Origin of the sequence: Aquiflexum lacus, from assembly GCF_015476655.1 — a bacterium.
In the GTDB taxonomy this organism is placed as follows: Bacteria; Bacteroidota; Bacteroidia; order Cytophagales; family Cyclobacteriaceae; genus Aquiflexum; species Aquiflexum lacus.
Map to the genome: position 1 here is coordinate 1 of NZ_JABFHF010000009.1, position 115343 is coordinate 115343.

The 115343-nt window shown below is 39.5% G+C and carries 88 protein-coding genes (1 of these 88 running past the window's edge); 43 read left to right on the forward strand and 45 right to left on the reverse strand.

All coding sequences use genetic code 11. The annotated features are described in order from the left end of the window. Positions 1 to 78: 78 nt before the first annotated feature. The 11 genes from HMJ38_RS09825 to HMJ38_RS09875 all read right to left on the reverse strand — a co-directional run bounded on the left by HMJ38_RS09825 (position 79) and on the right by HMJ38_RS09875 (position 12470). On the reverse strand, positions 79 to 1719 hold the full coding sequence (locus tag HMJ38_RS09825; protein WP_194974220.1) for a hypothetical protein: 1641 nt from the start codon (positions 1717 to 1719) through the stop codon (positions 79 to 81). 160 nt (positions 1720 to 1879) lie between these two features. Continuing rightward, entirely contained in the window at positions 1880 to 3082 is a 1203-nt protein-coding gene (locus tag HMJ38_RS09830) for a hypothetical protein (protein WP_194974221.1), read from the reverse strand. A 221-nt stretch (positions 3083 to 3303) separates the two neighbouring features. Next, complete coding sequence (locus tag HMJ38_RS09835; RefSeq protein WP_194974222.1) at positions 3304 to 3858, reverse strand: hypothetical protein; 555 nt, start codon at positions 3856 to 3858, stop codon at positions 3304 to 3306. Between the two features lie 104 nt (positions 3859 to 3962). Further along, the gene (locus HMJ38_RS09840) at positions 3963 to 4535 is read right to left on the reverse strand and encodes a hypothetical protein (RefSeq protein ID WP_194974223.1); all 573 of its coding nucleotides are present in this window, start codon (positions 4533 to 4535) and stop codon (positions 3963 to 3965) included. A 133-nt stretch (positions 4536 to 4668) separates the two neighbouring features. Beyond that, positions 4669 to 5256 (reverse strand): hypothetical protein, encoded by a 588-nt coding sequence (locus tag HMJ38_RS09845; RefSeq protein ID WP_194974224.1) that lies wholly within the window; start codon positions 5254 to 5256, stop codon positions 4669 to 4671. Beyond that, positions 5210 to 5518 carry a hypothetical protein gene (locus HMJ38_RS09850; RefSeq protein ID WP_194974225.1) on the reverse strand — a complete coding sequence of 103 codons (309 nt, stop codon included), beginning with the start codon at positions 5516 to 5518 and terminating at the stop codon, positions 5210 to 5212. The genes HMJ38_RS09845 and HMJ38_RS09850 overlap by 47 nt, the downstream gene beginning before the upstream one ends. A 304-nt stretch (positions 5519 to 5822) precedes the next feature. Continuing rightward, a complete protein-coding gene (locus tag HMJ38_RS09855) occupies positions 5823 to 6152 on the reverse strand; it encodes a hypothetical protein (protein WP_194974226.1) in 330 nt (109 codons plus the stop codon). A gap of 194 nt (positions 6153 to 6346) precedes the next feature. Continuing rightward, positions 6347 to 7765 (reverse strand): hypothetical protein, encoded by a 1419-nt coding sequence (locus HMJ38_RS09860; protein WP_194974227.1) that lies wholly within the window; start codon positions 7763 to 7765, stop codon positions 6347 to 6349. Positions 7766 to 7951: 186 nt separating this feature from the next. Next, positions 7952 to 8518, reverse strand: coding sequence for a hypothetical protein (locus HMJ38_RS09865; protein ID WP_194974228.1), 567 nt, complete (start codon positions 8516 to 8518; stop codon positions 7952 to 7954). Positions 8519 to 8521: 3 nt separating this feature from the next. After that, complete coding sequence (locus HMJ38_RS09870; RefSeq protein WP_194974229.1) at positions 8522 to 9949, reverse strand: hypothetical protein; 1428 nt, start codon at positions 9947 to 9949, stop codon at positions 8522 to 8524. Positions 9950 to 10295: 346 nt separating this feature from the next. Beyond that, positions 10296 to 12470, reverse strand: a complete 2175-nt coding sequence (locus HMJ38_RS09875; protein WP_194974230.1) for a penicillin acylase family protein — start codon at positions 12468 to 12470, stop codon at positions 10296 to 10298. A 298-nt stretch (positions 12471 to 12768) separates the two neighbouring features. Here HMJ38_RS09875 and HMJ38_RS09880 point away from each other — a divergent pair, with 298 nt between their 5' ends. The 3 genes from HMJ38_RS09880 (at position 12769) to HMJ38_RS09890 (ending at position 14951) form a co-directional block, all read left to right on the forward strand. Further along, the gene (locus HMJ38_RS09880; RefSeq protein ID WP_194974231.1) at positions 12769 to 13794 is read left to right on the forward strand and encodes a PAS domain-containing sensor histidine kinase; all 1026 of its coding nucleotides are present in this window, start codon (positions 12769 to 12771) and stop codon (positions 13792 to 13794) included. An 11-nt stretch (positions 13795 to 13805) separates the two neighbouring features. Continuing rightward, positions 13806 to 14429, forward strand: a complete 624-nt coding sequence (locus tag HMJ38_RS09885; RefSeq protein ID WP_194974232.1) for a response regulator — start codon at positions 13806 to 13808, stop codon at positions 14427 to 14429. A 93-nt stretch (positions 14430 to 14522) separates the two neighbouring features. Continuing rightward, positions 14523 to 14951 (forward strand): hypothetical protein, encoded by a 429-nt coding sequence (locus tag HMJ38_RS09890; RefSeq protein ID WP_194974233.1) that lies wholly within the window; start codon positions 14523 to 14525, stop codon positions 14949 to 14951. Between the two features lie 127 nt (positions 14952 to 15078). On the opposite strand, the gene HMJ38_RS09895 is transcribed toward HMJ38_RS09890, so the two are convergent. From HMJ38_RS09895 to HMJ38_RS09970, 16 genes are all read right to left on the reverse strand, one after another. Then, the gene (locus HMJ38_RS09895; protein WP_194974234.1) at positions 15079 to 16296 is read right to left on the reverse strand and encodes an ATP-grasp domain-containing protein; all 1218 of its coding nucleotides are present in this window, start codon (positions 16294 to 16296) and stop codon (positions 15079 to 15081) included. 3 nt (positions 16297 to 16299) lie between these two features. Beyond that, a complete protein-coding gene (locus tag HMJ38_RS09900; RefSeq protein WP_194974235.1) occupies positions 16300 to 17730 on the reverse strand; it encodes a leucyl aminopeptidase family protein in 1431 nt (476 codons plus the stop codon). 63 nt (positions 17731 to 17793) lie between these two features. Next, entirely contained in the window at positions 17794 to 18939 is a 1146-nt protein-coding gene (locus HMJ38_RS09905) for an alpha/beta hydrolase (protein ID WP_194974236.1), read from the reverse strand. 94 nt (positions 18940 to 19033) lie between these two features. Next, positions 19034 to 19525 (reverse strand): hypothetical protein, encoded by a 492-nt coding sequence (locus HMJ38_RS09910; RefSeq protein ID WP_194974237.1) that lies wholly within the window; start codon positions 19523 to 19525, stop codon positions 19034 to 19036. Then, positions 19522 to 20238: a 16S rRNA (uracil(1498)-N(3))-methyltransferase gene (locus tag HMJ38_RS09915; RefSeq protein ID WP_194974238.1), complete on the reverse strand. Its 717-nt coding sequence runs from the start codon at positions 20236 to 20238 to the stop codon at positions 19522 to 19524. The genes HMJ38_RS09910 and HMJ38_RS09915 overlap by 4 nt, the downstream gene beginning before the upstream one ends. A 139-nt stretch (positions 20239 to 20377) precedes the next feature. Beyond that, positions 20378 to 22183 carry a DEAD/DEAH box helicase gene (locus HMJ38_RS09920; protein WP_194974239.1) on the reverse strand — a complete coding sequence of 602 codons (1806 nt, stop codon included), beginning with the start codon at positions 22181 to 22183 and terminating at the stop codon, positions 20378 to 20380. 223 nt (positions 22184 to 22406) lie between these two features. After that, positions 22407 to 22667: an acyl-CoA-binding protein gene (locus tag HMJ38_RS09925; RefSeq protein ID WP_194974240.1), complete on the reverse strand. Its 261-nt coding sequence runs from the start codon at positions 22665 to 22667 to the stop codon at positions 22407 to 22409. A gap of 377 nt (positions 22668 to 23044) precedes the next feature. After that, the gene (locus HMJ38_RS09930; protein WP_194974241.1) at positions 23045 to 24331 is read right to left on the reverse strand and encodes a citrate synthase; all 1287 of its coding nucleotides are present in this window, start codon (positions 24329 to 24331) and stop codon (positions 23045 to 23047) included. 298 nt (positions 24332 to 24629) lie between these two features. Beyond that, positions 24630 to 25049, reverse strand: a complete 420-nt coding sequence (locus HMJ38_RS09935; protein ID WP_194974242.1) for a BrxA/BrxB family bacilliredoxin — start codon at positions 25047 to 25049, stop codon at positions 24630 to 24632. Between the two features lie 23 nt (positions 25050 to 25072). Next, positions 25073 to 25414 carry an iron-sulfur cluster assembly protein gene (locus HMJ38_RS09940; RefSeq protein ID WP_194974243.1) on the reverse strand — a complete coding sequence of 114 codons (342 nt, stop codon included), beginning with the start codon at positions 25412 to 25414 and terminating at the stop codon, positions 25073 to 25075. A gap of 4 nt (positions 25415 to 25418) precedes the next feature. Next, entirely contained in the window at positions 25419 to 25850 is a 432-nt protein-coding gene (locus HMJ38_RS09945; RefSeq protein WP_194974244.1) for a SufE family protein, read from the reverse strand. Next, positions 25847 to 27070, reverse strand: a complete 1224-nt coding sequence (locus tag HMJ38_RS09950; protein ID WP_228779987.1) for a cysteine desulfurase — start codon at positions 27068 to 27070, stop codon at positions 25847 to 25849. The genes HMJ38_RS09945 and HMJ38_RS09950 overlap by 4 nt, the downstream gene beginning before the upstream one ends. A 7-nt stretch (positions 27071 to 27077) precedes the next feature. Beyond that, complete coding sequence (sufD, locus tag HMJ38_RS09955) at positions 27078 to 28355, reverse strand: Fe-S cluster assembly protein SufD (protein WP_194974245.1); 1278 nt, start codon at positions 28353 to 28355, stop codon at positions 27078 to 27080. A gap of 34 nt (positions 28356 to 28389) precedes the next feature. Then, entirely contained in the window at positions 28390 to 29151 is a 762-nt protein-coding gene (sufC, locus tag HMJ38_RS09960; protein WP_194974246.1) for a Fe-S cluster assembly ATPase SufC, read from the reverse strand. A gap of 62 nt (positions 29152 to 29213) precedes the next feature. Continuing rightward, positions 29214 to 30659: a Fe-S cluster assembly protein SufB gene (gene sufB, locus HMJ38_RS09965; protein WP_194974247.1), complete on the reverse strand. Its 1446-nt coding sequence runs from the start codon at positions 30657 to 30659 to the stop codon at positions 29214 to 29216. A 278-nt stretch (positions 30660 to 30937) separates the two neighbouring features. After that, positions 30938 to 31414 carry an Lrp/AsnC ligand binding domain-containing protein gene (locus tag HMJ38_RS09970; protein ID WP_194974248.1) on the reverse strand — a complete coding sequence of 159 codons (477 nt, stop codon included), beginning with the start codon at positions 31412 to 31414 and terminating at the stop codon, positions 30938 to 30940. 377 nt (positions 31415 to 31791) lie between these two features. Here HMJ38_RS09970 and HMJ38_RS09975 point away from each other — a divergent pair, with 377 nt between their 5' ends. The 3 genes from HMJ38_RS09975 to HMJ38_RS09985 all read left to right on the forward strand — a co-directional run bounded on the left by HMJ38_RS09975 (position 31792) and on the right by HMJ38_RS09985 (position 37536). Next, positions 31792 to 32295, forward strand: coding sequence for a hypothetical protein (locus HMJ38_RS09975; protein WP_194974249.1), 504 nt, complete (start codon positions 31792 to 31794; stop codon positions 32293 to 32295). Positions 32296 to 32417: 122 nt separating this feature from the next. After that, positions 32418 to 34337 carry a M14 family metallopeptidase gene (locus HMJ38_RS09980; protein ID WP_194974250.1) on the forward strand — a complete coding sequence of 640 codons (1920 nt, stop codon included), beginning with the start codon at positions 32418 to 32420 and terminating at the stop codon, positions 34335 to 34337. 358 nt (positions 34338 to 34695) lie between these two features. Beyond that, positions 34696 to 37536, forward strand: a complete 2841-nt coding sequence (locus HMJ38_RS09985; protein ID WP_194974251.1) for an alpha/beta hydrolase family protein — start codon at positions 34696 to 34698, stop codon at positions 37534 to 37536. Positions 37537 to 37684: 148 nt separating this feature from the next. Here the strand turns inward: HMJ38_RS09985 and HMJ38_RS09990 are convergent, their stop codons facing one another. The 10 genes from HMJ38_RS09990 to HMJ38_RS10035 form a co-directional block, all read right to left on the reverse strand. Next, positions 37685 to 38392, reverse strand: a complete 708-nt coding sequence (locus HMJ38_RS09990) for a hypothetical protein (RefSeq protein ID WP_194974252.1) — start codon at positions 38390 to 38392, stop codon at positions 37685 to 37687. Positions 38393 to 38541: 149 nt separating this feature from the next. After that, positions 38542 to 39279, reverse strand: a complete 738-nt coding sequence (locus HMJ38_RS09995; protein WP_194974253.1) for a succinate dehydrogenase/fumarate reductase iron-sulfur subunit — start codon at positions 39277 to 39279, stop codon at positions 38542 to 38544. 5 nt (positions 39280 to 39284) lie between these two features. Next, the gene (locus HMJ38_RS10000; protein WP_194974254.1) at positions 39285 to 41189 is read right to left on the reverse strand and encodes a fumarate reductase/succinate dehydrogenase flavoprotein subunit; all 1905 of its coding nucleotides are present in this window, start codon (positions 41187 to 41189) and stop codon (positions 39285 to 39287) included. 106 nt (positions 41190 to 41295) lie between these two features. Continuing rightward, entirely contained in the window at positions 41296 to 42093 is a 798-nt protein-coding gene (locus tag HMJ38_RS10005) for a copper resistance protein NlpE N-terminal domain-containing protein (protein ID WP_194974255.1), read from the reverse strand. 74 nt (positions 42094 to 42167) lie between these two features. Then, positions 42168 to 43844: a formate--tetrahydrofolate ligase gene (locus HMJ38_RS10010; protein ID WP_317174515.1), complete on the reverse strand. Its 1677-nt coding sequence runs from the start codon at positions 43842 to 43844 to the stop codon at positions 42168 to 42170. A 228-nt stretch (positions 43845 to 44072) separates the two neighbouring features. After that, entirely contained in the window at positions 44073 to 47156 is a 3084-nt protein-coding gene (locus HMJ38_RS10015; RefSeq protein WP_194974256.1) for a WD40/YVTN/BNR-like repeat-containing protein, read from the reverse strand. Positions 47157 to 47183: 27 nt separating this feature from the next. Continuing rightward, the gene (locus tag HMJ38_RS10020; RefSeq protein ID WP_194974257.1) at positions 47184 to 47927 is read right to left on the reverse strand and encodes an outer membrane lipoprotein-sorting protein; all 744 of its coding nucleotides are present in this window, start codon (positions 47925 to 47927) and stop codon (positions 47184 to 47186) included. A gap of 218 nt (positions 47928 to 48145) precedes the next feature. Continuing rightward, complete coding sequence (locus HMJ38_RS10025; protein ID WP_194974258.1) at positions 48146 to 48856, reverse strand: hypothetical protein; 711 nt, start codon at positions 48854 to 48856, stop codon at positions 48146 to 48148. A 15-nt stretch (positions 48857 to 48871) separates the two neighbouring features. Continuing rightward, a complete protein-coding gene (locus HMJ38_RS10030; protein WP_194974259.1) occupies positions 48872 to 50431 on the reverse strand; it encodes a S1 family peptidase in 1560 nt (519 codons plus the stop codon). After that, positions 50428 to 51318, reverse strand: coding sequence for a hypothetical protein (locus HMJ38_RS10035; RefSeq protein WP_194974260.1), 891 nt, complete (start codon positions 51316 to 51318; stop codon positions 50428 to 50430). Before HMJ38_RS10035 ends, HMJ38_RS10030 begins: the two co-directional genes overlap by 4 nt. 286 nt (positions 51319 to 51604) lie before the next feature. On the opposite strand from HMJ38_RS10035, the gene HMJ38_RS10040 reads away from it, so the two are divergent. Beyond that, positions 51605 to 51976, forward strand: coding sequence for a BlaI/MecI/CopY family transcriptional regulator (locus HMJ38_RS10040; RefSeq protein WP_194974261.1), 372 nt, complete (start codon positions 51605 to 51607; stop codon positions 51974 to 51976). 532 nt (positions 51977 to 52508) lie between these two features. On the opposite strand, the gene HMJ38_RS10045 is transcribed toward HMJ38_RS10040, so the two are convergent. The 3 genes from HMJ38_RS10045 to HMJ38_RS10055 form a co-directional block, all read right to left on the reverse strand. After that, positions 52509 to 53642 carry an endo-1,4-beta-xylanase gene (locus HMJ38_RS10045; protein ID WP_194974262.1) on the reverse strand — a complete coding sequence of 378 codons (1134 nt, stop codon included), beginning with the start codon at positions 53640 to 53642 and terminating at the stop codon, positions 52509 to 52511. A 315-nt stretch (positions 53643 to 53957) separates the two neighbouring features. Beyond that, positions 53958 to 56099 (reverse strand): alpha-glucuronidase family glycosyl hydrolase, encoded by a 2142-nt coding sequence (locus HMJ38_RS10050; RefSeq protein ID WP_194974263.1) that lies wholly within the window; start codon positions 56097 to 56099, stop codon positions 53958 to 53960. Between the two features lie 10 nt (positions 56100 to 56109). Further along, entirely contained in the window at positions 56110 to 57144 is a 1035-nt protein-coding gene (locus HMJ38_RS10055; RefSeq protein WP_194974264.1) for a LacI family DNA-binding transcriptional regulator, read from the reverse strand. 710 nt (positions 57145 to 57854) lie between these two features. On the opposite strand from HMJ38_RS10055, the gene HMJ38_RS10060 reads away from it, so the two are divergent. The 4 genes from HMJ38_RS10060 (at position 57855) to HMJ38_RS10075 (ending at position 64382) form a co-directional block, all read left to right on the forward strand. After that, complete coding sequence (locus tag HMJ38_RS10060; protein ID WP_194974265.1) at positions 57855 to 59498, forward strand: sodium/sugar symporter; 1644 nt, start codon at positions 57855 to 57857, stop codon at positions 59496 to 59498. 14 nt (positions 59499 to 59512) lie between these two features. After that, the gene (locus tag HMJ38_RS10065; RefSeq protein ID WP_194974266.1) at positions 59513 to 61003 is read left to right on the forward strand and encodes a xylulokinase; all 1491 of its coding nucleotides are present in this window, start codon (positions 59513 to 59515) and stop codon (positions 61001 to 61003) included. 246 nt (positions 61004 to 61249) lie between these two features. Further along, entirely contained in the window at positions 61250 to 62563 is a 1314-nt protein-coding gene (gene xylA / locus HMJ38_RS10070) for a xylose isomerase (protein WP_194974267.1), read from the forward strand. A gap of 289 nt (positions 62564 to 62852) precedes the next feature. After that, entirely contained in the window at positions 62853 to 64382 is a 1530-nt protein-coding gene (locus HMJ38_RS10075) for a GH3 family domain-containing protein (protein ID WP_194974268.1), read from the forward strand. An 81-nt stretch (positions 64383 to 64463) separates the two neighbouring features. On the opposite strand, the gene HMJ38_RS10080 is transcribed toward HMJ38_RS10075, so the two are convergent. Both HMJ38_RS10080 and HMJ38_RS10085 read right to left on the reverse strand, forming a co-directional pair. Next, on the reverse strand, positions 64464 to 65060 hold the full coding sequence (locus HMJ38_RS10080; RefSeq protein ID WP_228779988.1) for a hypothetical protein: 597 nt from the start codon (positions 65058 to 65060) through the stop codon (positions 64464 to 64466). Between the two features lie 100 nt (positions 65061 to 65160). After that, the gene (locus HMJ38_RS10085; RefSeq protein WP_194974269.1) at positions 65161 to 66255 is read right to left on the reverse strand and encodes a glycoside hydrolase family 43 protein; all 1095 of its coding nucleotides are present in this window, start codon (positions 66253 to 66255) and stop codon (positions 65161 to 65163) included. A 251-nt stretch (positions 66256 to 66506) separates the two neighbouring features. On the opposite strand from HMJ38_RS10085, the gene HMJ38_RS10090 reads away from it, so the two are divergent. The 3 genes from HMJ38_RS10090 (at position 66507) to HMJ38_RS10100 (ending at position 72965) form a co-directional block, all read left to right on the forward strand. After that, positions 66507 to 68231, forward strand: coding sequence for an arylsulfatase (locus HMJ38_RS10090; protein WP_194974270.1), 1725 nt, complete (start codon positions 66507 to 66509; stop codon positions 68229 to 68231). A gap of 294 nt (positions 68232 to 68525) precedes the next feature. Next, complete coding sequence (locus tag HMJ38_RS10095) at positions 68526 to 71204, forward strand: M14 family metallopeptidase (protein ID WP_194974353.1); 2679 nt, start codon at positions 68526 to 68528, stop codon at positions 71202 to 71204. 141 nt (positions 71205 to 71345) lie between these two features. Then, positions 71346 to 72965, forward strand: a complete 1620-nt coding sequence (locus HMJ38_RS10100) for a sulfatase family protein (RefSeq protein ID WP_194974271.1) — start codon at positions 71346 to 71348, stop codon at positions 72963 to 72965. 115 nt (positions 72966 to 73080) lie between these two features. Here the strand turns inward: HMJ38_RS10100 and HMJ38_RS10105 are convergent, their stop codons facing one another. Continuing rightward, a complete protein-coding gene (locus HMJ38_RS10105; protein WP_194974272.1) occupies positions 73081 to 73323 on the reverse strand; it encodes a hypothetical protein in 243 nt (80 codons plus the stop codon). Positions 73324 to 73387: 64 nt separating this feature from the next. Between HMJ38_RS10105 and HMJ38_RS10110 the strand changes: the two genes are divergently transcribed. From HMJ38_RS10110 to HMJ38_RS10160, 11 genes are all read left to right on the forward strand, one after another. After that, entirely contained in the window at positions 73388 to 73681 is a 294-nt protein-coding gene (locus HMJ38_RS10110) for a hypothetical protein (protein WP_194974273.1), read from the forward strand. Positions 73682 to 74056: 375 nt separating this feature from the next. Continuing rightward, a complete protein-coding gene (locus HMJ38_RS10115) occupies positions 74057 to 74563 on the forward strand; it encodes a DUF502 domain-containing protein (protein ID WP_194974274.1) in 507 nt (168 codons plus the stop codon). Positions 74564 to 74710: 147 nt separating this feature from the next. Continuing rightward, positions 74711 to 76864, forward strand: coding sequence for a beta-N-acetylhexosaminidase family protein (locus HMJ38_RS10120; protein ID WP_194974275.1), 2154 nt, complete (start codon positions 74711 to 74713; stop codon positions 76862 to 76864). Between the two features lie 353 nt (positions 76865 to 77217). Further along, positions 77218 to 78732 (forward strand): sulfatase, encoded by a 1515-nt coding sequence (locus HMJ38_RS10125; RefSeq protein WP_194974276.1) that lies wholly within the window; start codon positions 77218 to 77220, stop codon positions 78730 to 78732. Positions 78733 to 78798: 66 nt separating this feature from the next. Next, positions 78799 to 80460 (forward strand): FAD-dependent oxidoreductase, encoded by a 1662-nt coding sequence (locus HMJ38_RS10130; RefSeq protein WP_194974277.1) that lies wholly within the window; start codon positions 78799 to 78801, stop codon positions 80458 to 80460. Between the two features lie 72 nt (positions 80461 to 80532). After that, a complete protein-coding gene (locus HMJ38_RS10135; RefSeq protein WP_194974278.1) occupies positions 80533 to 81987 on the forward strand; it encodes a sulfatase family protein in 1455 nt (484 codons plus the stop codon). A 9-nt stretch (positions 81988 to 81996) separates the two neighbouring features. Then, a complete protein-coding gene (locus HMJ38_RS10140) occupies positions 81997 to 83562 on the forward strand; it encodes a sulfatase family protein (protein WP_228779989.1) in 1566 nt (521 codons plus the stop codon). A gap of 79 nt (positions 83563 to 83641) precedes the next feature. Then, a complete protein-coding gene (locus HMJ38_RS10145) occupies positions 83642 to 83989 on the forward strand; it encodes a hypothetical protein (RefSeq protein ID WP_194974279.1) in 348 nt (115 codons plus the stop codon). 214 nt (positions 83990 to 84203) lie between these two features. Further along, complete coding sequence (locus tag HMJ38_RS10150; protein WP_194974280.1) at positions 84204 to 85094, forward strand: sugar phosphate isomerase/epimerase family protein; 891 nt, start codon at positions 84204 to 84206, stop codon at positions 85092 to 85094. A 147-nt stretch (positions 85095 to 85241) separates the two neighbouring features. Continuing rightward, the gene (locus HMJ38_RS10155; RefSeq protein WP_194974281.1) at positions 85242 to 86603 is read left to right on the forward strand and encodes a Gfo/Idh/MocA family protein; all 1362 of its coding nucleotides are present in this window, start codon (positions 85242 to 85244) and stop codon (positions 86601 to 86603) included. A gap of 7 nt (positions 86604 to 86610) precedes the next feature. Further along, positions 86611 to 87711 carry a DUF6807 domain-containing protein gene (locus HMJ38_RS10160; RefSeq protein ID WP_228779990.1) on the forward strand — a complete coding sequence of 367 codons (1101 nt, stop codon included), beginning with the start codon at positions 86611 to 86613 and terminating at the stop codon, positions 87709 to 87711. 190 nt (positions 87712 to 87901) lie between these two features. On the opposite strand, the gene HMJ38_RS10165 is transcribed toward HMJ38_RS10160, so the two are convergent. After that, the gene (locus HMJ38_RS10165) at positions 87902 to 88816 is read right to left on the reverse strand and encodes an endonuclease/exonuclease/phosphatase family protein (RefSeq protein WP_194974282.1); all 915 of its coding nucleotides are present in this window, start codon (positions 88814 to 88816) and stop codon (positions 87902 to 87904) included. Between the two features lie 199 nt (positions 88817 to 89015). On the opposite strand from HMJ38_RS10165, the gene HMJ38_RS10170 reads away from it, so the two are divergent. The 8 genes from HMJ38_RS10170 (at position 89016) to HMJ38_RS10205 (ending at position 98550) form a co-directional block, all read left to right on the forward strand. Beyond that, the gene (locus tag HMJ38_RS10170; RefSeq protein ID WP_194974283.1) at positions 89016 to 90377 is read left to right on the forward strand and encodes an enolase C-terminal domain-like protein; all 1362 of its coding nucleotides are present in this window, start codon (positions 89016 to 89018) and stop codon (positions 90375 to 90377) included. Between the two features lie 81 nt (positions 90378 to 90458). Continuing rightward, positions 90459 to 91637 (forward strand): PQQ-dependent sugar dehydrogenase, encoded by a 1179-nt coding sequence (locus tag HMJ38_RS10175; RefSeq protein ID WP_194974284.1) that lies wholly within the window; start codon positions 90459 to 90461, stop codon positions 91635 to 91637. A gap of 168 nt (positions 91638 to 91805) precedes the next feature. Beyond that, the gene (locus HMJ38_RS10180; RefSeq protein WP_194974285.1) at positions 91806 to 92006 is read left to right on the forward strand and encodes a dodecin family protein; all 201 of its coding nucleotides are present in this window, start codon (positions 91806 to 91808) and stop codon (positions 92004 to 92006) included. 229 nt (positions 92007 to 92235) lie between these two features. Further along, positions 92236 to 93897: a sulfatase family protein gene (locus HMJ38_RS10185; protein ID WP_194974286.1), complete on the forward strand. Its 1662-nt coding sequence runs from the start codon at positions 92236 to 92238 to the stop codon at positions 93895 to 93897. 81 nt (positions 93898 to 93978) lie between these two features. Continuing rightward, positions 93979 to 96408, forward strand: coding sequence for a TonB-dependent receptor plug domain-containing protein (locus HMJ38_RS10190; RefSeq protein ID WP_194974287.1), 2430 nt, complete (start codon positions 93979 to 93981; stop codon positions 96406 to 96408). Between the two features lie 62 nt (positions 96409 to 96470). Further along, positions 96471 to 97673 carry an alpha/beta hydrolase family protein gene (locus HMJ38_RS10195; protein WP_194974288.1) on the forward strand — a complete coding sequence of 401 codons (1203 nt, stop codon included), beginning with the start codon at positions 96471 to 96473 and terminating at the stop codon, positions 97671 to 97673. Positions 97674 to 97981: 308 nt separating this feature from the next. After that, positions 97982 to 98200, forward strand: coding sequence for a hypothetical protein (locus HMJ38_RS10200; protein ID WP_194974289.1), 219 nt, complete (start codon positions 97982 to 97984; stop codon positions 98198 to 98200). Continuing rightward, the gene (locus HMJ38_RS10205; protein ID WP_194974290.1) at positions 98191 to 98550 is read left to right on the forward strand and encodes a type II toxin-antitoxin system PemK/MazF family toxin; all 360 of its coding nucleotides are present in this window, start codon (positions 98191 to 98193) and stop codon (positions 98548 to 98550) included. Before HMJ38_RS10200 ends, HMJ38_RS10205 begins: the two co-directional genes overlap by 10 nt. Before the next feature lie 51 nt (positions 98551 to 98601). Here the strand turns inward: HMJ38_RS10205 and HMJ38_RS10210 are convergent, their stop codons facing one another. Next, positions 98602 to 102444, reverse strand: a complete 3843-nt coding sequence (locus tag HMJ38_RS10210; protein WP_194974291.1) for a PVC-type heme-binding CxxCH protein — start codon at positions 102442 to 102444, stop codon at positions 98602 to 98604. Positions 102445 to 102688: 244 nt separating this feature from the next. Here HMJ38_RS10210 and HMJ38_RS10215 point away from each other — a divergent pair, with 244 nt between their 5' ends. The 10 genes from HMJ38_RS10215 to HMJ38_RS10260 form a co-directional block, all read left to right on the forward strand. Continuing rightward, complete coding sequence (locus tag HMJ38_RS10215; RefSeq protein WP_228779991.1) at positions 102689 to 103843, forward strand: aminotransferase class V-fold PLP-dependent enzyme; 1155 nt, start codon at positions 102689 to 102691, stop codon at positions 103841 to 103843. 316 nt (positions 103844 to 104159) lie between these two features. Beyond that, positions 104160 to 104591, forward strand: a complete 432-nt coding sequence (locus HMJ38_RS10220; protein ID WP_228779992.1) for a rhodanese-like domain-containing protein — start codon at positions 104160 to 104162, stop codon at positions 104589 to 104591. A gap of 132 nt (positions 104592 to 104723) precedes the next feature. Continuing rightward, the gene (locus tag HMJ38_RS10225; RefSeq protein WP_194974292.1) at positions 104724 to 107480 is read left to right on the forward strand and encodes a M14 family zinc carboxypeptidase; all 2757 of its coding nucleotides are present in this window, start codon (positions 104724 to 104726) and stop codon (positions 107478 to 107480) included. A 928-nt stretch (positions 107481 to 108408) separates the two neighbouring features. Then, entirely contained in the window at positions 108409 to 108615 is a 207-nt protein-coding gene (locus HMJ38_RS10230) for a hypothetical protein (RefSeq protein WP_228779993.1), read from the forward strand. 247 nt (positions 108616 to 108862) lie between these two features. Further along, positions 108863 to 109507: a SatD family protein gene (locus HMJ38_RS10235; protein ID WP_194974293.1), complete on the forward strand. Its 645-nt coding sequence runs from the start codon at positions 108863 to 108865 to the stop codon at positions 109505 to 109507. Next, a complete protein-coding gene (locus HMJ38_RS10240; RefSeq protein WP_194974294.1) occupies positions 109504 to 110220 on the forward strand; it encodes a DUF3307 domain-containing protein in 717 nt (238 codons plus the stop codon). The genes HMJ38_RS10235 and HMJ38_RS10240 overlap by 4 nt, the downstream gene beginning before the upstream one ends. 25 nt (positions 110221 to 110245) lie before the next feature. Continuing rightward, positions 110246 to 111052, forward strand: coding sequence for a metallophosphoesterase family protein (locus HMJ38_RS10245; protein WP_194974295.1), 807 nt, complete (start codon positions 110246 to 110248; stop codon positions 111050 to 111052). Between the two features lie 117 nt (positions 111053 to 111169). Beyond that, positions 111170 to 113002, forward strand: coding sequence for a hypothetical protein (locus HMJ38_RS10250; protein WP_194974296.1), 1833 nt, complete (start codon positions 111170 to 111172; stop codon positions 113000 to 113002). Between the two features lie 82 nt (positions 113003 to 113084). Next, entirely contained in the window at positions 113085 to 113948 is an 864-nt protein-coding gene (locus HMJ38_RS10255) for an agmatine deiminase family protein (protein ID WP_194974297.1), read from the forward strand. Between the two features lie 141 nt (positions 113949 to 114089). Then, on the forward strand, positions 114090 to 115343 hold the start of the coding sequence (locus tag HMJ38_RS10260; RefSeq protein WP_194974298.1) for a PVC-type heme-binding CxxCH protein. The gene runs 1806 nt beyond the window's last position; the window shows 1254 of its 3060 coding nt (coding positions 1-1254); it begins with the start codon at positions 114090 to 114092; the stop codon falls past the right edge of the window.

The following is a 115343-nucleotide window of genomic DNA, read 5'->3' on the forward strand; positions in this document are numbered from 1 at the left end:
GAAAAAAGTGGTCAGCATCACCGGAACAGGTGGTCAAGATGGATCGGAATATACACTTGATTCTTGCCTCTCAGCATTTCACTCCACCTCCACATCAAACGCCCCATTCACAATCCTCCCATCAATCTTGACCTGTATCCAAATGCGGTACTGACCTTCCTCAGGAAATGCGTAAGGAAAAGATACCATGCTGTGCTCAGCATGTTCTTCATCGGTCCATTCCCAATGGGACATATCACCCATTAGCAGACTGTCTCTCTCAGCATCCGGAAGTTGATCCAAAAATTCAATGACCCTGTCAATGCTGTCCGGGAAACTCTGAACTGTGGGTAGGTTGGTAAATCCGATCTTGCCTGTTTCGAATCTTTCCAATAACATTTGTTGTGAACCCATGGAATAATTACCGGTAGGGTGGAGGTGGATATAGACCGAGCCATCGTGTTTGAGTACTACGGCATGTCCCATCATTCCCAAGTAAGGCTCCAATTTGGCAGGTTCGCCGGCTTGATCAAATAAAGCGAAATCAAGGTTATAAAATTTCCCTGCATCAAATTTCCCGGTCTCTGTTTCCCAGATGGCTGTATAGCCACCGGGCAGGTCGGTTTTGATTCCTGGCTTGCCACAGACCATGATATCCCCATCCAAAGTGCTGACTTTGTTGGTGACAGGGTTGGAAAAAGTATAGGTATCATCCCTTCCCAAAATCACATCCTGATTGGAAGCTAAACTGAAGTTTTTACCCTCAGGGATGGTCAGATCTGATACTATGGTTTCAGAAAAACCTGTATATCGGGTAATGTCCGCAAACACATGATAATCCCCACTAGGTAAGGGCGGAAGTTTGACTTTGTAATTTAGGGTGTCGATTCTTTGTGGATGCAGGTGGGCAAAAACATCCAAATCTCCTTTCCTGATCAAAAACAAGTGCATCAATTTGCCATGGTCAGGAACCATATAACTGAGTTTTCTGGTGATTCTCCCATAATTGAGTACTGTAGAATCTACTTTTAGTAACAAATAATCTCCGTCACTTTGCTGTTCGAAAAAGCTTTTGGCCTCAAATGGTTTGTATAAAGTTTGCTGATAATAAGAAGCCTCTGAATCCCACCATGATTTTCCGCCCCAGATCACCAAGACAACCACCATACTTCCGATCACAATGCCAATCTGTTTTTTCCTGTTGATTTTTGTACTTCTTTGTTCTCCCGGGTCACGGATACTGTCACCCATGGCTGAAGCTACAATGGTCACCATTAAAATCACCAAGAAAATGCCTAAGATGATCAGTGGAATACCAAGTTCCATGGGCATATTTTTTTGGGCGGTAGGCATGGCCATGATAGGGACAATGGTTTCAGATGTTTCTCCATTCTCAAGAAGAATGATCTGAACACTTGAAGTACCTCCTTCCATAAACCATAATTCTCCTTCATATTTCCCTTCTTCACCTACCACGGGCAGCATAGGGTCAGCGATTGGAGTTCCTTTGAGTCCTGCACTCCAATATACGGGCCGGACCTCCATATTGATACCTTGTGGATTTTCAGGAATAATCACTGTAACCAAGGCTATCCCTGGGATTACATCCGGGGGACTGACATTCGCCAAAATCCTGTAATTGCCCAACTTCCCTTCATAAATCACTCCCGGACTACCCACGTGACTTACCAAAGCCAAACTACAGATCAGCAAAACAAAACTCAATAGGATTTTTTTCATGGGTTATATTTTTTGGATACCCGCAATATGAAGGTTGGCGATAAAATAAATTTAAAATCTGGCAGTAAACTTAAAAAGGCGATTCTCAATCTTGTTTCTAAACTCTCGCCTCTCGTTTATAATAAATTAAAGTCTAAAGATAAGAAAGCCGATAACCATATCACCTTTTCACCTGCTTCATCCAATTTCCCCACGAAAGCCCCAATCTTGAAGTGAGGATTCCAATGCCTGCAGCAATCAAAAGCCCACTTATCAATGCCCAACCCGTATCTATAAACCTGGGATGAAAAGCAAAGCGATACTGAAATTCAGGTGGTGCTGAGTATGGCCAAGAAAACCTTCCAAAAAACCAGCCTCTTGCCGCTTCGGTATTGAGGAACTCCGCAAAGTACCATTGGGTAGGGACAAAAGTGGCTACAAAAGCAATGGATATCATGGTTGCAAACAGCCATTTATTGATATTCCTATACTTGGCCATGAGTACATCTAGGGCAATCGCAGGCACAATCAACAACATTGGGAAATGATAGGGCTGGAATCTGGTGATATAGTTATAAACCGGGCTTAATCTAGGTTCAGCGGGAAATAAAGGTAAAATCCAGACCATCACAGCCATGATAAAGGTGTAGGCCAATGCCATTTTTGTAGCTGCCCATTTATAGGGTGCTGCATAAGCCACTGAAACCATAAAAATCGGGAATATCAGTGCAGCTACTTGATAGGCCAAGGCTGAATGAAGTCTATTAACAAAGAAATATTCCGAAACCAGCACATAGACCATCGCCAATAAAAAACCTGAAGACAGGGCATACATCCATTCCAAGTGGGATTTGGTGCGCGCATCTGCCTTTCCTTCCAACTTGTTCTGAACGGAAATGACCGAAATCATCGCCCCAAACTGAATCATGATCATTCCCAATCCCAACAAGGCATGCGGCGGTGATAGTATTTTTACGTCCAAACCATAAGTACTATGCCACCAATCATCAAAAGGTGCTGAGGTCAGCATGGCAAATGCTCCCCAAACGCAGAACATGGCGCCAAGGGAACCATGAAAAATACCCCAGAATTTGATGTTTTGGGCCTTTTCTTCTTTCGAACCCCAAAAGCTTGTTTTCAATACTTTGACTCCTGAAAATACCCCGGCGATTACTGCACCTAGATATATGCCAATATGGGGCGGAGAAAACAGTCCATCCCTGCCCACACTCATATGCCAGGAAATATCCCAAAGTAATCCAACAGCAATGCAAAGGGATGCAAAAACAGAAGCATAGATATAGGTAGGGATTGATTTGACATTAGTTTCCGTTTGGGTGTAGGAAGTTTCTGTCAGCGTGGCTGTTGAAAAATTGTGGTTCATAGTGATTTGATTTTTAAGGCAATATAGCTATAAACTCAAAAGGGCGAAAGTTTTTTTGAGGAGAAATGAGTTAATAAAAAGAATTGTAGGTTGCTAAGTAGGGGATAATTGAAAGTCCAAATTTTAAATTAAGAAAGGGGCGGTTTCAAACTAAGGCCAAAGGCGGATAATTATTATAAGCTTTATTTTAAAGAGATTTTTTTTGATGAGATTCTAATTTTTTAAATGTATTCTCCGTTCAACAAAATTTGACCAATTTGGCACCATTTCGCATCCTTTTTTTTTAAAAGCAAAAGAAAATCAAAGGTAGAAGCAAAATGGGAACGTTGAAAAACAATTGCTTTATCTCCTTGAATAACTGGATTTGAAATTTCGATAATCGGTTCTTTAAACTCTTTAATTAATTTAATATTTTTATTCAATTTCTCCTTTGATATTTGATTTCCTTTGGAGACAATTGCGTTAGAGTTTTGTAAATCAAATCCTTTCATAAAATCTATGATATCAACTTTTTCTAAAGAATATACCATAGCATTTGATATGAAAAGTGGGTCTCCGATTTTATCGATCCAATAAGTATCTCTATTGAAATGATAATAAATTTTTACTTTATTCTTCCTTGATTCGTTTCCAAATAAATCATTGATTATTGTGTAAGATTCTGAGTTAACTTGTGCGGAAAATAAAGTGCTTGTAAAAAGGAATCCTAAAACTATCAATATCTTCATCTCAATCACATTTTTTACCTTTAGAGAGACTGTTACCATTCTGTTCATTTTCAATTATTTTAATTATATTATTTCTTTGGGTTAAATTGGGAATCAATTCTTTAAAACTATCAGTTAGGTAATTTTTAACTAGGCCTAAAGGATTTCGTTATTCAAAAACTATAATTTGGCAACTCTAAATATAAAATCATTTCACACATTTGTTTCCATTTCTCTTCTCCTTCCTCATAATAGAAAATCAAGATCATGTCTTCCAAAAGTTCATTCTTAACAAAATATTTCCTTCTAATAATACCCCAATCTTCTGCAAAGTATGGGACAGAAAACTGAAAATATGTCCCTCTTCGAGGTATTTTTTTGTTGAGCTTGATACCGGATAACTTTTGTTTATCCCATTCTTTAAAATCGTGATGAGACTTACTTTCTTCAATTATGAGATTAAAGTCAAATTTATTTAATACATTCTGAAGATCCTTTATTCTGCATTTACCCCTCAACCCATGTTCAATATTTATGCTATCGCTTAAATATACCAGCCAATTTTCATCTATAACAACCTCGCTGAAAACAGGTGTTTTCTCTTCTTTGTCATACAGATCCAAAAATTGATTATGGATTAGATCCTTTTCAGTTTGACCAAATGAACTAAAGAAAATAAAGATAAAAGAAAGTATTAATCCAGATAATTTACTTGCACTTTTTACCTTTAGCTGTAATTTCTCCATTTTGCTCTCTTTTAAGAATTTCTATTATTCCATTCCTTTCACTAAAACTTTGAACTTGTAACTTAAAACTATTAGTTGGGTGGGAATTACAAATATCAGATAAAGAAAGGCACAGTTAAATGCCTAGAGGGAGTTAAATGAAGACTTCAGAAATAACAATTATGCAAATTTCTTCCCAACTGTCATCAATTTTTTCAAAAATGAAAATATAATCACTCACTTCTAATTTATATTGAAATGATTTTATTCGAATGATTGCTGTATTATTTTGAACCAAAGGGATTGAATACTGGTGCGTAAGGTGTTTCTTAGTTGGTTCTTCATATACTTTGAAGGTTCTCCCTAATTTACTCTTATCCCATATAATTAGCTCATTTTTAATGGTTTGTTTTTTCAAAAAATCAAAATCAATTCTTTTTAAAGCTGAATTGAGCTTGAGAATATTGCACTTATACTTTAAGGAATTGCCAACAAAAACTGAGTCTTTTAAATGGTCTATCCAATCAAAATCTGATATGATTTTCTTCAAAATTCTTACTCTACTTTGTTCATTTGAATCAATCATTATTTCTTTTAATTCTAAATGATAATCTGGAAAAGGCTCTTGTGCACATATCCTTTCTGATATACCTAACAGAAAGAGCGGCAATAAAACAAATGAAGTTTTTAATATATTATTCACATTTTTTTCCCTTAGAAAGATTGTTACCATTCTGTTCATTTTCAATTATTTTAATTATATTATTTCTTTGGGTTAAATTGGGAATCAATTCTTTAAAACTATCAGTGGGGATACTTGTACCTGTTTTAAATAATCCACCAAAAGCCATTGCTTCATAATAGCTGTCTCCAAGTGATCCTTTTCCTTCCCCAAAAGAAGTATCCCACTTTTTTAATGAGAATGCCATCATATCAACATATGCCCCCATAAATTCATGGTGAGCCCTATTTATATCAGGGTTTTTTCTGTTTAAATATTTCACGTATTCCTGTTGAAAATTATTTTGAAAATCAAAATTACCCGAATTCAATTCATGTATAATATATCCATGGACCATTTCATGAATGATAGTTCTGGCAATTGATAATTTGGTAGCATTATTCAGGTAGTCATTGGATAGGGTGATCCAGATTTCCGGTTTCCTTGTTTCAGAATTGTATTTTGTTGTAGTTAAGCCGTTTTTTCCTGTTAGATTTCCGTTTTCAATTATTAAGTCAAATACCTGAGATTTTTCAAAATGGTCATAAACCACTTCCCCAAAGTTAATTTCTGCGAGCGTGAGGTATTTATGACATCCAAAGGTATTTGGTCAAAAATCGCCTCCAAATCCCCTCTTCGTCTCTTTCGTATACAAAAAAACCTCCACCCCCACAATCTACATGACAAACATCCTCCCAATAAACTAGGCAATAAACCCCATCTTCAGTAAAAGCCGGAGTAGAAATTTTGTAAAATTGGAAGTCAATTTGGTTTTTAAAATCATCGGGATTGACCAGATTGATTTTTTCTGAAAGAAATGATGATTCCATTTCAATCTGCCTGTTGTACTGATTTTTCAAATGATTAAATTCTTTTTCATTAAAAATTTCATTAAGATTTACTTTGTTTTTGTCCATATCTAACCAGTCTCCCTTCATGCTATCTTCCCAGTAATCAATCCATAAGATATCTGTCCGCTTTGATAATGATAATATTTCTAAATGAGGAGCCTTCTCATTAAAGGCAACATTTTCAATAACCTTATAAATTTTTGGAGTCTTATTCTCTCCTGTACAAGATATTACGCAAATTATTATAATGGTAAAAGTTCCTAATCGCATGCTTTCTTACCTTTTGGAGATAAATTAAATTCAGTGCTCATTGTATTTTCAACCCAATTCACTTCGATAATTCTGTTTTTTTCAACATCATTTTTTCCTTTTAAGAATACTTCTGTTCTAGTTAATCCTCCCCATGATAAATCATTATAGAATTGGTCGGTGAAAGAATAGCCTTTACTTTGTCCATAGTTTTTTAATTCTACAGATATATCATTCAAAAATTTTGTTTCTGTGAATAAAGCATGGTGTGTCATGTTATTATGGCTAGTACTATTGTAGCGAATTAAATAATTATTTAACAAGCATTGTAAATCACAATTTGAAGGATACAGGGCTTCAAAAAGAAAATAGGCATGTAAAGTTTCATGAAGAATCGTTCTTGCAAATGATAAATCACTTGAATTTTTTAGATTTGAGGAATTTATAGTTATTGTAGCCCAACCATTATCCAAATTAGGTGATGTACATGCATTGGCATTAGGATTGCCACAAACACCATATTGAAATTTCACATTATAATTTTTTGGAATAGGTTTATCTCCATAAAATAATCTAAATATTCTAAAGAATTCAAATTGAGTGCTCCCAATCAGGTCGTTGATGATATCTTGATGGCAATCAGAAAGTTCTTCCATATCGATTAGCTCAATTCTTATGGTAGGGGATGTAATTACAGGCGGTGTATAAGTCGTTCCCCCTACAGTCCCATAGCTTCCCGAACCACCGTACTCGTAAGTCCCAGTCCCACCTGAACCCCAAGAAGTTCCGCTGTCATTTCCATAACTGGAACCAGTAGAACCGCCACTGCTGCTTCCTCCTCCTCCTGAGGTGCAATGATAAGTCACAGTAAAAGAGACTGTGTTCACACCATCAACGTCAACATAATTCCTTGGAATGACCACTTCTCTGCATGGTTCGGTGGTCAATAGATTGGTGCCAGTTGGCTGATGAGAGTTTGGGTCTTTGTTCAAGGTCTGCAAACTGGAAGTAATTGTACCCTCTCTTATCGTAAAGCTTATGAAATGTCGCTCATCATAAGTCCAAATATCCACCATTCCTGACCAGTCCATATCTATCATTCCATAATAAATCTTCCCAAATTCCCTCAAGGACTCCTCGTTGTCGGGAAAGTATCGAACGATGAGAGGATCAAATCTTTGCGTTTGAGTGTTTTCGACAAACATAATATTCTGTATTACTGTCTTTTGGGGTATCATCCCAGGCAGACTATCCAACAGATAAACTGGAAAATACAGCTCCGCATTTGCCAGATTGATCTCATAAACCTCCCTTCCATCGGGAAACCGAAATATATGGAACTTGTCCCAATCGGGTTCTTTTTCAAAAAAAGGTAGGATCAATTCATGGGATTCGGTTCTGTAATTGTCTTTGGATTCGCCAATGTGCAAATCGTTCTTGTGTTTATCAAACCAGTTTTTAACTAGGGCAGATTTTGAATCCGCTATTGGATTTATAAACTCAAAATGTTGATTTTTATATCATTTACTTGAAAAACAACTGCCAATATCCGGTATTTAGAAAATTAGATTTACAGTTTATCAAAATAGGGAAATTTCCCAATTAAGTTTCAACTCCTATTTGGGTGGTAGAAAATATGAAATCCCATTTGTTCTGGTTGATTCTTTTATGTAAAATTCACAGAATGTATTCCACTGGCCATCTTCTGATTTCAAGAAAAAAATAATTTTTTCTTCCCAAAGTTTTTTATAAAGTATTACAGCTGTTCCCCTTTCAATAATGGGAGAAGACAAATAAAGAATGTTGTTTGAATTGTATTCACTAACAAGTTTGATGCTTGTTTTATTAATTTTTCCCTCTTCAATTCTATAAGGACCCTGTATATTATCTATTTTAATATTAATATTCTCTAAAGTTGTTTCATCCACAAATCTTGAAATTTCATTTTTTGAAACACCACTTTCCTCATATAAACAGAAACCGATATCATTTTTCAGCCAATTTAAGTTTAAATAATGCTGCCAATGATATGAAAAATTTGTCTTGTGATACAATAAAGTGTTTTCTTTTAAAAAGGAATTTAGAATATTATATTGTTCAATTGTTAGAGGAGGGATATTTGTTTGTCCAAATGCTCCTGTAAGCATAAATACCAATAATATATTAAGAATTATCTTTTTCATTTTCTAGCAAGGTTTACTTTTAGCATCAACACTATTTGTAGCTTCATTGATTATTATCTGCATGTATTTATCTAAATTATCTCCAGCTAAACTTTTAAAAGAGCTATTGGGCAATTTAGTTTTGTTATCAAGTAAACCAGCAAAAGACATTGCATAATAGTAATCAAAATCTAGATTTCCTTTGTTTGGTCCGAATTTCTTCTCCCATTGATACAATGAGACTGCCATTGACAAAACATATTGCCCCATAAGTTCATGGTGAGTATCAGCTAAATTCCCTAAATCATTATCATTTGCGAACTTATTTAGACCTAATGCAAAATCTAAATTTGTTTTTGTTTGATGGATGAAATAAGCGTGAATATTTTCATGAATAATTGTTCTCGCTATTGAGAGCTGGGAAGCCTTTTGCAAATAGCTTGAGTTAAGGGTGATTTCTATCCCACCACTTTTAAATTCAGTAATTGCATTAGATCCAGTAAGGTTTGATTGTTGAATCGTATATGGGATTTTTTTACAATCATTGAATAATTTAACTATAAGAGGGTTAATATTTAAACCAAAAAGTAAATCTAAAGATGGGGGATTATTTGGGGAACTTGAATCAATAAAAATTTTCCTTGCACATGGATCCGTCAGATTATTGTATACAATTAGATCTGGAGCAGAGATTATTGGTGGGACATAAGCTTCATTGACAGTTCCATTACTTCCCGAACCACCATATTCATAACCTCCCGAACCACCATATTCATAAGTTTCACTTCCACCTATTGGAATACCTGTACCTCCACTTCCTGTGCCAGGGGCAGCGCCTCCACCGCTTATTGTCCGACACTCAGTTACGACCTGAGTTTCGTAATGTTCTGTGGTTTGACCCCCAGCTGTAACTGTATAGGCAAGATAAGTAATAGCATAATCCTGACAATGTGTAGTCAAATAATTAATGCCTTGTGGATATGTTTTTCTGGCATTTTCATTTTGATCAAGATTTTTTCGATAGTTGCTTATTATTTGGCCTTCTTGAATTTTAAACCCTATGAAATGCCTTTCATCATAAGTCCAAATATCTACAGTTCCTGACCAACCAAGGTCTATCATGTTATAATATATTTCACCAAACTCTCTTATGGAGTTTTCATTGTTCGGATAGTAGCGGGCAATCACAGGATCAAATCTTCCGTTTTCCTTATTTTCCACAAACATAATATTTTGGATTACCGCCTTGTTCGGTTCTGTTCCAGGAATACTATCTGATAGATAGCTTGGAAAATACAACTCAGCATTTGCCAAATTGATCTCATATACCTCTCTTCCATCAGGAAACTGAAAGATATGGAATTTGTCCCAATCGGGTTCTTTTTCAAAAAAAGGAAGGATAAGTTCATGGGATTCGGTTCTGTAACTGTCCCTTGAATCACCGATTTTCAAATCCTTTTTGTGGGTATCAAACCAGTTTCGGACGATAGCAAGTTTTGAATTTTGTTCAGGTACTTCAAGTTTCTCTGTTGGTTCTTCTATGCATGAGGTCAATGCGATCAAAATAAACCCTAAAGAAAATAGGCAAACTCGTAATAAATTAAATGAAGAAGTTAGTTTGTAGAGGGGGGGTAAAATGATTTTTCATTACAAAATAATTAAGTACAAAATATGGTTTTAAAAGAGTTAACTAAAAGTAGCATTTACTTTTTTAAATCACAATATTTTAATTATTTAATTAGTCATAAATCAAAGGTGAAATTCTATTTCCTATATTCTTGTGTCTTAAGTCTTTTGCTTATTTATCCCCCGGCCTATAAACCCTCCTTGCATTCTCCAGCACATCTTCCCTATAATAACTGACATCCTTGAATATTCCCTTACTGTAGTTTTCTGCCTGATCTACAAAGTGGGGAGAAAAAGGGTTGCCGCTTTGCCCGCCCGCCAACAAAGATTTTGCCCTGACTTTCTCTCCAAATTCTACTGCAGCGACAAAGCTGTTCCCGACATTCCCGTACCATTTTTTGGTATTGGGATAGGCCCGACTGCCATAAGCGGCCAAGGAACCCCAAAGGGAGGAATTATAACCGACAGGCAAACTTGGCAACTCATCAAAGAACTTTCCCTGAATCTCATTGGTGACACGCTGAAAACGGTTGATTTCCCCCCAAGGGGTGTTCCAGGTTCCAAAATCTTCCACAAGTTTGTCGACTGCTTTTTCCAATGTCAAAATCTTTATTTCATCACTTGTATGATTTGCAAGAAAATCAAAAATGTAAGCGTCCCATGGCCTTTCCAATTCTCTTCCCACAGCCATTAATTGATTTCCCCAGAAAACAGCCAAGGAAGTACCCACTGAATTGACACCTGTTTTTAAATCCCAAGAAGAAAGCACAGCCATAGGTTCTTTCAACTTTGACTTCCTTGGGTCATTTTCCGAAAGGCTATTGTATGCTTTTTCCAATGCAGGAATCATAGGATCAAAGGCCATCAAAGTTGGTTCATAAGCTACTTCTGAGATCAGGGATTCCAGTGTAAGATCCTTTTTGTCAGTGAGAATTCTGACAGCATTCACTCCTCTTGCATTTTCCAGGTCCCAAGCGATATAGGGTGGATAATCCTCCTTTTTGGGGCTAAAAGGTCCCGCAGCAGTAAATGGGGTTGAATTGCAGTGCTGTATCCAACCATTTTCCGGATTTTCGATATAGATCATTTCCTCAATTTCATGTAAACCTTTCCAATCCGTATCAGGATTACTCCCATCCACCACATTCCTCCAATCAAATTGCGGATCACGCACCGGGATAAAATTCCCATGGTAGTACACAATATTGCCATCCCGATCGGCATAGACAGTACTGTTGGAAGAATTGGTTTTCAGTTCCATATTGGCTTTGAACTCCGCATGATTTTTTGTTTTAGTCCTATTATAGGACTGTGTCAGGGCTTTTTCCCGCTCCACCATCAGTGCGATGGCCACCCACTTTCCATTTTCCTCTCTAATGACAGGCCCATGATGGCTGTAGAAAGCAGTGAATTCCCTGCTTTGCATGTCATCCCCCTCTGTATAAGGGACTATGATTTTTTTCTCAATAAATAGTCGCCACTGTTTTCCGAATTTGTAATGGTATTTACCTTTTCTTTTTTCAACAGTCAGGGCAAAATGGTCGATGGCATCTGCCTTGGCAGAAGTATGCATCCAACCGTTGTATTCATTGAATCCTTGGTAAATAAAAAACTGTCCCCAGGTTACCGCTCCGTAAGCATTCAACCCTTCCTCACTTACCATATGCACCTCAGGCCGGAAATAAAACGAAGTATGCGGATTGATCATTAGGAGTGCGTTTCCTGATTTTGACAGTTTGGGTGCAATCGCAAAACCGTTTGAACCTCTTGGCTCTTCTTCCCAATCTCTTTCAGCATAAACAAGATCAGCTAAAAAATCCTTATCGTAAAATGCTTTCAATTGATTGACCGAGATCGTTTCTATATCTCCGCCAATACTGCCTTCACTGAATGTAAGCGCCATCCAAGGTTCAAATTTGTTTAGGAGTTTGGGTTTTACTTCAGGATGGGTGTATAAGTAATAATTGATGCCATCAGCCCAGGCATCCATCAGGTCTTTGAGCCATTGAGGGGAGTTTTGGTATTCGCTTTTGACAACCTCTTCGTCTATATAGAGTTTCATCCGGAGGTCTGCATATATTTCCTTTGCCCCTTCCACTTCTGCCTTTCTACCCATAGCGGTAATGTAATTCATTTCCACCCGGTTAAAATCATCCTCGCATTGAGCGTAGATCATTCCAAATACAGCATTTGCATCTGATGTACCATAGACGTGGGGAACTCCCCATTGGTCTCGGATGATCTCTGTGTTTTGTGCTCTTTTTTCCCATTTTTCATGATGTGCCTGAGAAAAAGAGGCTGTATAAAGAAATAAAAAGGCAAGGACTAATATTGATCTTCTGAGCATAATTTGGGTTTTAATATTTCAATCGCCTAAAAATAACAAAATGTCTAAAGAAGCAAGTGGATTATGGGTTTAATGGAAAATAAGAAAATTAAATCAGAAAGGTTTGAAGCATCGAGCCCGATTTTTTTTTGCTGCTTATTGGAATTTTTCTGCTTAAGTCTTTTATACTAATTTCATCTTCTTGAACAAAGATTAAAAATGTAAAATAGATCGTTAGTTTTACATGCTAAAAAGAGGGCTATCCAAAATCGGAACTAGGATCGATTTTTGTTTAAAAGAGAAGAAAATTGAGTAAAGTATGTTTGAAGAGAAGTATTTCAAAAATAATGAAAATGTACCACTGAAAATCCTGATGCTCTTGGATGGTATTTCAGATGGATTTTTTGTACTTGATCCTGATGATCACGTTGTTTTTATTAATGAAAAAGCTGCTGAGTTTTTAGTTTTGGACAAGCAAGAAATAATTGGTACCAACCTAAACGAGCAATCCATAAATCAAAACATAAAAAACTTTATCGCTAAGGCAAGGACCGGTTCGTTAAGAATTGTGGAAGAAATCGGGGAGGATTCTTTGAGTTCATGGCTTGAACTCGAAGCCATTTATTATGAGGGTTTACTAGGATTGGTAGTGAGGGACATCAGTGAAAGAAAAGAGGCACAGAACGAACAAAAAAATTCTTATGAATCGATCAGAAATTTGAATACCCACATGCAATTGGCCAGGGAAGATGAACGGGCAAGTCTCGCCAGGGAAATTCATGACCAATTGGGTCAGAGGCTTACAGGGTTCAAAATGGAGATTGATTATATTTTGAGAAAAAGCCAACCTCTTGAAAGCTTTGTTACTGAGAAACTCAGAAACGTAATCAAACAGATAGATCGGACAATAGGTACAGTGAGAAATATTTCCAGGAACCTCCGTCCGGGTATTTTGGATGATTTTGGTCTCTTGGCGGCATTGGAATGGCAAGCTGATGAATTTACAAAAACAAGCGGTATTCCGGTTTTTTTTCAGTACTTGGGTGAGGAAAGGAAAATGGACAATCAAAAAGTAACTGCGATCTTCAGGGTTTATCAGGAATCTTTGACCAATATTATGAGGCATGCCAAATGCACGCATGTGAATGTGATGGTTAGTTTTGGATCAAAAAGAATCGTTTTGGAAGTAGCAGACAATGGGCAGGGATTTGACCCTGAAATATTGAAGAACCAAAAATCTCTAGGTGTTTTTGGAATGAAGGAGCGGATAGAAAGTATTGGCGGGCGGTTTGAAATTGAAAGCGGTATAGGAAAAGGGACAAAGATTAAATTGGAAATGCCCTAAATAACAAAACCATGAAAGTACTCATAGCTGATGACCACCCCATCGTTCGTAAAGGTATCATTCAATTGATGGAGGATGCATATCCTGAAATGGAAGCTTCTGAGGTGACTTCGGGAAACGAAGCTCTCCAACGGATCAATGAGGAAAGTTGGGATTTGATTATTCTTGATATCTCCATGCCTGGTATCAGTGGAATTGAAGTGTTGAAGCAAGCCAGAAAAAACGGAGTCAAGGTACCCATCCTCATTTTAAGTATGCAAGCAGAAGAGCATTATGCCTTGAGAACACTTAAAGCAGGAGCTTCAGGATTTGTCAGTAAAGAAAGTGCGGGAGAGGAACTCGAAAAGGCCATTACCAAAATAATGAAAGGTAAAAAATATCTCAGTCCAAAGGTATACGAAATTATGGCTGAGAATATCGGAGAAGAACCGATTCTTTTTCATAATAAATTGTCAGATAGAGAAATGGAAGTGATGACCCATATCGCATCAGGAAAAACGGTGTCTGAAATAGCTGAACAACTTAGTCTTAGTGTGAATACCATAAGTACATATCGATTGAGAGTCTTGGAAAAGTTGAGGCTGCAAAACAATTCTGAAATCACCAGGTATGCATTTGAGTTTGGTCTGATTTGATTTGTAGTTCAAACCATGACAAGATAATCCGCTTTTAAACTACCTTTTTTTAAACCAGTCCGAGATAGATTTGTGTATTCAATTATCTCGCATATGACGACAACAACAAACCATTCGATTAAAGCTTTGTTTTTTGATTTTGCACCCAGCAATACTGTAAAAATCCAAGAAATGATTCAAGATTTGCCCTTTTTAGAGATTGATGGAAGCGTGTATTGTCTTGATAAATTGGAAGAAAGGATTTTGGAAAACAATGTTAATCTTGTAATTATCAATGTCTGCCTCAAGCTTGCTTCAGGTAAATTCTCCCCAGATCTTACAATTGAAAGGATAAAACTCATAAATCCCGATTGTAAAATAATGTTGTGCAAGTCGCATATCGGCCCTTTGCTCAGAAAGGTTTATTTACACCAAGGGTTTGATTGGGTAGTTGATAAATCAACTGAATTGAAAAAATTACCAAAGATTATGGAAGAAATTTCGAATGAAATGACTTTGGAAGAAATAATGATTGCTTGTTAAAATAGTAATTACTTTAAAAACAGTTTATAAGCCCTATAATAAAAAGAGTAAGTAGAATCGTCGCTAAAATCACCCAGATTTAGATCCGATAAATACCCTCACCGGAGAAGTAATTTCTCCGGTTTTTTTAATGGAATTTTTTGATTTTTTCCTGTTGCGCAACAGTTGAAAAATCTCTTGTTAGTCTTTCGGCATAATCATCCAACAATTCCCTTACCTTTCCATGATTGTCCGACCTTACAATCAAACCCGCATGATAATCTAAAGGTACCTTGAAAAACACTTCAGGGTCGTCAAATGATGAAAGATCAGGTTCCTTGAATTTCGAAAGTGTGAGTACTATCCCTGCATATCCTTTTTTGACTTTTGGAAGTTTATATGCTTTGCCTTTGGCAAGTGCATTTTCTATTTTGGCCCATTCTGTCCACAAATTGATGTCAGTAGCAGCTTCTACCATTTCTGCAAGATGCGCACCACCAACTCTTGAGGAAGTCTCCAAAAAGTAAATCTTTCCATCTTCTTTTCCTTTAATGAATTCAGTATGCGCAGCACTGCTTTTCATTCCAAAAGCTTTCATTACTTTTTGGTTAGCTTCTTTGATATCCTTATCATCATCAGAATCGTATGGCACATTTGCACTTCTGAATACCCCACCTCCCTGAGAAATTTCCATGGGTGTAGCCAGGTACCTAGATACGGTACAAAACAAAGTTTCTCCTTCTAAATTTAGACTATCGGCATGGTAAACATCTCCCGGCCTGAACTGCTCTACAAGGTATCTCACCCGATTATCACCAAGTTCGTGTATGTTTTGCCAAAGACTATCTTTATCAAATACTTTTATGATTCCATGTGCAGAAGCTTCAGATCGTGGTTTCAATACCCAAGGTGGAGGAACATTGTCTGCAAAATGATTGATTTCTTCATCATTCAAAATGGCAGAAAAGGCTGGCACTAAAACGCCCGCATCACGTGCCCTAATTCTCATGGCCAACTTATCCCTGAAGTATCTTCCGGTAGTTTGCCCCATTCCAGGAATTCTTAAATTTTCTCTCAAAAATGTAGCCTTTTCAACATCATAATCATCCAAAGCAACTAGGGCATCTATTTTTGTGGTTTTCATGATACCTGCCACTCCAAAAAGCAGTTTTTCCAAATCCCAGTCCAGATCCTGACCGGGCATATAAAACACCTCATCAATGTATTCAAAAGGCCATGGGCTTTCCCTGAGCTTTTCTGTTGTAATTAGAAAAACGGTATTGCCCGCTTTTTTCAATGAAATAAGAAAGGCGCTTCCTTTGAAATAATTGGAAATGCATAAAAAGGTTTTGTTGCTGTCCTTCATGGCTTATAAATTTTCCAACAATTTAATTAATAAATGCACACCAAAAGCAGTCGCATGTTTGGCTTTTGCAAATTCTGAATCGCCAAAAGCTGTCCCGGCAATATCAATGTGAGCCCAAGAGGGATGATTTTCAGTAAATGCCTCTAGGAATTTTGCAGCAGTGATGGCACCTGCAAAAGGTTTCCCATGAAAATTTTTGATATCTGCGATTTCACTGTCCATTTCAGATTTGTATGCATCCCAAATAGGAAGTGGCCAAACCTTCTCATTAATTGCCATACCACTTTCCTGTAGTTTCTGTGAAAGCGCAGTGTCATTGGAAAATAATGCAGCACATTCATAACCAAAGGTTCCCACGGCACTACCTGTTAAAGTAGCAAAATCAATGACTGTGTCCGGCTGATGGTTTTTTATGATATAAGATAGTCCATCGGCTAAGATCAACCTTCCTTCTGCATCCGTATCAATAATTTCAATTGTTTTCCCACTATAGCTCCCAATAATATCAGATGGTAAAAAGGACAGATTATCGACTGCGTTTTCTACACAAGGTACAACAGCTGTCACATTCACTGGCAATTGAAGGTCAGCGATCAGTTGCATGGCACCCAAAACGCAAGCTGCACCACCCATATCACATTTCATGTGGACCATCCCGGCAGTTTTTATATTGAGACCTCCGGTGTCAAATGTCACGCCTTTTCCAACTAGACCAATATGTTTGGATGCTTCCTTGTTGCGGTACTTCATGATGATGAACTGCGGCTCCCTTTGACTCCCCTGAGCAACCGCCAAAAATGCTTTCAAACCTTCCTTTTCACTCTTTTTCCGATCAAAGGATTTTACACTGATGCCAAACTGTTTACCGGTTTTTTTTGCCCAATTGGCTAAATATTCCGGAGTCACTTTATTGGGTGGTAGGTCTACCAACTTAAAAGTCTGTAGTTGGGCATTGGCAATTTTCAATCCCTTTTCCGCAATTTCTCTGGCATTAATTTGAGTGGAGAGGATTGACAAGGTGGTGATGTCCCAGTTTTTTGGTGCAGTACCCTGATTTTTGAAATGGCCCAATCTATAAGTGCCAAGCCAAAGACCGGATACAGCTGCTTCCAATAAATCGGCATCTATACCGTCAGAAAAAACCAATAGCATTTGTTCACTGAACAACGTTTCCTGCTTGGCTGTAAGCCTTCTGAATGCGGTTTTTACGGTATGGTATTCCGGGGTTTTTCCAAGACCTAATAATATATAAATCTTTTCCTCGGTTTTATCCTCAATGATAAACTGTGTATCTTTTTTGCCTGAAAAAATGTTTTGGGATACCTCGATTTTTGATAATCCTTTTGGAAAGTTTATTGTCCCTTCGACTTCAACGAAAGGGATAAGAACCAGTCCTTTGAATTTATTGGCAGTGTTTATAATATTTATTTTCATGTTTTTTTTAAATAAAAGGGAGAAAAGATAAAGACTTTGGGTTCAGTTTGGTTAAAGGATTTTTTAAATGTCCCCTTCTTTGTCGCTAAAAAATAACCATTCTATGGCTTTTGGAAATTCATCACTCCAGTAGGTTTCACTGTGCTTCCCTTCCATATTGATACTGAGTTTGACTTTCATCCTTTCCCGGATAGATTCTCTTTTTAATAGCCGCTTTTTGAATTTTTTGACATGCCGAATCATGGTTTCACTTTCATCTCCCCCAGCATATAAGTAAACTTTGGTATCCATTGGCTCAAAGAAATCAAGAAATGAAAACTTGATTTTTGGAATAACCCAAAGGGAAGGGGAGAAGATCATTAATTTGCCATAAACTTCAGGATAAATGAGTCCACTGAAAATACTGACAAGTCCACCCATGGAACTACCTCCGATGCCTGTAAATTCCCTTTCAGATTTGGTTCGGAAATTTTTGTCTACAAATGGCTTTAGAGTGTCGGCAATAAATCTGATGTATTTTTTTCCTTCGCCCTGACCTAGCAGGGTTTTACCGAAATTGTATTCTAAAACCCGTTCTTTTTCAGCATGTTCGATGGCAATAATGATGATTTGACCAATGCCGTAATCAGACATGACTGCAAGCTTTTTATCTATTTGCCAATTTCCAAATGGTGAACTTTCATTAAAGAGGTTTTGAGCGTCCTGAAGATAAAGGACAGGATAATGTTCCGTGGAGGTTTCGTAATCATGGGGCAAAAGTGCCCATACCTTTCGGGTTTTATTTAATTGGGGTATTTCAAATTCTTCTGAAATTAAGTGCACTTTGGGAAGTTGGCTTGGCCTGTAAGGGAGCCAATTTTTCCGCCATTTTGGAACATGTTCTTCTTGCGTCCCAAAAGTTTTTTTACTGACTCGATTGGGCGTTTTATTTCCGTACCTGTCAATTTCTACCTCCGACCAGTCACCCTTGGTGAATTTGTAGACAAGTTCGGATGGGAAAATAAAATCCTCAGGAAATCTGAAAGCATATTTCCCCGGGGCTACTTTTTGTAAAAGGAATCTACGGTCCTGTGTGGCCCAGTTGTTGAAATTCCCTGAGAGATATACCGGTCTGGCATCATCCTCATCGGTGGTAAGCAAAATACTTAGACCATCTTTTATATCCTCTTGTGCTTTATCAGTCACAACAGTCTTTTCTTCGCATTCCATCCGAGATGTTTTCTGTTTATTTTAGCAAAAACGATTCCTGTAAAAATAATTTTTTGCATTGGTCCAATAAAGAAGATTCATATTTTTTTTGCAATTACCACCTGACAGGGGATAGGCGGTCCTGCGGTTCCTGAATCATGATATAAGACTCACCTTCTTTGGCATGACAGGCATTGCAAGCTGATGTCAAAGCCCTGAATCCTATTATGAACTCTTCCTTGTCTTTCTTGAGAACGACTGACTCAATCTGAGGAATCGTGTTTTCCATGAAATCCACTGCAGACTCAGCCCTTACAGGCCTTCTTTTTAATCCATCTTCCATGGCCTCGATGATATGTTCTACCTGATGGTCTGCATAATCCCAGTTTTCATCCATACCTGCCCAATATAACTCGGAATACCTGTAAGAAACTTCAACCATCGTCCTGCTGAATCCGCCAAGTTGATGGGCGATTTCTTCAAATTTTTCCTCACTGCTTCCTTCTAACCAACCATCTAATCCTACTGCAGTTGAATTTTCCTGGGTTTGAGATTGGCAGGAATAAAAGATCATTATTATTAAAGTATATAGAAAGGTTCTTTTCATTGTAAATCTATATTGTTTATAAGTTGTAACGTGTGTACAGCCGCAAGTCCTGCTGTTTCAGACCTTAGTCGGCTTTTTCCAAGAGAACAGGGCATAAAATAATTTTTAAATGCTAAGTCCAATTCTTGCTGGGAGAAGTCTCCTTCAGGTCCTATTAAAATGATATAGGCATTGTCTTTTTTTGCTTTTTCAAAAAGGTGTCTGTCATTTTCCTTGTCTACGTAAGCAATGAATCTTTGATAAGTGTCAAACTTTTTGTCCATCACCAATTCCTCCATCGGCACCACGGCATTTAATTTAGGAACACGGGTCTTAAGACTTTGTTTACAGGCTGAGATGATCTTCTTCTCTAGACGGTCAAATTTCAGGTTTCCACGCTCTGAATGCTCGGATTGCATAAAGGTGATTTCATGTACACCGATTTCTGTTATCTTTTCGATCATCCACTCCATCCTTTCGGCATTCTTGGTCGGACTGATGGCTAAATGGATGTAGTAATCATCCTCAGGTATAAAGTTTCTTTCTTCTATGGAAAGGATGGCTTTCTTGGGATCGGCGACTGTAATGACGCAGGTGTAAAGACAACCTTTTCCATCTGTGAAATTGACTTTGTCTCCCTGTTTTTTTCTCAACACTTTGATGAGATGTTTTGATTCTTCAGTGTCTAACTGAAAGTCTTTATCTTGAGTATTTTCATGAAAAAAAAGCTGCATATTTCTGGGGATTGTTCAACGAAAATACGGAATCCATTTTGAATCAAATAGGAAATCAAACAAAAAAAGCACGATATCTAAAAGACCGTGCTTTGAATTACTAAAACTTAATATTTTAAGATTCAAATATTTCTGTATATCAACCTTTGGAAATTTCCATGTTGACAGATTTTCCTTTGATGGTATTGTTTTTCATGACGCTGATTACGTGATCTGCATCCTTCTGAGGTACATCTACAAACGAGAAGTTGTCAAAAATGTCGATGCCACCGATAGATCTTCCGGGAACTCCGGTTTCACCTGCAATTGCTCCGACGATATCATTTGGTCTGATACGGTCTTTCTTTCCTAAGTTTAAGAAAAGACGGGCCATTCCCGGTTCTCTGACACCTTTTTCTCTTGGACTCCTTTCAGTTCTTTCTCCTCTATCCGGTCTTTCACTTCTTTCAGGTCTCTCACTTCTGTCTCTACCATATCCTCTGCTTTCGCCTCTACCACCTTCACTTCTACCGAATCTTTCTCTACCTCTTCCTGATTCTCTTCCACGTCCAAAGTCTCTTTCTCTTCCACCTTCACTTCTTCTAGATCCTCTGTCCCTGTCTCTTCCAAGATCAAGTTCAAAGTTCTGATCTTCCATTTCATGAACTGTATCGGCCAATTGCATTTTCACTAATCCCAATGCTATTTGTTCGATACTCAGACCTTCAGTTAAGAGTTGTCCAATAATATCTTCATAGAAACTGTTATCACCTTCTTTGCTCAATTGTCTATGGACATCTTTCACAAATTGAGTCTTTTTCAGTTCAATTAGATCAGATACAGAAGGAGGGGACATTTTAGAAATTGAAGTCTTGATGAATTTTTCAAGATCCTTGATTTTGTACATATCTTTTCTTCCGGTCACAAAGCTGATGGCAGCACCTGATTTCCCGGCCCTACCTGTCCTACCGATTCTGTGTACATAATTTTCTTCGTCCAAAGGAAGGTCAAAGTTGAATACAACCTCAACATCATCGACATCAATACCTCTTGCAGCTACGTCTGTAGCAACCAATACCGAGCAGTGTCCTTTTCTGAATTTGTTCATTACTTTGGTACGCTGTGCTTGAGAAAGATCTCCGTGCAACGCTTCTGCCTGAATTCCTCTGGCAATCAATTCTTCAGTAACCTCATCAGTCACTCTTTTAGTATTACAGAATACCACACTCAAATTAAACTGATTCAGGTTCATCAACCTGGTCATCAATTCAATTTTTAATGAAGGTTTCACTTCATAATATACCTGTGAGATATTTTCTACTGTCAATTCTTTCCGCAACACTTTAATATGTGCAGGATTGTTTTGGAATTTTCTGGTCAAATCCAAAATTGGCTTCGGCATAGTCGCTGAGAAAAAGACAGTCTGTCTTTCTTCAGGACATTCGCTGAGGATATTTTCAATATCTTCTCTAAAGCCCATATCCAACATTTCGTCAGCCTCATCCAATACGATGATATTGACCATGTCTAGCTTTAATGTACCTCTGTCCATGTGATCCATGATTCTGCCAGGAGTACCTACCACAATCTGAACACCTTTCCTTAAGCTTTTGATTTGTCTGTCAATTGCCTCTCCTCCATATATACATGTTGAGGAAATCCCTCTTTTGTATTTTGAAAGTTTGACAATTTCACCTTCTACCTGTACCGCTAATTCACGGGTTGGGCAAAGGATCAAAGCTTGTGGTTTGTTGATAGATGCGTCTACCTGATCGATGATTGGAATACCAAATGCCGCAGTTTTACCAGTACCCGTTTGAGCCTGACCGATGACATCTTGTCCTTCCAATAAAAGAGGTATAGATTGTGATTGAATGGTAGATGGTTGGGTGTAACCCATATCCTCTACCGCCCTTAAGATTTCCGCTGAAATCCCAAGGTCTGAGAATGTTAATTCTTTTTCCATGATGTTTCCTTACTTCTTCAAACCATGATCTCCTAGAAGTACCCTAAATCAAGCGACAGTAAGGAAACCCACAGTATGAAAAATATTGATAATTAATTCGGATGCAAAGGTAAGATAAATAATTTTGATTTCAAACCTTGATTCGAAAGTTTTTAGAATATATTGAATTAATATCGCTGATTAGTTAATAATAATTCTGATTAGCCTTTAATTAAAGGCGTTATCAGAGATATTTTTCTGATATTGAATTGACCAATTCTATATAATTCTCTGAAGCTTCGGACTTACTTTTTCCTTTATAGGATAACCATGAATTAAATTTCGCAGCTGCTACAAAGTCAAATCCACCTGTTCTTTCCTCGTGATTATCACCTTCTGTAGCTTGTTTATAGAGTCCGTATAGTTTCAACAATTCCTCATTGGAGGGTTTGCTGGTAAATTTTTTTGTGAGTGCAACAGCCTCTTCAAGGGTATTAGCTTTCATAAATAAACTTGTTTTTGATTTCTGGTTTCCAAAGGTAATGAAAAAGATTTTAGAGACGAGATGTTAGACGTGAGACACAAGACACAAGACCTTAGAATCAAAGTTTGGCCGCAATAGGGGGGAGCGAAAAGTCAAGAAGCAAGAAGCAAGAAGAAGATATTAAGAGACAAGAACAAGATACCAAAGCTTGCTCAAGTATCGGAGAGACAAAAAACATTGCGTCCACATTTTTACTTGGGCTTAGTTAATTGGTTGAGGTCTAATTTTTTACCGAATGCCTAACAACGGACATCTGACATCAAACTATTTGTCAAAAAAAAGCTCTGAAAACAATCAATGAGATTGAGATCAGAGCTTGGTTTAAGTTTTAATCTTGACTATCTTCTATTCATAGAGAGATAATCTCTTTCATTTGCACCAGTGTAAATTTGACGGGGTCTGCCTATTGGTTCTCCGTTATGTCTCATTTCTTTCCACTGAGCAATCCATCCAGGAAGTCTTCCCATTGCAAAAAGAACGGTAAACATTTCTGTTGGGATCCCCAAGGCTCTATAAATTATTCCAGAATAAAAATCCACATTTGGATAAAGCTTCCTATCAACAAAATATTGGTCATTGAGTGCAGCATATTCCAGTTCTTTGGCTATATCTAAAACCGGGTCATCGACACCCAATTTGGTCAGCACATCATCCGCAGCTTTTTTGATGATTTTTGCTCTTGGATCAAAATTTTTGTAAACCCGATGTCCAAAGCCCATCAATCTAAAAGGGTCATCTTTGTCTTTGGCTTTATTGAGGAATTTTTTGGTATCACCGCCATCTTTTTTGATGGATTCGAGCATTTCGATTACGGCTTGATTTGCACCTCCATGCAAGGGCCCCCAAAGGGCATTGATACCTGCGGAGATTGAAGCGTAGATACTGGCCTGTGATGAACCGACAATTCTGACAGTAGAAGTAGAGCAGTTTTGCTCATGGTCCGCATGCAGAATCAATAACTGATCAAGTGCCTTTGCTACAACTGGATCAGCATCATACCTTTCTGCAGGTAGGGCAAACATCATTTTTAAGAAGTTTGAGCAATAATCCAAACTATTATCAGGATAATTGACAGGGTGGCCAACTTCATTCTTATAAGCCCATGCAGCAAACGTCGGCATTTTGGCCAAAAGTCTGATGATACTTAAGTTTACTTCGTTTTCGTTTCTGTTTGGGTCTAATGATTGCGGATAAAAAGCTGTCAATGAACATATCAATGAAGAAAGGACTCCCATTGGATGGGAATTGGAAGGGAAACCATCAAGGATTTTTTTGATATCCTCATGGACCAAAGTATGTGTAGTGATTTCTCTTGTGAATTTTTCATATTCTGATTGTGAAGGCAATTCACCATAGATCAATAAATATGCTACCTCTAGAAAAGTTGATTTTTCTGCCAAGTCCTCAATTCGGTACCCTCTATATCTAAGGATGCCAAGTTCCCCATCTAAAAAAGTAATTGCACTTTTGGTAGATCCGGTGTTTTTGTATCCTGGGTCAATAGTGATTAGTCCGGACTGACCTCTGAGTTTGGCTATATCGATAGCTTTTTCGTTTTCAGTACCTTCTACAATGGGGAGTTCAAAATCTTTCCCTCCGTATGATAACTTGGCAATTTCAGACATAAGTATGTTATTTATTTATCAGTTTATTGTTTTTTTTATTTTAACTACACTTGAAGTGCTTAAGTTAGTGAAATAAGGTGTTTTTTAAATGCTTTATTATATCAATAAACCAAATTACGGTGTATGTATGGACAAAAAAAGGATATGTGAAAAAACTTTTTAGCTAATAAATTAATAGACTAAAAAAATAAATCCTTATTATATAAATGATAATAAAAACTATTCAAAATATTATTCGGAAATGGGATAGTTTAAGCGCTATATTTTTTTAGCAGAAAAAAAGCCCCGAAGGGCTATTTTATTTACAGAAATGTTCAAACACTTCGAGTAAGTGGTCTCCGATCATTTTAGCATTTCGACCTTCAATATGATGTCTTTCTATGAAGTGAACCAATTCACCGTCTTTGAACAGAGCCATAGCAGGAGAAGAAGGCGGGTAGGGCAGATGGTGCTGTCTTACTTTTGCAACAGCTTCTGCATCATTGCCGGCAAAAACTGTAGCCAAGACATCTGGTTTATTGGCACTTTGATCCAATGCATACCGTACACCCGGTCTTGCAGCCCCGGCTGCACAGCCACACACTGAGTTGATAACTATGAATGTGGTGCCTTTGTGGTCTTTCAGATGACTGTCAACTTCCTCAGGAGTCCTAAATTCCTGAAATCCTACATCTGTCAATTCTGCGCGCATAGGCGCAATGAGTTCTTCTGGATACATATTATTTTATTTTTTATTTATTCTTAAAGAAAACCTAATTCTAATTTAGCAGCCTCAGACATCATATCTTGAGAATAGGGAGGATCAAAAGTAAGCTCCAATTCAACATGATTAATTCCTTGGATCTGTTGGATTTTATCCTTTATTTCTGACGGTATGAATTCTGCTGAGGGACAATTTGGTGACGTCAACGTCATCATTACATAGACATTGTTGACTGGATAGACACTGATTTCATATATCAGACCCAATTCATATACATCTATTGGTATCTCCGGATCATAAACCTGTTTGATGGCGTTGACGACCTTATCTTTAAGTTCCTGAGTGGGTATTTCCATATTTTCAGATGTAGAGCTAGTCATAATTTCATGCATTTTGTTTGGTCTGATATGCCAAGGCATAGAGTTTCATTTGTTTGATCATAGCAGCCAATCCATTGGATCTTTGAGATCCGATGATATTTCCCATCCCTATTTTATCTATAAAGTCCAGCTGCGCATGGAGGATTTCCTGAGGTTTTCTTCCGGATAAAACCCTGATCAAAAGGCTGATCAAGCCTTTGGTGATATCAGTATTGGAGTCTGCCAGAAAGACTATTTTGTCCTCATTTTCTTGGGTAGTCAGCCAAACTTTGGATTGGCAACCTTTGATGATATTTTCCTCTGTTTTTTCTGATTCAGGAAACTCAGGCAGCTTGGCACCAAGTTCCATGATATAATAAATTGTAGATTCTTTATCATCTCCCAAGATGCCAAACTCGTCTATGATTTCGTTTTGTATATCTTGAATGGTGTTCATTTATTTTTGATTTTTGCGATTTTAGCCACTGCTGCGACTAAAACATCTATTTCTGATTTGGTATTGTAAACAGAAAAGGATGCTCTTACGGTTCCCTCTATCCCGAATCTCTGCATTAACGGTTGGGTACAATGGTGCCCGGTCCTAACAGCGATTCCATTGGCATCGAGCATCATTCCTACATCAAAAGGATGCATACCATTTAAATTGAAAGAGATGACACTGACTTTATCTTTTGCAGTACCTATGGGTATAAAACCTTTTATTTCTCCAAGTAAATCAGTAGCATAGCTTAATAGGTCATCTTCCTGTTTTTTGATATCAGATTTCCCAAGGTCATTGATAAATTCCAAAGCTTTTTGAAAAGCGATCACATCCGCTATATTGGGTGTCCCTGCTTCAAATTTAAAGGGAATATCGTTATAAGTGGTTTTGGCGAAGGTCACTTCTTTTATCATTTCCCCACCACCTTGGTAAGGGGGCATGGATTCAAGAATATTTCTTTTGCCATATAAAATCCCTAATCCTGTTGGGCCAAATAACTTGTGGGCTGAGAAAGCCAAAAAATCGCAATCCAAGTCCTGGACGTTCACATCAAGATGGCTTGTCGATTGAGCTCCGTCCAACAAAACTTTTGCCCCAAATCTATGCGCCTTTTGAATGATTTCTTTTACAGGGTTGATGGTGCCCAATGCATTAGATACATGTACTATGCTGACGAGTTTGGTATTTTCATTCAGCAGCTTATCAAATTCTTCCATGAGAATTTCTCCGGAATCATTTATAGGAATTATCTTTAATATTGCTTCTTTTTCTTCACAGAGCATTTGCCATGGAACAATATTGGCATGATGTTCCATAGTAGAGATTAAAATTTCATCTCCTTTGGTAATAAACTTTCTACCAAATGTTGCCGCAACCAAGTTGATACTTTCTGTGGTACCTTTGGTAAATATTATTTCCGCTTCTTCTTTGGCATTTATGTATTCTTTGATAAGCGTACGGGTCTTTTCATAATACCTTGTTGCCCGGTCAGCTAAAGTGTGCGCACCTCTGTGAATATTCGAATTGTCTAATTCGTAGTAGTTACTTAAAGCATCAAGCACTGCCTGAGGCTTTTGGGTAGTAGCTGCATTGTCCAAATAAACCAAAGGCTTCCCATTTACCTCTTGGTGAAGGATTGGAAATAAACTTCTTATATCTTCTAAGTTTATAGGCATATTTTAATCAAAAATTACTGCCCAATCTTTCCTGAACAATGTCGGTCAAATACTTTTTGAAACTTTCATCGGACACATGTTCCAAGACCTCTCCTGCAAAGGCAAATAAAAGCATTCCCTTTGCCTGATCTTTACTCAAGCCTCTTGCCCTTAGATAGAAAAGTGCCTCCTCATCCAATTGACCTGTGGTGCATCCATGAGAACATTTTACATCATCTGCCCAGATTTCCAATTGGGGTTTGGTATTGACCGTAGCGTCATCAGATAGCAGAATATTGTTGTTTTGTTGAAACGCATTTGTTTTCTGTGCATCCTGACGGACAAATATTTTCCCATTAAAGACCCCTCTGGAATTATCTGCCAATATACCTTTATAAAGTTCGTTGGATTCTGAATGCGGTTTGGTATGGTCCACATTTGTATGATTGTCCACATGTGTTTTGCCATTCAACAGGTAAAGTCCGTACATATTACCTTCACATCCTGAATCTAATAGGTTTAAAGTGAGGTTGTTTCTAACCATATCTCCTGACAAGGAGATCACTACAGAAGTGAATGTAGCATCTCGATGAATATCAGTCTCGAAATTATTGACTACTATTGAATTTCTATTTTCAGATTGATGCCTATTATAATGAACATGGGCATTCTGTCCTACTTTTATTTCTGTAACTACATTACATAAATAAGGAGACTCATCCAATGAAATTGTGTTTTCCAAAAATGAAACCTCTGCATTTTCCTCTACTTCGATCAAAATTCTTGGACTTATAACTTGGCCTTGATTGGCTTTGTTGAAGAACAGGAAAAAAACAGGTTTATCGATTTTATGATTTTTTTTCACTTTAATAAAAATCCCATCTTCAAAATAGATGTTATTCAAGCTGATAAACGGATCTTTCTCCGTCTTGGCTATGGTTCCCAATGATACCGGCATTGAATCATTTAGGGATGAAACCTCAATTCCTGTTTGATTTACTGATGAAAGGGATTTTTCATAATTACCATTGTTGAATACCAAAAGGTCTCCATCAAACCCTTCAAATAGATGGGATTGGATTAAATTTAAGTCAAGAACGGTTTTTTTAGATAATGAAAAATTATCGAGGGTCTGTTCTAGTTTTTTAGAAATGGATGTGAATTTATATTCTTCATCTTTTGAGGCAGGTAGACCATTACCTAATGTGATGGTTCTTCCTTTTTCCCTTAATTGAGGAAATGAATTAAAAGACGGAGCTTGATTTAAAATCAGCTCTGAAATTTTATTTTTGGTTAAGGTAGTCATGGATAAATTAAGATGGAGATTTTGGAAATGTTGATTAGACAGAAGCTGCTTTTACTTCCTCTTTGATCCAGTCATATCCTTTTTCTTCTAAATCAAGTGCCAAGTCTTTTGTGCCTGATTTTACAATTCTGCCATTGAAAAGCACATGCACAAAATCAGGAACTATATAATCCAAAAGCCTTTGATAATGTGTCACAACGATCGTGGCTGTTTCTGATGACTTGAGTTGATTGACTCCATTGGATACAATTCTAAGTGCATCTATATCCAAACCCGAATCTGTTTCATCCAAAATGGATAATGTGGGTTCCAACATGGCCATTTGAAAAATTTCATTTCTCTTTTTTTCACCACCGGAAAAGCCTTCGTTCAAAGAACGGCTCATTAATTTCTGATCAATTTCGACAAGCTTCATCTTTTCTTTCATCACAGAAAGAAATTTAACAGCATCCAAAGGATTCAAACCACGGTATTCCCTCACTTGATTAACAGCGGTCCGAAGAAAATTGGTTGTACTGACTCCGGGAATTTCTACAGGATATTGGAATGCCAAAAACACACCTTCTCTAGCTCTTTCTTCAGGAGCCAAAGCCAAAAGATCTTTCCCTTTGAACAAAACTTCACCCTCGGTTACTTCATATTCTTCCCTTCCGGCCAATACAGAAGCCAAGGTTGATTTACCTGAACCGTTTGGCCCCATGATAGCATGAACCTCTCCGGCTTTCACTTCCAAATTTATTCCTCTTAAAATAGGAGCTCCATCTATGGAGGCATGTAAATTTTTTATGACTAACATTTCAATCTTATATTTTTATTGTTTTCAGTCCACCACAGGAGACTAGTTTTTTTCAATAATTATTACCCAACTGAACCTTCCAATGTGAGCGCTAATAGCTTCTGTGCTTCTACCGCAAACTCCATGGGTAGTTGGTTAAGCACTTCTTTGGCATATCCGTTGACAATTAATGCTACCGCGTCTTCGGTTGAAATCCCTCTTTGATTACAATAGAATAGCTGATCTTCTCCAATTTTGGAAGTAGTCGCCTCGTGTTCTACTTGAGCACTTGAATTTTGTATATCAATATAAGGGAAGGTATGTGCACCGCATTTGCTTCCCATCAACAATGAGTCACATTGAGAAAAATTACGGGAATTTGTTGCCCGCTTCATTACCTGAACTTGTCCACGGTATGAGTTCTGAGAATGACCTGCTGAGATACCTTTCGATACAATTCTGGAACGGGTGTTTTTACCGATATGAATCATTTTTGTACCTGTATCTGCCTGTTGATAATTATTGGTTACAGCCACTGAATAAAACTCGCCGACTGAGTAATCACCTTTAAGTATGCAAGAAGGATATTTCCAAGTAACCGCTGAACCTGTTTCTACTTGAGTCCAGGAGATTTTTGAATGATCGCCGGCACAAATCCCTCTTTTGGTTACAAAGTTGTATATACCACCTTTACCTTCCTTATCACCCGGGAACCAATTTTGAACTGTAGAGTATTTTACTTCAGCATTTTTGGCTGCGTAGATTTCCACTACAGCCGCGTGAAGTTGATTTTCATCTCTTTGCGGCGCAGTGCATCCTTCCAAATATGAAACATATGACCCTTCCTCAGCGATAATTAAAGTTCTTTCAAACTGTCCTGTATTGGCAGCATTGATCCTAAAGTAAGTTGATAACTCCATAGGGCACCTGACACCACTTGGGATATAGCAAAATGATCCATCAGAAAATACAGCTGAGTTGAGAGCTGCATAATAATTATCATTGATAGGCACCACTGAACCTAAATATTTTTTCACCAATTCAGGGTGCTCTTTTACAGCTTCACTGAAGGAGCAGAAAATGATACCTAATTTTGAAAGGGTTGCTTTGAAAGTTGTACCGACTGACACCGAGTCAAGGACTGCATCTACAGCTATACCCTGCAATCTCTTTTGTTCATTTAAAGAAATACCTAATCTTTCATAGATCTGAAGTAACTCAGGATCTATTTCATCAAGATTTTTGGGTTTGTTTTTCTGTTTTGGTGCAGAATAGTATTTCAATGACTGAAGGTTGATTTTCGGATAACGAACATTGGCCCATTCAGGCTCAATCATTGTTAACCAATTCCTAAAAGCCTTGAGTCTCCATTCCAATAACCATTCAGGTTCTTCTTTTTTTGCAGAAATCCATCTTATTATACCTTCATCAAGTCCAGCAGGTGCTTCATCTGCTTCCAGATTAACCGACCAGCCATGTTCATATTCCTTTGATGTAAATTCCTCTAAAATTTGATTGTCTTTGCTCATGTGGTTGAGTTATTTAGACTAATTATAGTTTGTCGTGCGAAGATACAACATTAAACCAATTTATTATGTTCAGGGTCATCTGAAATTTCTATAGGTTTTAGGAAAAAAGCATAGTATGTAGCTGTTAATCAGTACAATAAAAAAAATAAAGGTCAGGTTTTAAAATCCTGACCTAAAAAATAAAATTATATTTAATCTTGAAATAAACATAATATAAATTAAATTAGATTTAATCTAAATTAGGTTATTTCAATCCTTAAACAAGGAATTCACTGACTTTAGTCAATCTTTTTGTCAAAAAACTGAATAGGCCTATTAATGCTTTCTTCGAGTACAATCAAAGTTTCGGTTCTATCTATGCCCTCGACTTTTTGGATTTTATCCAATACTGTTCGAAGGTGATTGGTATCCTTACAAATGATTTTAGCAAAGATGCTGTAATTACCTGTAGTGTAATAAGCATTGATAACCTCAGAAATCTCTTTCAATCTGTCAATGACTGTATCATAAAGAGAACTTTTTTCAAGGTAGATTCCCAAAAAAGCTGAAATATCATAACCTAGTTTTGAGAAATCTATATTGAGCGTGGCACTTTTAACAATTCCCATATCCTCAAGTTTTCTCATCCTGACGTGTACAGTTCCTGAGGAGACATAGACTTTTTTGGCGATTTCGGTGTAGGGCGTTTTTGCATCATCATTCAATAATGAAATGATCTTGAGATCCACATTATCAATATCTAAAATTTTGTCCATTTTTTTTGGGTTAATTTGAGTCTATGTTAATTATTTGGCAGGTAAATTATGAAATACTTAAAAAATACCAAAATAAATTTTTCAATTTGTAAAAATGGGCAAAATGCATTTACTTTGGTGGCGTTGTTTGAGAATTACAGAAAATTTGGTCAAATATTGTTTTAATCAAATAAATAATTGAAAAACTCAATTTTATGTGATTTTCTACAACTTAATTTTAGAAACTTTTAATCTCTAAAGTTATATTTGGGTTTATATTCTAAAAAGGGTCTTGCCATTGGCAAGACTTTTTTGTGCTCAAAAAAATATTTGAACAACAAAAATTTGCATTTGAAAATATTTTATCTGTATATTTGTACAACTCAAATGCAAAACCCATGAACAAACTATTCGGAATACTGCTTTTATTTTTCGGAATAACGATCATCTCGCATCAACAAATCTTAGCATCTAATTTGATCAACAATGATGCGGATTCTAAAAAAACCATGAACTCCTCCAATGATGGAGTTAATGAAAATGTCTCCATTATTCCTCTAGGTGAATCTGAAAATCTTGCTTCTTTATCAGAAGAAGAATTTGGCACCAATTATTTTTATTACTCTCAGTGGACGTGGTCCGAATCAACACTTGAAATGTTGGATAAAAGTTCAGCATTTATTTTCCGATCAAAAAAGAGTTCTGAAATAGAAGAATTACGGGTTTTGGTCAGCATTAATGACAAGGGAAAATTGATAGGTTACAAGGTCTTGAACGAAGAAGCCGATAAGGGTTTGATTGAGAGAGTAGGATATGTTTTGAGAAAAATGCCAAGGGCTATTCCTGTTCCAGGCTTTGATAATTATGAAGGGATGAATTTTGAATTGATGATCGGTTCTTAAAAGAAAGGTTGTTTGATTAGTTTAATTTCCCCGATGTATTATTCATTGGGGATTTTTTTTTTGAGCGGTTAGGAAGAGGAAAAGGCAAATCCTAATTTTATCCTGAACAACAAACAATAATTATGAAGAAATACTTACTCTTATTGACGGGTTTTTCACTTTTGACATATGGTTCATCTTTAGCCCAAGAATCATCATATGTTGACCAGAAAAAGTGGCCTGAACAAGATGAAAAAGCTAAATTTTATACCATTTCAGGTGAAAGGCACGGTCAGTCTTTTTTCAAAAAACATCAATTCCCAGAAGTTCAGTATGAAGCAGGAGAAAAGCTGACTTTTGATATTTACCATACACCTGATGTTATGTACCATTGGTACAGACTTTGGGCTGAAAAGTATCCCGACATCACAGAACTGTATGAGGTTGCAAAATCATTTGAGGGAAGACCGATATTGCAAATGACGATTACCAACAAAAAAACAGGCAAACATACAGATAAGCCGGCGGCATATTTTGAAGGTGGTAGACATGGGGGAGAGGTGACTGCAAGTGAAGCGGTTTTTTGGTTGACAAATCACCTTTTGGAAAACTACGGCAAAGACCCCAAAATCACCAAACTGATTGATACAAAAACAATATATGTTCGTCCACAGAACAACCCTGATGGTACAAATATGTACTTGTTTTCAGAACAAAGAAACCGAAGTACTGTCAGGCCATATGATGTGGATGGAGATGGATTATATGATGAGGATCCTGAAGAAGACCTGAATGGTGATGGCGTTATCCATATGATGAGGAAAAAGGCTGTTACTGAAGAGGAAAAGGAAAAAGCCAATTTCATTATTGATCCAAAGGATTCTAAGGGCAGATTGATGAAGCGAGTCCTTGAAGGCAAAGGAGATTATTTGATGTATTCAGAAGGTATAGATAATGATGGGGACGGCAGATACAATGAAGATGGAATAGGGGGACTTGATCTTCACCGAAATTATCCGGAGAATTGGAGACCTGACAATAGGGGAGATGCAACAGGAAGAGGATATACCCAATTTGGTGCGGGTGAATACCCCCTAAGTGAAATTGAGACAAGATCTACTGTCCTATGGTTACTTTCGCATCCCAATATCTCTGTGGTCAATTCCTTGGATACCCGGGTACCAATGCACCTTAGACCACCGTCCACTTCTTCTAGTGAGGAATCAATGTTCCTTAAGGATAGATTGATTTATGAGTATTATGACAGTTTGGGTATGACAATCACCGGATATCCATGGGCAGGAGATGTTTATCAGACTTATAGTACAAGAGGAAAAGTGAACCGGTTGACCGGAGATCCTCTCAAGCCCAATCCTTTATTTGGTCATGGACCTGACTTTGGGTACTTCTATTATGGAGCTGTTTGGTATGGAGATGAATTGTGGAACAATGGTGCTATGAAGGATTACGACGGAGATGGGGCTTATGATGATTATGATGCTATAAGATGGGATGATGAGGAAAACCAATCAAGAGGTTTTAAAGCTTGGGAAAAATTCGATCATCCTCAATTGGGAGAAGTAGAAATAGGTGGATTCCATCCGAAGTTCTTTTCACAAAACGGTCCTCCTTGGCAATTGGAAGGATGGATTAAAAAGCAATCACTTTTTAATTTAGCGATGGCTCTCGATCTTCCCCAGATTGAAATTAAAGATGTGAAAGTTACCAAATCTGGAAATGAACACGTAGTGACTGTTACTTGGACAAATTCAGGTAATCTTCCTGTTGCACTTGATCAGGCCAAAAGAGTCAAAATTGTCAAAGAAGACAGGTTGATATTGGAATTCGACAAGGAATTGACAAAAGGACATGAAAATGCCATCGTACAGATCACTTCACCTGACTTGTATGACAAGACGATTTATGCAGGATACACCGAATCAGGAGAAACCAAAGAGGCAACTTTCAGGATAAAGGTAAATCAAAAAGATCCTGTGAAAGCTACTTTGAAACTTTTGTCCACTAGAGGTGGCTATCTGGAAAGAGAAATTACTTTGAATTAATCGGAGGAGATTTAATCAAATTTTTCCTAGAAGTTAGAAATAATTAAATGCCATAGTTCAAAAGGAATCCTGAAACCATATCAGGATTCCTTTTATTGTTTTTTGCTTATTTCCGTAATTTTTATACAAAATGAAATTGGATGAAAATACTTTTGACTTTTCACTAACTCACTCTAGGTCCAATTTGGAATGATCAAAAGTTGCTATTTTTTTTACTATAAGACATACTGGTTTTCTCCCAAAAGATGGCACAGGTTTAAAAGAGATTTTTTTTAACCCTTAATAAATCCATTGAAATAAAATAAACCATGAACCATTTAATCTTTTTTTAATTTGGTTTGAAATTAAAATAGTTGAAATGGGAAAATTCAATATTAGTATTTGGGTATCAATAATATTTTTGGGAGCAATTGGTAGCCTTAATGCACAGCAGAAAAGATCATTGACGCATTTTGATTATGACGGTTGGGAGTCTGTATCCTCTGAAAAAATATCCAAGAATGGGGCATGGGTTGGTTATGAAATCAATCCTCAAGAAGGAGATGGGAGAATGGAAATCCTGAATTACCAAAACGAAAATCAAAAAATTATTTTTCCAAGAGCCAAAGGGCTTTATTTTTCCAATAATAATGAATTTGCAATTGGCAAGATTAACCCTCAATATGATAGTGTGCGATTCCTAAAACTCAAGAAAACCAAGCCGGAAAATTTGCCCAAGGATAGTCTATTTATTCTTAACCTAAATAACCGGGAGTTACAGAAGCTTGCAAGGGTCAAATCATTTTCGCTTCCTGAAAATAAAGGGAATTGGTTAGCCATCCATTTTGAAAAAGAGCTTCCTCAAAAGGAAGATAAGGTTACAAATGCTGATACTACGAGCCTAAACAACTTGGCCAAAGAAAAGCCAAAGAGAAGTGACGGAACCAAACTTTTGGTCATGAGTTTGGAGGAAGATACAAAATTTGAATTCCAAAGGGTCAAAAATTACGGGTTTTCTGAAGACGGAGAATTTCTTTTTTATATCAAGGCGCAAGAAGATACACTTATGAATACTGGAATATTCCTGCTCAGCCTCAAAACAGGTGTTTCCAAAATAATTGATGTTAAAAAAACAGATTATTTCAGTCCTGTTTTCTCTTCTGCTAATAAATTTTTGAGTTACCTCACAACCGAGGATTCACTCAAATCAAAAAAACCATATTACGATCTATTTTTGTATGATATTCAAAGAGAATCTAATCAAAAGGTCGCTGGAAAAGAATCTCCTGGAATAGAAGGTAGGGTCAGCAAGGATGGTAAGTTGTTCTTTTCAGAGGATGAAAGCAGATTGTTTTTTGGGACTTCTACGGATTATGTATCATATTCCTATGAAAATGATTCTACTATCCTTGACGAGGATAGAGTCAGTTTGGATATCTGGGGATGGCAGGAAAATGACATTCAGCCGATGCAACTAAAAAACAGGGAAAGGGATGAAAACAAGACTTTTCTTACCATGTTTAACCTGAAATCAAAAAAAATCATTGTTATAGGAGATAATCAAGTTTCCAAGATCAATATTGATTCAAAAGCAAGATCCAAATACGGAATTGGATTGGATGACGGTCCTTACCGTAGGAATTATAGTTGGGATATTCAAATAGGACAGGACTTGTATTTAGTTGACTTAGAGACCGGTACTAAATCCCTTATCCAAAAGGATGTCTCAGGCAACCCTCAGCTTTCACCCAATTTTAAATATATCTATTGGTATGATAATAGAGACAGTTCCTGGGTTTCATATAATATTTTGGAAAAAAACTTCAATAATCTGACCAAGGAATTGGATAATAGTTTTTTTAATGAACAGCATGATTCTCCATCCCTTCCTTCTAGTTATGGTGCAGCCGGATGGCTTAAGGGAGACGTGGGCTTTCTTGTATATGATAAATATGATATTTGGAAAATTGACCCCACAGGCAAAAACGTACCTGTAAATCTCACTTTAGGGCAAGGAAGAAATACCCAAATTTCCCTAAGAAGAGTGGAATTAGAAAAAGAAGAAGAGGGTATAGATCCTGCCAAGCCATTTATTCTTTCTGCTTTTCATGAAAAGAATAAAAAAAGTGGTTTCGTTAAAGGTGATATTTTCGGTCTTAAATTACCGGAAGAAATTTTGTTTTCAGATCATCGCTATTTCGGATTAAAGAAAGCTGAAAATGGAGATAGTTTTTTGGTTAGAAGATCAACTTTTCAAGAATATGCAGATGTTTTTGCCATGGATATTGAAATGGCCTCTTTGAGAAAATTATCCTCAGCAAATCCACAGCAAGCAAATGTGAAATGGGGTTCGGTAGAATTAGTTGATTTTATAGCCAATGACGGGACACCACTTCAAGGTCTTCTTTTCAAACCCGAAGACTTTGACCCCAATAAAAAATATCCCATGATTTCATATTTCTATGAGAGAAATTCAGATGGGTTGCATAATTATCGACCTCCTGCACCAAGTGCTTCTACAATCAATATCACTTATTTCGTAAGCAATGATTATTTGGTGTTTGTTCCGGATATTAAATATGATCTTGGACTTCCAGGTCCTAGCGCATACAATTGTATCATACCCGGGGTTCAATCTATAATAGCAAGGGGATATGTAGATGCAGAAAATATGGCAATCCAAGGACAAAGTTGGGGAGGTTATCAAGTGGCGCATTTGATTACAAGAACCAACATGTTTAAAGCAGCAGGCGCCGGTGCACCTGTTGTAAACATGACTTCAGCTTACGGTGGCATCAGATGGGGGACAGGGATGAGTCGAATGTTCCAATACGAACAGACTCAATCAAGAATCGGTGGGACCTTATGGGAAAAGCCAATTTATTATCTGGAAAACTCACCTTTATTTTTTATGGATAGGGTAATGACTCCGGTTTTGATCATGCACAATGATGAAGATGGTGCTGTACCTTGGTATCAAGGAATTGAAATGTTTATGGCAATGAAGCGACTAAATAAGCCCGCATGGTTGCTTCAGTACAATGGTGAGGATCATAATCTTAGGCTTCGGAAAAACAGAAAAGATCTTTCTATTCGGCTTTCCCAGTTTTTTGACCATTATTTAAAAGGAGCGCCTTTGCCCCTTTGGATGACAGAAGGTATTCCTGCTGTAGAAAAAGGAAGAACGCTCAAATATGAACTGTCCGAAGAAGAAAGATAAATGGTATATAGATAGGGGATTTTATGTTTGAAAAAACTTGCTGCTCTTATTCAATTGAAGTTTGTAGATCATGGGTATGATAGAGATGTTTCCACTCCATCCATGATATTATGATAGTCCAAAATTAAATTCAAATAAAAAGTTCGAATCATCTTCTGAGGTACCTTCTGAGCATTACCTGAAAGTTGACAAGGACATCTGGATTTAAAAGCTTATTCGTCATGGTATTACCATCAATTTCAGAACCCATCATTGTCATAACATTTATCTCAAAAGCGAGATCCCATTCGTATTCAAGATTGGTGCTTATTCCCATTTTAAAGGGAAAATACGCAGTAGCTGTTGTCTGATTCGATCTTTCCACAAAGCCTTGGACAAAAATACCGTTTTCAATTACACCATCCCGGAGCACTCTTTGGGCTCTTTGGGAGTACAGTCCTCCAACACCAAGTCCTATGTAATAATTGACGGGTTCTCCTGCCTGTCCTGCTTTATTTGGATTGAGATGTATAATTGGCATCACATCTAAGAAAAAAGCATTGCCCTTGAAGTAATAGGCTTGTCCATTATTTCCCCACTCGACAACAATTGGAGTGTTTAAGGGCCTAAATTCACCACTATTAAGTATTTGACCGCCAATGGAAGTCCTTAAATCAATTTTATTGGACAATTCTTTGGAATACGCTACAGAAAAAGCAGGCAAGGTTTTGAACTGCATGTATTTATAAATGCCTGCATTGTCGGCATAAATCATTCCTAATCCAAAACCTGCAGAAAGATGATCCCTTGATTTTTGAGCATTTATATTCCCTATGAAGAGAATTGAAAAAAGACATGATAGCAAAAACCTGTACATAATTTAATATCTAATAATTCAAGGTGGCAATATACAAGAATTGTTCCTCAATTTCACAAAATGAAAATTAGAAAATCATTGCTGCAAAATTGTTTTTTTTTTAGCTAAATCTATTTTATAGACTTCAAGTAATTGTTTTTCTAAGGTTTTTACTTGCTGCTTTTCCAATATTCCTTATTCATGGTCACAATGTGGGAAATTGAAATGCTTTGCGGACAGACTGCCTCACATGCTTCTGTAAAAGAACAAGCACCAAAACCTTCTTTATCCATTTGTTCTACCATAGCAACAGCCCTCTTTTTGGCTTCAATTTTTCCTTGAGGCAGCATGGAAAGATGGCTTATTTTTGCCGAAGTGAACAGTGCTGCACTCGCATTTTTACAGACAGCTACACAGGCACCACATCCTATGCAGGAAGCAGCATCAAATGCTTTTTCGGCCTCTTCATGCCCAATGAGTATTCCGTTGGCCTCAGGTGCCTGACCGGTATTGACACTGATATAGCCACCTTTTGCAATAATCCGGTCGAATGCTGTACGGTCCACACAGAGGTCTTTTTTGATGGGAAAAGCTTTGGCTCGGAATGGTTCGAGATTAAGAACATCTCCGTCTTTGAAACTTCTTAAATGGGTCTGACAGGTTGTGGCATGTTCTTCAGGGCTTTGGACATGACCGTTGATTACAAATCCGCACTGACCGCAAATACCTTCTCTGCAATCCGAATCAAATGCAACCGGGTCTTTCCTGTTTTTGATCAATTTATCATTCAAATGATCGAGCATTTCAGGCACAGACATATGACTGTCGAGATCCTCGAGTAAATAGGTTTCAAACTTTCCTTTTGCTTGTACATTGGATTGTCTCCAAATATTTAGGGTCAATTTCATATTGCTCATTTATAACTTCTTTCACTGATTTGGATAGCTTCAAAATCAAGTAGTTCTTTATGCAATTTGTATTCACCCTCCGAGGTGCTTTCCCAAACAGACACATATTTAAATTCCTGGTCATTTCTTTTTGCTTCCCCCTCATTTGTTTGATGTTCCACACGGAAATGGGCGCCACATGATTCTTCTCTCTGAAGAGCATCTTCTACTATCAATTGGGCCAATTCTAAATAATCTTCGACCCGCCCAGCCTTCTCCAACTCAAAATTGATCACATCTGATGAACCTGATACAATCAGGTCCTTGTAAAAGGATTCCTGCAGGGCTTTCAGTTCTTTCTGGGCTTCCAATAATTCTGATCTTTTTCTTGAGAGGCCACACTTGGTGTATAGTACTTTTCCCAATGCTTTATGAAATTCTTCTGCAGTGGTATTCCCTTGTATGGATAAAAGTTTTGCCATTCGTTGCTCAGTGTCTTGGATTGATTTTTCTGAATTTGCTGAGGTCTTGTTTTGAATAGGCTTTTCACCCGCCAGGTAATTCATGACCGTGTGGGGAGCAATAAAATAGCCATCTACGCAAGCCTGTAATAGGGAATTGGCACCAAGCCTGTTTGCCCCATGATCGGCAAAGTTGGCTTCCCCCAATACAAACAGCCCTTCCAAATTGCTCATCAATTCATAATCGACCCATAATCCCCCCATCGAAAAATGAGCCGACGGAGAAATCATCATGGGTTCGGAATAAGCATCCATTCCGGTGATTTTTTTATACATGCCAAATAGATTACCGTATTTCTTGGCAATAACCTCTTTGCCGTCTCTTTGAATCGCGTCACTGAAATCAAGGTAAACTGCATTTCTGAGAGGTCCGATTCCATGACCGGCATCAATCTGTTCCTTGGCCGCTCTTGAAGAGATGTCCCTTGGGGCAAGATTGCCAAATGAAGGATACTTCCTTTCCAAATAGTAGTCTCTTTCTGCTTCGGGTATTTCTCGGGCAGATCTGGTTTCTCCTGCCTTTTTAGGAACCCAAATCCTGCCATCGTTTCTAAGCGATTCAGACATCAGCGTCAATTTGGACTGATATTCACCCATTTGTGGAAGCGAGGTAGGATGAAATTGGGTCCAACTCGGAGCTGCAAAAAATGCCCCTTTTTTGTGGGCACGCCAAATGGCAGTCGCATTGCAGTTCATGGCCAATGTGGAGAGATAATAGATTTTCCCATATCCTCCAGTAGCCAAAATTACTGCATCGGCCATGTGATTTTTGACCTGGCCGTTATCCAGATTTCTGCTTACTATTCCTTTCGCTTTCCCTTCTTCCAGAATAAGATCCAACATCTCGTGCCTTGTATGGATGGTCAATAAACCAACCTCGGATTGACGGATAAGTGCTTGATAGGCACCTTGCAGCAATTGCTGTCCTGTTTGACCTCGGGCGTAGAATGTTCTGCTGACCTGTACCCCACCGAAAGACCTGTTGCTAAGGTAGCCGCTGTATTCTCTTGCAAATGGAACACCCTGCGCAACAGCTTGGTCTATCAATCCCAGAGAGCATTCTGCCATCCGGTACACATTTGCTTCTCTGGAACGGAAATCCCCTCCTTTGACAGTATCATAAAACATGCGCCAAATACTGTCCCCATCATTTTTATAATCCTTGGCCGCATTGATTCCTCCCTGTGCTGCTACACTGTGCGCCCTTCTTGGGGATTCATGAAAAGTAAAGACCTCTACCTGAAATCCAAGTTCTGATAGACTAGATGAAACTGACGAACCCGCTAGACCTGTTCCCACAACGATGACTTTATATTTCCGTCTATTCGAAGGGTTTATAAGTTTACAATTGGCTTTGTATTGGGTCCATTTTTCCTGAATTGGACCTGGAGGGACTTTGGAATTTAGCATGCTACAATATAAAAATTTAGTTTTTAATCAGAAAAATGAATTTGCTTATTCTAAAAAAAAGAGTGCGGATTTTGAATTCCTGACCCGAGTATATATCAGTTTCTATTTATTTGTTTTCTTCCAACTCAAATCTGGCCAAAGGCGCCATCTTTGCTTTGTTCAGGGAGAGGGTACCTTCAGAAATGCTGTAATTATCTACTTTTGAAATCATTTCAAGAAACATTCTTTCAGTTTCCATGTCCTCGCATGCCATCATAGTTGCGCCAGCATTTCCGAAACTTATTCTATTTCCCTCTTTTAATTCATAGGAACCAAAAATATTGTTACAGGATCCATTTCCGGAAAAGGTGGATGTTTCCATGTTGAAAAGGAGGAAAGCTTCTTTGTCACCTTCTTTTATCTCGATAGGTTTTTCCATCAGTTCTTTCAGAATCCAATTTTTATCTTCCAGTCTTGGATCAACAGGATTTTTGGCCAATTTATAGTTTTCGGCTAAATCTCCAGTGATTCTATTTCCTTCTCGGTCCAGATGGAAAAGTACATTTTCTCCCACCTGATATTGTTGTGAGTTCCCATCTTTGGTTTCCAAGGTAACCTTACTGCCAGCTTCGTTCCAAAGAAAGATTCCTTCATCAAAAAAATAATTATCATCCTTGCCAAGGTACCTTATTGACCTTTGGAAAGTTTCATCGGACTTTAAAGTAATGGAAGTTTCTATTCCCTCACAATCTGCACAAGGGGTAGTTCCTTTGTACACCCCTTTCCAGTCGAGGCTGTTTCTGCTGTTGCTTGCCATAGATGGGTTAATCTCCAAAATTTCCTCTTTCTCTACGACTTTTTTTGAACTGCATGAAAAGGACATCAATACTATGATGATCGAAGATAAAAAGACCTTGTTTTTCATAAAGTGAATTTTTCTATTTTTCTCCAAAATATCAACCAATTTAAAAAATGTAGCCATATAAAAAGAAAGGTTTTTTAAAACAATCCTGAAATATTTCCTTCGGCATCTATATCAATGTTTTCAGCAGCCGGTTTTGAAGGTAATCCGGGCATTCTCATGATTGTCCCTGCAATAGGTATTATAAATCCTGCACCTGCTGCAATATCAAACTCCCTGATTTTGATGGTAAAACCTGATGGCCTGTTTATTAATTTGGGATCATCAGAAAGGGAATATTGGGTTTTGGCTATACAAATGGGTAATTTGTCCAAACCGATTTTATTGAACAACTTTATCTGTTGTTTGGCTTTCACCGAATATTCTACCTCTGCTGCCCCATAAATTTTCCTTGAAACGGTTTCTATCTTTTGTTCAATGCTCCAATCAAAGTGATAAAGAGGAGTGAAATTACTCATGCCGGATTCCGCTGCTTCTTTTACTGTTTGGGCCAAATCCAAACATCCATTTCCTCCTTTTTCCCATCCTTCGCTCAAAGCAACTTTCACCCCGATTTTTTCACAGTGTGCCAAAACAGTATTTATTTCATCTTCGGAGTCTGTTGCAAATTTATTTAGGGCAACTACAGGGGTAAGCATAAAATGCTTCATATTTTCAATATGCTTATCCAAATTCGGAAGCCCGCCTTCTACAGCTTCGGGGTTGGGATTTTTGAGTTCCTCGTAAGGGATTCCTGCATGGCTTTTCAAGGCTCTTATCGTACCTACTACAACAGCTACATCAGGTTTGAGATTTCCATATTGACACTTCAGGTCAAGAAATTTTTCTCCGCCCAAATCTGAAGCAAAGCCAGCCTCTGTGACCACAAAATCCGCCAAAGACAAACCCATCTTTGTGGCAATAATTGAGTTCGACCCCTGTGCAATATTGGCAAAAGGACCACCATGGATAATTGCTGGATTTCCTTCAATGGTCTGCACCAGGTTGGGCATGATGGTATGTTTCAATAATGCCGCCATGGCCCCTTGTGCCTTCAAATGATGTGCCCGAACAGGTTCATCCTGATAAGTATATCCAATAATAATGTTCCCCAACTTTTCTTTGAGCTCCATCAGATCGTTGGATAGGCATAAGGCTGCCATTACCTCAGAAGCCGCTGTGATATCAAAACCTGATTCCCTTGGGACCCCCTGAGCTGAACCTCCCAAACCGATGACTATATCCCTTAGTGCACGCTCATTCATATCCATCACCCGTTTCCAGATGATTTTGCGGGGATCAATATTGAGCGTGTTTTTTTGACTGTGAATATGATTATCCAGCAAAGCTGAAAGTAAATTGTGGGCTTTTTCTACTGCCGCGAAATCACCGGTAAAGTGTAAGTTGATGGATTCCATCGGCAATACCTGGGAGTAACCACCACCGGCAGCCCCGCCCTTCATTCCAAATACGGGTCCAAGTGAGGGTTCTCTCAATACAACGGCCGTCTTTATTCCCAGCTTGTTCAGTCCTTCGGATAAGCCAATACTGACGGTTGTTTTACCTTCACCGGATTTTGTGGGAGTGATTGCCGTTACCAGTACCAGTTTTTTGCCTTTCATTTTTTTCTGATCTATCAGTTTGAGAGGTAGTTTGGCCACATATTTTCCATATGGGCGAAGGTCATCAAGGGCAATTCCAAGTTTTGAGGCGATTTCTGAAATGGGTCGCATCTTGGATGCGTGGGCGATTTCTAAGTCGGATTTGATCATCATTGGGTTCTAATTGGTTGAATTTGGGGTTATAGAAAATTTCAAAAATCTACAGCTTTTTATTTTTTTCGGGACAGCTTGGTTAAGTATGGGGGTTTCTTAATTAGGGCTAAAATAGTAATTTTCGGATAAGGAGTTAGGGAATGTGATTTAAAATCCAAGAATAAAAAAAAGCCCCTGAACAATATTGCTCAGGGACCTTTTCAATAATCGAAATCTCATTTTCAAAATCTATTTTTCAATAAAAGTCATGAAGTCATCCAACATGAGATTTTCCAGATTTGCACTCTTGGCATATCTAAGGAGATTTTTTTCATGTTTGGAAATGATAGTAGTGAAACTGTTTTGGGACTCTTTCAGCTTTTCATTTAAGGTGTTTTTGTTTTCTTCTTGAATTACTGATGGTCTGTCAAAGTTGGCGATCACTATACCATATAGCTGAGAAATTTTCTCTCTTAATTCAGGTTCGGCCGTGTCCACATAATTGTCCCCCGTTGTAATGACCAATCTTTCTTTGAGCTTGTTTAGGTCATTGATCAATGCAGTCATTGATTTGTTTGATTTTGGATCTGAGACTTTGATTTTTTCTGCATAATCCAAATAACTGTCCACCTGATATACCAAATAAGCCAGATCCTGGGTCATATCAAACAGTTCATTCGCCATCTTTTGCTGTGCTTTTCTGCTTTCCAAAGCTATTCCAGTCCTATCGTCATAAACGAGTTCTAAGGTGGTTTCAAATTGTTCTTTGCCTTTTTTCATCACTACCTTGTAAGTGCCCGCGGGGACTCTTGGAGCTCCAAATCCTCCAAAAGAGAAGGTTTTTCCTTTAGCAACCTTGGGAGCTTTTCCTGTAAAAGACCATCTGACGATGTTTATGCCTTTTTGTTTACCGGGGTCGAGACTGATGACTTTATTATCGTTTTCATCAAAAATTTCCAGCGTCATGGCTCCGAAAGTATGTCGCTTCTTGAGATAATAAATGATTTTCCCGGATTTGTCAGGATTAGGTCCCACAAAGGTGACAGCCTGACTTGATCCTCCAAAATTACTTTCTTCCACCATCACAATTGGCGGAGATTTGAGAAAATAAACTTCCTCGTTTAGCATTTGGGGTTTGATCTGTCTTAATGGGCTGATATCATCTATAATGATGATACCTCTTCCGTGGGTGGCTAATACCAAGTCGTTGGTTTTTGGATGCATTGCCATGTAGTGCACTGATGCAGCAGGCATGTTGTTGGTGAATTTCGACCAATTTTTTCCGCCATCGATACTTACAAAGAGACCCAATTCAGTTCCTAAGAACAGGAGATTTTCATTTTCCAGATCTTCAAGGATATGTCTTGCAAACCCATGTACATCTTCGCTGATGACAGAAGACCAGGTTTGTCCAAAATCAGTTGTTTTGTAAGCATAGGGCTTAAAATCATTTTGGGTGTGTCCATCAAATACGGCATAAGCAGTCCCTTTACCGAAATTTCCGGGCTGAATATGGTAAGTCCATGTATTTTTTGGTAAATCCGGAATATTGGAAACCACATTATTCCAGGTCTTGCCTCCATCTTGCGTAACCTGCACATTTCCATCATCAGTGCCCACCCAAATGATGTTTTCATCCAAAGGAGATTCGGCAATGGTAAATATTGTGGTATGATTCTCAGCGCCTGAATTATCAGTAGATATGCCCCCTGAGGAAGATTGATTTTGTTTGGCGGGGTCATTTGTTGTCAGATCAGGTGATATTCTTTCCCAATTGTTTCCCATATCATTGGACCGCAACAAAAACTGACTGCCAACATAAATCCGATCCGGATGATGGGGACTGATCTGTATAGGGGTATTCCAGTTGAAACGGTATTTCGGCTCATCTTTGCCCGGAAATGGACGGATGTTTTTGATGAAATTCTTTTCCACATCATAGCGCCAGATATTATCTGCACCTTGCATTTCAGAGTAAACAATTTTCTTGGTGGGATGTCTGTACACCCTGAACCCGTCTCCGGCACCGACTGATGTCCAATCTCCGGGTTCTATGCCTCCGGGACTTGATGATGGGCCAAACCATGAACCATTGTCCTGAAGTCCTCCATAAATCCTGTAAGGCTCATCATTATCCACACTAACGTGGTAAAACTGTGATACCGGTAAACTTTCAACCATTTCCAAGGTGGTCCCCCCATCCCAGGTTCTATATAATCCACCGTCGGTGGCTACATAAAACCTATCAGAATCGTTGATGTCAAACCAAATGTCATGAATATCTGCATGCATGGCGCCAAGGTTTTTGAAAGTTTTCCCTCCATCGCGGCTGATGCTACCTGACAAACCTGCTTTGACCAGTACGTCCGGGTTTTTGGGGTCTACCACTATTCTGGAAAAATAGAATGGCCTGACAGTAAGTTCGAAATCCCCGTTCATAAAAGTCCATGAATTACCGGCATCTTCTGACCGGTAAAGGCCTTTTTTATCTTTGGATTCGATCACACTGTAAAGAATAGAGGGCTCAGAAGGCGCTAATGCAATAGCAATTCTACCCAAATCCCCAGTTGGAAAACCATTATGGATTTTGTCCCAGGTTTTGCCTCCATCTGTTGTTTTGTACAGGGCACTGTTAGGTCCACCCGAACTGAAGGAATATGCTGTTCTCCTTACCTGCCAGAAAGCAGCATATAAAGTATTTGGGTCTTTTGGATCCATAAACAAATCAGAACAACCGGTATCCTTCATTCCTGCAAGGACATTGGTCCAGGTCTGCCCGCCATCAGTGGTTTTGTAAACACCGCGTTCCTCACTATCGCCCCATAAAGCCCCTAATACACCCACATATACCTCATCCGAGTTTTTAGGATTGATGGCAATACCACTGATTCTATCCGAGTTTTCTAATCCGATTTTGTTCCAGGTGGTTCCTCCGTCGACGGTCTTATAAAGACCATCACCAAAGGAAACACTGTTTCTTACCCATGTTTCCCCTGTACCAACCCATACCACATTGTCAGGATTATTGGGGTCAACTTCGATTATACCGATAGACTGATTGTAATCATCGAAAATGGACTTGAAGGTGGTACCACCATTGGTTGATTTCCAGACACCACCACCCGCTGTTCCTGCATAGATTATTTTGCCATTGGTGGGGTGTCCTGCAATGTCGCTGATACGTCCGCTCATTACGGCAGGACCTATTTGCCTAGCTGATAAAGATCCGAATAGTTCATTTCCCTTTAATGTGACATTTTCCTGTGCGTAAATACTGTTTGTCAATAGGAAAAGGCATACCACCAAGAAATTGAAATAGAATTTCTTTAACATGATTAATTGATTCAGAAAGTTATTGGATTAGTCCTTGTACACAAAAGCAGCAGGATCCAGTGTTGGATTCAATTCAACCTTTGTAATGCTTATCGCTTGACCTTGAGGGGCGCCTTTTGCTTTTTCTGTAATGGCAAAAGGGAAATATAACCCTTCGACTTCCTGATAATCACTCATTAAAGTCTGACTGGTCATTCCTTTGGCAGGACCGACTTTCATTTCTTTTTCTACCATAATGGGAACGAAGTTTTCTGAGTCAAAGAAGTAAAAGGAAATATTCTCCACTTCTTCACCATCAACCAATAATGGTTTTTTGGTCAATTTGACTTTGTAACATTCGGTTCCCTCTACGGTTTCCTTGCCAAGCAATTCAGCTTTATAGCCTTTGCTTTTTAAATCCAAAAATGGATCAGGGAAATCACCCATCTCACGCTTCATATTTTCGGTGGTTTCACCGTCACTTTTTTCAGGTTTCATAGTCATGAAATTAACCCCCCAAGCCTCAGTTCCATCAAACGCCTGCTGAACGATTTCTTGGCCTTGAAGCTGGAATTTCATATACATTTTTCCTTCCTTGGTTTGGACAATCTCTATAGGAATATCCATTCCCTGAGCACTTACCTTACCTTCCATTTTGACGGAAGATAATTTTGCCCACTCATCTGCTCCACCTGTGTTTTCCAGATACTGATCAATAATTTCTTCAACAGTTTGGCCATAAGAAATGATAGAAAAGCATAATAATGCAAGAATAAGTATTGACTTTTTCATGTAGTTGTGATTTTTTTAGGAATATAAGTAAGTTTTTTTTCTCAAAAATAAAGGTATAAAAATTTATAATCCAAGTATTTTATTTTATTTGATCTACAGATTTTACTGATGAATGATGATTTTCATTGATTTCCGTTGATGATTTTTTACAAGCTTGGAAATTGGGAGGAAATATCGACAAAAATGTAAAATGAAATTGGGAAAAAAAGTTATTTTTTTTAAAAAAGTTGCAACCATGCCGGATAACTCCTGGAGTTTTGAAAGGACAATAAAAAAAAAGGCTGTCTTTTTTTTGAAACAAAAAACAGCATTGAGTCAATTAAGCTGCTCCCCATGTTTTGAAAAGTGCCACCAAAAGCCTCAAATCCAAAACTAGTCCATTTCTCATCAGAGCCTTCAGCCCAAACTTGTGTAAGTTCTACTTGACATCCTTTTTCAGGCCAAGCATCAGGTGTCACTTTCCTGATGCCGTTCTCCGAATGGGATAGTTTTAGGAGATACCGTATTTTGTTGATCTTGAGCCATTCACCGGAAAGTTTCAGGTCTTTTTCCAATAAACTCATGTTGCTTTCAGAGGGTTGAAGAGACCATTTTGACCAATAGTCTATTATTCCGGAGAGGTGTTCGTTTTGATAATGTACCCTTTCGCCTACCTGTGCTTTGACTTCCAGTTTTCCCTGTCTTTGTTTTACACCCACGGTGTTACATTGAGGAATGACCAAATATTCATCTGTCCTCAAATCTTCTCTTTTTATATGGTTGATATCCAATGTTTTTTCAGCTGGAAGATCTAGGGTTTGATCAGCTTTTTTTGATTCGTTTCCAATAAACCAATCCAATGCAGTTTCCCAGTCTGTTGCCGGAGGAAGAAACCACCTGATTTCGGCACTGTGATAAAGATAAGGTTTGATATCTGTTTGTTCGATCATGATTTGACCATTTTCTCAATAAGCAAAAGTGGTCAAATGAGCTGCTGTAAATGCACTGTAAAAATCCTGGAATCTTTTGCAGTCCACACCTTGACTATTAGAACCCATGCAATTAATTCCAAATTGGGCTGCATTCATTAAAACATCATAGGGTATGGCTGTGACAGCAGAAGTCAATATTATTTTATTTTGATTGATCAATAGGGTGATATAGGTTGATATACCATACTGTCTTCCATCCATAGGACTGTATACAAGCTCTGCACCAGTGGCACTGATGTGAATGGTTTTTCTGTCTGAGTTATAATCTTCTTCAACATAAGTATAATCATCAGCGACGTAAAATCCTGAAATTCCAAAAGTTCTAGCAAGTACAGTGAAATATTCTTCATCCAAAAACTCGACTATTTCGTCCATGTGGAGATCATTCAGCTCGTAAGAGTCATCCTTGAGGACACCATATGCCAAATAGGTAAAATCATTGTCATTAAATTTGACTGTAAGTGCTTCTTCTTCTGTTGCCTTGTTGATAACATCAAGCTGAAGGCCCTCGGGAACCACTACCACAACACCATTTTGAATATCTTCATAAATATCAAACCTGATTCTATTGAGGTCAAGGCTGATATTAAACTGTTTGGTGATTTCATTATTTAATTTGAGAACATTTGATGGGTTACTGGAGCTTTCAGTCAATTCAACAATACTCCTGTTTTTGGTTTTGTAAAATTCAAATTCCCTGGATTTTACAGGCTTGTACAGGTTTCCCTGTTGTTCAATTGCCCTTTCCATTAATTCAATATCACCACCATCTAAATCGATAGATGAGGTAGCGGAATATAATTGGTTCAGTCTGTCCAGATTTTGGGGAAGGTTGGTCGAGGTAGATGACTCAAGCTCCTGCAGGTATCTGCAAGGAATAATCCAACTTACATTACTTGCCCCGTTTTCCAGTCCGCCGTTACCGATTCCCACTAATTTGCCCTGAACGTCAAATACTGGTGCACCAGAATATCCCGGCAGTAAACTTCCTTCAACATAGAGGATATTCATATTGAGGTCAGGATATCCAAGGCTTTGGATCTGTCGCCTATCTTTGTCAGGAATAAGATTGCTGAGCAACTCAGGATCTACGTATCCTTTCTTTAAGATCCTCGTGGAACTGCCCTGCGCACCGCTATTGTAGCCTAGAGCAAAAACCTCCGATCCAAAACTGATGTTTGCAACATTCACTTGGCTAATAGATGTCAGATTTGTTGGTGGCGCAGGTTGGCCTGCGGATACTTCCAACAACACAAGGTCTGCTTTCTCCAATACCTGTTTGATCCGCATTTTCCTGACAGCATTACCAGGATATACTACCTTAATATCGCCTGTTCTGCTCATTCCATGGAGCGAGGTGACTACTTGGTTGGGAGATTTCCAGATGAATCCCGTGAGGACTTTTGATTCTTTTTGATTGACAGTCACAACTACCCTGACCAATGATTTGGAAGCTTGGGCCGGGTCAAACTTTTGTGCAAAACAAAAGAAAAATGGATATAGGAATATGGAAACCAATAGTGCCCTTTTCATGAGGATATGGATTTAGAAATGCTTTGATAGACAATGAATCTTTGATCTGAAGGAATGGTTTGGGTTATTTTTTTGATAAATAAATTCCAATTGCTTCCACCTTCAGCCAAAATTGCTTCCACCTCTTTTAGAGATTCTGAATCTTTGAAATCACTTATTTTTTTCAGGACATCAGTTTCCATACTGCTATTCTTTCCATCCTGACAAAAGCTGTCCATTAATGCGAGCAATACAGTTGCTTGGGATTTTTCAGGAAGCTCTTTAGAGAGGTTTTCAGAAAATTTTTGCCAAATGCCACCCGCTACTTGAAAGGTATTGATTACTTCTGAGGGTGCTGTTTGATCATTGGCATAAACCAGTAAATCACAATCTCCCACTTCTATAGTACCTGAATAAAGCACACTTGCCTGCCGGATGACTTTTCCGCTATCAGCCCTGATGAATCCTGTAATCATTTCTCTTGCCTCTTCGTCCGAATAACCTATTGCTTGATACTCTTTCATTTTATCCAAAAGGCTTGGAGCGAATGGGTCATTGGCTCTTAAATATAGGCCCAATAGGATTCCAACTACAGAAAATAGTCCAAATGATCCGATCCTGAGACTTTTGAGTGGATCCAGGAATTTCTCATTGAGCCCGACCAAAACTGCCAATAAGGATGAAATAGTGGCGATTACTCCACTGACAACAGGGGAAACCGAAAGTCCCAATAAAATCCCCAACAATAAGCCAATACCTAATCCGTTAAAAACGGCCGAAAAAGCATTCATAGAGGTGGTTTTTGGTGATTTCTCCAAAGGATCACCTAGTACAAGTTCCTTTAATGACTTATTCGATCCTGAACGGTTTTCTTTGTCGATTTGATCTTCATCATCTTGGTTTTTCATAGATGGTTGGTTTTATGGAAAAAAATGAATCAAAGAAGAAAGATTGAACACAAGGATTTTTACATTCTCCCATGCTTCAATTTTATATAATTATCCATATTTTATTCAATTATTCCAAGAACATAAAGAATAATTTATTGAGTAATGAAAAGATATTCAGGCTTTTCCAATTAATCCTGCTGTCCTCTTGTCTGAATTTTGTTTACAGTATTAAAAATTAATATATCAGTTTTGAAAATTAAAATTAATTTCTATGTTTGTAGAATATAATCTAACTACATAGAACATGAACCTTTCAAATGGAGAAGAGCAATTGATGAATTTTTTATGGGAAAAAGGATCGGCATTTATGAAAGACTTGCTTGAAGCTTATCCTGAACCTAAACCTGCCCCGACTACAGTGGCCACCCTGTTAAAAAGGCTGACGGATAAAGGTGCTGTCAGCTATAAGGTGTTTGGAAATTCCCGGGAGTATTATCCAGAATTTCAGAAAAGTCAATATTTCTCCAACAAAGTGAATGGACTGATCAAGAATTTTTTCAATGATTCACCTGCTCAATTTGCTTCCTTCTTTACACAAGAGACAGATCTCACGCAAAAGGAATTGGAATCTCTCAAGTCAATCATTGAAAACCAGATTAAATCCAAAAAGCCATGATCTTGTTTCTCCTCAAATCCACGCTTTCCTTGGCCATATTATTGGCCCTTTACCACTTTGTGTTATCCAAAGAAAGCACGTTTAGGTTCAATAGGTTTTACCTGTTGTTCGCTTTAATAAGTACGCTAATCAGGCCAACCCAGATATTGAGCCCTATATACCTGAAAACTATGAATCTTCGGTACTAGATGCTTTTTTAAATTTTTCTCCGGATTCCTATCGAAAATCGGACCTCATTCTGAAAATTGACCTTGAAAAAGAGATTCCACTTTCTATAGTGGCCAATGGGGAAAGGAAGAGTGTATTTGTACCCATCGTAGGTGAAGTTAGTAAGAAAAGCGACAACAGAAGTTAGTGATTGGATTGTCTAATTGATTCCCCGAACCAAATTTAAATGAACCACAAAAGAGACAAAAGAACACAAAAGAAAACTGCTGTTTCATTTGAAGTCTTTTTCCCAAACCTTTTGTTCCCTTTTGTTCCTTTTGTGGTTCAAATAAAATAGTCAAAGAAGTCGGACTTAAATTAAAGGCTAATTACTTTTTCTTGCATCAATGATTGCCTGAATAACATCCTCTTTTTCTTCATAACCCCTATTAAATGGGAAAGGATATGCGGTTCTACCACGCATGGGCCAATTGTTCAGCCAACTGCCCCCGTCATGAATACCCCAGAAAGTGACTCGCGTAATGTGATCCTTGTGTTTGTAAAACAAGCCGAAAAGTTCACCATATCGCTTTGCTAATTTGTCTTGGACATCTTCGGGAAGTCCATCTTTGTATGGATTGTATTTTTCTTCAAAAACAAAAGTAGAATCAATATCGGCACCAAACCTGTTGACCGGGTTGGGTAAGACGTCAATGTCCAATTCTGTAAACATCACTTTAAAGCCTGCATCAGCTATCGCCACAATAGAAGCTTCAATCTGATCCAAAGTCGGCGACTCAAGGCCATAATGCCCTTGCATGCCTATACCGTCGATTCTGATACCTTCTGCTTTAAGTTCCTTTGCTAATTCTATGGCTCTATTCCTTTTGGCAGGCTTCCACATGTTGTAGTCATTGTAGTACAACTCTGTATTGGGGTCAATTTCGTTGGCTTTGACAAATGCCCTTTTGATAAAATCCAAGCCTGTAGCATTGTACCATTTGGACTTTCTATATTCTCCATTATCCATAATGGCTTCATTGACGACATCCCAACCATGTACCCTTCCTTTATACCTACCCACTACAGTTTCGATATGTTTTTCCATTCTATTGATCAATTCATATTTTTCTAAAAGATTACCTAAGGAATCCTCAAACACCCAATTTGGGGTTTGGTTGTGCCAAACCAATGTATGGCCGATCACAAATGCATCCAGCTTTTCACCAAGGTCCATCAAAAGGTCTGTAGGTTCAAAATTGTATCTTTCAGGTTCGGGATGGATGGGGCCCCATTTCATCATGTTTTCAGCAGTGATACTGTTGAAGTGTTTTTCCAAAACAGGCAATGCCAATGTATCCCGTCCATCGACCTGTCTATTATTCAATGCAGCGCCGATATGGAAAGCGTCTTTATAGGCTTCTTTTAGTGTTTTGGGTGCTTCCGGATCCTGACTGCAATTGACGAAACATAGTGTTGCAAAGGCTGCCGCTACAAATGTTAATAGGTTATTTTTCATGGTTGAGTTTTTAGGTTTGTTTTCAATTTCTGATTTTTTTAAAGCTCGTTATTAATGACAGATTTGGGAATTGAGAGTTTAGTACTACAAATAGCATTTAAATCAATAAAAAACTTTGCTTTGTCACCTCGACGTCAGGAGAGGTCTGCAGCTTCTTTATGTCATTGCCAATTTCTCCACTCAGAATGACATCTCATGATCATATCCATCTCTTCCATAGATACTAACATCCGTAATCGGTCATCTGACAATTGCTCCAACTTCCCTGCCTTCCCGCAATTAGTCCATCTTCCGTCTTCCGTCTCCTGTCTTCCATCATATCCCCGGAACAAACTTCGGATTCAGCTTCAAATAATAATCCAGGTCATGTGCAGGTTTTTCCACTCCATCAGGTAAAGGCATTCCTGAAAACTGCCCAAAATACAATAAGCAGGCATCACGCCACCAAACCGCCTCTTCAGATTGTATTTTTAAGAATGAGAGGACATGCTTATACCTTTCCTCATCGACATGGTCAACCTGTTCTTTCCAGGTATCGAGGTTTTGTCTGGTTTCTTCCACCCCTTTTTGATAATGAAGCGCTATCCCATCCCACAGAGTATTTCCAGAGGACAGCTTATGGTTCCAAGGAAGGTGGTGAAACCAAAGCAGGTATTTTTCAGGGACAGAATTCAGATTACCCCATTGTTTTTGTATTTCAGGTGCATATTGTCCCAATGCATTACTGCCTGTAGCGGTCCTGTCAAACCCAACCCCTTTCTCCGTGGCTTTATGATAGTAAGTTGCGGTCCAATCATCCCTGCTACCACCTGTAACCCATGGCCCGGGACCATAATGATGGCTCCTTGCCATGATATGGTGAAGATCTAGAGGAGTCATGTAATTGACCACCATCTCATGGGATGATAGCATCATTGCCTTGACTGGTTCTGTAAAGGTTTTGTCTGAGGTAAATGTCAGTTTCAGCCATTCTTCTGCAATTTCTTCTGATTTGGCATTTGGATTCCAGGCAAATTTTCCAAAAGCGAACCAATTGGCCTGATGAAAATGATGCCCTGTCCAATTTCTGTCTGTACCAATATTGGCAACTCCGGCCATGGCAGTCAGTGAATAATTATGCAAGGTGCCATCTACTACTTTACTTACTGTAGAACCTGTTCCATTAACATAGGTGTCCGTTTGAAGAACCTCTTCATACATTGGGGCCAAAAATGCCAAATGGGTATCATGCCCAAGGTATTCCTGTGTAATCTGGAATTCCATCATCAACGGGGTCTCGGGCATGGCACCAAACATGGGATGAAAAGGCTCTCTTGGCTGAAAATCAATGGCTCCGTTTTTGACCTGAACAATGACATTGTCTCTGAATTTACCATCAATGGGTTTGAATTCGTTGTATGCTTGTTTGTGTCTGTCATCAGGTGTTTTTTCGCTGTATACAAAAGCTCTCCACATCACAATACCTCCGAAAGGAGCGACTGCATCGGCAAGAAGATTAGCTCCTTCTGCTTGGGTTCTGCCATAATTATGCGGTCCAGGCTGTCCCTCTGAATCTGCTTTGACCAAATACCCTCCAAAATCAGGGATGTAATCGTAGACTTCCTTGGTTTTTTCTTTCCACCATTGCTGTACATCAGGATTTAAAGGGTCAGCTGTAGCTAATCCGCCGATTTCCATGGGAGATGAAAATCTGGCTGTCAGGTACACTTTGATTCCGTATGGTCTGAAAACATCAGCTAGCGCTTTAACTTTAGAGAGGTAATCGGGTGTCAGAATCAAGGCATTGGCATTTACATTAGTAACGGACGTACCATTGATTCCAATAGATGCATTGGCGCGAGCGTAATCATGATATTGCTGGTCAATATGACGTGGAAGCCTATGCCAGTTCCAGATGCTGAAACCAGCATATCCTCTTTCAACCGTTCTGTTGAGGTTGTCCCAATGGTTTAAAATTCTTCTTTCTATTTTTGGATTATCCAACTCATCCAGACTTTCCAATTGTCCCCTTGACTGAATGGATCTCAAAAAAGCAAAGGTCCCATATAACAGGCCTATATCGGAATTAGCAGTAATTATTACCCTTCCCAAATGATATTTCAACCAGTACCCTTCCTTTTCTATTTCATTGACTTTTTGTCCAAAGGCACTCTTTAGGTCTTTAGGCAAGTCATCCGTCTTACCAATCCAACAAATGTTGGAATCCCCAGTATGTTTGAAGGTAGGTTTGACTTTGCTGTTCAAAAATCCGGATGCGGCCATTTCCAATTCTCTTTGAATGATATCAATGGTGGGGGATGCCCCTACAATATTGATGTTTTCCAAATAGTCTCTATAATAATCTGATACAGCTTGATTTTCAAATGGAAAATATTGGAGCCAAAGTTTATAGCCATCATTGGCACTAGCAGTACATGTGATAAAAAGAAATATTAGGCTGATTGATAATGTTTTCATTTTTTTGGATTTAAAGGCTTATTTCCTTTTTTGAAGATTTCCTAATGATAAGGTCGGACCTTAAGGTAATTTTATTGGTGTTTTCCAACATTCCCTCATTAGGCTTATCTAAATGTTTGATTAGATTTTTCATGGCAAGTTCTCCCATTTCATACCCCGGATAATTGACCGTGGTGATGTTAGGTTCAACCAAACGGGAGATCACATCATTGTTAAATCCAACCACAGCGATGTCTTCAGGAATTCTGATTCCTTCTAATTTTAAATGCCTGATACAGCTAGCGGCACAGGCATCATTAGAAACAAAAAGCCCATCAGGCAAAGGATTTAATTTCATTATTTTACTGATAATTTCTTCGCCGGCCTCCTCATTTAGATCGGAAAGGATAATTAGTGAGGGGTCAAAAAGCATTTCATTTTCCAAAAGAGCGTATTTATATCCTTTTAGTCTGTCCGCATAAACATTGATTTTGATGTTGCCCAAAACGTGCACTATCCTTTTGCAACCTTGTTCTATCAAATGATTGGTAGCGTTAAGCGCTGCCTGAATATTGTCAATCACTATCCCGGTACAACCGGATTGTTCAGCGATTCTATCGAAAAACAACAAGGGAATGCCCTTTCTTAGAAAAGGTTTGTAATGATCAATATTTTCCGTATCGCTCGCCAAAGAAACCAAAAGCCCGTCAACCCGGCTGTTGAACATGGTGTTGGCATTGGCTTTCTCTTTTTCGAATGATTCCAGTGATTGGCTGATGATGAGGTTGAGTCCAGCTTCATTTGCAGCTTTTTCCATTCCTGCCAGGACCGAAGACTGAAAGTTGGAATTCAGTCGGGGTACTATCACTCCGATATTATTTGTTCTTTTGGTTCTCAGGTTGGCAGCGAAAATATTGGACTGATAACCCATTTTAAGCACTGCATCAAAGATTTTTTTTTTGGTTTTTTCATGGACTGCAGGGTGGTGATTGAGAGCCCTGCTGACTGTAGTGGGTGAAACTCCAACATCCTTGGCAATGTCATAAATCGTGATTTCTTTCTCCATATTGATAATGCAAGCTTGGATTTGATTTTTTTCTGAAATACTTCAGCATAGAAATAGGTGATGTGGTATTTTGGGAGAATTTATACCCTTGTCTAGATATTGGTTAAACTTGGAGTAATCAAAACTATGTTTTTTTTCAAGTGTTTCAAAATTATTTTTATGAAATCGGTTGCTTAATGTTTTTAATTTTGATTTTTTGATAATTACCTAATTTTAATTTTAAAATACTATTTTTTTCTCAGCACTATAATATCACTGGACAAGGAACTGTTACAATTTTATGATAAAGAATTGAGGATAGATTCATTTTTTCACATCAATTTTTCTTTTCTATCATTGTTTTATTGGAGTTTATTTCAAAATCTAAAGTTTATTTCATTTTTTTATCAAAAATAATTTATGAAATCGGTTGTATTCACAATTATATTTTTTGAGGTTTGGGGCGTTGAAAATTGCAATCAAAGATAATTTTCAGAAAGCAGTAGGAATCGTAAGAAGTGTGAGAGAGAAAATGAATCTGTATGCGGGGGGAATGAATACTAAGTACGATTAAGGCCTATATGTACATTGGATTAAATGAATAGCGTATTTTTCGAAAAGAAGCTGTCATTGAAAGCCATAATTGTAAAAAACATAAAAAACATTTGCCGAAAAGTTTATCTTTGAAACTTGTCAAATTAAATAAACCCCAATCTAATTAAACCTATCCTATGTTATTAGAACCTTTAGACCTTGTAGTATTTATTGGGTATTGTTTGCTCATTATTGGCATGGGGCTTTTTGTTTCAAGAGAGAAAAAAGGCCACATCAAAAATTCCCAGGATTATTTCCTTGCTTCCAAAGCCCTTCCTTGGTGGGCGGTAGGTGCCTCCCTTATAGCTTCAAATATCTCTGCAGAGCAGTTTATCGGAATGTCAGGTTCAGGTTTTGCCCTTGGTTTGGCAATATCAACCTATGAATGGATGGCGGCCATCACTTTATTGGTGGTAGCGATATTCTTTCTGCCGGTTTATATCAAAAAGGGAATTTACACGATGCCAGGCTTCTTATTGGATAGGTATGATACTCGGGTAAGGACAACAATGGCTATTTTTTGGTTATTATTATATGTTTTTGTTAACCTGACATCTGTCTTGTATCTAGGTGCTTTGAGCCTCAATACAATCCTGAATGTTCCCATGGTATATGGAATCATAGGGCTTGCATTGTTTGCCATGATTTATTCAATATACGGAGGTTTAAAAGCTGTGGCATGGACTGACGTCGTGCAGGTCTTCTTTTTGATTGCCGGTGGTTTGGCCACAACTTATATAGCACTGACCATGGTCGGTGAAGGTTCTGCTTGGGACGGCTTGGGATTGTTAAGGCAAGAAGTTCCGGGACATTTCTCCATGATACTATCCAGAGGAGAAATGATGATTCCTGATGGACAGGGGGGGACTTATGATGCATATCAAGACCTTCCTGGGATTTCAGTTCTTGTAGGGGGTATGTGGATTACTAACCTGAGCTATTGGGGATTCAACCAATATATTACACAAAGGGCCTTGGCCGCTAAAAGTTTAGATGAAGCTCAAAAGGGGATGATTTTTGCAGGTTTCCTGAAATTGTTGATGCCATTGATAGTTGTAATTCCTGGAATAGCAGCATGGGTGATTGTCAAAAACGGGATTGATGTAGGTTTTGTCGAGTCTATGAAGGACCCCATCACTGGGATAGTCAAATCTGATAGAGCTTATCCAACATTATTACAATTGCTTCCTGTTGGTCTGAAAGGATTGGCTTTTGCAGCATTGACCGCAGCAATTGTTTCTTCTTTGGCCTCTATGGCCAACAGTACTTCGACCATCTTTACGATGGATATCTATAAGAAATATTTTGGTAAAAATGCTTCTGAAACCAAACAGGTAACGGTTGGAAGGATTACAGCAGCGATAGCATTTATAGTAGCCGCAATTGTAGCCCCGGCCCTTGGACAGTTGGATCAGGCTTTTCAGTTTATACAAGAATACACAGGCTTCATTAGTCCGGGTGTCTTTGCAATATTCTTCTTCGGAGTTTTCTGGAAAAAGACAACATCCAATGCAGCTCTTGTCGGTGCTGGAATTAGTATTCCGCTTTCTGTAGTTTTGAAGTGGGTGTTCCCCGCACTGCCATTCTTAGATAGAATGGGTATTGTGTTCTTGGCCATAGCAGTATTGATGATCCTTATAAGCCTTGTAGAAGGTAAAGGCAAGGATCATCCAAACAGCATTGAAGTTAGTGCTGACCTGTTTAAAACAAGTACTGCTTTTAAGATCGGTGCATTGATCATTACAGGAATTACAGCCGCGTTGTATATTGTATTTTGGTAAACCCTTTATAGCAAATGAGAAGATTATTAATAGGATATGATATTGGAAGTTCTTCTGTAAAAGCCACGGTTTTGGATGCCGACTCAGGCAAAGTGGTAGCTTCTGAAGGTCTCCCAAAAATAGAAATGCCGATTGAAGCCCCACAAAAAGATTGGGCGGAACAGGATCCTGAAATGTGGTGGAAATATATTGTTGACACTACTCATGCCATTGTCAAGAAAGGGAATATCCAAAAAGGAGAACTTAAAGCAATCGGTATTTCCTATCAAATGCATGGTTTGGTCTGTGTCGATAAAAACCAAGAGGTGATCAGACCATCCATTATCTGGTGTGACAGTAGGGCAGTGGAGATCGGAAACAAAGCCTTTAAAGATTTGGGTGAAGATTATTGTCTTCCTCATTTGTTAAATTCACCCGGAAATTTTACAGCATCCAAACTCAAATGGGTCAAAGAGAACGAACCTCAAAAATTTGATCAAATACATAAAATTATGCTTCCGGGCGATTATATCGCGATGAAGCTGACTGGCGAGATTCTGACATCGGAAACAGGACTTTCTGAGGGGATTTTTTGGGATTTCAAGACCAATGCTTTATCTACAGAACTCTTGGAATATTATGGAATTGACAAATCTATGATTGCTGATGTTGTTCCTTCTTTTTCAGTTCAGGGTAGCGTAAATGATGAAGCAGCTAAAATATTGGGAATCGAATCAGGGGTTCCTATTACCTACCGCGCGGGAGACCAACCCAATAATGCATTTTCTCTAAATGTATTGGAGGATGGGGAATTGGCCACCACGGCAGGTACTTCGGGGACCGTATATGGGGTAAGTACACAAGCGGTATTTGACCCAAAGTCCAGAGTAAATACCTTTGTACATGTCAACCATAGCAAGAAAAATCCTCATTATGGTGTGTTACTTTGTGTAAATGGCACAGGTATTTTAAATTCTTGGCTGAAAAAGCTGATCGGTGGTGAAAGTGTTTCATATCCCGAAATGAACCAAATGGCCTCGGAGGTTCCCTTAGGTTCTGAAGGTCTTAAATTTATTCCTTTTGGAAATGGGGTAGAACGCATCATGGAAAACAAAGCTGTGGATGCCCATTTATCTGGACTGAACCTCTTAAAACATGACAAAAGACATGTCCTAAGAGCAGGTCAGGAAGGTATAGTCAGTGCCCTTACCTATGGTTTTCATATCATGAAAGATATGGGTTTAAACTTAAAAACAGTTAAAGCTGGAAATGCCAACATGTTCTTAAGTCCCTTATTTCGAGAGACTTTTGTTAATATGAATAATGTAACTCTTGAGCTTTATGATACAGATGGAGCTCAAGGTGCAGCAAGAGGTGCCGGAATTGGTTCTGGCATTTATTCAAATGCAAAAGAAGCTTTTGCAGGCTTGGAAAAAATGGCTTCCTTTGAACCTGATGGATCTTTGGTCTCTGCTTATGATGAGGTCTATCAAGGTTGGTTGGCCGCACTGGGGAAGGTTCAGTAATCAGTAGGCAGTTTTCAGTTTGCAGTAGGCAGTCACAGTGTTCAGGAGGCAGGTTACAGTGGGCAGTGTTCAGTAAGCAGTTTACAGTATGTCAGAAGGAGTGGTCAGTCTTTAGTTTACAGTTGGCCATGATACTTTAAGCTTCTGACTTCTAACTCCTGCCTGCCGGCAGGTCCCACTTCCACCCTGAGTCTCACATCTTATATCTCACGTCTCATATCTATAAAAAAATAAACCTATAATCAAATGTCAAAAACCTATTTTCCAAATATCGATAAAGTCAAATTTGAAGGCAAGGGATCCAAAAATCCATTTGCATTTAAATATTATGATGCCAACAAAATAGTGGCTGGAAAGCCCATGAAAGATCATTTTAAATTTTCCATAGCCTATTGGCATACCTTCTGTGCAACAGGAGGAGATCCATTCGGACCAGGGACCATGGTAAGACCTTGGGACCAAAGTGATGATGCTGTTCAGCGTGCAAAAGATAAAATGGATGCTGCTTTTGAATTTTACACTAAAATAGGTGCAGAGTATTATTGTTTCCATGATATTGACCTTATTGACGAGGGGAGTAGCATCGAGGAATATGAGAAAAGGATGGATATCATTACAGACTATGCATTACAGAAACAAAAAGAAACGGGAGTAAAATTGCTTTGGGGGACGGCTAATGTTTTCAGCAATCCCCGTTACATGAATGGTGCTTCTACCAATCCTGATTTTGACGTGGTAGCTTGGGCCGGAACTCAGGTGAAAAATTCCATTGATGCCACCATCAAACTAGGTGGAGAGAATTATGTGTTTTGGGGTGGTCGTGAAGGTTATATGTCTTTGCTCAATACCGATATGAAAAGAGAAACCGAACATTTGGGACGTTTTTTGACCATGGCCAGAGATTATGCAAGATCCAAGGGTTTTAAAGGCACATTCTTAATCGAACCAAAGCCTATGGAACCTACCAAACATCAATATGACTACGATGCAGCTACTGTTATCGGATTTCTTAGACATCATGGATTAGACAAGGACTTCAAATTAAATTTGGAAGTGAATCATGCAACCTTGGCAGGCCATACATTCCAACACGAACTGCAAGTAGCTGTAGATGCAGGGTTATTGGGAAGCATTGATGCCAATAGGGGTGATTATCAAAACGGTTGGGATACAGATCAGTTTGCCATCAATCTACAGGAATTGACAGAGTCCATGTTGGTGATTTTAGAAGGTGGAGGAATCCAAGGAGGAGGGGTGAATTTTGATGCCAAAGTCCGGAGAAATTCCACAGATTTGGAAGACTTATTTTATGCCCATATCGGTAGTATGGATGCTTTTGCCAGAGGATTGTTGATTGCCAGCGAAATTTTGGAAAAGTCCGAATACAAGGCTTTAAGAAAAGAAAGATATGCTTCCTATGACTCAGGTAAAGGAAAAGAGTTTGAATCCGGAAAGCTTACTTTGGAAGATCTTAGGGCCCATGCTCTAGCTATAGGTGAGCCCAAACAAAAAAGCGGCAGACAGGAACTGTTTGAAAATATATTGAATGAGTTTATTTAAAAAAGGAAGGATGAAGTTAGACCTGCATGCCGAAAGCAGGAGGATGAAGGAAGTCCGAAGTTGGGAAGTAGGAAGTTGATGACGACTACACTATTAGATATAATAAGCCTGATACCCGATTTGGGAAGTAAAATTCATCCAAATTAATAACTTATACGTCTTGATTTTTAATTTGTAAAAAACCCCAGCAGATTGATTCTGTTGGGGTTTTTTGTTACAAAGATTTATGGTTACAGGATTTTGGCTTGAATATTGATTTTCTTTTCAATTCAGAAAGAACTTAAATATTATGCCCATCATTGGAAAAATCATAAAGAGTGCTGTTGAAGTTGCAGATAAGATATTTACAAATAATAATCCAAAAGAAGCTCAGGAAGTTGTTTTGAAAGAATTACTTTCTAAAGCAAAAAAAACAGCTTTTGGAAAGTATTATCAATTTGATCAGCTACTTGAATCAGAAGATATCAGAGATGCTTTTGCTTCGGAGGTACCATATTTCAGTTATGACCAGCTTCTTGAAGATTGGTGGCAGAAAGTAATCGATGGGGCAGAGGATATTACCTGGCCTGGAAAAGTGAGTTATTTTGCGGTATCCAGCGGTACCACGAGCAAGAAAAAACATATTCCTGTCACCGACGAAATGATAGTCTCAATCAGAAAGGCAGGTTTGCAACAGATCAAAGGGATCGCTGATTTTGACCTTCCTTCTGAATTTTTTGAAAAGGAGATCCTGATGTTTGGAAGTAGTACCAATTTAAAAGAGGTCAATGGACATTTGGAAGGGGAGATTAGTGGGATCAGTGCCAGTCAGATTCCAACATGGTTTGATGGTTTTTATAGACCAGGCCCGGAAATTTCCGGGATTGATGATTGGGATAAAAGGGTGGAAGCATTGGCTAAGGAAGCGCCAAATTGGGATATTGGCGGGATCTCAGGAATTCCATCATGGATTGAGTTGATGCTCAAAAAAGTAATAGCTTATCATAAAGCTGATAACATTCATGATATCTGGCCAAATTTTCAAGTATATACTTCCGGCGGAGTCGCATTTGAACCTTATCGAAAAAGCTTTGAACGCCTGACAGGTAAACCCATCACGGTGATCGATACCTATCTTGCGTCAGAAGGTTATCTGGCTACGCAACTCAGGAAAGACACGAATGCCATGGCATTGATAACCGATAACGGGATCTACTTTGAATTTGTGCCTTTTAAGCCTGAAAATATGAATGATGATGGCAGTGTCAAACAAGAAGCCAAAACCGTGAAGATCGAAGAAGTAGAAGAAGGTGAGGATTATGTATTGATTATTTCCACAGTATCCGGAGCTTGGAGGTATATGATCGGAGATACGATTACTTTTGTTGATAAGGAAAAAGCTGAAATCAAAATTACTGGTAGGACCAAGCATTTTTTGAATGTAGTGGGTTCTCAATTGTCTGTCATTCAGATGAACAATGCATTGGAACAACTTGGAGAGGAATTCAATACAGAAATTAAGGAATTTACTGTTTCCGCTGTTTTGGAAAATGAAGACTATATACACCGCTGGTACCTCGGTCTGGAGGGAGAAACCGAAAAAAGTGAAGAGGATTTTGCCAAGCGCTTGGATGAAATCCTGCAAGAAAACAACAAGAACTACAAAGTAGCCAGAAACAAAGCCCTAAAATCAGTTGAAACCCGATTGGTACCTGCAAATCTATTTCAAAAATGGACCGAAGAAACCAAACAAAAAGGTGGTCAGGTGAAGATTCCAAGAGTGATGAAGGAAGAGGAATTTAAAGATTGGGAGGGGTATGTAGTAGGAAATCTGCATTAGTAGTACGGAGCTAAAAGCTCCTGAATCAGGCGTCACGAAGTCATAGACTTCGGACAACTACAACCCTTTACCCTTCTAACTTCATGCCTCATCCTTTTTTTCTTTCCCATCCGCTACAACAATATTTTCCATTAGGTGGATGATTTCTTCTGGAGGTAGATATAACTTTTTGATTTTTTTGATGTATCGTTCTGACATGCCAGCTTGGTGCAGAATAAAGTCCTTAGTGGCCAAAATATATTCACCTAGACCATGATTGACAGCATAGGTGTCGGCAACCCTTTCAGCGGAAATGATGAAACTTTTTGAAGTAAGGTAACCAATACCAAATAGAATCAGGAACCAATTGCTTTTTCGCAAATAATCCATGATATGTCCCAATTCGTGCCCAATCCATCCAATTAGTACATCTTCTGGGAGGTTCTGAATGGGTGTGCTTTTCCCTTTAAAATTAAACCGATGGCTGATTTTGATCATGTAAGTTCGTTTTTTTCGGGAACCAAACATTGTCACAAATTTTGGCTGTGCCTGCATGACTGATTTTCTGATATTTTCATTAAAAATAAACTCAATTCGGATATTCTGGAGTTCGGGGTAATATGAAAGGGCTTTTATAGCTACCTCTTTTATTTCTACAGGAATATCCCTATCAAAATCCATCATGATATTTTTTTTCATTTTCCCATGATACAAAAAAATATCAAGGGGGCTAATTAAACTCAAAAAAAAATCCGACAAAAGTGTTTTCTGTCGGATTTTAAGGATTAACAGGTTTATGTTATTTTTTGATAGGTTCAATAGTTTCTATCCTTCCATCAGCATTATGTTTCAACTCCGCCATTTTGATATTTCTCAGATGAGTCTTATCAGTCAGTTCTGTATCGTGGTAAAACAGGTACCATTTATTCTGAAATTCTACAATGGAGTGGTGGTTTGTCCACCCTTGAACAGGGTTTAGAATATTCCCCTGATAGGTAAAAGGGCCATATGGACTATCTCCAATACCATAAGCGATGAAGTGTGTATCGCCCGTAGAATAGGAGAAATAGTATTTGTCGTTGTATTTGTGAACCCATGCGGCTTCAAAAAATCTTCTGTCATTATCGCCAGCCAAAATGGGGTTGCCATCTGCATCCAATAACATGACATCCTTAGGTGATTCAGCCATTTGCAGCATGTCAGCACTTAACTTGGCGATTTTTGGCATCAAAGAAACTTCTTCAGCTGCGGGGATTCCATCATAGGGTCCTTTACCAACAGGTTGGTATTTATTGTCCCGATACTGTTGTAATTGACCTCCCCAAATACCTCCGAAATATAGGTAATAACTGCCGTCATCATCCTTGAATACAGCAGGGTCCATGCTGTAGCTACCATTGATGGCTTCAGGTTCAGCTTTAAATGGTCCGGCAGGATTGTCAGCTACAGCTACGCCTATTCTGAAAATATCATCTTTGTCTTTTGCAGGAAAATAGAGGTAATACTTACCGTCTTTTTCTGCTGCATCGGGTGCCCATAATTGTCTTTTGGCCCAAGGGATGTCTTCTACATCCAATACCTTACCATGGTCTACCACTTCTCCATCGGGGCTTTCCATTGAAAAAACATGGTAATCCATCATGTTGAAATGTGCACCCATGTCATCTTCCTCAACCACGGTTTCCACATCATGGGAAGGGTAAATATAGATTTTTCCATCAAAGACATGTGCCGATGGATCGGCAGTATATATATGTGATACCAAAGGAGGAGAAAGGAATTTACTTTCTTCTACTTCTTCAGTGATGGTATCTTCCTGTTTGTTTTCCTGAGTGCCACAGGATACCAACAGGCAGATAGCAATGATGGCCGCAAAGCCAAACTTCAAGTTCATAGGTATTAGTTTTAAGTAATAATATTTTGAATTTGCTAATTTATAAAAATTGAAATCGGTTTCAAAATTAAAAAACTTATGAATTATACTTTATTGGAATTGAATTAGATTCTCCTTTTTCTTAACAAAACCATTCTTAAAAGGCCGAAATTTTTCTTAATATTGAATAGGCTGCGTACTTTGTGCATTTACGATAAGTAAAAATTGCTTTCAGAAGATTTTATTAATTAAAGTGATACTTAAATACTACCATGAGTCCTAAAATTCTTAATTTCCTTTTTGTTTTTTTATTGATTTCCTGTAGCCAAAAAGAGGTTCCTACCAGGCCCAATATTCTCCTGATTTTGACCGATGACCAAGGATGGGGGGATTTGTCTTTTCATGGAAATGAGATTTTGGAAACCTCGCATATTGATGCCTTGGCATCGCAGTCTATAGCTTTTGACCGTTTTTACGTTTCCCCAGTTTGCGCACCTACCCGGGCAAGCGTGCTGACAGGAAAATATCATATTGCCACAGGCACCACTTGGGTGACCCATCGCATGGAAGTGATGCGGGAGGAGGAAGCAACAATTGCTGAGATCCTAAAGCCACATGGATATGTTTCCGGGCTTTTTGGAAAATGGCATCAGGGCAAACAGTTTCCTCACGATCCAATTGGACAGGGCTTTGATGAATTTTTTGGATTTGCGGAAGGTCATCTGAACAATTACTTTGACACCAAACTCACCCATAATTTCGGAGAAGTACAAACCGAGGGATTCCTGCCAGATGTCCTGACAGATAAAACCATTGATTTTATGACAAAAGAGGATTCATTTTTTGCAATGCTCTCTTTCAATACTCCCCACAGTCCCTTTCAGGTTCCTGATGACTATTTTGATAAATATAAATCCATGGGGCTTGATGATAAAGATGCCTGTGTATATGGGATGGTAGAAAACATAGATGATAATGTTGGGAGGCTGATGGATTTTTTGAGAGAAAGCGGAAAAATTGAAAACACCATAGTCATTTTCATGACAGACAATGGTCCTAACGGTGTCCGCTATAATGGAGGAATGAGAGGAAAGAAAGCAGATTTGGATGAAGGCGGAGTCCGGGTGCCTTTCTTTATCAGAATTCCAGGTTATGGTCATCAAGTAATCAAACCTTGGGCTGCACATATTGATATCCTGCCTACGCTTGCAGATTTATTAAACATTGAAATTCCTGATAGCCTCGAAATTCATGGAAGGAGCCTGTATCCATTGATTGAAGGGGCAAGTGGAAATTGGGATGATCGAAATTTCTTCACCCATCATGTTCACTTAAAGTTTGATACCATTCCCGGTGCAGTCAGAAATCAGGAATACCTGTTGACATTAAAAAACAAACAAAAAGAGCTTTTTAATCTTCTTCAGGATCCTTTCCAGAAAAATAATATCATGGACCAGAAATCTGAAAGAGCCAATGAATTGGAAATGCTTTACCTAGATTGGCTTGTAGAGATGACCAAAAAAGGTGTTGAACCGCCCCTGATACAAGTAGGCCATTCCAATGTTCCAACCGTTGAGTTGCCAGCCTCTGATGGAAAACGATTGGGTAATGTTCTTTTTAAAGGAGAAATGGGATGGGCCAATGATTGGTTTATCAATTTCAAAAATTCTGAGGACAAAGTGTTTTGGAAAATGGAGTCCATTGCAGATTCCAATTATGAAGTTTTTGTTCAAATGGCAAATGACAGTCCTTTCAAAATGGAGATTTCCTCTCAGGGAAGAAAGTTTTTTTATGAAACTGAACAAATGCATCAAACCAAACTGATACCCAATCAGGACAGGGTTCCCAGAACTGAGGTGGAAGAAATGGACTGGCCCATGATTTCAATTGGGGAATTCAGATTCGCGAAAGGAGAGGCAAACCTTGAAATTGGTTTCTCGGGAGAGGATCTTGGAAATATTGAAGTAAAAAGTGTGATTTTAAAAAAATTGAATTGATAAGTCAGGTTTGATATTGGTCAATAATGTTGTTTAAGCTTGCTGGAATCAATTTATCAACCGTTGCTGTAAATGAGCATTTTCCCGCTGAAATAATTATTAATATGGCGTTATGAAACTCACTTGACCATTTCATGATTTATTTTGGCCAGTTGTCAATATGAAAATCCAAATTCTTGAAGCTAGTATTTAAAATTAAAATATAAGAAAGTGAAAAACCAAACAATCCTAATCAAATCATCCAAGAGAGGTATCCTCCTCCTTGGACTTTTTTTATTGTCCATTGGGACTACCATGGCCCAAAAAATCCCAAGTCCCAAAGAGCATTTTGGGTTTGGATTGGGAGATGATTACCATGTCAGCAATTACACACAGACAGAAGCATACTTCAAAAAAGTTGCAGCAGCTTCGGACAAAGCAAAGCTTGTTTCTATAGGAAAAACCGAAGAAGGTAGAGATCAGTGGATGATGATTGTCACTTCGGAGGAGAATCATGCCAATTTGGATAAGTTCAAAGATATTTCTGTTAAAATGGCAAGGGCAGAAGGACTGACCGAACAAGAGGCCAGGAAACTCTCCACGGAAGGAAAGGCCATTGTTTGGATTGATGGAGGTCTTCACTCTACAGAAACTGTAGGTACGCATCAATTGGCAGAGACCATATACCAGGTGCTCACCAAGGATGATGCAGAAACTAAAAGGATATTGGATAATGTAGTGATCTTATTTGTCCATGCCAATCCTGATGGGCATGAAAAAATCGGTAATTGGTATATGAGAGAGTCTGTGCCCGAAAAAAGAAGCCTTTCAAATCTGCCCACACTTTACCAAAGGTATATCGGTCATGACAACAATAGGGATTTCTACATCCAAAATATGAAGGAATCTACTAATCTTGGCTATCAGCTTTTCATTGAGTGGATTCCACAGGTCATGTACAATCACCATCAGAGAGGCCCTGCAGGTTCGGTTTTGGCAGGACCTCCGTATAGAGACCCATTTAATTATGTGTTTGACCCCATGATGGTGACAGGTATAGATGCTGTAGGCGCAGCCATGTACAACAGGCTAAATGCCGAAAACAAACCTGGGTTTACCCGAATGGATGGTTCTACGTTTTCCACTTGGTATAATGGTGGCTTGAGAACCACTACCCATTACCACAATATTATTGGAATTTTGACAGAGATAGTAGGTGGCCCAAATCCAGAGGAAATCCCTTTGGTGCCGGACAGATTGCTTCCCAATAGCAATACGCCATTTCCTGTCACTCCACAAAAAACCTGGCATTTTCAGCAATCTATAGATTACTCGGTTTCCATGAACTTTGCGGTTTTGGATTATGCAGCCAGAAACAGTGACCATCTTTTGTACAATATGTATGTGATGGGAAAAGGTTCTATAGAAAGGGGAAGCGGGGATTATTGGACGCCATTCCCGAGTAAGATTGAGGCTATCAAAACTGCTTATGAAAAGGACAAAGACAAATATCCTGCTTCAACCAATCCTTTTTCAAGAAGAGGTGGAGCAATACCTTCTATATTTTATGACAGTGTTTATCAGGCAAAAGAGAAAAGAGATCCCCGGGGTTTTATCATCACCGCAAACCAAAAAGATCCTGCGACAGCAGTGAAGTTTATCAATGCCTTGGTGAAAACCGGTATTAGAATAGAAAAATCAACAGCCTCATTCTCTGTAAACGGGACAACTTATCCAAAAGGATCTTATATAGTCAAAACAGATCAGGCTTTTCGTCCGCATATTATCGATATGTTTGAACCTCAGGATTATCCCAATGACTTCCAATATCCGGGTGGCCCTCCAATCAGACCTTACGATGCCGCAGGATGGACTTTGGCTTATCAGATGGGTATTCAGTTTGACCGTATTTTGGATGGTTTTTCAGGTCCTTTTGAAACATTGTCTTATGGGGAATTAGAAGCTGTACCTGTAGTCCAAATGCCTACTTCTAAGTCAGGATATTTTCTAAGCAGTAAGCATAATGATGCTTTTCCCATTGTCAATGAATTGTTGAAAAAGGGAGTGAAGGTTTCCAGAATCCAAAATACTGTTGAAGGAGTGCCTGCCGGTTCATTCTTTGTCCCCCAAAGTGGCTCAAAGATTCTGACTGAGCAAGCAACCAAATTAGGTGTTCAGGTAACCGCCGCCAAAACCACACCAAGCAATACCATCACTATCAAACCTTCCAGAATAGCCTTATTCGATACCTATGGAGGTTCTATGCCAAGTGGTTGGGTCAGGTGGATGTTGGAGCAATACAATTTTGAGTTTCAATTGATTTTTGCCAAAGAGATAGATGCTGGAAACCTGAACAAAAAATATGATGCCATCCTTTTTATCAGCGGTGGAATACCTGCAGTTGGAAGAGCAGCGACCGGAGGATGGGGTTCACCTCCTGATGAAAAATCCATTCCTACAGAATATCACCACATGCTGGGAAATATCACTGCTGAAAAATCTATCCCACAGATCAAATCATTTATTGAAAATGGTGGAAAAGTAGTAGCTGTAGGCAGTGCCTCTGCCTTGGCTTATCACTTGGAATTACCAGTCCGAAATGCCTTAGTGGAAGTCCAGAGAGATGGATCTGAAAAACCATTACCGGGAGAGAAATATTATGTCCCAGGATCTGTCTTGGTTTCCAGAGTGGATAACTCTCAGCCTGCCAATTGGGGATTGGACAGTCATGTTGATGTATTGTTCAACAACAGCCCGGTATTCAAAGTAAAACCGGAAGCCAAATTACAGGGACTTCAGGTATTGGGTTGGTTTGATACCAAAACACCTTTGAAGAGTGGTTGGGCTTGGGGTCAATCCTACCTTGAAGACGGGATTACAGCCTTTTCAGCACCAATAGGCAAAGGAATGCTTTATGTCTACGGTCCTGAAATCACTTACAGGGCACAGTCTCACGGAACTTTCAAGATGCTGTTCAACAATCTATATCAGTAAAGCATGAATTATCTAATTAATTCGATTTGAAAATTTTAATAAGGCTTCCTCTAAAGGGAAGCTTTATTTTTTTGAAAATGAGAATACTACCCTTAAATTGGGAAGAGTTGATAAAACCATTAAACCAAAAATAATCCTCACATGCCCAAAAACAGCCTGAACATCCTCTTTTCATTAGGGATAGTAGCTTTTCTTTTTTCCTGCAGTAAAACACCTCAGGAAGAAAAACAACAAAGACCCAATATCATTTTTATCATGTCAGACGATCATGCTTATCAGGCCATTTCTGCCTATGATAATAAGTTGATCAATACCCCAAATATTGACCGGATTGCCAATATGGGCATGTTGTTTACCAATGCCTGCGTGACCAATTCGATCTGCGCCCCTTCCCGGGCTACGATCCTGACGGGTAAGCATTCCCACCTCAATGGAAAGACCGACAATATTTTTCCGTTCGATACCACCAACGTTACTTTCCCACAGATTTTACAAGATGCAGGTTATCAGACGGCCATGTTTGGCAAACTCCATTTTGGAAATAACCCCAAAGGATTTGACCAATTCAAAATTCTTCCCGGTCAGGGGACCTATTACAATCCTACATTTATTACCAAAAATGAAGGTACTTATGATGTGGAAGGGTATGTGACGGATATCATAACAGATATGACTTTGGATTGGCTTCAAAATGAGCGAAAGGAAGAAGAGCCATTTTTGCTGATGTATTTGCACAAAGCACCACATAGGGAATGGCTACCTGCCGAGCGGCATATTGCGGAATTTACGCAAAAGGAATTTCCTGAACCAGTGACACTTTTTGATGATTATTCAGGAAGAGGAAGTGCAGCGAAAGAAGCGGAGATGAATCTCTTGAAGCACATGAATTGGGCTGGAGATTCCAAATTATATCCACAGGTAATGGATGAATTGGGTATTCCTGATGCCTCAGGTTGGGATAAGAGAGCTTTTGAAAGGGAAGTTGGCCGAATGAACCCAAGCCAAAGGGCAAATTGGGACAAGACCTACACACAGGTCAATGAAGATTTCAAAAAAGCTTTTCCGGGTATGAGCGAAGAAGATAAAATGAGGTGGAGGTACCAAAGGTATATGCAGGATTACTTGGGAACCATTGCTGCTGTCGATGAGAATATCGGCAAAGTATTGGATTATTTGGAAGCCAACGGATTGATGGAAAATACCATTATTGTATACACGTCGGATCAAGGTTTTTATTTGGGTGAGCATGGTTGGTTTGACAAACGTTTTGTCTATAACGAATCCTTTAAAACGCCATTAATGGTAGCCTGGCCTGGAAAGATCAAAGCAGGTTCAAGGTCAGACGTGATGGTACAGAACTTGGATTTCGCTCAAACTTTCCTTGAAGCAGCACAAATCCAGGCCCCTGCTGACATGCAGGGAGAAAGTCTTATACCGTTATTGACTGGTAATTCAGATCAGTGGAACCGGGATGCTGTTTATTACCACTACTATGAATATCCTTCTATACACATGGTCAAGCGGCATTATGCCATTGTCACCAGAGAATATAAATTGATCCATTTTTACTACGATGTGGACGAATGGGAACTTTATGACCGGGCCAATGACCCGCATGAGTTGAAAAATGTGTATGATGATCCGGCGTATTCTGAAATCAGGGAAAAACTGCATAAAGACTTGGAAGCTTTGCGAGAAAAATATGGGGATTCTTCAGAGATCAGTCAGGAATTGTTGGAGAGGTATTTGGAGAGGATTTAAGACTCGATGTTGAATGACCGATGACCGATGTGAAGTTTGAAGATGAAAGGAAGCAAAGTTCAAAAATCAAAGTAAAGACAGAGTATTAGAAACAAGAGACATGAAGGATGAGCTTTTATTTTGTTTTCCTTAAAACTATCTTTTTTCCACCTAGTTGTTCCATTTCAATCAGTTCATCGAATTTGGGAACATCGTCTTCAAGAACTTCCAGTATTTTTATCAAAATCTTTTCCTGCCTTTCTTGAATCGTTACAAGTCTTTCATGTGATTCGGCCAATTTGACCAATCCGGCTTCAAACCTGTCCTGCCGAACAAGCATTTCGGAAAGCAGTTCCACTATCTTATCTTCATTTTTCATGGTTAAATTTAAACATTTCTGATTTATGTTGGGGGGAGTTTTGTAAATTTTAATATTTAAACCCATGATCTTGAGGTTATATGGTGAAGCAAGGATTTTTCACAAAAGGGATAATAAGTTTGAACAATATTCAGGTCTTTTTTCTCAAAATATTGGAGCAAGGCAAATCATCGAAATGGATGTTGAATTGGTCCAAACCTCCTGCGGTTTTGCCGTCCCATTTATGGATTTCAAGGAGGAGCGGACCACTTTAAATTCTTGGGCTGAAAAACAGGGTGAGGATAACATTAAAGAATATTGGAAAAACAAAAATCCCATAAGTATCGATGGATTTGAAACAAAAATTTTTGAAGATTAAACACAAGTTCAAACAGCCTTTTCTTATTGTAAATCAAGTTTTTATAAAAAATTTTATTCATAAATCAATTTGTAGCACCGGATTTGCAACCTTGAACAACATCGTTAGTAGGTTAAAATCACCAATAGCTTAAAAGTTCTGGGGAATGTTATTGGACCGATCAAAAAAATATGATAGTTCACAGAAAGACAAAGATTTCTAATAAGGAAAATGGAAAACAATACATTATTGCAAAAAGAAAATATTGGCTCAAAAGATAAATTATGGTCGCGATCATTCTTTATTAAAACATTAATGAATGGATTATTATTGGTTTTGCCAACCATCATTATCTTATTTTTATTATCCATAATTTTTAAATTTGTATTTAATATAGTGGCTCCAATTAGCTCTTTATTAGACAATAATGCAGAATCACCACCATTAATTATCAATGTGATGGCTTTGTTGATTCTGATTGCACTGATTTTCATCATTGGTTTATTTTTGAGAAATGCCAGAAGTACCAGATATTTTAAAAGTTTTGAGGATAATTATTTACTTCAAATACCATTGTACTCCACACTTCAAGAAATCATAGCCCAATTTACAGGACTTAAGAAAATGCCTTTTAGCCAAGTAGTTTTGGTAGATCCCTATAACACCGGTGTGCTAATGACCGGGTTTGTGACGGAAATTGTTTCGAAGGATTTATACACGATTTTTGTGCCGACTGCACCTAACCCCATGAACGGAAATATTTACCATGTTCCAATTTCACAATTAAGGTTCTTGGATATTGAGCCTGAAAAAGCCATGCGCTCTGTTATTGGAATGGGAACAGGGTCCTCAATATTGTTTGCTTCAAAAGATAGGGTTCAGGAGATGGAGGAAATAGATTAATAAATTGAAGGTAATTTGGGAAATAACGCTATTTCACATTAACTGTATAAGTCAAGGATTTTTAGATTTTTACCATGGGGTAAACATTCAGCCCGTTCCTCAAATTGCCTTAGTTTTTTTCCTCGGAATAACTTAAAATAGGTTCCTATGAAAACATCCTTGGTAACCATTCTTGTCGCATTCCTTTTTGTTTCAGAAGCCCTTAGCCAATCGGTTTACATTTTGCTTGACCAATCCTCCATAGAGGCAAATTATGCTGTAGAAAAACTAAAGCCTGAATTGGTTTCCCAAAAGTATGAGTTGATTTCTCAACCAAAAAATTACGATTATTTGATCAACTTGGGGATAGCCTCCTCCCAAATAGGTCCTGAATCCTTTGAGATAAAAACTGAAGGCAATAAAATATCAGTCTTAGGTGGAGATGCAAGAGGATTGATTTATGGAACACTTTCCTTGGCTGAATCATTGAGAAACGGCGCATCATTAGGGGAAATTGGTTTCAAAAGCGAAAAACCTCATTTCCCCTTAAGGGCTATCAAACACAATACTTCATGGTATTCCTACAGGCCGAGTTCTGCGCTTGACCTACATACCGAAACCCTGAAAGATGTCAAATACTGGGAGGCATTTTTGGATATGATGGTAGAAAACAGGTTCAACTCTCTTTCAATTTGGAACCTGCATCCTTTTGTGTTTATGATCAAGCCCAAGAATTTTCCTGAGGCAAGCCCCTTCAATGATAAGGAAATGGAAGAGTGGAAAAAACTTCACAAATCCATTTTCAGAATGGCCAAAGAAAGGGCCATCGAAACCTACATCATTCCCTTTAATATTTTCGTCAGTCATGAATTTGCCAATGCTCATAATATCGCACTTGAGAATGTATATCCACATTATTATGTAACCGGCGATACCTCAGAATTGGTCAAAAGATACACGAGGGAAAGTGTGACACAGCTACTTCAGGAGTACCCTGAACTGACTGGATTTGGACTGACACTTGGCGAAGGTATGGCGGGGATGAATCCTCAACAGCGTGAGGATTGGATGTTTGAGACTTATATTGAGGGGATGAGACTGGCGGGAAGACCGTCTAAATTGGTTCACAGGATTCCTTTTTCAAGCACTACGGAATCTTTGGGGGCTACGAGTGTTGAATTAGAACAGTTAACAAGAAAAGCCATAGAAAGAGAAGCAAAGTTGGATTTTATTGATGGGCCGATTTGGGCGGATTTAAAATACAATTGGTCGCATGCACATTCGACTCCTAAACTTGTAAAGGTTCACGGAGGAGAAATGTTCGATACTTTTTACAACCCCTTGCCTGAGGGGTTTAAAATTACCTATACCGCTAGAAATGAGGATTTCTTTGCATTGAGGTGGGGAGTCCCACAATTTGTCAGGGATCATATTGCCGAGAATAGTCAGCCCTATGTTGGGGGATATTTTGTTGGTTCGGAAAGCTATATTCCAGCCAAAGATTATTTTACAGCTGTGGAAGGCCCTGTTGATTGGGATTTTGCTTTCCAAAGGCAATGGCTTTTTTATAAACTTTGGGGCAGGTTGTTATATAATCCCGATACCCCTGACGAAGTTTTTGCAGCGACCTATGTAAAAAAATTCGGAGCAGATGGGAGTAAATTATTGGAAGCAATGTCTTTGGCTTCTTCTACCCAATTGAAAATCGGTTCCCTTTATGATTCAAGGTGGGACTTTACACTGTATGGAGAAGGGTTGATGGCTTTGGTTGGAGATACTACAAAGTATATTTCCGCAGACATTCTGATCAATCAGCCCACTCTTGACCCGGATTATGTATCCGTTAAAGATTATATCTCTGCGGTTAAAACAGGAAAGAAATTTGAGCCAGCTATAATCACTCCTCTGATTTTGATAAGCCTATTGGAAAAGGATTGCCAAATGGCTTTGGACCTTATCAAAAATATTGAACCCAAACAGAACAATGCTTTGATGTATGAATTGGCCGATATCAAAATCTGGGCAAACTTAGGCTTACACCTTGCCGAAAAACTCAAAGGATCTATTTCCCTTGAATCTTATAGGGAAGGACTTGGAAATAACCACAAAGCTGAAGCGGTTTCCTCATTTACCAATGCTTTGCAATATTGGGATGAGATCATTGCCATCTCAAGGCCGATATACAAAGACATGCCCCTGACCCATTACAATGGGAGCAGTCATGATCGAAATGATGATAACCTGTTCCATTGGGCTTTGATCAGGGATGAAGTGGCACATGATATTGAAATAGCAAGATCGGCAACTTTATTAAAACCTTAAATTGAAAAAAACTAGTTTCTTACCAATAACTTAATGATAGAATTTCCATTAACCCATATCCACCACCCCCATGCCCAAAAACCTCTTTCCGCCTTTACATCCATTACAAGTTGGTCTTTGGAATAGGTACTATTTGGAATGGGATAAACTCTCGAGGTGAAAGGTTTCAGTAAAACCAAAAGGAAAACTCGGTAAACTTAATCTAGTCCTTAATTCAACAAGATGATAAACGAAGAAAAGTATTCATCAATCTTTAGATCAAATGTTATAAGCATACCCTCCCAATATGGAGATCCAAAACCGAAGATTCCTATCGCAAATGGCTAAACAGAAAATAAAAACTTTAACCTACCATGAAGACATTTCAACAGCTGTATAAACTATTTGCAAGATTATTCATCCTCAGTGCAATATTCCTTAATCTTCCGGTTATGCCTGTATTTGCCCAAAATGAAAAACCTAACATTTTGCTTATTGCTATAGATGATCTGAACGATTGGGTAGGGCACTTGAAGGGACACCCTATGGTTCAGACTCCCAACATAGACCGATTGGCAGCCAGTGGAATTGCATTTACAAATGCCCACGTACAAGCCCCATTATGTAACCCATCAAGATCAAGTATATTGACGGGTTTGAGACCAACCACCACCGGGATATATGCCTTGGGACCTTGGTTCAGAGACCTGGAAGGTTATAAGGACCTCGTCACGCTTCCACAATATTTTGAGAAGAACGGTTATGAAACCATGGCGACGGGCAAAATATTTCACGATGCTTTTCCACCAAAAGAAGAAAGAAGAAATGGAACGGAATTTAGTGTTTGGGGATTTCATGGCGGGTTTTTCCCGAGGCCAGAAGAACCATTTGTAAAAAATACAGGGCACCCCTTGGTCGATTGGGGAGTTTATCCCGAAACAGATTCCCTACAGGATGATTGGAAAGTTACAGATTGGGCTATTGACCAATTGGAAAACAGACCAGAAAACAAACCCTTTTTCCTTTCTGTTGGAATCAGACATCCGCATTTACCGTTATATGCTTCACAAAAATGGTTTGATCTTTATCCCGAGGAGAACCTGCTTTTACCCGAAACCAGGGCTGAAGACAGGGAAGACATTCCTCCTTTTTCATGGTATCTGCACTGGGATCTTCCTGAACCAAGAAGGGCCTGGCTTGAAATGAACCATCAATGGAAACCTAAAGTACGGGCCTATTTGGCAAGTATAAGTTTTGCCGATATGCTGGTAGGTAGGTTGTTGGATACATTGGAGAAAGAGGGCTTAACTGAAAATACCATTGTGGTGTTGTTTTCTGATCATGGATACCATTTAGGCACAAAAGGAATTACAGGAAAAAATTCGCTTTGGCATGAATCAACAAGGGTACCCTTTATTTTTTCAGGACCAGGAATACCTGAAAAAGGAAAGCTAAATGATGTTCCGGTGGAACTGCTTGATCTTTATCCCACATTGGTCGCCCTAGTTGGATTACCAAATAAAGATGGACTCGATGGTCGGTCCCTTATGCAACTCCTTACGGATATCGCGTATAAACGTGAATCTCCGGCTATCTGTACCCATGGTCCTGATAATCATGTGGTCGTAACTGAGGAATGGCGTTTCATCCAATATGCGGACGGTTCCAGAGAACTTTATGACAGAAAAAATGATCAAAATGAATGGCACAATCTAGCTATATTGGAAGATTATATTCCTACAATGGATAAGCTTTCTAATTATTTGCCAAAAAGTGCAAAACCGGCACCTGGCAGCAAAACGAGACTGATAGAAATGATTGATGGAATGCCTTATTGGGAAGGGAAAATAATTCCTCATGGGGCAAAAGTTCCAATGAAGTTTGATTAACGCTTGTTTCAATCGGCAACCTAAATTTGTTTATTTAACCTTGATAAATCCATAAAACTTATACCAATGAAATTCTATTTAAGCATCACCTGCATTTTTCTGTTGTTTTCTTTTAACTCGTGTAAAGAGGCCACTGATTTAAACCTCTATCAGTCCGACCTCATCATTTACGGAGGAACCTCTGCTGCCATCACCGCAGCCGTCCAAGCCAAAAAGATGGGCAAATCAGTCATCGTGGTATCGCCTGACATCCATTTGGGGGGATTGTCGGCGGGAGGGCTTGGATTTACCGATACCGGGGACAAATCTGTTATCGGGGGCTTGGCCAGGGAGTTTTACCACAGGATCTATATGCATTACCAGAATAATGATGTGTGGAAATGGCAGAAAAAGGATGAATACGGCAATGTGGGGCAGGGGACACCGGCCATTGATGGGAATGCCCGGACCATGTGGATTTTTGAACCTCATGCCGCAGAAAAAGTTTTTGAGGATTTTGTTTCAGAATATGATATCCAAGTCCATCGGGATGAATGGTTGGATAGAGAAAATGGGGTCCAAATGGAAAATGGCAAGATCACAGCCATCACCACCCTTTCCGGAAAAACCTTCAAAGGAAAAATGTTTATCGATGCCACTTATGAAGGGGATTTGATGGCTGCTGCAGGAGTCAGTTACCATGTGGGTAGGGAATCCAATGAAACTTATGGAGAAACATGGAATGGGGTGCAGTTTGGCGTATTCCAGCATAGGCATTATTTCTACGAGCCTATCAGTCCTTATGTGATTTCAGATGATCCTTCAAGCGGCCTGCTACCCGAGATTTCTGATGCCCAATTGGCAGAAAACGGTACAGGAGACAGTAAAGTACAGGCCTATAATTTCCGTATGTGCCTCAGCCAACATCCAGAAAATAGAGTTCCTTTTCCCAAACCCGAGGGATATGACCCTTCCCGTTATGAATTATTGGCAAGGGTGTATGAAACCGGATGGAATGAGACTTTTGATAAATTTGACCCCATCCCAAACCTGAAAACGGACACCAACAACCATGGCCCTTTCAGTACTGATTATATCGGGAAAAATTATGCTTATCCGGAAGCCACTTATGAGGAGCGCAAAGCTATCATCAAGGAGCATGAGGACTATCAAAAGGGCCTCATGTATTTTTTGGCCAATGATACCAAAGTTCCCGAAACAGTAAGAAATAAGATGAATAAATGGGGTTTGGCAAAAGATGAGTTTACGGACAACGGCAATTGGCCCCATCAGATTTACGTCAGGGAGGCAAGGAGATTGATAGGGGATTATGTGATGACCGAGCATGATGTTTTGGTAGCCAAACAGGTTCCAAAACCCATTGGTATGGGTTCATATGCCTTGGATTCCCACAATATTCAGCGCATTGTAACAGCCGAGGGATATGTCCAGAATGAGGGAGATATTGGTGTCAAACCTAAGGAACCATACAGTATTTCCTATGGCACTATTATTCCCAAAAAACAGGAATGCGAGAACTTATTGGTTGCTGTTTGTGTCTCAAGCTCCCATACCGCTTTTGGATCTATACGGATGGAACCGGTTTTTATGATATTGGGCCAGTCTGCTGCTACGGCTGCAGCTTTGGCAATAGATGGAGATCTTGCTGTTCAGGATTTGCCTTATGAAAAATTACAGGAAAGACTGAAAGCAGATGGACAGGTGATGGTGTTAGAGGAAAGGTTGTAGATCGGTTTAAATCAGAAATATTACAGGAAGTTTATTTGTTGAGACAAAATATATGATCTAAATTAAAAGTTCATGAAAACACCTGACCCAAAATCACTTGCCATTGCATTTTTGCTATTAATCGGATCGGCCACATTGCCTTGCTTTGCCAATGCCGATAAGGAAAAAGAGAAAGCAGATCCACCGAACATCATCGTGATATTCGCAGATGATCTGGGCTATGGAGACCTGGGGGTCTTCGGTCACCCCAGCTACAAAACGCCCAACCTGGACAGGATGGCCTATGAGGGACAAAAATGGACGAATTTCTATGTAGCTGCACCCGTATGTACGCCCAGCCGTGCAGGCCTGCTTACGGGCAGGTTGCCCATCCGGTCCGGTATGAGCAGTGACAAAAGAAGGGTATTGTTTCCCGACTCCAACGGAGGACTTCCCCAAACAGAAGTCACCATCGCCAAGGCCTTAAAAGAGAGTGGTTACCAAACTGCTGCGGTGGGCAAATGGCATCTGGGCCATCAGTCACCATACCTTCCTACCGACCATGGTTTTGACAGCTATTTTGGCATACCCTATTCCAATGACATGGACAAGGTGGAGAAAAAAGACCACTTTACCTTGGCTGAAAATGAAAGATATCAGGCCTACAATGTGCCTATTTTAAGGGATGATAAAGAAGTCGAAAGGCCTGCCGACCAAAGAACCATCACCAAGCGCTATACCGAAGAAGTAGTAGGGAAAATCCATAGTCTAAAAGATAATGGCCCTTTCTTCATTTACCTGGCCCATTCCCTTCCCCATATACCCTTGTTCCGGTCTGAGGAATTCAAGGATGTCTCTGTAGGAGGATTTTATGGAGATGTGATAGAGGAAATCGACTGGTCAGTAGGGCAGATCCTGGAAACCTTAAAGCAGGTAGGGATAGCTGAAAATACGCTGGTAGTATTTACCTCGGACAACGGCCCTTGGCATACTTTCAAAACCCATGGTGGAACAGCAGGTTTGCTGAGGGGTGCCAAAGGGGGAACCTTTGAAGGGGGCATGCGTGTGCCCACGATTTTTTGGTGGCCTGGAAAAATCCGGCCGGCAGTAGTGTCGGACATGGGGACCACTATGGATTTAATGCCGACCTTTTGTGCCCTTTCGGGTACCAAACTTCCTGATGACCGCATATATGATGGCTATGACATGACACCGTTGCTAATGGGAACAGGAGCGGGAGTTAGAGAGACGGTCTTCTATTACCATGGACAGCAGATTTATGCTATCCGCAAGGGTGCTTTTAAAGCCCATTTCATTACCCAGTTGGAATATGGCAACCCAACAGCCCATCCGGTCACCAATCCTCCGATTGCCTTGGAAAGTAGTGCTACCATTTTGGATGAGCCCTTGCTCTATAACCTCAATGTGGATCCGGGAGAAAGGTTCAATATTGCTGCAGATCACCCTGAGGTGATATTAGAAATCAGAAAGATAATGGCAGAGCACAAAGCCAGCCTGGTGCCGGTGGAAAACCAACTTGAAAAATGATGTGGAAACATGAAGAAAGCTAATAAATTTATTTTTCTTTCAATCTCCCTTATCGCGATAGGGATGACATATTCCTGTCAAACCACCCAAAAAGAAACCACCACTACCAATCTTCCAAATATCATCTATATCCTTGCGGATGACATGGGGTATGGAGATGTTTCTTCTTTTAACCCTGAGTCTAAAATTATCACCCCTCATATAGACAGGTTGGCCAATAATGGGGTAAAATTCACGGATGCCTATACCAGTTCTGCGGTTTGCACACCTACGCGGTACGGGATCTTGACGGGCAGGTATAATTGGCGCTCTGAACTGAAATCCGGTGTTCTTAGCGGGTATTCCCCACCCTTGATAGATTCGGAAAGACTGACGGTCGGTAAGATGCTTAAGGATAAAGGATACCATACAGGTTTTGTCGGCAAATGGCATTTGGGATGGGATTGGCATTTTGAAGCGGAGCAGGTGAATTTAAATGATCTTGGGAAAAATTTTGAAATTGATTATACAAAGCCGGTCAAAAATGGCCCTAATGAAAGGGGTTTTTCCTATTCTTATGGCTTCAGTGGTTCACTTGACATGCCTCCTTATGTATATGTAGAAAACGGAAGAGTGACAGCGCTTCCCGATAGGGAAACGGTAAATGTGGACGCTAAGGCCTTTTGGAGAAGAGGGCAGACAGGGAGTGATTTTGACCATGTACAGGTTTTGCCTCATTTGACCGATAAAGCTGTTCAATATATCGTGGATCATTCAGGGGACAGTAGGCCCTTCTTTCTATATTTTGCGCTCCCTGCGCCCCACACCCCGATTTTGCCGATAACAGAATTTATGGGAAAAAGTAACACTAATTTATATGGGGATTTTATGTTACAGGTGGATGATGTAGTGGGATGTATCACTAAGGTATTGGAAGAGCAAGGATTGCTGGAAAATACCCTATTGATTTTTACCAGTGACAATGGATGCTCTCCAACTGCAAACTTTCCAGAGCTTTTGAAAGTGGACCATCATCCATCTTATATCTTTAGAGGCCATAAGGCCGACATTTTTGAAGGAGGACTCAGGGTACCTTTTATAGTCCATTGGCCTGAAAAAATCATCTCCCCCAAATCTTCTGATGCCATGATCTCTACCACCGATTTCATGGCTACTGTAGCTGAAATTACTTCATATCCCATACCTCCAAATGCCGCCGAAGACAGCTTTAGTTTTTTAGATGTTTTGGGAGATAAACCAACCTTGACTGAAAGACCTCAAGTGGTACTCCACTCCATTGAGGGTCGTTTTGCCATCCGAAAGGATCATTGGAAGCTTATTCTTTGGCCAGGTTCAGGGGGATGGAGTGATCCGAAATCCAACGAGGGGCTTAACAACCTTCCCCCCATGCAATTGTATGACCTCAAAAAGGATCCGGGTGAAACACAAAATCTTATTGACCAATACCCTCAAGTGGTCAGCCAACTAAGGGAGGAACTAATCCGCTTGATTCAAGACGGAAGGAGCACTCCCGGCCCTAAACAAATAAACGATGGGCCGAAAATTTGGGATCAGGTAAAATGGATTCTTGAATGATAATTGAGCCAACTTATGAATTGAATTTCAACCTTTGGCACCGACTTTGTTTTTATTCAACGAAATAAAACAAATTAACATGGAAATTTTTATAGGTGTAGCTATTGTAGGTTTACTGATTGCATTGATTTTTTTACCGATAGTATATTTCACAAGAAGAAGTTCTGACATCAGGCTGTTGGGAGATGATATGGAAGTTCGTTATCCAATGCGGGAAAAGGTAATTACCTTAAACCAAGAATTGAAAAGTTGGAATGTACAGGAAGCAAATTTCCTCTGGATAGGTAAGGTTTATTCCATTAACCTTGAGCTTGAAAGTGGTAAGTGGCACCATGTTAACACCAGGTTCAACAGGGACACCTTTGAGAAAATTTATACTTACTTAGAGAGCACTTATTCCGATAGAAGAAAAAAAGACATGAAATGACATGTCTCTACCACCCATTTGATGGCTTTTTTGGCTGAAATCCTATCAGATCTTCGGTTGGACTTGAATATGTTGGATAGCATAATACGAAATCGATTGCATGACTAAAAAACCTTTGATATTCCGATTAATTTATTTTGATTTATATTCAAACAATACCTTTTCCTAAAATCTGAAATAGGGTTTTTAAATATGTACTGTAAAGTATTTAAATATGCCATTCCAAATAAACAGACGCGATTTTATCCAAAGAAGCCTAGTCGCAGGCATTGGAATCAGCGCATTAAATCCCCTGGTCGGTTTTGATCACAAAAACCGTTCAGCCATGAAATTTGGTTTGGTTACCTACCAATGGGGTAGGGACTGGGATTTAAAAACATTGATTGCCAACTGTGAAAAATCAGGGGCCTTGGGTGTGGAACTCAGGACCCAGCATGCGCATGGTGTTGAAACAGCCCTGAATCCTGCTGAGAGGCTGGAAGTGAAACAACGCTTTGCTGACAGTCCGGTGACCTGTCTTGGATATGGCAGCAACTTTGAGTACCATAGTCCGGATCCTATCAAGCTCCAAGAGAACATCATTCAGACAAAAAACTATATCAAGCTCTGCCATGACATAGGGGCCACAGGTATCAAAGTAAAGCCCAATACCCTTCCGGAAGGCGTTGCCAAAGAAAAAACCATTGCACAGATTGCAGAATCCCTTAATGAAGTGGGAAAGTATGCACAGGATTATGATCAGTTGATCAGGGTTGAGGTCCACGGACACCTCACGCAGGAATTGCCCAATATGAAAGCTATTTTTGACCAGGTCACAGAAGCCAATGTGAAAATATGTTGGAACTGCAATGACGAAGACCTCTTACCTCCGGGGTTGGAAGAAAATTTCAATATGGTCAAAAAATGGCTGGGCGATACAGTCCACGTGCGAGAATTCAACGAAGGCGTTTATCCTTATCAAGAGCTCTTCAATCTTTTTGAGGGGATAAACTATGAAGGATGGATTTTGATGGAAGCCCGGACTGAACCCGCAGATCGGGTGAAGGCTCTAAAAGAGCAGGCTGCTATGCTTGATAAGTTATTGGCCAATTCAAAAGAACGATAATCAGCTCAAAATAATACTCAAAGTGAAATAGGATTATCTGCAATTATTTAAGTCTAAAGGGATTGGATTATGCAAAACCTTAAATTGTGAGATCTGAAGCGCATTGGATATATAAAACTTCTAACTATCAAAATAAACCTAATAACCATGAAACTTAATAACTCAAGGAGGGACTTTATAAAGAAGTCTGCTTTATCTACCGCCGGCATCAGCATGGGGGCTTTGGCCTTTCCTGCAAGCAGCTATAGCCGTATCATCGGAGCCAATGACAGGGTAAATGTCGGCATTGTCGGTTTTTCCGGCAGGGCCAAAGGGGCACTGATTCCAGCCATGTTGAAGCACTCCGGTGAAATGAATTTTGAATTTACGGCTGTTTCGGATATCTGGAATAGAAGAAGGGATGAATGTGTAGCCTACGTGCATGAAAAGAGCGGGAAAACCATTCAAACTGCCCGCAACAACGAAGAACTGTATGACCGCAAAGATGTGGATGTGGTGATCATCAGCACAGCAGATTTTCAGCATGCACTTCATTGCAAGGAGGCCGTAGAGGCAGGAAGAGATGTGTATGTAGAAAAACCCTTTGCCGAAACCATGGAAGACAACCGGGCAGCAAGAGCGGCGGTGGAAAAGACCGGTAAAATTGTACAGGTAGGTTCTCAAAGAAGAAGCGGTTCCAATTACCATGCAGCCAATGAATTTATCCGGTCAGGAAAATTCGGGGACATTGTCATGGTGGAAATGAGTTGGAATGTCAATCAGCCGGGTAGATGGCGCCTTCCGCAATTGACCAAAGAAATCAGAGAGGAGGATACAGACTGGACAAGATTCCTGATGAACAGGCCATACGAAGCTTGGAATCCAAGAAAATACCTGGAATATCGCTTGTTTTGGCCCTATTCCTCCGGTATCCCCGGACAATGGATGGCGCATCAGATTGATACAGTCCATTGGTTTACAGGAATTAATCACCCTAGAAGTGTAGCTGCCAATGGTGGCATCTACCTTTGGAAAGACGGTAGAGAGAATTTTGATACCATGACAGCAGTTTTTGATTATGGACCATTGGATGACAAATCAAAAGGTTTTCAGGTCGTTTATTCCTCAAGGTTTACCAACTCAGCCGGGGGGACCAAAGAAATCTACTATTCCAATGGTGGAGAATTGAACCTGGATACCAATATGGTGACTCCAAGAGGTGGCTTGAGTGCCGGACATGCCAAAGGCATGGGTATGGAACCCAATTTATTGCCTGAAATGACTTTGGCAGAGGCTGTCCAAGTGGAAACAGGGGCGGATACCGGGGTGGATGACATGACTTCTGCCCACATGAGAAATTGGATGGAATGTGTCAGAAGCAGGAAAAAACCCAATGCAGATGTAATGGCGGGGTACAATCATTCTATTGCCAATATCATGACCACAGCTGCTTTGAGAACCGGAAAGTTTGTGACCTTCGATGAAAAGAATCAGGAAGTCCTGGCAGGTGGAGAAGTGTTTAAATATTAATTTTATCATGAGATATAGTCATTTAAATATCTACCGGTCTATTGGCTACGTATTCATTGCCTATTTCATCATGGCCTGCTCAGGAGAGAAAAGGGAATCAAATGCTGAAGCGGAAAGTGTTTCCGTGGAAGAAAAGGTGAAAATCGAGTTGGTAAGAAAGGATGCAGACAAAAAAGTAGAGGTGTTGTTCAATGGAGAACTCTTTACTGCCTACCTGTATCCTGAAACCATTGCCAAGCCAGTATTGTATCCATTAAAATCCGCTCAGGGTGGATTATTGACCCGAGGTTACCCTTTGGAACCCAGGTCAGGGGAGCGTGTTGACCATCCCCACCACATAGGTTTGTGGCTCAATTATGGAGATGTCAATGGCCTAGATTTTTGGAACAATTCGGACGCCATTCCTGCTGATAAAATGGGTAGTTATGGATCAATTATTCACAGGGAAATCAATAATATAAGCAGTGGTGATGATAAGGCTGAACTGGAAGTTACCTCAGACTGGATTGGTCCCAAAGGAGAAGTTTTGCTAACGGAAAACACTGTTTTTATTTTCAGTATAGAAGGAAATAAAAGGATAATTGACCGCATTACCGAACTGACTGCCGGGGAAAAAGAGGTTTCATTCAAGGACAATAAGGAAGGGATGCTGGGCATACGCCTGGCGCGGGAACTTGAACATCCTGCCGATAAAGCAGAAATCTTCACCGATGCCAGTGGGCAAGTGACGGATGTACCCACCATGAACAATGAAGGGGTAACCGGAATGTACCATAGCAGTGAGGGGCTCAAAGGCCATGATGTCTGGGGAACCCGGGCCAAATGGATGAATCTCACCGGAGAAATCAGTGGAGAGAAAGTTTCATTGGCTATCTTCGACCATCCTGATAATGTTGGCTATCCTACCTACTGGCATGCGAGGGGATACGGTCTCTATGCTGCCAATCCTTTGGGGCAAAAAGCCATGAGCGGCGGAAAGGAAGAACTTAATTTCAAGCTTAATGCAGGAGAATCTGTCACCTTCAGGCACCGAATTGTGGTCTATTCAGGTATTCATGCTTCAGATGAAATGGTTGAAGCAGATTTCGGGGGTTTTAAAGGGAACTGAATGGATGTGATTTGATACGAAATGGTATAATCAAAATTGATTTCCAACTTTCTAGCCAAGCTGTTATTTGATTTGATTGCCCAGCTGATTTATGGAATTGTAGGCAAATCTGCATCGTACCTTTTCTTTTTAATCGACTTGAATTTAACTTAATACAAAATCTTAAAGGGATTTCTTGAACGGAATCCCTTTACTTTTTTCCGAAAACTGCCACCACCGGAAAGTGATCAGACAGTCTTTCTGTTTCTCCATAATTGATGATTTCTGCATGGATAACGCTATCCTCAAAATATGGACTTGCCAGGATATAATCTATCCTTTTTTGAAAGGTAGCTATTTCAAATGGGGCCATATGTCCTGTTACCAATGGAGTTGGGAAGGATTTTAAATTGGAATCTGCAACTTTTTGCTTGACCACATCAATCAGTGGCATGGAAAAGAATTTTGACATCACACTGTAATCAATCATATTATTCCTCAGGTTGACAAAAGCCTCTTTACCTTTCTCAGCCAACCGAACACTATCAGCTTTTTGGGCCAATTTAAGCTCTGTAGGGTTGCTTTTATCAAAGTTGATGTCGAATGGACTATGGGCATTGAAATCCCCCAACACCATATATTTTTCCTGTCCGGTTTGTATCAATACATTTTCTATATACTCTGAGAGTAATTCAGCTTCCCTTCTTCTAAACTGCCAATCCTGGGGACTAAGGTGGACCACCAGAAAGTCTATCCCCTGTGTTTGGGCATGTAACATACCATGCCACATTCCACCGATCATTTTTGTTTTCAGCAACAAAGGTGTTTTGGAAGTGATGCCTATTGGGTAACCGTCTTCTTTTAGCAGCATGGAATAAGGATGTCCCCATTGGGACGCAAGAGCCTGCAATTTTTCGGGTGTGAAATCATTCAGTTCCTGGAATCCGATCACATCGGCATCCTGTTCCTGTAGCCATTTGACCATGGCAGATTCTCTTTCCTTGTCTTTTCCCCATTCAAATCCATTCCAGATATTATAACTCATCACTTTGATTTGGTCCGATTGCGCGATTACCTGAATATTGAAAGAAAAAGCGATCAGGAGAAAGATAATATTCTTGTTCATGACTTTTTTTATGATTTGTTTGAAGGCGTAGCAATAATTTCAATTAAAGATAAGGACTTGCATCGGCAAATGGGGAATAATTCTTCCGTAAAGATTCCATTTGGTAAAATAAGGATTGGACAAAGCCTTGTATAATGTTAGATTGTATCAAAAATCAATTTCAAATCAAAAAGGCAATTACAATCAAAATAATAAACAAATGGAGGTAAAGAAAAATCACAAAATAGTAGGGAGAAGAGAGGTATTAAAGGGATTGGGCTTCGGGTCAGCTGTGGGGGCATTGGGGATATTTGGAGGCCTACCTGATGCATCTGCCAAGGAAATGAAAGAAACCCCTTCCTATGCCAAAGGAATGGAACCCATCACCATCAAAAGTGTTAAGGCCATAACCACAAGACCGAGTGGTTCCAATTTGATTGTCGTGAAAGTTGAAACCTCCGAACCCGGCCTGTACGGTTATGGATGCGCTACTTTTACCCAAAGGGCTTTTGCGGTCCTGCCTGCCATAGAATACCTGAATGAGTTTTGTGAAGGAAAAGATGTGGACAACATCGAAGACATGTGGCAATCTGCTTATGTGAGTTCCTATTGGCGAAATGGCCCTGTACTCAACAATGCCTTAAGTGGTTTGGATCAGGCATTATGGGATATCAAAGGGAAGCGGGCCAATATGCCGGTTTACCAATTGTTGGGTGGAAAATGTCGTTTTGCCATTCCATGCTATGCCCATGCCAATGGAAAGACACCGGAGGAAGTAGCGGTAGATGTTCAGAAATTTATGGATCAAGGTTACAAATATGTCCGAATCCAGCAAGGTGGTTATGGAGGGGCAGGGATTACCGGAACCCCTGATTTTAAAAAGGCAGGATTTGCAAAGGAAACAGATGGGTATATGGACCAAAGGGTTTATCTACAATCAGTACCCAAAATGTTTGAAGTGGTCAGAAAAGTATGTGGGGCTGAAGTGGAACTTCTGCATGATATCCATGAAAGGGTCAGGCCCATAGACGCCATCAATCTCATCAAAAATGTCGAACAATTTGATCCCTTTTTTATTGAAGACCCCTTTTCTCCTGAAAATATGGAATGGTTCAAACAACTCAGAGCGACCACTTCAGTACCAATAGCCATGGGAGAGTTGTTCAATAATGTCAATGAATTCAAAAATCCCATGGTGAATCATTGGTTTGATTATATCCGGATACACGTTTCCCAGATAGGGGGGTTGACGCCTGCGATGAAAGTTGCCCGGCTTGGGGAATTCTATGGCATCGACACCGCTTGGCACGGACCAGGAGACGTTTCTCCGGTCGGTCATGCGGCTCAGGCCCATATGGACTATGCCATTTGGAATTTTGGGATACAGGAAGCTGCACAATTTTCAGATCAGTTAAGAGAAGTCTTCCCGGGTTGCCCGACCATGAACAATGGATACATGTCTGTCAATGAAGCTCCGGGATTTGGTGTGGAGGTCAATGAAAAAGTAGCAGCCAAATATCCCATGACTACCAAATCCAGCTGGACAATCCGAAAAGCAGATGGGACGATAATAAAGCCTTGAGGTTCTTTGGCATGTTAATTGGATCATTGTTTAACTAAGTTACTTAGCAATCGTTTTTAATTAAGTACCAAATAAAATAAAATGAACACTTCAAGATATTTCCATTTCGCATTTTTTTTGGCTTTATTATTCAATTTTTCCTGTTTTCAGGAAATGGAAAATGATGATCAGGAGCCTGTTGACAACGGTCCAATTATCCTAAAGGAAGCGTTCCCCAGCCTTACTTTTAATAGACCTGTTGATTTCCAACATGTAGGAGACAGGATTTTCATTGCGGAGCAAAGAGGGTTAATCTCTGTTTTTCAAAATAACATTGAGGTAGAAGAAAAATCTGTTTTCCTGAACATAGAATCAAGGGTAAACGACCAAGGAAATGAGGAAGGACTTTTGGGATTGGCTTTTCATCCGGATTATGAAAATAACGGTTTCTTTTTTGTGAATTATACTGCCACATCTCCAAGACGCACAGTCATTTCCCGTTTTCAGGTTTCTGCTTCCGATCCCAACAGGGCAAACGAAAGCAGCGAACTGGTGATTTTGGAAATTCCACAACCCTTTTCCAATCATAACGGAGGGCAATTGTCATTTGGTCCTGATGGATATTTATACATTGCCTCGGGAGACGGTGGTTCAGGTGGAGATCCGCAAAACCATGGGCAAAGACTTGAAACTTTATTGGGAGCTATTTTAAGGATAGATATCGATGCCCAGGATAATGGTAGAAATTATGCCATCCCTGCAGACAATCCATTTGTGAATAATCAGGAGGGAGTCAAAGAAGAAATTTATGCCTATGGTTTGAGAAATCCATGGCGCTTTAGTTTTGATTCCCAGACCAATGACCTTTGGACAGGTGATGTGGGCCAGAACCGGGCAGAGGAGATTGATATCATCACCATAGGAGGGAATTATGGTTGGAGAACCATGGAGGGTTTCAGTTGTTTCAATCCTGCCAGTGGATGCGACCAAGAAGGGCTGGAATTACCCATTTTGGAATATACCCACACAAATGGTGACAGGTCGGTTACAGGAGGATTTGTATATAGAGGAACCGAAGTATCAGAATTGCAAGGTTTATATGTTTATGCAGATTTTGTCTCAGGAAGAATCTGGACAATGGATTTCAGTGACTTTGATAACCCTGTAAACACTGAACTGATGAGGGCCAATTTTTCCGTTTCATCCTTTGGAATAGACCAGTCTAATGAATTGTACCTATGTGGATTTGATGGGAAGATTTATAAGTTTGGATATGAATGATCCTAATTCAAATCCTATGTAGACATATGATTGCCTATTAGGTTAGGAAACTATTTACTAAAATTAAACCTCTCAAAACAATCTAGGTAAAGTTAAATTTAACCTCGATATTATCTCTTTTTTGATATTTTTTTTGTACATTAACCAGATAACCAAAATAATATTGATATGGGAATTGTAAAAGTGATAGAGGTCATTGCAGCCTCTGAAAATGGAATTGAAGACGCAATGCAAATGGCCGTTACAGAAGCTTCGAAGTCCGTCAGAAATATTGATTCAGTATTTGTTAAGGATATAAAGGCACATGTCGAAAACGGAAAAATCACAACATATGGGGTGATTTGTAAGGTATCGTTTAGGGTGGATTAATTTTTGAAAATCTATTACAGCCCTAGTGCTGATCCGTGGATACATAAGAATGGTGTAGAATAACTCCGCACCATTCTTATTTCTGTAATTTTTGATTGAAATGGATAAAGATTCCATTTACCAAAATGGTAATTTAAAAATTCTAAAAAATGTCTGTTCAAATTTCACTAGCATCTTGCCTTGCTGCTGATTTTTTTCCAATTTGAGTATAGCAATAAACCACAGACCCATGACCTCCCAAAAAAACCTTGCTCTTTTCACCATACTTTTCCTCTTTTTATCCCAAACCACCTTTTCCCAAATTCTAGACAAACCCAATATCCTGTGGATATCCGTGGAAGATATCGGGCCTATGTTGGAAGCTTATGGGGATAATAGCATCAAAACACCAAATATTGACCGCTTGGCCAAAGAGGGAATTACCTATACCCATGCCTATTCCACAGTGGGTGTTTGTGCCCCAAGTCGCAGCAGTATCATTACGGGGATGTATCCGGTGAGTATTGGTTCACACAATATGCGGACAGGACCGCACTATGCTTTCCGTGAACCTGAGAATGAAACCTACAAGGATTATTATGGACAGAAGGACACCAAAGGCAGAAATGTACCCGAATATGCTACAGTCCCGCCTCCCTTTGTCAAATGCTTTACCGAATACTTGAGGGCAGCAGGCTATTACACTTCCAATAATGCCAAAACAGATTACCAGTTCAATTCCCCCATTACGGCTTGGGATGAAATCGGAAGGGAAGCCACCTATAAAAACCGAGCTGAAGGCCAACCTTTCTTTGCGGTATTCAACCATGAAATTACCCATGAGTCCAGGATTTTTATGAAAAAAGAAGATCCTATGTTGGCGGACAAAAGCAAGGTCAGCGTTCCAAACTACTTTCCTGAACTGCCTGTTGTCCGTCAGGATGTCGGCCGGGCTTATTCCAATATTATGGAATTGGACAAGCAGGTAGGGGATATGTTGAAATCCTTGGAAGAGGAGGGACTCTTGGATAAGACGATAATTTTCTTTTGGTCAGATCATGCAGGGCCGCTTCTGAGACAAAAAAGAGCTGTAGGCAATTCCGGCTTGCATGTTCCCCTGATCGTGAGAATGCCCTATGGACAGATGGGCGGTACTAAAATTGATGATATTGTTTCCCTGATGGACCTTGGCCCTACGGTCATGTCCTTGGCAGGAATGGCACCACCGGATTATATGCATGGCCGGGCCTTTCTCGGAATTCACAAAACCAAAAATCCACATCAATATGCTTTTGGTTCGGCGGATAGGTTTGATGAGGCCGTGGACATGAGCAGATCGGTCATGGATGGACGGTATGTCTATATCAGAAATTTCCGGCCTGAGTTACCATTGATTTATAGGAACGCCTACCGCGAACAGATAGATATGACAAAGGCCATGATAGAAATGGACAAAAGGGGTGAACTGACAGGAGGCGCCGCATATATTTTTATGAAAACCAAACCTGTGGAGGAACTGTATGACCTCAGTTCCGATCCTTATGAAATCCATAATTTGGCTGATTTCCCCGAGCATCAGAACAAACTCAAAGAACTTAGAAATGCACTCTCTGCCTGGCAACTGGAAATCGGTGATTTGGGTTTTGTTCCTGAATATGATTTGGTGAATATGATGTGGCCGGGAATGGTACAGCCCGAAACTGCCCCGGTCAATTTCGAAACTTTAGGTATTCAGCTTTTTCTGACCTCGGCAACCGATGGTGCCAGCATTGCTTACCAAGTAGGAGAGGAGATAGGGGGTAAATATTGGCGGCTATATCATGAGCCTATTCCAGCTGGCAAAAAAGTGGCCGCAAGAGCTGTTAGGATAGGCTACAAAACATCGGCTATTTCACAGTTTCCCGATCAATAAAGGTCTTTAACCGTATGATATATTGAGGTCTGTATTCCTTTGAGGTAATATCAAGCAGATAAGATCTTAATAGAAAATGCGATGAAAGCCATAAATATATTGAAAATCGGGATGTTGTTTTTGATAGCACTACAATTGGGTGCCATGATCAGTCCATCTGATAATCTGACAGAAAAAATCAAAGCCAACCTGAGGAGCTATCAGGTGTATTATTCTCCTGAAAAAGTTTACCTGCATCATGATAAACCCTATCATCTGGCCGGAGATACATTTTGGTTTAAGGCTTATGTCCTAGATGCCGCAAAATTGGAGGCAAGCTCCAAAAGTGGTGTGTTGTATGTCGATTTGATCAGTGAGGACCAACAATTGGTGGACAGGCTCACTTTACCCATATCCGATGGAGAGGCTTTTGGAGATTTTTATTTGCCGGATGACCTTCAGGAAGGAAATTATACATTGGTGAGCTATACCAATTGGATGAGGAATTTTGGTGAAGAGATTTTTTTCCAAAAAGACTTTTATGTGTTGGGCAAACAATTTAAAAAACCAGTAACCGCTACAGAATCAGACCAAAGTGCAATAGATCTACAGTTTTTCCCCGAGGGAGGAGATTTGGTAGCAGGGATTCCCAATGAGGTAGCTTTCAAAGCCTTGAATGAGGATGGATTTGGAGCAACCGTTGAAGGAGCTATTTATGATGAGCAGGGAAAGATGGTAGTTGCGTTCAGGGATCATTTTGTAGGTATGGGGTCTTTTGTCTTTACGCCGAAAGCACCAACAAAATATGTTGCTAAATTAAAAAAGGACAATGGTGAAACTGAGGAGTATCCTTTACCTGAGATCAAAGACCAAGGTTGGGCGCTTCATATGGATGAAGTCAATGATCCGGAAAACATATTGGTAACTGTCCAGTCTACTATCCCAGAAAGCAAATCCGCTCTGCTTTTTGGAATTGCAAGGGGAAAATTGATTCATACAGAAAAAATTGATGCTTCGGGGAACAAAACCATCTTCATTCCCAAGAAAAATTTTCCAATTGGTGTGGCGCGTTTTACCCTCACTGATTTAGAGGGTGAGGCACTAGCTGAACGGTTGGTCTTTGTCAATCATTCAAATCCCAACCAAGTCACTCTCGAAACTGACCAGCAGGAATATCAACCCAGAGAGGAAGTAAATCTTTCCATCAGGTATCAAGGTGATGTGGAATTGTCCCATCTTTCAGTTTCAGTGACGGCAGATCAATTGACTTTTACTTCCGATCATCAGGAAAATATAGAAACCTATTTGTTGCTCAGCGCTGACATTCAAGGGCACATTGAATCCCCGGGATATTATTTTGTATCGGATGATCAACCAAGACAGGAAGCACTCAGGCATCTGATGATGACCCAAGGTTGGAGAAGATTTGGTTGGGACAACCTTTTGTCAGAAGATTTCCCATTGATGAGATTTCCCAATGAGCTCGATCTCAATATCCGAGGCAAATTGGAAAGGGCCAATGGGAGTCCGGTGGAACAAGGAGAAGCCACATTATTCCTGAAAGATAAATACACTACATTTATGCTTACAGAGACCGATGATAAAGGTGGATTTTCATTTGGGGGATTTTATTTCAAAGGGAATATTCCTGTGGTCATCCAAGGCGTGGATAGTCGGGGCAGGCGTGATAACGTAGAGGTCAAAATCCTTGAAAATGACTATATCCCAAAAATCGCTCAGAACCGTATTTTGTTTAAGGGAAAAACTTGGGAGGATTTGTCAACCGATTTATTACCCAATCCCAAACAGTCAGAGGAAGGAATTGAAACAACGATATGGGGTTTGGAATTGGGAGAGGTATTGTTGCAGGAAGTGGTGGTAGAAGGTAGGGCAGATGTCTATGAACCCTTCAGATTACATACTAGGGCCGATGCAGTGATTTTCAGAGACCAACTTCCCATAGCCCCCTCGGGAAATGTCCTGGAAGTCCTTCAGGGCCGAGTGGCAGGATTGCAGGTGACCAAGACAGGCATGAATGAATTCAGGGCTGTAATCCGGGGAATGGGTACGCCTTTATATCTTTTGGATGGTGTTCCCATCAGCGAGAATTCATTGAGCATGATCAATCAATTTGATATCAACAGGATAGAAATACTCAAAGGTCCCGGTACAACAGGTATTTATGGTGGTCGGGGCAGTGGTGGAGTTATTGCGTTTTTCAGCGAAATGGGCACCATGGAAGAGATTGACCCCGAAGGAGGAAAACATATTATCGTACATCAAGCATCAGGCTTCAACCGAACAAGACAATTTTATTCTCCGAAGCATGAAACGACTGAATATTATGAGCTGCCCGATGTGAGAAGTACAGTATATTGGAACCCCACAGTTTTGCTTGGTCCAAATTCAAAAAGAGAAATCAGCTTCTTCACCGGTGATGTTTCCGGCCGTCATCGCGTTCAGGTCGAAGGAATCACTAAGGATGGTCAGCCTGTTAGTGAGGTGTTTTATTTTGAGGTTAAGGGGGATTGATAATAATGCATATTTTTTGAAAAATCAGGGTTAAATCTCTAAATTTCAGAAACCCCATCAATATGAAAACTCTGTCTAAATCCTTTTACCTTCTGACCCTTCTAATAGCCATTATATGTTCTCCAAACCTTTTTGCCCAAGAACAATTTAATTATGACGAATCCAAAGTTCCTGATTTGGTTTTGCCAGATCCTTTTGTCAGCACCAATGGTGAAATTATAAAATCTGTGGATGATTGGGAAAGCATCAGAAGACCGGAACTGATGCGGCTATTTGCTGAAAATGTATATGGTGGTATTCCGAGGGATTTTGATGAGATACATTTCAATGTTTCGACAGATTCCGATCATCTTTACAAAGAGGTGGCAATGAAAAAAAATGTGACAATCAGAGTTACCAGAAATGGAAAAGCTCAGACCGTAAATTTGTTTGTCTTTTTACCTCTCGAAGAAAAAGGTCCTCACCCGGTGTTTCTTTTGATCAGCCATAGAAATGTGCAAGGACTGCTTGAAGATAAAGAAGATCGGTTTTTTCCTATAGAACAAATTGTACGTAGGGGATATGCAGCGGCAATTTATGATGTGGAAGACGTTTCACCTGATGACAAAGATAGATTTGCAAATGGAATATTGGAGTCACTTTATCCTGAAGAATTGAAAAATTCCGGAGGCATGCGTGGCTTGGCAGCTTGGGCTTGGGGAGCGATGCGGGCCATGGATTATTTTGAAAGTGAAAATGCTATTGACCATAAAAGGGCTTCGCTAGTCGGCCATTCAAGGGGCGGGAAAGCAGCTTTATGGGCCGGGGCCAATGACAAAAGATGGGCAGTGGTCATTTCCAACGAATCCGGTTGCGGGGGTGCGGCATTGTCACGAAGGAGATTCGGCGAAACGGTGAAGCGCATCAATACCAATTTTCCTTATTGGTTCAATGACAATTTCAAGACTTTCAATGACAGGGAAGATGCCCTGCCAATAGACCAACATCTTTTGGCTGCCTGTATTGCCCCGAGGTCTATTTACTTTGCCTCAGCCATAGAAGACCAATGGGCGGATCCAAAAGGAGAGTTCTTGTCTTTTAAATTAGGTTCCAGGGTTTACACAGATATTTATGGAATAAAGGTTGATCTTCCGGAAAGTTTTGAAAACCACCAAAGGACAGTCCACACGAATTCTATGGGTTATCATATCCGTGAAGGTAAACACAACCTGACGCTTTATGATTGGGAGAGGTTTATGGATTTTGTGGATAAGGAGTTCAAATAGTCCCATAGGGACGACCGATTTAATAGCCACAGTTTTTGAACCGTGGAATCTGAAAATCGAGACCTGCTCAAAGTCCCGTAGGGACGGACGATTTAAAAAGGAATTTTTATATACCGTTGTAGGATTAACCTTAATTTAATTGATAAAATTGAAGATAGAATCTGGTTTTATTTTCAGTTTTTACTTTGCTTTTTCGCTATTCGGTTGGTTTATATTGGCATGCTTATTTCACTGTTTTTCCTTTTCTCAAATTGGGTATGTATTTTTTTTAATTTAAGGATGTATATTTAAGTGTTATTAATAGTCCTATGAAAACAATCAAAATTGAATTACCCGTTGAAATTGAGAGGCAATTGAAATTGATCAATGAAGATGAGCAAACCTTTATAGTTGAAGCGATTAAAGAAAAAATCAATAAGAGAGAATTTTTGAACAAGAAATTGGAAGAGGGCTATAAAGCGACTTTTCAAGAAGATATAGCACTCACGAAAGATTTTGAATCTATCGATTTAGAGGAATGGCAGTAATTGGTTTTCCCAAAAGAGGAGATATTTATTGGGCAAATTTAGATCCCACTATTGGGAGTGAAATTTCTAAAACAAGACCTGTTTTAATAGTTTCGAATGATATTAATAACCAATTTTCTTCTACGATTAGTATTTTGCCAATCACTTCTAATGTGGGAAAAATTTATCCTTTTGAAGTTTTGATTAAAGCTAAAGAAAGTGGGTTGAAGACTGATTCAAAAATAAAGGCTAACCAAATTAGAACTTTGGATAAAGTGAGAATTGGGAAAAAAATAGGAGAATTGCCTTTAAATAAAATCAATGATGTTAATATTTCAATCATGATTCATTTAGGGATTGAAAAGATTTGAATATTCCAATATCCCAATATCCCAATATCCAACCCCCATTCAATCAAAAACTCAATCCACCCTCTTCATCGTCCTCAAATACCCCATCAAATCCACAATCTCTTTTTCGGTGAGGTTTTCGAATAATCCCGGGGGCATCATGGATACTTCTGTCACATCCTTGGACTGTATACTGGATTTGTTGATGATGACGGGTTCTTGGCCTACGACCCGAAGGGTAATCTGCCTTTGGTTTTCGCCGATAATATTTCCGGAATAGGTCCTGCCATCCCGGGTATTGATCACGACCATCTTGTAGTCATCCTGGATTTCAGCACTGGGTTCTATCACATTGAGTAAGATATACTCCACATCCGAACGATTGGAACCCGTCAGGTCAGGTCCCATTTCGCCACCTTCCCCGAACATCTTGTGACAACTGCCGCAAACTTGGTTAAAGACCATTTTCCCTGATTTTATATTTGCTGAGGCGATCGCAGATGGTTGGAGTATGCCTCTGTATTTATCATAAGCAGCTTTGTCACTGGGCACCTGTTCTATTGGTCCCCAAACTTCTATAATCCCACTTCCGACTACCCGAAGCAATTGTCTCGCAACACTCACAGGGACTTCTGCTTTGGCTATTCTTTTATCCTTTATTTCCCGGGTCAGCATATTGCCATATCTTGATCGGGAGGAAAGGGTCTGCATGGCTACCTGTTTTTCTTCAGCATCAAAGGTCGGATACTTCTCTAACAATAATCTCCCTAAACTTTCATTGTCAAAAGCGGCAATGGAACGAATGGCTTCTTTCCTCATGGCAGGTTCTCCGATCAATCCCGGCAATTCGGAAATAAGCCCGGACCTTTGTTGTGCCGTGAGGGTTTGCAGTGCTTTTTGTCTTTGGTCGAGAGGTTGCTTTTTATCTTTGAGAATCGTAAATGCCCGTTGGGTAGCTTCCGTATCTCCAAAAAGGCTTGAAATCTCTAAGGCAAGTGCTGCCTTATTCCCATCTGATTTCTGCATTTTCTCTGCCACACCCTTCCAATTCGACGGGATTTTCAGGTCAGTCCTCCCTTCCATACCGCTCAACATTCCCGACATCAGCAGTTCTGTATTGGGGCCACCTTCACCGATAAATGCAACCAATTTTTCGATTTCATCTCCATCAACAGACCTTCTTGCAATGTTTTGAGTGACAAATGGGATTTTGGATTGCGTGGAAAGTTCTAGAAAATTATCCACGTTTTCAGTGATCAAAGATTCTATTCCATACCAAATGATTTTAGGCAGGTTATGGTCATTGGCATCTTCGGAGTGGTGAAGCAAGTTAGCAGCAACCAACAACTTGTCTTTAGAGGGAATCCTTTGCAGTGCAGTGGCAAGGTATAGTCTGACTACAGGAGAAGTATCCTCATCTGCCATTTTCCTGAATTTAGCCAAAGCTGTAGTAGATGGATTAAGGTCTTCACAAAGCAACTGTATTGCCCAAGCTCTGATATGAGGGTCTTTATCTGACAGTGCATCGAGCAGTTCATTTTCATTAAATCCTCCAACCTGATGCAAAGACCACATGGCCCTTAACCTCCAATCAGGATTTTTATCATTTTGGTAGAGGTACTTTAAACCTTTGATGGTGTTTTCTTCCAATTCTCCCTTGACAGCTCGTTTATGTAAAATCCCCCTTGCTCTTCTGGCATGCCAATCACTTTTATTGGTCTGAAGGGAAATCAACTGTTTATCCGACATTTTATTCAGATCAGAATACCTTCCTTCAAAATCCAGGGCCAATGATTTTTCGGGCATGATTCTGAAAATCCTTCCTGTTTCCTCATTCAGGACTTCCTGACCGCAGATATCCGCATCATGCCAATCCAGCACATACAATCCTCCATCCGGTCCGATTTCCATACTGAAACCCACCCATTGGGCATTGTTGGCCAACATAAAATCATCGCCATGCTTTCCTTCATAACCTGAACCTTTTGGAAGAAGTATGTCGGAAAGCACAGCATGTTCATGGATATTGGCCATGAAAATCCTGCCTTGTTCTTCTTCAGGAAAGGCATCCGATTGGTATACCCTTGCACCGCCATGGGCAGAACGGTGGCTGTGGTCTGCAATGGTCTTGATATCTTCGTAAACATAAGGATTGAAATGTTGCCCACCCTGACGGTGGTAAATTCCTCCCGGAATCACATGCCAAAGGTGAGGAATGACACAGGCAGTCATCAGGAGTTGGCCTTTGGCATCATAATCTATCCCCCAAGGGTTGCTGAAACCATGGGCCACCACTTCAAACCTATCCTTAACAGGGTGGTAACGCCAAACACCCCCATTAATATCCACACCATCCTTCTCCAATAAATCCTCCGGAAAAGGGTCTTTGTGGTAATAGAGTTTGGCATCACCGTTTGGTTTTCTGATTTTGGAAGGCGTCGCAAAGCCCTGTAACCCATAAAGCCAACCATCCGGACCCCAATGTAAGCTGTTCAGGGTTTCATGTCTGTCACGGATACCCCAACCGGTCAGCAAAATCTCAATATCTTCCAAATCCGCTTTGTCATCTTGGTCTTTGTCCGGGACAAAAAGAAGGTTCGGTGGTGCTCCCACGTAAAGTCCATCAAAACCAACAGCAATCGCTGCAGGAAATGCCAGGCCTTCCATAAAAACCTTTCTGCTGTCCGCAACCCCATCGCCATTGGTATCCTCCAAAATCAAAATCCTGCTGTCCCCGGAATTAGAAAATCCATGACCTCTTGATTCATAATCTTTGTTTTCCGCAATCCAAAGCCTTCCCCGGTCGTCCCAACAAAATGCCATGGGCTGTGTCATCATCGGTTCGGAAGCCCATACGTTGACCTGATAGCCGGGTTTGATGGTCATCGCTTCCACTGCTTCTTGTGGGTTCAAAAATTTCGCATCCCTGCCTTCTCTTTGGGCAAGTCCCCAAAGTTCGGTGGTGTTGTACATGCCCTTTCTTCCGGAAAAATCTCCCCAAGCTTCGGTTAATTTGATGTCATTGACTTCTCCTGTGTAGACCATGAGTTGTAGCTTGATGGTTTCTGTTTTTCCTTTTTCTATCACCCAATCCCCATCTTTGGTAAAGGCAGGCCCCAAACCCAATTGCCCATCTACCCGCCATTTGTTGGGATATCCCCTGTTTTCGGGATGGTCGAAAACCGCAATATTGGCAAAGTCATCTCGTCCGTCAACCTGCATGCCTACATTGACCCACATGGATGGTTGTCCTTCTGCATTTTCGTTTTTCTGACGGGCAGCATTTACTATCTCTCCTTTGATTCCCTCTTTCCAGGGCATTCTGATAAATAAGCTCCCATAGTCGTATTGCCCGATAGTGATCGGTTCAATTGCTTCCCCTTTCCATTCCAAATCCAAAAAATATTTACCTTCTTCTTCCCGTAAGGACCAATTTTGGGTTTCAAGCATGAGCGCTTCTCCTTTTTCATTCAATAGTTGATAGACTGTCTGCCATTTGACTTCATCGCCTTCTATCTCTATCACATTCAGGGCAACCTTTTTCCAGTAATCTTCCTGAGGGTTATGAAAATAATCCCGACCATTGACCCTTGTCAAACCCCAATAAAGACCGGTCTGATGTTTGTGATGTCCCGGACTGTATTCTGTCAAAATACCTTTGCCATCGGGTGCTATAATAGGGTGAATGTATGGTCTGAAACCCTCCTTGGCATTCTGTACCAAAATGGGTTCATTTTCTCCTTTTCTATGAATGGAAATGGCCCCATCTTTTTCCTGATGTATTAAGGTCAAAAGGGTAGGGCCATCTTTTTCACTTTCATTTTCTGAAACCCCTGATTGGTTTCCGGAACAGGAAAAAAGTAAAAAGAGGATACCTGAAAGGATTAAATGGGAAAGTGGTTTTGACTGAATCATTTTGGGGATGTTTCTTGGGTGGAGAGAATATTTATCTCAGGTTAATCAATGAATTAATTTGATTTTGACTTGAATTTAATGAAACCATGAAATTAATTTCTAGCATAGTCGAATTTTATAGAAAAAAGTGTTTCAATTTCGATTATAATCGAAATTTGATTATTTCAGGTATCAAATATTTAATTTTGCAGATTGATATCCATGCAGTAGTTTGCATCTACATAACCAATCAACGCAAAACCAATTGAAAAATCAAAAAGAACTTTTCCAACTTCCGGAAGATATCCACTATTTAAACGGTGCTTATATGTCGCCTTTGCTTCGCAGTGTGGAAGGAGCGGGAATAGCCGCCTTGATCAAAAAAAGAAATCCTACCCAGATTTCCCCAGCAGATTTTTTTTCTGAGGCAGAAATATTGCGGGAAAATTTCGGAAAGTTGGTCAATTGCCCGGCTGAACAAGTTGTTATTATCCCTTCAGCCTCCTATGGGCTGACTTCAGCCATTAATAATCTTCCAAAAGACAATGGTTCCACCGCCTTGGTGGTTTCTGATGAATTTCCAAGTGGTTATTACGCCATTGAGAAATGGTGTCAGGATAATGATAAGCAATTAAAAGTCATCAAAGCCCCGGAATCAATGATTTCCCGTGGTCAGGAATGGAACGAGCAGGTTATTGAGCGCATCAATGATGACACGGCAGTTGTGATGATGTCTTCCATTCATTGGACGGATGGAACTATGTATGACCTGAAAGCAATCGGGGAAAAATGTAAAACTCATAATGCACTGTTTATTATCGACGGCACCCAATCTGTTGGTGCCTTGCCCATTGATGTAGCTTCCTTTCAGATTGATGCCTTGGTCTGCGCCGGATATAAATGGCTCATGGGACCTTATTCGATCGGATTGGCTTACTATTCCGAGTTTTTCAATGATGGGATACCCTTAGAGGAATCTTGGATGACCCGTAGCAATGCTCAAAATTTCTCATCTTTGACCAATTATGTGGATGATTATGCGGCAGGGGCAGGAAGGTACAATGTAGGAGAATTCAGCAATTTTACCTTATTGCCCATGTTGAATGTAGCCATTGAACAGATTCTGAAATGGGATCCGGCCAATATCCAATCTTATTGCGAACAGTTATCTCAACCTTTGATCAAGTTTTTAAATGATAATGGGTTTTGGGTTGAGGAAGATCAATATAGGGCAATGCATCTCTTTGGCATTTTATTGCCAGCGCATTTAGACCAAAAAGTTTTGTTGCATAAATTACAGGAGAGGAAAATCTTTGTTTCGACAAGGGGCAAGGCAATCAGGATTTCCCTTCATCTTTACAATACCAAAGAGGATATTGAGGCGATTATGGAAGTTTTGGAAACGCTACTTGAAAATTAAAAAGAAATAAGTTGCCTAATCTCACTTTGTCAATTTAAAATCCAAATTGGGGAATAGCATACCGATTTAATAATCTTTCAGATTCTAGGAAAGGAAAACCGGTTAAAATATATTGATTTTACTGTCCCTTTAGGGACCAAATATGGGTAGAAAGAGTTTGAATATGAAAGGCTTTCGTGCCTTTAGGTACGAAATAAATATTGTGCCTGCCTATCGGACAGGCAGGCCAAAAGGTACAAATACCCTTCTATAGATAATTTAATTTTACCCATATGATGATATATCCCTTAGTAAAATAAAAAGTAATTTGAAGCTCATGAAATTCACCATTCCCTACTTTCTAATTTTGCTGCTTGTTTTTTCATGCAACACCAAAAACCAAGAACAAACCGATCATTTTGGATCAGAAAACCAAGAGGTGTTTATCAAAACCATTGATGCCGTTACTTTCAAAAACCTGATGGAATCCGGAAAGGGGATTGTACTTGATGTCAGAACAAAAGGAGAAGTCGCACAAGGAGTCATCCCGGAAACATTGATCATTGACATTTATGATCCAGAGTTTTCTGAGAAAATAAAATCATTGCCCAAGGATAAAGAGGTTTACGTTTATTGCACTTCAGGGGTAAGGAGCATGATGGCTGCCAAAATTCTGCAAAGGGATGGATTTGATAGGGTTTATAATTTGAGGGGTGGGATTATTGAATGGCAGACCAATAGATTTCCTATCGAGAGACCTGTTAGGTAGATAACCCCTTTTTATTTTCAAAAAGGAACTTTATTAGGAGGTTTTTCTCTTTAGATAGCCACCTAAATAAATCCCTAGCTTAAATTCAAACAAATTTTTGTAGCTTTTTAACTTCAATCAAAACCAACCAACATGCGTAAAATATATAATTTAATGGCATTGCTGATGCTTTTTGTATTTACTGAACTTAAAGCCCAGCAAATCGACCAAACTTACAACCAAAAAATAAGGGAATTCACCACTGATGAACGCTTTTTACCCAAGTCATTATTGGATGTGGTAGACCATCCCACCATCCCTTCACCGCTCAAACATTTTGGTCATATTATCGGGGCGGAAGGGCATGTCCACCGTTCCTCTGAAATTTATGGCTACTACCAAAAACTTGCCCAGACTTCTCCCATGGTCAACATGCAGGAAATGGGAAAAACAGAAGAAGGCAGACCTTTTTATGTGGTGGTGATTGCAAATGAGGAAACCATGGCCAAATTGGATCATTATAAAAGCCAATTGGCAAAATTGTCGGACTCTAGAAAAACCAACCCGGAACAGGCTGAGAGGATTATTTTGGACTCCAAGCCGGTGTATTATGTGTCGGGTGGAATGCATGCCACAGAGATGGGTTCCCCCGAGATGTTGATGGAATTGGCCTATAGATTGGCAACATCTTCAGCACCTGATATCAAGCAAATAACGGACAATATCATTACAGTCATCAATCCGATCATGGAACCGGATGGCTTGGACAAGCAGGTAGATTGGTATTACCGATATACCAAAGGAAGAGAGTTTATTGATGATGGCTTTCCCCGTTCTCCACCATATTGGGCCAAGTATGTTTTTCACGACAATAACCGAGACGGTTTGCAGGTTTCCCAGGAAATCACCAAATCCATTTTCAAAGGATTTTTCGAGTTTCACCCTACCGTGATGCTTGACCTTCATGAGTCAGTTCCCTTGCTGTACATATCCACTGGCACCGGCCCATACAATGATTATGTGGATCCGATTACCCAAAGTGAGTGGCAGGTGATGGGTAATCATGACGTGGCCGCAGTCGCTTCGGAAGGAATGCCCGGTGCATTTACTTGGGCCTTCTATGATGGTTGGTGGCCGGGATATGGAATTTGGGTAGCGAACAACCACAATTCCAATGGACGATTTTATGAAACTTATGGCAACTCTGGTGCGGACACTTATTTGCGTGATCTGTCTACTGCAAGATTTGCAGGAGACTTGGCTACATCCAAAGAATGGTACAGACCTGACCCGGCAACTCCACAGGTGTTTTGGTCTTTTAGAAACAACATCAACTATACCCAAGTTGGGGTGATCGCCTCACTTTCCTATGCCGCCAACAATGCCAAATTGTTATTGACCAATTATTACAAAAAAGGATATAACAGTGTTGAAAAGGGTAAGAAAGAAGGACCGAAGGCCTTTACGATTGCCAAAAGCCAAAAAGACCCAGCTATGGCAGCTTATCTGGCCGGGCAATTATTGGTGCAGGGGATTGAGGTTCACGAATCAGAGGAGCATTATGTGGCTTTGACAGAACAGCCTTACAGAAATCTGCTGGTTTCCCTGATGACTGCCCAGGATTATCCCAAAGACGCCAAATTCCCGCCCTATGATGCCATTGCATGGACATTGCCTTACCTATATGGTGTTGAGGTAGAAGCAAAGGACAGCATTGAATTTGAAGTATCTTCTTTGAAAATGCTCACAGAGGCTCCCAAATATTCCGGTAAGGTTTCAGGAGATGGGGGAACGTATATATTGCCTTACCATGCCCAGAATACAGTTCTGCCGGCCTTATATTGGCTAAAGTCTCAGAATAAAAACGCGGAAATTACTGTGCTGTCCAAGCAGACTGTTGTAGGCGGAGATACCCTTTCACCAGGTTCTTTGGTTTTGAAAAAAATCAATAAAAACCAAGCCAGTTCGTTTTCCTCGGAATTTGGCTTGGACTTAAAAGGCACTTCAGCTAATATTCAAGGTTCTGACCAACAAACAGTCTCCCTGCCAAAGGTTGCGATTTACCACACTTGGTACAATACGCAGGATGAGGGTTGGTCCAGGTACACTTTTGATGAAAGGAAAATACCCTATACTTCCATCGACAAAGATGTGCTGAAAGCCGGGAATCTTAAATCCAAATTTGATGTAATAATTCTTCCACGGGTAAGGGGTAATCTGAAGTATTTTGTCAATGGAGTAGATAAAAAATTCGGTCCGATGCCATTTACCAAAACAGCAGAATTCCAATCCCACGGAATGCCGACTTCTACCAATGATATGACGGGTGGACCGGGGTATTTGGGAATAGATAATTTGAGAAAGTTTGTAGAAGAAGGTGGTCTGTTGATCAGTTTTGACAATACCAGCAGTATTGTTGCCGAGGCTGGTCTAACCCCTGAATTATCTCCGGTGAGTGCAGGTAGTTTATTCCATCCGGGTTCAATCATCCGGGCGAAAGCAAGGAATTCAGGTCATCCGGTATTGTATGGATATCCTGAGGAATTCACCCTTTTTCGAGGAAATGGTCCATTGTTGCAGACCAATAAATACAACAGGGACTTGATGCTGATACAATATGGCAGCAAACCGCTGAAAGATGAGGTTCCTTATGATGGTCATATTATGGGAATGCCTGAAAAAGCAAAAGTGGACAAAGAAGAGAAAAAAGAAGACAAGGCTAAACCTTATGTGGTATCCGGTATGGTCCGAAACGAACAGGAGATTGTGGGCCATGGCGCTGTATTCAATGTGCCTGTCGGAAAAGGAAATGTACTTGCCTTCACCTTTGACCCCCTTCACCGCTACCTCAATCATCATGATGCTCCGATGGTTTGGAATGCGATGATTAATTGGGATAGGTTAAGGTGAGGGTGGAGTACGAAGTACAATGAACCAAGAGGGGAGAAGCGAGAAGCGAGATATGAGAACCAAGAGCCAAGAAACAAGAAACAAGAGCCAAGAAACAAGAGCCAAAAAACAAAGCCTGCCCCGAGTATCGGGGAGCCAAGAGGGGAGAAGCGAGACACTAGAGGCGAGATCCGAGACCTGATTCTCAAGGGTGCTGGATGTGAGTGAGGACACTCACATCGGCGGCTGGGAGTAGGAGATACACTCATATCGGAGGCTGAGGGAGCCACTTGCATCTTTTGGGAAAAATCCCGATAGGGATTGAATACCATTAGGTTATTTGCCCCGGGTGACAACCTGGAGGATATGGGAGATTTGGATTTGGGCAAAACCCTGAATAGGGTTTAATGCAGGATGTTGGAAGACCGATGTTGGGGTTTTTGAGGATTAAAGCTTTGTTGTGAGTTGAATGAAAAATTTAACGGCATTCTAACGAACCTGGATATGAGGCAATTTATCAGGAACCCTTTGAAGAATTGCGGAGGCTCAAGGATGTGAGTGGGGGTACTCACAACGGCGGGGGGATGTGCTGGAGAAAATCCCGATAGGGATTGAATACCATTAGGTTATTTGCCCCGGGTGACAACCCGGAGGTAGGAAAAGGGCATTCGTGTTTTCCAAAAAACCCTGAAGGGGTTTAAGTAAGGATCACTGGGAATGGGGTTTACAAGACTTAGGTAAGACGTGAGCATCAAAGGTGCTGGATGTGAGTGAGGACACTCACATCGGCATAATTCGAAGAATTTCGGGGAAAAAAGAAACGAAAATCTATAATTTGTAAACAAAAGGTCAGATTTGAGACATGAAGTTTGAGAACGTAAGCCTCAAGGATTGTTAATTATCAGTTTATATTGATTACCTTCACTAATATCAACGCTAAACCCACTTTATGCACATGAAAACAATTGGAATTATTTTGGCAATTATTGGTGCCATAGGCACTGTGGTATTTGGATACCAAGCATTACAGGATTCAGAAAGCTTTAGTTTTCTCGGCTTTGATATTGCAGTTAGTTCAGCCAACTGGACTCCTGTGATTATCAGCGTAGTGCTTCTTGTCATAGGTGTGGTGCTTGCCGGACGAGGTAATAAGTAAAACCAAATGAACAGGACAGCATTCGCTTAAGTTATTTGTAAGTTTAAATAGCAACCAATACTACCTCATCTGATCATTAGTCAGATGAGGTATTTTTTGAATTTAGTTTTTCAGGGCTGGACTATTTTACCCAATGCAATTAGGAATCGAAATAATTAAATATCGTTTAGTAAGACGATATTTTAATTTATCGTTTATTTAAGCGATATTTGGATATATCGTTTATTTAGGCGATATTCAAATTGCCATGATAGCAGTCATTACAGGAGATATTATTGATTCAAGAAGCTTGGGGAGTCAGCAGGAATGGCTGATTCCCATTCAGTCTTTGTTTTCGAAATGGGGCAAGGTCAGTAAAGCCTGGGAAATATTCCGGGGGGATAGTTTTCAGTTGGAAGTCTTGGACCCGATGGAGGCTTTACAAAAGGCATTCATGATCAAAGCAACCATTAAATCCATCACAGGGGATCAATTACAAAAAAGAACGGGGCCGGTAGATGTGCGGATGTCCATTGGGATTGGAGAAAAACTAAATGACAATACACCCATAGGAATGCGGACGGGTTCTGCTTATTATCATTCCGGCGAAGCTTTTGAACTCCTTCGCAAACAGGAACAGAACCTACTCATAAAAACTGATTGGGAAGATTTTGACAGGGAAATGAACCTGATGTTCAAATTGGCATTGATCCTGATGGATAACTGGACGGTGAGTGCAGCAGAGATAGTGGAGATTGCATTGGAAAACCCAAACCTAAAACAAATTGAAATTGCCTCCATGCTGGAACTCGAGCAACAATCTGTCAGCGGAAGATTCAAAAGGGCCTATTTTGAAGAATTGATGGAACTGGACAATGTTTATAAACTAAAGCTCAAAAAACTTTTGCCATGATCATATTTGTCAAACTCCTCTTGGCCCATTTAATTGGAGATTTCATGCTTCAATCAAAATCATGGATTGAGGACAAAACAAAAAATAAAGGAAAATCCTCTAAGCTTTACCTACATGTTTTGATACATGGAGCCTTGGTGATGTTGTTGTTTTTTGACCTTAGCTATTGGCCATTGGCTCTAGGGATCACGATTCCCCATTTTTTTATAGACTGGGCCAAGCTGTCTTTTCAGAAACCAACGAATAAAACTTTCTGGTTTATTTTTGATCAATTTCTGCATTTACTGGTGATTGCAATTGTGACATTGATTTGGATATATCCTGATACTTCATGGTTGGCGTTTCTGCAGTCAATTAGGTTTTGGTCCTATATGACGGCATTGGTCTTTTTGGTTTTTGCAGTCTCGATCATTATGAATGTACTCCTGTACAAATGGTCAAAACAAATCATGGACGAGGAAGATCAGTCACTACCAAATGCCGGAAAATACATTGGAATTCTTGAAAGACTATTGGTTTTTGTATTCATCATCACCGATCATTGGGAAGCAGTTGGTTTTTTGATCACGGCAAAATCTGTCTTCCGCTTTGGGGACCTTAAAGAATCCAAAGATCGAAAATTGACCGAATATATCCTGATAGGTACTCTTCTCAGCTTTGGTTTCGCCATCCTTACTTCTTTGGCTTTTCAATACCTGACTAAATTCTTTTGAGAATTAATGAAATAACGTGATTAATATGAACCGTAGACCATTCTTAAAAAAGCTGACCGTATTGAGCAGCGCCATTTCCACTATGCCATTTATCACCTTTGGGAAAATGCATTTCCCTGTAAATCCAACACTCAAATTCATCATTGCATCTGATGGACATTATGGTCAGCCCAATACTGACTTCAAAAAATCTCACCATGCGTTAATTGAAGCCATACATTTCGAGGAAAATGTGGATTTTGTGGTTTTCAATGGAGATTTGATCCATGATGAACCCAAGTGGATGCCTGAAGTTAAAAATGTATATGACACGCTCAAGGTTCCTTATTTTCCTGTAAAAGGAAACCATGACCGAATTTCAGAAACTGAGTGGGAAGAAATTTGGGGAATTCCCGCGGACCATGCATTTATCAACAAAGAAAAGTTTGGGGTAATACTCGCCAACAGTTCCAATCAGGCAGGCGACTACCTTTGTGTTGATGCTCTTTTTCTAAAAAATAAATTGGAGGATTTTAAACACTTATCCCATGTTTTTATAATTATCCATATTTCTCAAAATGACTGGACTAAGCATGGAGTGGCCTGTTCGGAAATATTGGAAATGATCGGAAGCTACTCCAATGTCCGAGCAGTATTTCATGGCCATGACCATGATGTGGACGGCATCATGCTCAATAGGAATAAACCATACCTCTGGTCAGGACATTTTGGAGGCAGTTGGGGTTCACCTCATCCGGGCTATCGAGTTTGTGAAGTGGGAGAAGACGGGAAAACTATCACCTATCTAAAAGCCATGAAAGATGGAATGATTTTGAGTGGACATACTATATAGTGGTTGGAAATCTACTTTCTATACATTCTGATTTTCCGCACTCTATTACCATTTACTCGCTAAGGGTTGTTATATTTAGAATTCCTAGCATCACAGCCACCTTTGTTCTGAACTGATATGACTAAACTTTTTCGGCGTAAGCTTAGCCGAATACTATCAAGAGAGAAATTTGCTTTGGCACCGGTTTCGGTCCAATTGATTGCTATTTTCATTGCAAGTGCATTGGTAATCATCCTGTTGTCTCCTTTAATTGGTGATCTTTCCACAAGTTATCGTCTATTTGCTGACCCATCCAGTTATGCAAATGCAAAAGGACCGTTACAATTGGTAGTGGGTTTGGTGCAGGTCTTGATAGGTTTGGTATTATTCTCTTTTATCATTTCGGTTTTATCAGCTGCCTTGACCACTTTGATAGATAACATCAAAAGCGGATCTCTTCCTTACGTAAAAAAAAATCACATCTTGGTCGTCAATTACAATGTCAAATTGCCATTGATTTTAGATCAGTTGAATATCAGGGCCAAAGATAAAGGGAGATTTGAAGATGTGGTACTGCTTTTTTCTGAACCTAAACTGGTAAGTTATTTTAGAACGACATATAATAAAGAAAGGTGGCCAAATCTTGAAGTCTTTGTTAGGCAGGGCGATTTATTGAACTTCAAAACGTTTAAAAGACTATCCGTTTTTAATGCGCTTGGAATTGTGCTGTTATTACCTGACCATATCGAAGATGATTTTGATTCAGATAATTTTAACTTGAAAATATTGACCACGCTTTCCAATCATCAGCCTTTTTTCCAACACTTATCAGAACGACAGGCTTCAAAACGTCCTTTGAAATGTTCCATAGAATTGTCAAGTAACCCGGACAGTACCAGGATTGCTAAGGAATTGACTTCAACAGCATTAGGGTCTTTTTTTACTGTTATTACTCCGGGAGATGTGATTGGGAGCATTCTCTCGCGGGCAAAGGTTGATGTGGTTTACTACAAAGTGTTTTTCGAAATATTGTCTTTTGATGGTTCTACCATTCAATTTGTAGACCCAAGAAATTTTTCTTCTTCGGGTAAACTGGAAGGTATGCCATTTGAAGAACTTTTGTTGAATTTTAAAGGAGGAACATTACTTGGGTTTTCAGGAGTTACCGCTGCAGGACGTTTTCAGATCAATTTGAGTCCTTTTGGCAAACCTTTACAAAAAACAGACTGGTTGCTGTTTTTGACTACCAACGTCAAAGAAATCAAGTATTCCCCTATTCCACAAGATCCTTTGTTGCTGAGCAAAAATGGGATTGTGATACCAAATGAGGTTGCCAGCAAAAATATCTGCGTAATTGGAGACGCATGGCCTTTGGGCAATATTGATGATTTCATTGACCTACCAAGTTTGGCCGCATTGAAAGAAGCATTCTTTGTTTTTGATGATCCCATGGATTACTTTAAACCTCAATTTTTGAAAAAGTTACATGATGGTAATTTTGATAATATCATCATCAACTTGGATGATGAACATGGGTTTAGATTGACGATGTTATTGATTTCAATCAATCAAAATGACCAAGCTTTCTTGTCCAAAATAGTCAGTATCCTTAATGACCCCGTTACCGAACAATTGCTGGGCAGGAAAGTGCTTCGCAGTAACACGGTATTGTCACACAAACTCTCGGCACGGTATATTGCCCAGATTTCCTTTCAAAAAAATCTGGACTTGCTCTTCTCTGAACTGGCATTTGCTGAAGGGGTGGAATTCCAATTATTGGAAGTTGGCAAACATATACCTTCAGAACTGCTGACCACCTCACTTGAATTAAGGAAGTTGCTTGCGGAATATAAAATGGTGTATGTTGGTACAGTGGACGGTGAGAAAAACATTGATTTAGAGGCCAATTCATTTGAAGGAGTCACTCAGATTCTGGTTATCATTCACCAAAACATTTTGAACCACCTTTAAAATAAAGTCCCTTTATATCTCTCTTCGATTTATAATACCTACCTTTCAGGAGATTTTTTCCATTTGAATTCTCAATCCCCCTATGATAAAAGGTAACGATACCGATACTGTCTTTCTCTCCAAGTTATTACTCAGTGATTCCAGATATACTGAAACATGTAAGGAATTGATGGCTATTTTGAATAAACATCAGATTCCATTTTATTTTCTCTCAGGGGCAAAAGACATTTGGTGCCGTGATTATATGCCCATACAAGTCGCCAAGGATAAATTTGTGCAATTCAGGTATGAGCCTTCTTACCTGAAACCTTATCCTGAACATTACACTGACCCGGTTTTTGTCTGTTCAGAAAATGGTATAGAGGCCGAAAAATCCAATATCATTCTTGATGGTGGCAATGTGGTCAGTTGGTCAGATAAGATCATTATGACTGACAGATTTTTTGATGAAAATCCTGACTATTCCAATAAAGCCAAATTGGTCTCAGATCTTGAAAAACAGTTGGAAACGGAAGTGATCATTATTCCTCAAGTCAAAATGGACTATACAGGTCATGCAGATGGGATGGTACGCTTTGTGGATGCTACTACTTTGATCGGAAATCACCGTGAATTGGAATATCAGTATTGGACCAAGAAAATGAATGTCTTACTCGAAGAAAATAAGTTGAGCTATATTGACATTCCTTTTTTTGAATATCACCTGAAGAAGCATCCATTAAATGCAATTGGATGTTACGTCAATTTTCTGGAGGTGAGCAATCTAATTGTAGTTCCAATATTTGAGGTGGAAGGAAATATGGATAAAGAAATCCAAAATATATTTAAAAAGACTTTTCCCAACCGGATTATTGAAACTATCAATTTCAATGAAATTGGGTATTACGGAGGATTATTGAATTGTGTCACCTGGACAGTTCAGTCTGACCCAAGGTTTCGGTCTTAATCCAATATCAAATATCCCAATATCCAAATTTCCACCCATCACCATTATTACCCCAAATGCCATGGAGTTTCTTGTTTCTTTTCAGAATTAAAATTAAGTTTAGTATGCTTAGCATTAGAATTTTACCATTTGGTCATTCCTATGAAGTTTACTCACAAACCCAACCTAATCCTACTGATTATTACATGCCTTTTTCACAGTTGTCAAAATTCTCCAAATGAAAAAAGAGAAGATATTAAAATTGACATCTATGCAGAACATGTAAGGACTTCCAAATTTCAGACTCCCGAAGAGGAGAGACTCAGTTTTATTCTTCCACCGGGTTTTGAAGTCACACTTTTTGCATCAGAACCGGATATTACCAAACCCATCAATATGGCCTTTGATGAAAAAGGCAGACTTTGGGTGACCCAATCTTCTGAATATCCGATTGCGGCAGGTGACGGAGGGGGAAAAGACCGAATCACCATATTGGAAGATACCAATGGAGATGGTAAAGCAGATAAAATCCAGGATTTTGCCAATGATTTGAATATTCCCATCGGAATTGTTCCTATCAAAGGAGGGGCTATTGGCTATTCCATTCCTTATGTCTACAAGTTTTTGGATACCAATGGAGATGACATTGCTGACCAAAGGGAGATCCTTTTGGGTGAATTTGAGCACAAGGATACCCATGGAATGGTCAATAATCTATTTAGAGGGTTTGATGGTTGGATACACGCTTCCCATGGATTTTCCAATATTTCTACTATTGCAGGAAAAGATGGGGATTCCATCCGAATGGTATCAGGAAATACTTTCAGGTTTAAGTTGGATGGCAGCAGGGTGGAAAAGACGACAGATGGGCGAATCAATCCTTTTGGGTCGGATTACGATGAAATGGGATACCATTATTCTGCAGATTGTCATACACTTCCGATTTTTCAGATGATCTGGGGAGGAAATTATTCCCAATGGGGCAAGAAAGAACCCAATATGGGTTTTGCACCCACCATGATGGATTATGGGTTGAAGTCAACTGCACTTTCGGGACTGGTTTATTATACCGATGATCAGTTTCCGGAGGAATATAGAAACAGTTTTTATTCTGGTGATGTGGTCACCTGTCGGATCAGCAGAAACACCATGGAGTTCAACGGAAGTACGCCAACAGCGATCAAGCAAGAAGATTTCTTGGTCAGTAAAGACCCTTGGTTCAGACCAGTGGATATCAAAATCGGTCCGGACGGGGCCATGTATGTGGCTGATTTTTACAACCGGATCATCGGGCATTATGAGGTTCCTTTGGATCATCCCGGAAGAGACCGGGTAAGTGGGCGGATTTGGAAGATTACATACAAGGGAAACCAAAGACCTATCACCGACTGGTCTAAAGCAGACAAGGAGGAATTG

What these genes read in the sequence shown, in the direction of transcription:
- HMJ38_RS09825 (WP_194974220.1), bottom strand. Translation starts at nt 1,719, where the DNA reads ATGAAAAAAATCCTATTGAGTTTTGTTTTGCTGATCTGTAGTTTGGCT.
- HMJ38_RS09830 (WP_194974221.1), bottom strand. Translation starts at nt 3,082, where the DNA reads ATGAACCACAATTTTTCAACAGCCACGCTGACAGAAACTTCCTACACC.
- HMJ38_RS09835 (WP_194974222.1), bottom strand. Translation starts at nt 3,858, where the DNA reads ATGAACAGAATGGTAACAGTCTCTCTAAAGGTAAAAAATGTGATTGAG.
- HMJ38_RS09840 (WP_194974223.1), bottom strand. Translation starts at nt 4,535, where the DNA reads ATGGAGAAATTACAGCTAAAGGTAAAAAGTGCAAGTAAATTATCTGGA.
- HMJ38_RS09845 (WP_194974224.1), bottom strand. Translation starts at nt 5,256, where the DNA reads ATGAACAGAATGGTAACAATCTTTCTAAGGGAAAAAAATGTGAATAAT.
- HMJ38_RS09855 (WP_194974226.1), bottom strand. Translation starts at nt 6,152, where the DNA reads ATGGACAAAAACAAAGTAAATCTTAATGAAATTTTTAATGAAAAAGAA.
- HMJ38_RS09865 (WP_194974228.1), bottom strand. Translation starts at nt 8,518, where the DNA reads ATGAAAAAGATAATTCTTAATATATTATTGGTATTTATGCTTACAGGA.
- HMJ38_RS09875 (WP_194974230.1), bottom strand. Translation starts at nt 12,470, where the DNA reads ATGCTCAGAAGATCAATATTAGTCCTTGCCTTTTTATTTCTTTATACA.
- HMJ38_RS09880 (WP_194974231.1), top strand. Translation starts at nt 12,769, where the DNA reads ATGTTTGAAGAGAAGTATTTCAAAAATAATGAAAATGTACCACTGAAA.
- HMJ38_RS09885 (WP_194974232.1), top strand. Translation starts at nt 13,806, where the DNA reads ATGAAAGTACTCATAGCTGATGACCACCCCATCGTTCGTAAAGGTATC.
- HMJ38_RS09890 (WP_194974233.1), top strand. Translation starts at nt 14,523, where the DNA reads ATGACGACAACAACAAACCATTCGATTAAAGCTTTGTTTTTTGATTTT.
- HMJ38_RS09895 (WP_194974234.1), bottom strand. Translation starts at nt 16,296, where the DNA reads ATGAAGGACAGCAACAAAACCTTTTTATGCATTTCCAATTATTTCAAA.
- HMJ38_RS09900 (WP_194974235.1), bottom strand. Translation starts at nt 17,730, where the DNA reads ATGAAAATAAATATTATAAACACTGCCAATAAATTCAAAGGACTGGTT.
- HMJ38_RS09905 (WP_194974236.1), bottom strand. Translation starts at nt 18,939, where the DNA reads ATGGAATGCGAAGAAAAGACTGTTGTGACTGATAAAGCACAAGAGGAT.
- HMJ38_RS09910 (WP_194974237.1), bottom strand. Translation starts at nt 19,525, where the DNA reads ATGAAAAGAACCTTTCTATATACTTTAATAATAATGATCTTTTATTCC.
- HMJ38_RS09915 (WP_194974238.1), bottom strand. Translation starts at nt 20,238, where the DNA reads ATGCAGCTTTTTTTTCATGAAAATACTCAAGATAAAGACTTTCAGTTA.
- HMJ38_RS09920 (WP_194974239.1), bottom strand. Translation starts at nt 22,183, where the DNA reads ATGGAAAAAGAATTAACATTCTCAGACCTTGGGATTTCAGCGGAAATC.
- HMJ38_RS09925 (WP_194974240.1), bottom strand. Translation starts at nt 22,667, where the DNA reads ATGAAAGCTAATACCCTTGAAGAGGCTGTTGCACTCACAAAAAAATTT.
- HMJ38_RS09930 (WP_194974241.1), bottom strand. Translation starts at nt 24,331, where the DNA reads ATGTCTGAAATTGCCAAGTTATCATACGGAGGGAAAGATTTTGAACTC.
- HMJ38_RS09935 (WP_194974242.1), bottom strand. Translation starts at nt 25,049, where the DNA reads ATGTATCCAGAAGAACTCATTGCGCCTATGCGCGCAGAATTGACAGAT.
- HMJ38_RS09940 (WP_194974243.1), bottom strand. Translation starts at nt 25,414, where the DNA reads ATGACTAGCTCTACATCTGAAAATATGGAAATACCCACTCAGGAACTT.
- HMJ38_RS09945 (WP_194974244.1), bottom strand. Translation starts at nt 25,850, where the DNA reads ATGAACACCATTCAAGATATACAAAACGAAATCATAGACGAGTTTGGC.
- HMJ38_RS09950 (WP_228779987.1), bottom strand. Translation starts at nt 27,070, where the DNA reads ATGCCTATAAACTTAGAAGATATAAGAAGTTTATTTCCAATCCTTCAC.
- sufD (WP_194974245.1), bottom strand. Translation starts at nt 28,355, where the DNA reads ATGACTACCTTAACCAAAAATAAAATTTCAGAGCTGATTTTAAATCAA.
- sufC (WP_194974246.1), bottom strand. Translation starts at nt 29,151, where the DNA reads ATGTTAGTCATAAAAAATTTACATGCCTCCATAGATGGAGCTCCTATT.
- sufB (WP_194974247.1), bottom strand. Translation starts at nt 30,659, where the DNA reads ATGAGCAAAGACAATCAAATTTTAGAGGAATTTACATCAAAGGAATAT.
- HMJ38_RS09970 (WP_194974248.1), bottom strand. Translation starts at nt 31,414, where the DNA reads ATGGACAAAATTTTAGATATTGATAATGTGGATCTCAAGATCATTTCA.
- HMJ38_RS09975 (WP_194974249.1), top strand. Translation starts at nt 31,792, where the DNA reads ATGAACAAACTATTCGGAATACTGCTTTTATTTTTCGGAATAACGATC.
- HMJ38_RS09980 (WP_194974250.1), top strand. Translation starts at nt 32,418, where the DNA reads ATGAAGAAATACTTACTCTTATTGACGGGTTTTTCACTTTTGACATAT.
- HMJ38_RS09985 (WP_194974251.1), top strand. Translation starts at nt 34,696, where the DNA reads ATGGGAAAATTCAATATTAGTATTTGGGTATCAATAATATTTTTGGGA.
- HMJ38_RS09990 (WP_194974252.1), bottom strand. Translation starts at nt 38,392, where the DNA reads ATGTACAGGTTTTTGCTATCATGTCTTTTTTCAATTCTCTTCATAGGG.
- HMJ38_RS09995 (WP_194974253.1), bottom strand. Translation starts at nt 39,279, where the DNA reads ATGAAATTGACCCTAAATATTTGGAGACAATCCAATGTACAAGCAAAA.
- HMJ38_RS10000 (WP_194974254.1), bottom strand. Translation starts at nt 41,189, where the DNA reads ATGCTAAATTCCAAAGTCCCTCCAGGTCCAATTCAGGAAAAATGGACC.
- HMJ38_RS10005 (WP_194974255.1), bottom strand. Translation starts at nt 42,093, where the DNA reads ATGAAAAACAAGGTCTTTTTATCTTCGATCATCATAGTATTGATGTCC.
- HMJ38_RS10010 (WP_317174515.1), bottom strand. Translation starts at nt 43,844, where the DNA reads ATGATGATCAAATCCGACTTAGAAATCGCCCACGCATCCAAGATGCGA.
- HMJ38_RS10015 (WP_194974256.1), bottom strand. Translation starts at nt 47,156, where the DNA reads ATGTTAAAGAAATTCTATTTCAATTTCTTGGTGGTATGCCTTTTCCTA.
- HMJ38_RS10020 (WP_194974257.1), bottom strand. Translation starts at nt 47,927, where the DNA reads ATGAAAAAGTCAATACTTATTCTTGCATTATTATGCTTTTCTATCATT.
- HMJ38_RS10025 (WP_194974258.1), bottom strand. Translation starts at nt 48,856, where the DNA reads ATGATCGAACAAACAGATATCAAACCTTATCTTTATCACAGTGCCGAA.
- HMJ38_RS10030 (WP_194974259.1), bottom strand. Translation starts at nt 50,431, where the DNA reads ATGAAAAGGGCACTATTGGTTTCCATATTCCTATATCCATTTTTCTTT.
- HMJ38_RS10035 (WP_194974260.1), bottom strand. Translation starts at nt 51,318, where the DNA reads ATGAAAAACCAAGATGATGAAGATCAAATCGACAAAGAAAACCGTTCA.
- HMJ38_RS10040 (WP_194974261.1), top strand. Translation starts at nt 51,605, where the DNA reads ATGAACCTTTCAAATGGAGAAGAGCAATTGATGAATTTTTTATGGGAA.
- HMJ38_RS10045 (WP_194974262.1), bottom strand. Translation starts at nt 53,642, where the DNA reads ATGAAAAATAACCTATTAACATTTGTAGCGGCAGCCTTTGCAACACTA.
- HMJ38_RS10050 (WP_194974263.1), bottom strand. Translation starts at nt 56,099, where the DNA reads ATGAAAACATTATCAATCAGCCTAATATTTCTTTTTATCACATGTACT.
- HMJ38_RS10055 (WP_194974264.1), bottom strand. Translation starts at nt 57,144, where the DNA reads ATGGAGAAAGAAATCACGATTTATGACATTGCCAAGGATGTTGGAGTT.
- HMJ38_RS10060 (WP_194974265.1), top strand. Translation starts at nt 57,855, where the DNA reads ATGTTATTAGAACCTTTAGACCTTGTAGTATTTATTGGGTATTGTTTG.
- HMJ38_RS10065 (WP_194974266.1), top strand. Translation starts at nt 59,513, where the DNA reads ATGAGAAGATTATTAATAGGATATGATATTGGAAGTTCTTCTGTAAAA.
- xylA (WP_194974267.1), top strand. Translation starts at nt 61,250, where the DNA reads ATGTCAAAAACCTATTTTCCAAATATCGATAAAGTCAAATTTGAAGGC.
- HMJ38_RS10075 (WP_194974268.1), top strand. Translation starts at nt 62,853, where the DNA reads ATGCCCATCATTGGAAAAATCATAAAGAGTGCTGTTGAAGTTGCAGAT.
- HMJ38_RS10080 (WP_228779988.1), bottom strand. Translation starts at nt 65,060, where the DNA reads ATGAAAAAAAATATCATGATGGATTTTGATAGGGATATTCCTGTAGAA.
- HMJ38_RS10085 (WP_194974269.1), bottom strand. Translation starts at nt 66,255, where the DNA reads ATGAACTTGAAGTTTGGCTTTGCGGCCATCATTGCTATCTGCCTGTTG.
- HMJ38_RS10090 (WP_194974270.1), top strand. Translation starts at nt 66,507, where the DNA reads ATGAGTCCTAAAATTCTTAATTTCCTTTTTGTTTTTTTATTGATTTCC.
- HMJ38_RS10095 (WP_194974353.1), top strand. Translation starts at nt 68,526, where the DNA reads ATGGCCCAAAAAATCCCAAGTCCCAAAGAGCATTTTGGGTTTGGATTG.
- HMJ38_RS10100 (WP_194974271.1), top strand. Translation starts at nt 71,346, where the DNA reads ATGCCCAAAAACAGCCTGAACATCCTCTTTTCATTAGGGATAGTAGCT.
- HMJ38_RS10105 (WP_194974272.1), bottom strand. Translation starts at nt 73,323, where the DNA reads ATGAAAAATGAAGATAAGATAGTGGAACTGCTTTCCGAAATGCTTGTT.
- HMJ38_RS10110 (WP_194974273.1), top strand. Translation starts at nt 73,388, where the DNA reads ATGATCTTGAGGTTATATGGTGAAGCAAGGATTTTTCACAAAAGGGAT.
- HMJ38_RS10120 (WP_194974275.1), top strand. Translation starts at nt 74,711, where the DNA reads ATGAAAACATCCTTGGTAACCATTCTTGTCGCATTCCTTTTTGTTTCA.
- HMJ38_RS10125 (WP_194974276.1), top strand. Translation starts at nt 77,218, where the DNA reads ATGAAGACATTTCAACAGCTGTATAAACTATTTGCAAGATTATTCATC.
- HMJ38_RS10130 (WP_194974277.1), top strand. Translation starts at nt 78,799, where the DNA reads ATGAAATTCTATTTAAGCATCACCTGCATTTTTCTGTTGTTTTCTTTT.
- HMJ38_RS10135 (WP_194974278.1), top strand. Translation starts at nt 80,533, where the DNA reads ATGAAAACACCTGACCCAAAATCACTTGCCATTGCATTTTTGCTATTA.
- HMJ38_RS10140 (WP_228779989.1), top strand. Translation starts at nt 81,997, where the DNA reads ATGAAGAAAGCTAATAAATTTATTTTTCTTTCAATCTCCCTTATCGCG.
- HMJ38_RS10145 (WP_194974279.1), top strand. Translation starts at nt 83,642, where the DNA reads ATGGAAATTTTTATAGGTGTAGCTATTGTAGGTTTACTGATTGCATTG.
- HMJ38_RS10150 (WP_194974280.1), top strand. Translation starts at nt 84,204, where the DNA reads ATGCCATTCCAAATAAACAGACGCGATTTTATCCAAAGAAGCCTAGTC.
- HMJ38_RS10155 (WP_194974281.1), top strand. Translation starts at nt 85,242, where the DNA reads ATGAAACTTAATAACTCAAGGAGGGACTTTATAAAGAAGTCTGCTTTA.
- HMJ38_RS10160 (WP_228779990.1), top strand. Translation starts at nt 86,611, where the DNA reads ATGAGATATAGTCATTTAAATATCTACCGGTCTATTGGCTACGTATTC.
- HMJ38_RS10165 (WP_194974282.1), bottom strand. Translation starts at nt 88,816, where the DNA reads ATGAACAAGAATATTATCTTTCTCCTGATCGCTTTTTCTTTCAATATT.
- HMJ38_RS10170 (WP_194974283.1), top strand. Translation starts at nt 89,016, where the DNA reads ATGGAGGTAAAGAAAAATCACAAAATAGTAGGGAGAAGAGAGGTATTA.
- HMJ38_RS10175 (WP_194974284.1), top strand. Translation starts at nt 90,459, where the DNA reads ATGAACACTTCAAGATATTTCCATTTCGCATTTTTTTTGGCTTTATTA.
- HMJ38_RS10180 (WP_194974285.1), top strand. Translation starts at nt 91,806, where the DNA reads ATGGGAATTGTAAAAGTGATAGAGGTCATTGCAGCCTCTGAAAATGGA.
- HMJ38_RS10185 (WP_194974286.1), top strand. Translation starts at nt 92,236, where the DNA reads ATGACCTCCCAAAAAAACCTTGCTCTTTTCACCATACTTTTCCTCTTT.
- HMJ38_RS10190 (WP_194974287.1), top strand. Translation starts at nt 93,979, where the DNA reads ATGAAAGCCATAAATATATTGAAAATCGGGATGTTGTTTTTGATAGCA.
- HMJ38_RS10195 (WP_194974288.1), top strand. Translation starts at nt 96,471, where the DNA reads ATGAAAACTCTGTCTAAATCCTTTTACCTTCTGACCCTTCTAATAGCC.
- HMJ38_RS10200 (WP_194974289.1), top strand. Translation starts at nt 97,982, where the DNA reads ATGAAAACAATCAAAATTGAATTACCCGTTGAAATTGAGAGGCAATTG.
- HMJ38_RS10205 (WP_194974290.1), top strand. Translation starts at nt 98,191, where the DNA reads ATGGCAGTAATTGGTTTTCCCAAAAGAGGAGATATTTATTGGGCAAAT.
- HMJ38_RS10210 (WP_194974291.1), bottom strand. Translation starts at nt 102,444, where the DNA reads ATGATTCAGTCAAAACCACTTTCCCATTTAATCCTTTCAGGTATCCTC.
- HMJ38_RS10220 (WP_228779992.1), top strand. Translation starts at nt 104,160, where the DNA reads ATGAAATTCACCATTCCCTACTTTCTAATTTTGCTGCTTGTTTTTTCA.
- HMJ38_RS10225 (WP_194974292.1), top strand. Translation starts at nt 104,724, where the DNA reads ATGCGTAAAATATATAATTTAATGGCATTGCTGATGCTTTTTGTATTT.
- HMJ38_RS10230 (WP_228779993.1), top strand. Translation starts at nt 108,409, where the DNA reads ATGCACATGAAAACAATTGGAATTATTTTGGCAATTATTGGTGCCATA.
- HMJ38_RS10235 (WP_194974293.1), top strand. Translation starts at nt 108,863, where the DNA reads ATGATAGCAGTCATTACAGGAGATATTATTGATTCAAGAAGCTTGGGG.
- HMJ38_RS10240 (WP_194974294.1), top strand. Translation starts at nt 109,504, where the DNA reads ATGATCATATTTGTCAAACTCCTCTTGGCCCATTTAATTGGAGATTTC.
- HMJ38_RS10245 (WP_194974295.1), top strand. Translation starts at nt 110,246, where the DNA reads ATGAACCGTAGACCATTCTTAAAAAAGCTGACCGTATTGAGCAGCGCC.
- HMJ38_RS10250 (WP_194974296.1), top strand. Translation starts at nt 111,170, where the DNA reads ATGACTAAACTTTTTCGGCGTAAGCTTAGCCGAATACTATCAAGAGAG.
- HMJ38_RS10255 (WP_194974297.1), top strand. Translation starts at nt 113,085, where the DNA reads ATGATAAAAGGTAACGATACCGATACTGTCTTTCTCTCCAAGTTATTA.